83 protein-coding genes, 1 tRNA gene and 2 pseudogenes are annotated in these 104,649 nt (G+C 40.8%); 46 read left to right on the top strand and 40 right to left on the bottom strand.

Translation table 11 applies throughout. From position 1 onward, the window contains the following. Nucleotides 1–587 (top strand): IS630 family transposase (locus tag I8748_RS03040; RefSeq protein ID WP_198123186.1); only part of this gene is annotated, 587 nt, incomplete at its 5' end. Between the two features lie 160 nt (nt 588–747). Here the strand turns inward: I8748_RS03040 and I8748_RS03035 are convergent. After that, nucleotides 748–1,644, bottom strand: coding sequence for an alpha/beta fold hydrolase (locus I8748_RS03035; protein WP_198123185.1), 897 nt, complete (start codon nt 1,642–1,644; stop codon nt 748–750). Nucleotides 1,645–2,039: 395 nt separating this feature from the next. Between I8748_RS03035 and I8748_RS03030 the strand changes: the two genes are divergently transcribed. Further along, a complete protein-coding gene (locus I8748_RS03030; RefSeq protein ID WP_198123184.1) occupies nt 2,040–2,816 on the top strand; it encodes an armadillo-type fold-containing protein in 777 nt (258 codons plus the stop codon). Nucleotides 2,817–2,874: 58 nt separating this feature from the next. Here I8748_RS03030 and ftsE read toward each other — a convergent pair whose 3' ends face one another. Continuing rightward, nucleotides 2,875–3,624, bottom strand: a complete 750-nt coding sequence (gene ftsE, locus I8748_RS03025) for a cell division ATP-binding protein FtsE (protein WP_198123183.1) — start codon at nt 3,622–3,624, stop codon at nt 2,875–2,877. 538 nt (nt 3,625–4,162) lie between these two features. On the opposite strand from ftsE, the gene I8748_RS03020 reads away from it, so the two are divergent. Continuing rightward, nucleotides 4,163–5,542 carry a sensor histidine kinase gene (locus I8748_RS03020; RefSeq protein ID WP_198123182.1) on the top strand — a complete coding sequence of 460 codons (1,380 nt, stop codon included), beginning with the start codon at nt 4,163–4,165 and terminating at the stop codon, nt 5,540–5,542. A gap of 53 nt (nt 5,543–5,595) precedes the next feature. Here I8748_RS03020 and I8748_RS03015 read toward each other — a convergent pair whose 3' ends face one another. Further along, nucleotides 5,596–6,348 carry a WecB/TagA/CpsF family glycosyltransferase gene (locus I8748_RS03015; RefSeq protein WP_198123181.1) on the bottom strand — a complete coding sequence of 251 codons (753 nt, stop codon included), beginning with the start codon at nt 6,346–6,348 and terminating at the stop codon, nt 5,596–5,598. 420 nt (nt 6,349–6,768) lie between these two features. On the opposite strand from I8748_RS03015, the gene I8748_RS03010 reads away from it, so the two are divergent. The 7 genes from I8748_RS03010 to I8748_RS02975 all read left to right on the top strand — a co-directional run bounded on the left by I8748_RS03010 (nt 6,769) and on the right by I8748_RS02975 (nt 12,668). Further along, nucleotides 6,769–7,488, top strand: a complete 720-nt coding sequence (locus I8748_RS03010) for a response regulator (protein ID WP_198123180.1) — start codon at nt 6,769–6,771, stop codon at nt 7,486–7,488. A 326-nt stretch (nt 7,489–7,814) separates the two neighbouring features. After that, entirely contained in the window at nt 7,815–9,494 is a 1,680-nt protein-coding gene (locus I8748_RS03005; RefSeq protein WP_198123179.1) for a SpoIIE family protein phosphatase, read from the top strand. A gap of 3 nt (nt 9,495–9,497) precedes the next feature. Further along, entirely contained in the window at nt 9,498–9,923 is a 426-nt protein-coding gene (locus tag I8748_RS03000; RefSeq protein ID WP_096559784.1) for an ATP-binding protein, read from the top strand. A gap of 298 nt (nt 9,924–10,221) precedes the next feature. Beyond that, nucleotides 10,222–10,890 carry a hypothetical protein gene (locus I8748_RS02995; protein ID WP_198123178.1) on the top strand — a complete coding sequence of 223 codons (669 nt, stop codon included), beginning with the start codon at nt 10,222–10,224 and terminating at the stop codon, nt 10,888–10,890. A 12-nt stretch (nt 10,891–10,902) separates the two neighbouring features. Then, nucleotides 10,903–11,457, top strand: coding sequence for a hypothetical protein (locus tag I8748_RS02990; protein ID WP_198123177.1), 555 nt, complete (start codon nt 10,903–10,905; stop codon nt 11,455–11,457). A 93-nt stretch (nt 11,458–11,550) separates the two neighbouring features. After that, nucleotides 11,551–12,528 (top strand): aromatic ring-hydroxylating dioxygenase subunit alpha, encoded by a 978-nt coding sequence (locus I8748_RS34905; protein ID WP_225896283.1) that lies wholly within the window; start codon nt 11,551–11,553, stop codon nt 12,526–12,528. Then, complete coding sequence (locus I8748_RS02975) at nt 12,489–12,668, top strand: hypothetical protein (protein WP_198123176.1); 180 nt, start codon at nt 12,489–12,491, stop codon at nt 12,666–12,668. The genes I8748_RS34905 and I8748_RS02975 overlap by 40 nt, the downstream gene beginning before the upstream one ends. A gap of 216 nt (nt 12,669–12,884) precedes the next feature. Here I8748_RS02975 and I8748_RS02970 read toward each other — a convergent pair whose 3' ends face one another. Then, a complete protein-coding gene (locus I8748_RS02970; RefSeq protein WP_198123175.1) occupies nt 12,885–13,328 on the bottom strand; it encodes a nuclear transport factor 2 family protein in 444 nt (147 codons plus the stop codon). A 443-nt stretch (nt 13,329–13,771) separates the two neighbouring features. Between I8748_RS02970 and queG the strand changes: the two genes are divergently transcribed. Further along, nucleotides 13,772–14,743: a tRNA epoxyqueuosine(34) reductase QueG gene (queG, locus tag I8748_RS02965; protein WP_198123174.1), complete on the top strand. Its 972-nt coding sequence runs from the start codon at nt 13,772–13,774 to the stop codon at nt 14,741–14,743. After that, entirely contained in the window at nt 14,718–15,356 is a 639-nt protein-coding gene (locus I8748_RS02960) for an HAD-IA family hydrolase (protein WP_198123173.1), read from the top strand. The genes queG and I8748_RS02960 overlap by 26 nt, the downstream gene beginning before the upstream one ends. Before the next feature lie 52 nt (nt 15,357–15,408). Here I8748_RS02960 and I8748_RS02955 read toward each other — a convergent pair whose 3' ends face one another. Then, nucleotides 15,409–15,783, bottom strand: coding sequence for a hypothetical protein (locus I8748_RS02955; RefSeq protein WP_198123172.1), 375 nt, complete (start codon nt 15,781–15,783; stop codon nt 15,409–15,411). 199 nt (nt 15,784–15,982) lie between these two features. Between I8748_RS02955 and I8748_RS02950 the strand changes: the two genes are divergently transcribed. Both I8748_RS02950 and I8748_RS02945 read left to right on the top strand, forming a co-directional pair. After that, a complete protein-coding gene (locus I8748_RS02950) occupies nt 15,983–16,513 on the top strand; it encodes an orange carotenoid protein N-terminal domain-containing protein (protein WP_198123171.1) in 531 nt (176 codons plus the stop codon). A 156-nt stretch (nt 16,514–16,669) separates the two neighbouring features. Next, nucleotides 16,670–18,175: a hydroxysqualene dehydroxylase gene (locus I8748_RS02945; protein ID WP_198123170.1), complete on the top strand. Its 1,506-nt coding sequence runs from the start codon at nt 16,670–16,672 to the stop codon at nt 18,173–18,175. A 70-nt stretch (nt 18,176–18,245) separates the two neighbouring features. Here the strand turns inward: I8748_RS02945 and I8748_RS02940 are convergent, their stop codons facing one another. Both I8748_RS02940 and I8748_RS02935 read right to left on the bottom strand, forming a co-directional pair. Then, a complete protein-coding gene (locus tag I8748_RS02940) occupies nt 18,246–19,574 on the bottom strand; it encodes a sensor histidine kinase (RefSeq protein ID WP_198123169.1) in 1,329 nt (442 codons plus the stop codon). 5 nt (nt 19,575–19,579) lie between these two features. Continuing rightward, nucleotides 19,580–23,680 (bottom strand): PAS domain S-box protein, encoded by a 4,101-nt coding sequence (locus tag I8748_RS02935; RefSeq protein WP_198123168.1) that lies wholly within the window; start codon nt 23,678–23,680, stop codon nt 19,580–19,582. Between the two features lie 878 nt (nt 23,681–24,558). Here I8748_RS02935 and I8748_RS02930 point away from each other — a divergent pair. Further along, nucleotides 24,559–29,283, top strand: a complete 4,725-nt coding sequence (locus I8748_RS02930; protein ID WP_198123167.1) for a beta strand repeat-containing protein — start codon at nt 24,559–24,561, stop codon at nt 29,281–29,283. Between the two features lie 66 nt (nt 29,284–29,349). Here I8748_RS02930 and mnmA read toward each other — a convergent pair whose 3' ends face one another. Both mnmA and I8748_RS02920 read right to left on the bottom strand, forming a co-directional pair. Continuing rightward, nucleotides 29,350–30,405: a tRNA 2-thiouridine(34) synthase MnmA gene (gene mnmA, locus I8748_RS02925; RefSeq protein ID WP_198123166.1), complete on the bottom strand. Its 1,056-nt coding sequence runs from the start codon at nt 30,403–30,405 to the stop codon at nt 29,350–29,352. A 310-nt stretch (nt 30,406–30,715) separates the two neighbouring features. Beyond that, nucleotides 30,716–30,904: a hypothetical protein gene (locus I8748_RS02920; protein WP_198123165.1), complete on the bottom strand. Its 189-nt coding sequence runs from the start codon at nt 30,902–30,904 to the stop codon at nt 30,716–30,718. A 126-nt stretch (nt 30,905–31,030) separates the two neighbouring features. Here I8748_RS02920 and I8748_RS02915 point away from each other — a divergent pair, with 126 nt between their 5' ends. The 4 genes from I8748_RS02915 (at nt 31,031) to I8748_RS02900 (ending at nt 34,717) form a co-directional block, all read left to right on the top strand. Further along, nucleotides 31,031–31,384 (top strand): hypothetical protein, encoded by a 354-nt coding sequence (locus I8748_RS02915; RefSeq protein ID WP_318781183.1) that lies wholly within the window; start codon nt 31,031–31,033, stop codon nt 31,382–31,384. A 387-nt stretch (nt 31,385–31,771) separates the two neighbouring features. Then, nucleotides 31,772–31,990: a DUF433 domain-containing protein gene (locus tag I8748_RS02910; RefSeq protein WP_198123200.1), complete on the top strand. Its 219-nt coding sequence runs from the start codon at nt 31,772–31,774 to the stop codon at nt 31,988–31,990. A 142-nt stretch (nt 31,991–32,132) separates the two neighbouring features. Further along, a complete protein-coding gene (locus I8748_RS02905; protein WP_198123164.1) occupies nt 32,133–32,939 on the top strand; it encodes a hypothetical protein in 807 nt (268 codons plus the stop codon). 104 nt (nt 32,940–33,043) lie between these two features. Then, the gene (locus I8748_RS02900) at nt 33,044–34,717 is read left to right on the top strand and encodes an NAD(P)H-hydrate dehydratase (RefSeq protein ID WP_198123163.1); all 1,674 of its coding nucleotides are present in this window, start codon (nt 33,044–33,046) and stop codon (nt 34,715–34,717) included. Here I8748_RS02900 and I8748_RS02895 read toward each other — a convergent pair. Further along, the gene (locus I8748_RS02895) at nt 34,694–36,064 is read right to left on the bottom strand and encodes a TIGR03985 family CRISPR-associated protein (RefSeq protein ID WP_214662389.1); all 1,371 of its coding nucleotides are present in this window, start codon (nt 36,062–36,064) and stop codon (nt 34,694–34,696) included. The genes I8748_RS02900 and I8748_RS02895 overlap by 24 nt on opposite strands. A gap of 91 nt (nt 36,065–36,155) precedes the next feature. On the opposite strand from I8748_RS02895, the gene I8748_RS02890 reads away from it, so the two are divergent. From I8748_RS02890 to csx2, 10 genes are all read left to right on the top strand, one after another. Continuing rightward, nucleotides 36,156–36,461, top strand: a complete 306-nt coding sequence (locus I8748_RS02890; RefSeq protein WP_198123161.1) for a CRISPR-associated protein Csx3 — start codon at nt 36,156–36,158, stop codon at nt 36,459–36,461. Between the two features lie 44 nt (nt 36,462–36,505). Further along, the gene (locus tag I8748_RS02885; RefSeq protein WP_198123160.1) at nt 36,506–37,432 is read left to right on the top strand and encodes a CRISPR-associated protein Csx3; all 927 of its coding nucleotides are present in this window, start codon (nt 36,506–36,508) and stop codon (nt 37,430–37,432) included. A 715-nt stretch (nt 37,433–38,147) separates the two neighbouring features. Then, nucleotides 38,148–38,642 carry a hypothetical protein gene (locus I8748_RS02880; RefSeq protein WP_198123159.1) on the top strand — a complete coding sequence of 165 codons (495 nt, stop codon included), beginning with the start codon at nt 38,148–38,150 and terminating at the stop codon, nt 38,640–38,642. A 249-nt stretch (nt 38,643–38,891) separates the two neighbouring features. Further along, on the top strand, nt 38,892–41,183 hold the full coding sequence (gene cas10 / locus I8748_RS02875; RefSeq protein WP_198123158.1) for a type III-A CRISPR-associated protein Cas10/Csm1: 2,292 nt from the start codon (nt 38,892–38,894) through the stop codon (nt 41,181–41,183). A gap of 4 nt (nt 41,184–41,187) precedes the next feature. Further along, nucleotides 41,188–41,664 (top strand): type III-A CRISPR-associated protein Csm2, encoded by a 477-nt coding sequence (csm2, locus tag I8748_RS02870; RefSeq protein WP_198123157.1) that lies wholly within the window; start codon nt 41,188–41,190, stop codon nt 41,662–41,664. A gap of 2 nt (nt 41,665–41,666) precedes the next feature. After that, nucleotides 41,667–42,644, top strand: a complete 978-nt coding sequence (gene csm3 / locus I8748_RS02865) for a type III-A CRISPR-associated RAMP protein Csm3 (protein WP_198123156.1) — start codon at nt 41,667–41,669, stop codon at nt 42,642–42,644. Further along, complete coding sequence (csm4, locus tag I8748_RS02860; RefSeq protein WP_198123155.1) at nt 42,641–43,708, top strand: type III-A CRISPR-associated RAMP protein Csm4; 1,068 nt, start codon at nt 42,641–42,643, stop codon at nt 43,706–43,708. The genes csm3 and csm4 overlap by 4 nt, the downstream gene beginning before the upstream one ends. A 4-nt stretch (nt 43,709–43,712) precedes the next feature. Beyond that, nucleotides 43,713–44,996: a type III-A CRISPR-associated RAMP protein Csm5 gene (gene csm5, locus I8748_RS02855; RefSeq protein WP_198123154.1), complete on the top strand. Its 1,284-nt coding sequence runs from the start codon at nt 43,713–43,715 to the stop codon at nt 44,994–44,996. Nucleotides 44,997–45,001: 5 nt separating this feature from the next. Continuing rightward, on the top strand, nt 45,002–45,760 hold the full coding sequence (gene cas6 / locus I8748_RS02850; protein WP_198123153.1) for a CRISPR system precrRNA processing endoribonuclease RAMP protein Cas6: 759 nt from the start codon (nt 45,002–45,004) through the stop codon (nt 45,758–45,760). 35 nt (nt 45,761–45,795) lie between these two features. Further along, nucleotides 45,796–47,064 (top strand): TIGR02221 family CRISPR-associated protein, encoded by a 1,269-nt coding sequence (csx2, locus tag I8748_RS02845; protein ID WP_198123152.1) that lies wholly within the window; start codon nt 45,796–45,798, stop codon nt 47,062–47,064. A 116-nt stretch (nt 47,065–47,180) separates the two neighbouring features. On the opposite strand, the gene I8748_RS02840 is transcribed toward csx2, so the two are convergent. The 3 genes from I8748_RS02840 to I8748_RS02830 all read right to left on the bottom strand — a co-directional run bounded on the left by I8748_RS02840 (nt 47,181) and on the right by I8748_RS02830 (nt 49,809). Further along, nucleotides 47,181–47,501 carry a type II toxin-antitoxin system VapC family toxin gene (locus I8748_RS02840; protein WP_225896292.1) on the bottom strand — a complete coding sequence of 107 codons (321 nt, stop codon included), beginning with the start codon at nt 47,499–47,501 and terminating at the stop codon, nt 47,181–47,183. A gap of 59 nt (nt 47,502–47,560) precedes the next feature. Beyond that, nucleotides 47,561–47,794 carry a type II toxin-antitoxin system Phd/YefM family antitoxin gene (locus I8748_RS02835; RefSeq protein WP_198123151.1) on the bottom strand — a complete coding sequence of 78 codons (234 nt, stop codon included), beginning with the start codon at nt 47,792–47,794 and terminating at the stop codon, nt 47,561–47,563. A gap of 197 nt (nt 47,795–47,991) precedes the next feature. Beyond that, the gene (locus I8748_RS02830) at nt 47,992–49,809 is read right to left on the bottom strand and encodes an ABC transporter ATP-binding protein (RefSeq protein WP_198123150.1); all 1,818 of its coding nucleotides are present in this window, start codon (nt 49,807–49,809) and stop codon (nt 47,992–47,994) included. Between the two features lie 670 nt (nt 49,810–50,479). Between I8748_RS02830 and I8748_RS02825 the strand changes: the two genes are divergently transcribed. From I8748_RS02825 to I8748_RS02805, 5 genes are all read left to right on the top strand, one after another. Continuing rightward, nucleotides 50,480–50,872, top strand: a complete 393-nt coding sequence (locus I8748_RS02825) for a hypothetical protein (RefSeq protein WP_198123149.1) — start codon at nt 50,480–50,482, stop codon at nt 50,870–50,872. A 155-nt stretch (nt 50,873–51,027) separates the two neighbouring features. After that, nucleotides 51,028–51,360: a hypothetical protein gene (locus I8748_RS02820; RefSeq protein ID WP_198123148.1), complete on the top strand. Its 333-nt coding sequence runs from the start codon at nt 51,028–51,030 to the stop codon at nt 51,358–51,360. A 368-nt stretch (nt 51,361–51,728) separates the two neighbouring features. Further along, entirely contained in the window at nt 51,729–52,850 is a 1,122-nt protein-coding gene (locus tag I8748_RS02815; RefSeq protein ID WP_198123147.1) for a TOMM precursor leader peptide-binding protein, read from the top strand. Between the two features lie 146 nt (nt 52,851–52,996). After that, nucleotides 52,997–54,328 (top strand): YcaO-like family protein, encoded by a 1,332-nt coding sequence (locus tag I8748_RS02810; protein ID WP_198123146.1) that lies wholly within the window; start codon nt 52,997–52,999, stop codon nt 54,326–54,328. An 18-nt stretch (nt 54,329–54,346) separates the two neighbouring features. Continuing rightward, a complete protein-coding gene (locus tag I8748_RS02805) occupies nt 54,347–55,096 on the top strand; it encodes a SagB/ThcOx family dehydrogenase (protein WP_198123145.1) in 750 nt (249 codons plus the stop codon). Between the two features lie 189 nt (nt 55,097–55,285). On the opposite strand, the gene I8748_RS02800 is transcribed toward I8748_RS02805, so the two are convergent. The 4 genes from I8748_RS02800 to I8748_RS02785 form a co-directional block, all read right to left on the bottom strand. Next, nucleotides 55,286–55,507 carry a type II toxin-antitoxin system HicB family antitoxin gene (locus tag I8748_RS02800; RefSeq protein ID WP_198123144.1) on the bottom strand — a complete coding sequence of 74 codons (222 nt, stop codon included), beginning with the start codon at nt 55,505–55,507 and terminating at the stop codon, nt 55,286–55,288. Further along, the gene (locus I8748_RS02795) at nt 55,507–55,698 is read right to left on the bottom strand and encodes a type II toxin-antitoxin system HicA family toxin (protein WP_198123143.1); all 192 of its coding nucleotides are present in this window, start codon (nt 55,696–55,698) and stop codon (nt 55,507–55,509) included. Before I8748_RS02795 ends, I8748_RS02800 begins: the two co-directional genes overlap by 1 nt. A 126-nt stretch (nt 55,699–55,824) precedes the next feature. Next, entirely contained in the window at nt 55,825–56,433 is a 609-nt protein-coding gene (locus I8748_RS02790; protein ID WP_198123142.1) for a hypothetical protein, read from the bottom strand. A gap of 253 nt (nt 56,434–56,686) precedes the next feature. After that, entirely contained in the window at nt 56,687–57,274 is a 588-nt protein-coding gene (locus I8748_RS02785; protein ID WP_198123141.1) for a thylakoid membrane photosystem I accumulation factor, read from the bottom strand. Between the two features lie 459 nt (nt 57,275–57,733). On the opposite strand from I8748_RS02785, the pseudogene I8748_RS02780 reads away from it, so the two are divergent. Both I8748_RS02780 and I8748_RS02775 read left to right on the top strand, forming a co-directional pair. Then, a pseudogene (locus tag I8748_RS02780) lies at nt 57,734–58,870 on the top strand (MurT ligase domain-containing protein); the annotation flags it as partial. Then, complete coding sequence (locus I8748_RS02775) at nt 58,860–59,612, top strand: type 1 glutamine amidotransferase (RefSeq protein ID WP_198123140.1); 753 nt, start codon at nt 58,860–58,862, stop codon at nt 59,610–59,612. The pseudogene I8748_RS02780 and the gene I8748_RS02775, both read left to right, overlap by 11 nt. A gap of 372 nt (nt 59,613–59,984) precedes the next feature. On the opposite strand, the gene I8748_RS02770 is transcribed toward I8748_RS02775, so the two are convergent. From I8748_RS02770 to I8748_RS02755, 4 genes are all read right to left on the bottom strand, one after another. Continuing rightward, on the bottom strand, nt 59,985–61,523 hold the full coding sequence (locus I8748_RS02770; protein ID WP_198123139.1) for a SulP family inorganic anion transporter: 1,539 nt from the start codon (nt 61,521–61,523) through the stop codon (nt 59,985–59,987). 479 nt (nt 61,524–62,002) lie between these two features. Next, nucleotides 62,003–62,686 carry a response regulator transcription factor gene (locus tag I8748_RS02765; protein WP_198123138.1) on the bottom strand — a complete coding sequence of 228 codons (684 nt, stop codon included), beginning with the start codon at nt 62,684–62,686 and terminating at the stop codon, nt 62,003–62,005. A gap of 219 nt (nt 62,687–62,905) precedes the next feature. Continuing rightward, a complete protein-coding gene (locus I8748_RS02760) occupies nt 62,906–64,378 on the bottom strand; it encodes a sensor histidine kinase (RefSeq protein WP_225896282.1) in 1,473 nt (490 codons plus the stop codon). A 429-nt stretch (nt 64,379–64,807) separates the two neighbouring features. Further along, the gene (locus I8748_RS02755) at nt 64,808–66,781 is read right to left on the bottom strand and encodes a DUF1565 domain-containing protein (protein WP_198123137.1); all 1,974 of its coding nucleotides are present in this window, start codon (nt 66,779–66,781) and stop codon (nt 64,808–64,810) included. A gap of 259 nt (nt 66,782–67,040) precedes the next feature. On the opposite strand from I8748_RS02755, the gene I8748_RS02750 reads away from it, so the two are divergent. Both I8748_RS02750 and thiS read left to right on the top strand, forming a co-directional pair. After that, complete coding sequence (locus tag I8748_RS02750; RefSeq protein WP_198123136.1) at nt 67,041–68,147, top strand: thiamine phosphate synthase; 1,107 nt, start codon at nt 67,041–67,043, stop codon at nt 68,145–68,147. Between the two features lie 124 nt (nt 68,148–68,271). After that, on the top strand, nt 68,272–68,484 hold the full coding sequence (gene thiS / locus I8748_RS02745) for a sulfur carrier protein ThiS (RefSeq protein ID WP_198123135.1): 213 nt from the start codon (nt 68,272–68,274) through the stop codon (nt 68,482–68,484). A gap of 24 nt (nt 68,485–68,508) precedes the next feature. Here thiS and I8748_RS02740 read toward each other — a convergent pair whose 3' ends face one another. Further along, complete coding sequence (locus tag I8748_RS02740) at nt 68,509–69,729, bottom strand: glycosyltransferase family 4 protein (protein WP_198123134.1); 1,221 nt, start codon at nt 69,727–69,729, stop codon at nt 68,509–68,511. Nucleotides 69,730–71,276: 1,547 nt separating this feature from the next. Between I8748_RS02740 and I8748_RS02735 the strand changes: the two genes are divergently transcribed. Further along, nucleotides 71,277–72,266 carry a DUF1517 domain-containing protein gene (locus I8748_RS02735; protein WP_198123133.1) on the top strand — a complete coding sequence of 330 codons (990 nt, stop codon included), beginning with the start codon at nt 71,277–71,279 and terminating at the stop codon, nt 72,264–72,266. 382 nt (nt 72,267–72,648) lie between these two features. Beyond that, entirely contained in the window at nt 72,649–73,509 is an 861-nt protein-coding gene (locus I8748_RS02730; protein ID WP_198123132.1) for a DMT family transporter, read from the top strand. A 211-nt stretch (nt 73,510–73,720) separates the two neighbouring features. Here the strand turns inward: I8748_RS02730 and I8748_RS02725 are convergent, their stop codons facing one another. From I8748_RS02725 to I8748_RS34465, 3 genes are all read right to left on the bottom strand, one after another. Beyond that, nucleotides 73,721–75,589 carry a bifunctional serine/threonine-protein kinase/formylglycine-generating enzyme family protein gene (locus I8748_RS02725; protein ID WP_198123131.1) on the bottom strand — a complete coding sequence of 623 codons (1,869 nt, stop codon included), beginning with the start codon at nt 75,587–75,589 and terminating at the stop codon, nt 73,721–73,723. Between the two features lie 486 nt (nt 75,590–76,075). Next, entirely contained in the window at nt 76,076–78,790 is a 2,715-nt protein-coding gene (locus tag I8748_RS02720) for a non-ribosomal peptide synthetase family protein (RefSeq protein WP_198123130.1), read from the bottom strand. Nucleotides 78,791–79,316: 526 nt separating this feature from the next. Beyond that, a complete protein-coding gene (locus I8748_RS34465; protein WP_214662388.1) occupies nt 79,317–79,496 on the bottom strand; it encodes a hypothetical protein in 180 nt (59 codons plus the stop codon). Nucleotides 79,497–79,622: 126 nt separating this feature from the next. Between I8748_RS34465 and I8748_RS02715 the strand changes: the two genes are divergently transcribed. Together I8748_RS02715 and I8748_RS36205 are read left to right on the top strand one after the other, a co-directional pair. Beyond that, entirely contained in the window at nt 79,623–80,000 is a 378-nt protein-coding gene (locus I8748_RS02715) for a hypothetical protein (RefSeq protein WP_198123129.1), read from the top strand. 811 nt (nt 80,001–80,811) lie between these two features. Beyond that, nucleotides 80,812–81,252: a hypothetical protein gene (locus I8748_RS36205; RefSeq protein WP_198123127.1), complete on the top strand. Its 441-nt coding sequence runs from the start codon at nt 80,812–80,814 to the stop codon at nt 81,250–81,252. 562 nt (nt 81,253–81,814) lie between these two features. Here the strand turns inward: I8748_RS36205 and I8748_RS02700 are convergent. The 3 genes from I8748_RS02700 to cysE form a co-directional block, all read right to left on the bottom strand. After that, a tRNA-Ser gene (locus I8748_RS02700) sits at nt 81,815–81,899 on the bottom strand. 252 nt (nt 81,900–82,151) lie between these two features. Continuing rightward, the gene (locus I8748_RS02695) at nt 82,152–82,742 is read right to left on the bottom strand and encodes a Crp/Fnr family transcriptional regulator (RefSeq protein WP_198123126.1); all 591 of its coding nucleotides are present in this window, start codon (nt 82,740–82,742) and stop codon (nt 82,152–82,154) included. A 201-nt stretch (nt 82,743–82,943) separates the two neighbouring features. Continuing rightward, entirely contained in the window at nt 82,944–83,672 is a 729-nt protein-coding gene (gene cysE / locus I8748_RS02690; protein WP_198123125.1) for a serine O-acetyltransferase, read from the bottom strand. Nucleotides 83,673–83,909: 237 nt separating this feature from the next. Here cysE and I8748_RS02685 point away from each other — a divergent pair, with 237 nt between their 5' ends. Both I8748_RS02685 and I8748_RS02680 read left to right on the top strand, forming a co-directional pair. Next, complete coding sequence (locus I8748_RS02685; protein WP_198123124.1) at nt 83,910–84,365, top strand: RrF2 family transcriptional regulator; 456 nt, start codon at nt 83,910–83,912, stop codon at nt 84,363–84,365. A gap of 196 nt (nt 84,366–84,561) precedes the next feature. After that, a pseudogene (locus I8748_RS02680) lies at nt 84,562–85,002 on the top strand (pyridoxal-phosphate dependent enzyme); the annotation flags it as partial. 357 nt (nt 85,003–85,359) lie between these two features. On the opposite strand, the gene I8748_RS02675 reads toward I8748_RS02680, so the two are convergent. Further along, nucleotides 85,360–86,037, bottom strand: coding sequence for a response regulator transcription factor (locus I8748_RS02675; protein WP_198123122.1), 678 nt, complete (start codon nt 86,035–86,037; stop codon nt 85,360–85,362). Between the two features lie 33 nt (nt 86,038–86,070). Further along, nucleotides 86,071–87,996 (bottom strand): transglycosylase domain-containing protein, encoded by a 1,926-nt coding sequence (locus tag I8748_RS02670; protein WP_198123121.1) that lies wholly within the window; start codon nt 87,994–87,996, stop codon nt 86,071–86,073. A gap of 351 nt (nt 87,997–88,347) precedes the next feature. Between I8748_RS02670 and I8748_RS02665 the strand changes: the two genes are divergently transcribed. Continuing rightward, nucleotides 88,348–89,751 (top strand): sensor histidine kinase, encoded by a 1,404-nt coding sequence (locus I8748_RS02665; RefSeq protein WP_198123120.1) that lies wholly within the window; start codon nt 88,348–88,350, stop codon nt 89,749–89,751. A 29-nt stretch (nt 89,752–89,780) separates the two neighbouring features. Here the strand turns inward: I8748_RS02665 and I8748_RS02660 are convergent, their stop codons facing one another. The 9 genes from I8748_RS02660 to I8748_RS02620 all read right to left on the bottom strand — a co-directional run bounded on the left by I8748_RS02660 (nt 89,781) and on the right by I8748_RS02620 (nt 102,479). Then, a complete protein-coding gene (locus tag I8748_RS02660; RefSeq protein ID WP_198123119.1) occupies nt 89,781–90,248 on the bottom strand; it encodes a chemotaxis protein CheW in 468 nt (155 codons plus the stop codon). 265 nt (nt 90,249–90,513) lie between these two features. Further along, complete coding sequence (locus tag I8748_RS02655) at nt 90,514–93,483, bottom strand: hybrid sensor histidine kinase/response regulator (RefSeq protein WP_198123118.1); 2,970 nt, start codon at nt 93,481–93,483, stop codon at nt 90,514–90,516. Between the two features lie 75 nt (nt 93,484–93,558). Then, the gene (locus I8748_RS02650; RefSeq protein ID WP_198123117.1) at nt 93,559–93,963 is read right to left on the bottom strand and encodes a four helix bundle protein; all 405 of its coding nucleotides are present in this window, start codon (nt 93,961–93,963) and stop codon (nt 93,559–93,561) included. 78 nt (nt 93,964–94,041) lie between these two features. Continuing rightward, nucleotides 94,042–97,587, bottom strand: coding sequence for a GAF domain-containing protein (locus I8748_RS02645; RefSeq protein ID WP_198123116.1), 3,546 nt, complete (start codon nt 97,585–97,587; stop codon nt 94,042–94,044). A gap of 70 nt (nt 97,588–97,657) precedes the next feature. After that, a complete protein-coding gene (locus I8748_RS02640; protein WP_198123115.1) occupies nt 97,658–98,179 on the bottom strand; it encodes a chemotaxis protein CheW in 522 nt (173 codons plus the stop codon). Between the two features lie 106 nt (nt 98,180–98,285). Next, nucleotides 98,286–99,551: a sensor histidine kinase gene (locus tag I8748_RS02635; RefSeq protein ID WP_198123114.1), complete on the bottom strand. Its 1,266-nt coding sequence runs from the start codon at nt 99,549–99,551 to the stop codon at nt 98,286–98,288. Between the two features lie 1,026 nt (nt 99,552–100,577). Continuing rightward, on the bottom strand, nt 100,578–101,447 hold the full coding sequence (locus I8748_RS02630) for a ferritin-like domain-containing protein (RefSeq protein WP_198123113.1): 870 nt from the start codon (nt 101,445–101,447) through the stop codon (nt 100,578–100,580). A 15-nt stretch (nt 101,448–101,462) separates the two neighbouring features. Beyond that, nucleotides 101,463–101,984 (bottom strand): hypothetical protein, encoded by a 522-nt coding sequence (locus I8748_RS02625; RefSeq protein WP_198123112.1) that lies wholly within the window; start codon nt 101,982–101,984, stop codon nt 101,463–101,465. 3 nt (nt 101,985–101,987) lie between these two features. After that, a complete protein-coding gene (locus I8748_RS02620; protein WP_198123111.1) occupies nt 101,988–102,479 on the bottom strand; it encodes a radical SAM protein in 492 nt (163 codons plus the stop codon). Between the two features lie 119 nt (nt 102,480–102,598). On the opposite strand from I8748_RS02620, the gene I8748_RS02615 reads away from it, so the two are divergent. After that, complete coding sequence (locus I8748_RS02615; RefSeq protein WP_198123110.1) at nt 102,599–103,330, top strand: hypothetical protein; 732 nt, start codon at nt 102,599–102,601, stop codon at nt 103,328–103,330. A 29-nt stretch (nt 103,331–103,359) separates the two neighbouring features. Here the strand turns inward: I8748_RS02615 and dapB are convergent, their stop codons facing one another. After that, a complete protein-coding gene (gene dapB / locus I8748_RS02610; RefSeq protein WP_198123109.1) occupies nt 103,360–104,160 on the bottom strand; it encodes a 4-hydroxy-tetrahydrodipicolinate reductase in 801 nt (266 codons plus the stop codon). Between the last annotated feature and the right edge of the window lie 489 nt (nt 104,161–104,649).

Here is a 104,649-nt window from a genome sequence, read left to right as displayed (position 1 = left end):
AAGATGAACCACTCATCTGCATGGATGAAGCGGCTTACGAGTTAAAAGCGGACGTGTTTGAGCCAATACCAATGACACCCGCAAGCGATCGCAAAGAAGATTACCATTATGAACGGCATGGTGTGCGTGCGTTATTTATATTTTTTGACCCCTTGAGAGGATGGCGGCGCGTGAGTAGTCGTGAGCATCGTACTCGCGTCGATTGGGCACTGGAAGTTCGCCAACTTCTAGATGTAGACTATCCCCACGCGCGCAAAGTCAAGTTAGTTTGTGACAATCTCAATACTCATCACATTGCCTCACTGTATGAAGCTTTTCCTGCAACTGTTGCTCATCGATTAGCTCGCCGCTTAGAAATTCACTATACCCCTCGTAACGGTAGTTGGTTGAATGTTGCCGAGATTGAGTTAAGTGTCCTTTCTCAACAATGTCTTGACCGTCGTATTTCCTCTGCCACCGAGTTAGAAAAGGAGTTATCTGCCTGGCAGAACCAGCGTAATCGCACGAATAGCCAAGTTCAATGGCGCTTCACAACAGAGGATGCCCGTATTAAACTCAAACACCTCTATCCTATTGCACTATTTTAGCCCGGTCGTGCTAGTAGAGTACATATCTGAAGACAGCGATCGCCCCCAATAAGTTCTGTGGAAAAATCCAGCACACAGTGCCTAGACTAGCAAAAACCCCAGGCATCGCCAACACTGACTCCCCATTACTGATTACTGATGACTGACTACTGACAAAAAACTAATTCAGCAAAGGTAAAAACTGGCGGATTAATCCAATTGTCACCGCTGGGAGTTCTAACTGTGGTGTTAATCCTACATTTTCCAACTGTTGAAATATGCGGATTGCTTGGGGATTATTCTGGGCAAGACGACGACCAATTTCAGGCCCGGTAAATTCCGATTCTTGCCCCCAAATAATCGCAGTGGGAGTTGTCAATTGTTGAATGTAAAGTGATAAATCAAAGCACAAGTCACCGCGTACAAAAGATAGCGCCGCATACTCAGCATTTGGTTGCTGGGCAGATTGTAAATAGGCTTCTACAATTTCGTCATAAATTCGATTAGGCTGGGCAAATTGCCGTTGTTCTAAGAAACTGCGAATACCGTTACTCGTAGCAACTCCAGTGCTATACAGCAAGCGATCAACAAAAGGAATACTGACTATTTGGGCAAAAAAGCTACGGGAGTAATTTTCGCCAAAGTCAGAAAGTCCCGCAGGTGTGGTCAGAATTAAAGACTTGAATAAATCGGGATGGGCGATCGCTACTCGGATTGTAAAGGCTGCCGTCAAAGAAGAAGCGATCGCTGTCACTGGCCCTGTACAAGTCTGCTCGAAAAACTCCCGAATTGTGGTTAAATAATCATCAATCTGGTAATTCCGTGCTGGATGCTCGGATCTACCCCAACCGATTAAGTCTGGTGCCAAAATCCGATATTCAGCAGCAAAGGCTGGATAAACTTTCGACCACTCATAAGCAGAAGACCCACCACCAAAACCGTGCAGGAACACCAAAGTTTCCTTTTCACCTTTTGCGATTGCATCGTTCTGCCAAGGTGAGCCAGCGGCAGTATAGTATGCCATTTTACCTAGTGAGGTAATTATTGAGCGTTGCTCAAATCCCTGTGGCTGAAACATAGGTAAGCTGATGTGTATTTAACTTGCACTCTTCTCGACTAGGGAAGTAGGGGGATGAGGAGATGGGGGGATAGGGAGATGGGGAAGATGAGGGAGATGAGGAGGCAGTGCGGTCTTGGGGTTTCCCCAAGTGGAGCAACTGCCGTGGGGATGAAGGGGATGAGGGAGAAATAACTCTCAACTCCAAACTCCAAACTCCGCACGTCTCAACTCCCAACTCCTAACTCCTAACTCTCAACTCCTAACTCCCTACAATTGCTATTATCGATGAACCAATTATTTATACACCTCTAGCCTGCGTCATATTAAAAATACATTCACAAAATCGCTCTGACTTGCTCTAGCCCAGTTATTCTTATACATTAGACAATCTAGTAATCAAGTAGGTAAACACTGTGGTAAAGGCTTCGTCTTTTTGGCAGCAATTAATCAACCAGTATCCCAACTGGTCGCTTCCAGAGTTCAAGACGGGAAGTCTAAGACAACGAACTTTCAAGCCTTTCTCTGGGCCAGGAGGGATGCTTAGCTTCCTGACAATTGTTGTTGCCATGCTGCTGTGGAACTGGAAACTTTTCTTGGCGCTGCTGTTTGGCGTTGGGGTAATGTTATTAGTGTACTCAATGCAAGAATGGGACTGGCAGTCGGGTTGGTCAGAGATTCACAGGTTTTTAAATAGTCCAAATCGTCGGTTAGCGTTAGCCGTTAGCAGTGGTGGAATTGCTACTGTCAGTACTTACATGGCAGCTGCCATCTGGGTTGACTCCAATAGCCCTTGGATTGCTGCTGGTACTATTGTGCAAGGTTTGGGGACGTTATTAACTTTAATTTTGTTGGTGTGGCAAATCGTCAGCTTCTATGGAAATCGAGAAGAAGATAATTTTGACCGATTATTGCTCGACTTAACACAACAAGACCCCTTGAAGCGTTTGATTGCTGTACGTCAACTAACTAAATTCATGACACGCAGAAAAATTGATCCTGCGGTGCAGCAACATGCTGTTCAATGCTTGCAACTTTTACTCAGTCGAGAGGAGGAAGCAGTAATTCGAGAAGCAGCATTTGACAGTTTGCAAGCTTTGGATCGCTTACAACCATTAGCATCTAGTCCAATGACTCCACTTGGTGTAGTCAAGTCCAAAGTCAAAAATCAAAAATTCTTGACTGTTGAGTGATGACTGTTGAGTGATGACAACTGACAACTAACAACTAACAACTGACAACTACAACTGACTATTTTCGATATAGTCGTCCGTTTTGGACTTGCACCACTGGATGATTGCAGCGACGCACCAGTTGTTCATCGTGAGTAGTGACAATTACTGTTGCTCCAAAGGTATTTAACTTTTGCAGAATCTGCATCACTTGCCAGGAGTTATCTGGATCGAGGTTTCCTGTTGGCTCATCTGCTAAAAGCAATGGTGGTGTCCCAACGATCGCTCGCGCAATACTCACGCGCTGTTGCTCTCCGCCAGAAAGCTGATCGGGAAAACGGTCAGCTTTAGAAAGCAAACCTACGAGTTTCAAAGTTGGTTCTAAACGTCTTTGAATTTCTTTACGGGTATACCCTTGAGCTTGCAACACAAAAGTGACATTTTCCGCCACTGTGCGCTGGGGAATCAGTTTGTAGTCTTGAAACACAACACCAATACGTCGCCGCAATAATGACAAGCGATCACCCCGCAAAGCTGCTACATTACAATCATCAATAATCACTTCTCCCTGTGTTGGTAACTCCTCACCATATAACATTTTTAACAGGGTTGATTTACCAGAACCACTTGGCCCGGTGATAAACAAAAATTCTTTTTGCTTAACCTCCAGGTTGACATCCAACAAAGCCTCATAACCGTTGGTATAGGTTTTTGTCACAGAGCGCAATTGCACCATCGCAGGACTATTACTACCATCTTGTTGAGGTGTACTATCCTCTCTATCAACGGATTTGTCAGTTTTTTCTGGAGTTTTTATAGCAGTTCTCATAAAACGAAGTACTAAAAGCTGGCGATTGAAATTTACCTTAAAACAAGGATTCCCAGGTTATGCCTGGGAATTTCAATTTGAAAGTATAAATATTAAAAATTTTTGGCAGTATTTTCAGTAATACTACTTTTTTGTTACCTAGTGAAGGTAAGTAATACAGCAGTGGAAGCATAGTTTAGGACAGTGCTGATTGTTCAAAGCCTTCAAATAATTCTGCCGTTATGGGGCAGGGAAAAATCCCCTATGCCCTATGCCCTATTCCCGACCTCAACAAATAATCTCGCTGCGTAAGTCCTGACCCTATACCCTACCCCCAGGTTTGACGATGGTTTCAGTATTTTCTCTGAAAAGTCAGGCTAATTGGAGACTCATATTAAAGATTTAGTTAAGTATGAGCTAGTTAGTGGATACTATGAACATTTGTAAAGCTATATTAGGAAAATAAGTATGGCAATACTGCTTTTCTATTAATTTGTTGAACTTTAATCGTTCGGAGTGGAAAGCAGCAAAAATACCTCAAGGGCAAAGGAATAAAATTATGCTCGCAACTTGCAGCGAGAAAAATGCTAATGATTTGCGTCTGCAATTAGATTCTACGTTACAAGAATTACCTGCGTGGGGGGTTGCAGTTGAAATCTATCTTCCGGGTAATAAATTGATGAGCCTCTTTGAGCATGAGCCATTATTGCCAGGAATTATTTTGACCGATAACCAGCGCTTTGTAGGGATGATTTCACGGCAAAGATTTTTTGAGATGATGAGTCGCCCCTATAGTTTTGAGTTGTTTTCGATGCGAGCTATTGAAAGTCTCTATAACTTTATTCAGCGTGAAGTGTTTATATTGCTTGCGAATACGCTAATCACAGAAGCAACTCAGTCTGCATTACAGCGATCGCCACAATTTGTCTATGAGCCAATTTTAGTAAAAACTGCATCGGGAGAGTATAAGATAGTTGATTTCCATCAGTTACTTGTAGCTAATTCTCAGATTCATGTTCTGACCTTAACAAAACTACAGTATGTAGAAAAACAATCTCAAATAGCTAAAGCAGGATTTCGTGACCTGCAAAATAACTATACCCAACTCTTGCAAAATGAAAAAATGGTAGCTTTAGGTCAACTAGTCGCAGGTATAGCTCATGAAGTGAATAATCCTATCAACTTTATTGCTGGTAATCTTGTCCATGCCATCGAATATACTCAGCAGTTATTAAACCTGGTTAATCTCTATCAAAATAATTATCCTCATCCTGTAGCAGAAATTCAAACTGCGATCGCTGAAAGTGAACTGGGCTTTATTAGCAGCGATTTACCGACATTACTAAATTCTATGCGGAATGGTTGCGATCGAATCGCACAAATTGTTCAGTCTTTACGCAATTTCTCTCGTCTAGATGAATCTGATAAAAAACTTGTTGATATTCATGAAGGTATCGATAATACTTTGCTAATTTTACAAAGTCGGCTCAATAGCCAAAAAACTCATCACTATATTAATGTTCTTAAACAATATGCCAACCTACCTTTGGTTGATTGCTATGCTGGGTTACTCAATCAAGTCTTTATGAATCTTCTGACAAATGCTATTGATGCTTTGGAAGAGTCAACAGAACAATCCATTGTCAAAAATTCTCAACTGGCGACTCAACCAGAAATTATCATTCGGACAGAACTTACAGATGATCAGCAAGTGGTAATTCGTATTGCTGATAATGGCACAGGAATTCCCCAAGATGTAAAAAAGCGATTGTTTGACCCATTCTTTACCACTAAGCCTGTGGGTAAAGGTACGGGATTAGGATTATCTATCTGTTATCAAATTATTGTAGAAAAACATGGCGGACAGATGAATTGTGTATCTACTCTAGGTCAAGGATCTGAGTTCATTATTAAAATCCCTGTCAAACTTAATACTTAGTTAAGGAATGGCAGAGGAGTAACTAAATTAATGTCACTCCTATACGCCAGTTGCTAACTAATTGCACCCCTTGCAGTCAATCGATAAACAAAAGCTTTCAATGCAAACTCCGGCAAAGCTAACATCCGCCGCCAACGCCAGGGTTCTTGATAAAGCCGATACAGCCATTCCAAATTATTTTTTCCTAACCAAGCAGGAGCGCGAGTTTTTGTCCCTGACCAAATATCGAAACTACCACCAACACCAATCCAAATGGCTTGGGGACACAAATGGCGGTTTTCAGCAATCCATAATTCTTGACGGGGCACTCCCAAACCCACAAAAATTACTTGTGGTTGCAATTGGACAAGAGTTTGTTTCAATTGCTCTTCTTCTTCTGGAGAATGATAGCCGGAATGAGTACCCGCTATGTTCAAAGTGGGAATTTGTTGCTGCCAAAATTCTGCCGCTTTGGTAGCCACCCCAGGCGCTCCGCCATAGAAAAATACCTTTGTAGTTGGCTGCTGTCCCACTTCTCGCAGCAGTGTTTCTGCTAGTTCAATTCCTGGACAACGTTGAACTTTTTGCCAGAAAAGCCACCGCAAATACAAAACTACTCCCGCGCCATCTGGAATCACTAGCTCAGCATCTTGAATCACTTTGGCAAGCATGGTATTTCGCTCTGCCTGCATAGTCATTTCTGCATTGAGCGTAACTACATGAGTACCAATGCTTTGTTGCAAGCATTCTAGCAACCAGCCTGGATAGTTACTCATGACATGAACTGGTATTCCCAGTACTGAAAACGCTTTAGGCTGTTTAAACATAGCCGATTCTCGAATAGTCTCACACCAAGTTCTTTAAAACGATAGTCTATCAAATTTTTTAATGGGTGAACGTGGAAATCTGAGCAAATAACAACTGGCTGTTTACAAGTTAAAAACCAGACAAATTATTTGTGTGAGGTAACTGAATCTACTAGCTAAAGATAATATACCCAAATTTAAAGGGTTATAAAAATAACTTATATTATACAAAAGATGAAACTAGGCTGATTTTGTAATGTAACTTTAATATTTGCATGGAAAGTGAATACTTGTCACATTAGCAATCCCTATACGTGTTAGCCTTATTCAGGGCAGTACCACTATATTTATTATTGGAAGAATGTCTTTAAACTACATCTATCAAGACTTTGAGTAAACTCGACTTTACAGTTAAGGTAGTGTAAAGGGCGGAAGTTGACTATGAGTAAAATTCGTATTGCTCTGATTGAAGATCATGACCTTACCCGTGTGGGTATTAAGACAGCACTGCTGCAAAAGGAAGAAATTGAAGTTGTGGGAGAAGCTGCCAATGCCAAGGATGGGCTGAAAATGTTAAGAAGTGTACAACCAGATATTGCGATCGTCGATATCGGTTTACCGGATAAGGATGGCATTGAACTCACGCGGGAATTAAAATCTACTGCTAATGGAGAAGAGTTGTCAACGCGGGTGTTAATTTTAACACTTCGGGACAACAAAGAAGCAGTACTGGCAGCCTTTGCAGCTGGGGCAGATTCCTATTGTATGAAGGATATCAAGTTTGATAATTTGCTGGAAGCAGTACGAGTCACTTACAATGGCAACGCTTGGATCGATCCAGCGATCGCTCGGATTGTATTACAACAAGCCCAACAAAATCCCCCATCACCGCAAACAACACTAACAGATAATAAAAACCTGACCCAAAATCCAGATTTTTTGGAAAATCAGGAAATTATTGACCCTTACACCCTGACAGAAAGGGAATTGGAAGTGTTACAGTTGATTGTCGAAGGTTGTAGCAATGCAGTGATTGCCGAGCGCCTTTACATTACAGTCGGAACTGTGAAAACGCATGTCCGTAATATTTTGAATAAGCTATGTGCCGATGACCGTACCCAAGCAGCAGTACGCGCCTTGCGTTCTGGATTGGTGGGATAAAGTTATTTTGGTGTGTAGCAATCCTTCAGGAAATTAAAGAAAGTTGAAAACTTTGAGTAATTTTATACGTTCAAAGTGGGTAACTTTAACTAAAGAAGTCACTAAGTGTAAAGGTTAAAGCATGAAGTAAGAAATTAGCATTAGACGCTTCACTCGCAAGTGAAATGCCAAAATCACATGACTCAATATTTATGCTTCATTTCTCTTGAGATGGAGTAATTTTATACTTCATCCTTGAGCTAGACTTTTTGAGTGTTCGTTGGTGATGGGGTGGGATAAAAATTGCACTATCTCGCCATTCAACTATTCAAAAATTCAAGTCAAATATGACTGACACAGGGGTAGACAAACTGAAGCTCATGATCGTAGATGATGAGCAAGATAACCTAGATTTACTCTACCGCACTTTTAGGCGAAATTTTCAAGTATATAGGGCTAATCATGCCTTAAGTGCGCTCTCAATTTTAGACAAAGAAGGCGAAATGGCTGTGATTATCTCAGACCAGAGAATGCCAGAAATGAATGGTACTGAATTTCTCAGTCGCACGGTAGAGCGCTTTCCCGATACGATTCGGATTTTATTGACGGGTTTTACCGATGTTGAAGATTTGGTGGAAGCTATTAACTCCGGTCAAGTGTTCAAGTACATCACAAAACCTTGGAGTCCGGAAAGGTTGAGGGTATTAGTTGAGCAGGCCGCAGATGCATATCGTCTAGTCAAAAAACGTACCCAAGAATTGCGTCGTGCGCTGCGGCGAGAATCTTTGTTTAATGCAGTGACAAGGGCAATTCGGGAGTGCTTGGACTATGGCACGATGCTACAAAAGATTGCAGCCATCATTGGACAAGCATTTGAAGCTACTTGTTGCCTACTCAGACCTGTAGAAGGCGATCGCTTGACATTAGACCAGTTCTCTTACCACGATCCTAAATCTGATTTAGCCAATTATGCCTTCGACCCTGACATTTCAATTGAAAAAGTGCTGCAAACGAGTCAGTATCAACTGATTCAAGACACCACCTATGAAGGTAATCCCTATAGCTACCTAGTTGTACCACTTTCCTACCAGCAAGATTTGTTGGCTGTGTTGACTATCTATCAGTGTGGGAGCGATCGTCATTGTTGGCAAGACGAAGACATTCAATTGATTGCAAGTGTGGCTGAACAAGCAGCTTTAGCCCTTTCCCAAGCGAAACTCTACCAGCATCTTCAGCAAAAACAAGAACAGATTCGAGCTGAATTAGAAGTTGCTCGTCAAATTCAACACAATCTGCTACGTCAAAGCTTACCTGAAATCAAAGGTGCAAAGTTACAAGCCTGCTGCTACCCTGCTCGTGAAGTAGGAGGTGATTTTTTTGAAGTGTTTGTCCATCCCAAGGGCGACTTGTGGTTGGCAGTAGGTGATGTTTCTGGCAAAGGTGTCCCAGCTGCTTTATTCATGGCCAGCGCTATTTCAGTGTTACGCCGAGAATTATCTCAAGAAGCACCAGCTGAGCCGAATATAGTCATGAAAAATCTCAACTACGCTTTGTGTAATGACTTGATTGGTAACAATTGCTTCATTACCCTTGCCTTAGCTTGTTATAGCCCCACTACCAGAGAACTAGTTTACGCTAATGCAGGTCATATATATCCCCTGCTTTGGTCACGCGAAGCCCCTATAGAGGAAAAACCCCACTATCTCAAGGTACGCGGTATACCGTTAGGTATCTTGCCTAGGTGGCAGGCACAGTCAGGTCGGTTGGTTCTGACTCCTGGAGATACGTTATTGCTAGCTAGTGATGGAATTACAGAAGCAACAGTATCAAATAAATTATTAAATTCAGAAAAAACCGAGGGTGTCATTCAGAGAGCTAGCCGTTCTATGCTGAATCAAGACGGTTTTTGGCAACTCTTGCAGAGTGAGGCGCAGCCGCTTTCTCTTAGCCGTTTACTAGCTCGCATCCAGGCAGATAACCACGTTCAAGAAGATGATCAAACTATACTCTCACTGGAGGTTTTGTAAATGATGAAAAGTGAGCTTCATGTACCAAGCGACTTAAATTATTTAAACATTGTCGAACATTGGTTGCTGGGATGCTTGAAAATTCAGTTAGGAGAATCCGTTGACTGGTCACGACAATCCAGTCGTTTGCGGCTGGCTTTGGTGGAAGCATACTCAAACGTAGTACGTCATGCCCACAAAGAGCAAGCGAATGTGCCAGTTTTACTGCGTTTGGAACTCAAAGAACGAGATATTGCTTTAGAGGTTTGGGACTATGGCGAAGGCTTTGATATGTCTACCTACTTCCCACCAAACCCTACAGATAAACAAGAAGGTGGCTATGGCTGGCTGATTATGAGTCGTCTGATGGATAAGGTAGAGTACCAGTTACAAGTTAATGGTGCTAACTGTCTGAAGTTAGAAGCTACCATACCAGAACTAGCAAAATAACCAAGGGCTAACATTGCTCCAGTCAGGTTTAAAACTGTAGCTGAATTCTATACACCTGTGCCCATTGCTTGCATTTTGGGTAGGTTTTCTCTATTGTGACTTGGGTATTGCTAAGGGTGTCTATGCAATACCCCTACACCCCAATGGCATCCTCGATCATGTGAAATTTTAATTAGGCGATCGCACGATGCGATGGAAGATTTAGTTTTGTAATAAAAAGCGCTTATATGTATTTTAAAATAAAAAAGAATGTATTAACATAGGAATTAAAGTATTATTTATAACATCTATTAGAGCTATGCGAGACGCAGACAATGATCGTCGCAGAAATCGGCCTATCAACATTCCTAACGGAGGTGGAAAAGAACCACCTTCTATTCATGAGCTTAAACATTTTTTGAGGAATGCTCGTGCTGATGCAATTCGATGGGAACGACTTGCGAAAGAAAATCAAGAGGCTGCATCTCAACTAACTCAAGTTCAGCAAGATATTCAAACTTACCAAGTTGAAGTTAACGACTTAAAACAGAAATATCTTGATGAACAAAACAATTATCAGCAGGCTCTACATCGTTACAATGAGGAAAAAGCTAGAACAACTGAGTTAATAGCCAAATATGAGCACGTCAGGTCTGAGCGAGACAACTATTTGACTCTATATAATGAGGCACAAACACAACTTAAATTTGAGCGGCGTTCCAAGGCTAGTATTAAAGGATGGGAAACTCGTCGTAAAGCTGAGAATGAAAGACTAAAACGGGAAATTGCCGATATGGTTGTTCTGCTGCGCGAATCTATGGCAAGTAAGGATGAAGCTATAAATAATCTCTACATCGTAGCAGAACGGATGGATAGAATTCAATCCCTGGTAGATTCGGTGGAAGACGAAACAACAAACAATCCTGTAGGTTTGGTACAAAAATTTAAACGCATCTGGCTTGCGATTAAAGAGATACTTTCGGAATAAACAAGCATCTTTATGAGCAAAAAATCAGCATCCACCACAGGAACACAACCTAAAGCAAAGTTGGGGGAGCAAATTCGTAATATTGCCGATAGACTTAAACAAGAGACTGAGGTGCAAATTAAAGCCACCTCTCGGATTTTAGGGGCTGCTGCTCAAATTTCCCAAAATCATGACCGACTTATTAATGAGGTAGTTGATATGGTTGAGGAAGACCTTAACCAACAAACCCAGACGTATCAAAAGGACATTTATACGGCTAATATTCTCAAGCAAGAGTTTAAAACATTACGTGAAGCCAAGAATCACTTTAATCTGAAAGCGACTAGTTGGGAATCCCTTGCTAATAAATTAAATGATTCATTTTCCCACAAGCTTATACCTGAAAAGAAACCTCAGTCATATCAAGTTTTGGAAAATAACGGTATGGGAGAACTTGAGTCTGATGGCAAAAATTCTCAAGGATTGACAGTTTATTTAGAAGCAGATGTTGCAGAAATATTTCCCAATTCTCAAGCAGTAAATGAAGCTTTACGTTTTCTGATTAGAGTTACGAAGAATAGTTACTGAAATAGTTTTAAAAGCTAGGCGAATTATATTCGCCCAATACTTTTTTACAGGATGATTAAGATATAAATATTTGACATGATGGGTGTGATACTCATGGTGCAAGACCAGATTTTGCTGAATGATTGGCATGTAATAGCGCGATCGCAAGACCTCCAACCTGGAACAGTCCTGCACAAGCGCTTATTAGGCTCAGATCTAGTACTCTGGCATAATGGCGACAAAGTTTTAGCTTGGCAAGACCTTTGCCCTCATCGTGGCGCTCGTCTTTCTCTAGGATATGTTAATGAACAGACCCTTGTTTGTCCTTACCACGGCTTAGCCTTTAACAGCGAAGGCAAATGTGTACTAATTCCGGCTAATCCAGACCAATCGCCCCCCGCACAAGCTTGTGTTAAAACTTACCAAGTTCAAGAGCGTTACGGCCTGCTTTGGGTTTGTTTAGGGACACCAAAACAAGACATAGCTCCGTTTTCTGAGTGGGATGATCCAGCCTATTGCAAAATTTTCTGTGGCCCCTACCACTATCATTCTAGCCCTCTGCGGGCGCTGGAAAATTTTATCGATCCGGCACACTTCCCAATTATGCATTCGGGATTATTTGCCCACGCCAGTCGTCCTGAGTTGACGCACTATGAATTAGAGTCTCTTCCAGATGGGATTAGTTTCAAATGTGGTTTGTGGGAACTAGATTTTAATTCGGGTAATCCTCACCAAGCACCACTGATTTTCAACACTTACGATTATCGCATCTTCCGTCCGCTGGTGGCATACTTTAAACTCGGGCCTGGAGATCATCGTTTAAATGTCTTCTATACAATTACGCCAGTCGATGAAGATGAGTGCGTGGCCCAATATTGGTTAATGGTAAACAGCGCCCGTGAAGTTCCAGTGGAAATCTATCTAAATATTCAAAATCGAGTTGCGAGTCAAGATATCGCCATTGTCGAGTCCCAACAACCCCGACGCTTACCTTTGGATTTGCAAGCAGAAGTACATTTACCAAGCGATCGCTATTCTATTGCATACCGTAAGTGGCTCAAACAACAGGGCGTTACTTTCGGGACTATTTAGAACTTAGCGATCGCTTGTCATTTTTTCAGTATAAATCCTTGACTTGGCACAAGGTGACACTTTCTCTAGCCATACGCAAAACTGGTCTCAAAGGATGTCTGAAAAGTATTTTACAAAACATCAAATTTATTGAAACCTAACCCCCTAACCCCCTTCCCTAGGAGGGAAGGGGGAACAATTCAAAGCCTCTCTCCTGCAAGGAAAGAGGTTAAAAGTATATTTTGCAACTTACGAGACATCCTCTCATACCATTTCACGAAATCACTGATACAAATTCTTTCACCCCTGCTCCCCCGCTCCCCTGCTCCCCTGCTGTCTAAACGGTAATCTTGAGGTGGGAAAGGAGTAGTCATTGCCTACTTTTGCGGACGCAAGGAAAGTAACTCTTGAGGAGAAGCGAGAAGTTTGATTTTGGCGTCGATAATTTGCTGTTGTTGATTGAGGATAAACAGCCACAAGACATTAACGCCACACCAAGGAGTTTGTGCTTTGCCTGTGACTTGAACTTTGATGAGATTATCTTCTAAAGTCTCGACAATTCCCTGACGGGGATAGGCTTTAATACCTTGGGCTTCTTGTTGTAAATAGGCTGCGATCGCATCTGACCCCACAATACCAGATTCAAAGGGTGGATACATCACACCATCATCGGCAAACAAGCCAGCAGTCGCCTGAAAGTCTCCTGCATTCAATGTTTCAAAATAACGCAGGATGCAGCCAGTTGTGATTCCCTCAATCTGAAATTCTTCTGTTGTTGTCACGTTGACTTGGTTTGCAGATAAAGATTCAGCAGCTTTCATAAAATTACCCATATTACAATCACTGACTTTTAATTTGAATTAAAAGCAGAGATATAGAAAGCTGCTAGCGGGGTAGATTGCTTCAATCTGTGTAAGTATTCCTATTGAACGATAATCTATTACCTTGGTAAGAACTTGTTCCCAAACTACAGCTTGGGAACAGGGTTTGACAGAACATTGAGGTTGAAGAAAATCCATAATGTGGTTAGTCGGCTAGGGAGACAGCACACACCCTAGCCACTACCTTGGTAAGAACCCCTGCTTATTGACCACAACCTTTTTATCGCTTGGGGTTGTTTACCTCTTGTTTACATATTGCATTATTTTTTAATAAAATGCAAATAAAATTTACATATCTATAAATTCCTAATGTTAAACACAGGTATTCATTGCATCATGTACAATCTAGTAGCTTTTAGACAAGCTCAGCTTTAATAAGAAAAATGAATGATTCTTGCGTAATTACTAGTAATGTGGTAAGAGAAAAAGCCAAAGAATTAGGTTTTCACAAAGTCGGAATTGCTGCTGTAGAGAGAAATAATACGGAAGCACAGAGGTTGCAAGCATGGATAGCGCTGGGTTACCACGCCGATATGGAATGGATGAATAACCCGAAACGCCAGGATATTAGTTTAGTCATGCCAGAGGCGCGATCGCTAGTGTGTGTCGCCTTAAATTACTACACACCAGATCAACGTCCCCAAAGCGAGGAATACGCTAAAATTTCCCGTTATGGGTGGGGAAGAGATTATCACAAGGTGATGCACAAAAAACTCAAGGCGCTGGCTACCTGGCTAGAATCACTGGATGCAAGCATTAAAGCCAGATATTATGCAGATACTGGCCCTGTGCAAGATAAAGTTTGGGCGCAAAAAGCCGGAATTGGTTGGATTGCCAAGAATGGTAATGTAATCACAAGAGAGTATGGATCTTGGGTATTCTTGGGAGAAGTGTTGACCAATTTGGAATTAGAAAGCGATCGCCCCCATACAGAACACTGCGGTAGCTGTACTCGTTGTCTTGAAGCTTGTCCTACAGGGGCTATTACCCAGCCGTTTGTAGTAGATGCCAATCGCTGCATCGCTTATCATACAATCGAAAATCGGGCGGAAAAATTACCAGAAACAGTCACACCACATTTGCAGGGTTGGGTTGCTGGTTGCGATATTTGCCAAGACGTTTGTCCTTGGAACCAGCGTTTTGCCAAAACAACAGATGTGGAAGATTTTCAACCTTATCCTGAAAATCTTGCGCCCAAGCTGATAGAATTAGCCCAAATCTCGAATGAGGAGTGGGATAGACGATTTCCGGCATCAGCGTTGCGGCGGATTAAGCCAGAAATGTTACGACGAAATGCCCGTGCTAATCTTGACGCATCCACACGAAAGAATGACTCAGAAAGTAATTATCTTTGATTTTGATGGCACGATCGCCGATACGGTAGATGCTCTTGTAGTTATTGCCAATCGTTTAGCTGTAGAATTTGGTTATGTACAAATCACCCAAGAGGAACTAGCCCTCCTGAGAAATTTAACTTCTAGGGAAATTATTAAATACTCAGGTATATCTCTATTTAAAATTCCGTTTCTGCTGAAAAAAGTTAAATCGGAGTTGAAAGACAAAATCCACGAATTTAAACCTATTCCTGGAATTCAAGAAGCGTTAGTAGAACTCCAATATCAAGGTTATAGTTTAGGAATTATTACGTCCAACTCTAAAGAAAACGTCACTGATTTCCTGAAAATAAATGAATTAGATAACCTCTTTGATTTTATTTACTCAGGAGTAACAATTTTTGGTAAAACAACAATAATTAATAATGTATTGAGGCAAAAACAACTCAAACCTCAATCAGTTATTTATGTAGGTGATGAAACCAGAGATATAGAAGCATCAAAAAAAGCGAATATTAAAGTGATTGCAGTGACTTGGGGATTTAATTCCCCAGAAGTCCTAGCTAAACAAAATCCAGATTTTTTAATTGATCAACCAAGTGAACTATTAGAAGTTATGAAAAATGTTAAATAGTCAACAGTCAAAAGTTCACACCATTGACCATTGACTATTAACTATTGACTACTTAATTTTTTGGTTGGCCCTTTTCTATAGCTTGTTGTACTAAATCATCACTAACATCAGTTACAGCATCATCCTTTGAACGCCCAACTTCTTTAGCTAAATCTTTATAATCATCAGGATTACCAGTTGGCTTTGCTTCAGATTTTGTCTCTACTTGTGGGCGTACTGGATATTTAGGTGCTGTTGCTGCTTGCGCTGCTGATGCACCTTCACCAGTGCGGTCAACCTCACTAACACTAAATTGCTGTGCGGCTGCATAATCAGCTTCAAAATCAACTTTTGGTGCCTTTTCTTCACCACTAGCTATATTTTCCGCAGCTAACTGTGCATCATGGGTAGGAGCTTCATTAACATTAGGCTTGATTTCTTCAGGCATAACTTAAACACCACTTAATAATTTTTCAATTGCTGGGGTGATTGTAGCAAAGTTACCTCTTGTAACGTTGGCATCTAGCGAGAGATTTTAACCTCTATTAAAAGATAGATTAATTAACTCTTTCTCTTGGAAGTAGAATCAAAGTTTCAAATTTTGGTAAGCCTTAACATGACCTGATAAAATATCATCGAGAAAAATTATGACTGCAAGTTACAATAAAACTGCTCCCCAAGCATTGAATAAGGAAACTCAAAATGCAGTAGAAGCATTTAACGCCTTAGATACAGATGCTAAATTAGCCTGGCTATATTTTGTTTATGAAAAACTGGGAGATTCTATCACTCCAGCGGCACCTGCGGCGGCAGAACCGGAATTAGCACCACTTTTGCTAGGCGATTATTTGAAATTATCAGATGACGAACAATTAAATATTATGCGGGATATAGTTAACCGCAAAGATACAGAATATTCCCGTGCTTATGGTGCGTTAAAAGAAAACAACCAACTGTTAGTTTGGTATGCTTGGGCGATAGCTATGGGAGACACTGTAGTTGACATTCCAGAAAATTACAAGCCCACCGAAGCCATTAACAATTTGCTTTCCCAAATCGAAGGGCTTGAGTTTGAACAACAAATATCAGTATTACGAGCGATCGCTGCTGAATTAGGTTACAGTGAAGTCAAGCCAATAGAAACACAAGCACAAACTGGCAAAACCCCAAGTCTGTAATTTCTGGTAGATGAGGGAGATAAGGGGGATGAGGAGGATAATTCTTTAATTCCTAACTCCTAACTCCTAACTCCTAACTCCCAATTCCCCATCCCCAATTCCCCATTCCCAATTTCGTATAAATTAGTTGAGGAAATGTAACAAGCGGAGGCGGGGATGACGGAAGGATCGCAACAAAAGCGAGTAGTGGTTGTGGGTGCAGGTTGGGCTGGTTTAGGCGCAACCTACCATTTGGCTAAGCAAGGGTATGATGTCACACTTTTAGAAGCAGGCCCCTATCCTGGTGGACTTGTGGCAGGTTGGCAAACAGCAGGAAAATCAATTGAAGCTGGCATCCACGGCTTTTGGTATCCTTACAGAAATATTTTTTCTCTCATCGGTGAATTAGGAATTAATCCTTTCACTACCTGGACTCGTTCCTCGCAATATTCACCTGCGGGGTTGGAAGTGGAATCACCCATTTTTCAAGACTTACCAAGACTCCCTTCACCTCTGGGTACTTTCCTCTACACTCAGTTTAAGCGTTTGCCACTAATTGATCGCCTCAGTGCTTTGCCTTTACTTTACGCTGTTGTAGATTTTGATAATTCTGATGCAGCTTGGCGGCGTTATGATTTTGTCACTGCCCGTGAATTATTCAAAGATTTTGGTGTTTCCGCCCGACTATATCGTGAAGCTTTTGAACCAATGTTGTTGGTAGGTTTATTTGCCCCAGGTGAACAATGTTCAGCCGCAGCAACTTTAGGAATGCTTTACTATTTTATTTTGGCTCACCAAACTGATTTTGATGTAGTTTGGTGTCGGGGAACAGTGGGGGAAAAAATATTTCGTCCTTGGGTGGAACGTATTGAAAAAGCTGGTGCAAAAGTGCTACCCAAGCATCGAGTTACAGATTTAATTATTGAAAATAATCAAGCGAAAGGTGTTGTTTGTGGTGATCAAGTTTTTGATGCCGATGCTGTAATTTTTGCTGTTGGCATCACTGGTATGAAGAAAATTGTCTCAACCAGTGCTAGCTTACAAAGTCGGGAAGAATTTCGTAATTTGAGTAACTTAGGGGCAATAGATGTTTTAGCAACAAGGCTGTGGTTTGACCGGAAAATAAATATTCCTCGTCCTTCTAATGCTTGCTTTGGTTTCGATGCAACTACGGGATGGACATTTTTTGATTTGAATGCCTTACATGATGAATATAAAGATGAACCTGGAACAGTAATTGAAGCTGATTTCTATCACGCAAATCAATTCCTGAGTTTGAACGATCAAGAAATTGTGTCCATAGTTCAGCGTTATTTAGCAACTTGTGTACCAGAATTTCGGCAAGCAAAAGTGATTGATAGCAGCGTCATTCGGTTGCCAAATGCAGTCAGCCACTTTGCACCAGGTAGCTATCGTTATATGTTGCCAGCTAAAACAAATTTTGAGAATGTATTTATGAGTGGCGATTGGATTGTCAACCGTCACGGTTCATGGTCACAGGAAAAGGCTTATGTAACTGGATTAGAAGCGGCGAATTTGGTAGTATCCTATTTAGGAGAAGGTACGCCAGCTAAGATTATACCTGTAGAAGAAGATGAACCTCATATACAAGTGGCGCGATCGCTCAACCAAACAATGCGTCAATGGGGTAAATCTATTTTGCCAGACTTTTGGTTGCCTTAGCATATTATTACTTCGTGTCTTGGTGTCTTGGTGGTTAATAATCAACCACCAAGACACCAAGAATCTGCCCTCAAGCAACCTGAGAAACTCGCTGTTGAATTGGAATTGTAATCACGAATTCTGTCCCTTTTCCTGGTGTAGATTCGCAACACAGACTACCGCCATGCTTTTCTACAACAATTTGATGGCTGATAGACAAACCTAATCCCGTTCCTTTACCTCTAGGTTTTGTGGTAAAAAAGGGATCAAATAACTTTGTTTTCACGTTTTCACACATTCCCGGCCCATTATCAGCGATATGGATGCTAACCCAGTTGTCTCCAATGGTTTCAGTCCGAATGGAAATTCTACTTGGTTGCTTTTGAATTTCAGCAAATGAACGTTTTTGATTGTACTCATCCAGTGCATCAATAGCATTGGCAACAATGTTCATCAACACTTGATTCATCTGACCACCAAAGCACTCGATTGGTGGCAATACACTGTATTCCCTAACAACTTCGATTTCAGGATGTTCTGGTTGTGACTTGAGGCGATAATTCAAAATTGTCAGCGTGCTATCAATACATTCATGAATATCAACCTCTGTCATACTAGTATCTTCTAGACGCGAGAATATTCGCATAGACTTAATGATTTCACGAATACGTCTTGCACCAAAATTCATCGAGTTGAGCAGCTTTAACAAATCTTGCTCAAGAAATTCCAAGTCAACCAATTCCTCTTGTGCTTGAATCCGAGGAGTGGGATTTGGGTATTCTTCTTGATAGATGTGCAGCAGATTCAGCACTTCTTGGGTATATTCATTGGCATGAATTAGATTGCCATAAATGAAATTTACAGGGTTATTAATTTCATGGACAATTCCAGCAACCATTTCTCCTAAGCTAGACAGTTTTTCATTTTGAATCAGCTTGATTTGTATTTGTTTGAGGTCATCATAAGCAAGGCTGACTTCTGCAATTTTTTGCTCTAACTGAGTATTTTTCTGTTCTAGTTGCCGTGCCAAATCATGCAATTTTAGGTGCAATTTCACCCGTGACAATACTTCTTCTTGCTGAAAAGGTTTGGTGATATAATCTACAGCGCCAACTTTAAAACCTTCAACTTTATTTGCAGTATCAGAGAGTGCCGTCATAAAGATGACTGGAATATCTCTTGTTACCGGATTTGCCTTTAATTGACGACAGGTTTCAAAACCATCAATTTCTGGCATCATCACATCCAACAAAATTAAATTGGGTAGAGCATATGTCACCCGTTCTAATGCCACTTTCCCTGATTTCGCTACCCAAACTTCCAAGCCGACCTGATCTAGAGCATCAGATAACACACCTAAATTTGCAGGATTATCATCAACGATGAGAACCGTTGCAGTTTGCTCAGTTAGAAAATTCATACTGCTTACTTGAGAGATTGAACGAGTGCCAAAATTTCTTGATCTTGAAATCCTTTTGCCAGCTGTTGCAGCTTTTTCGCCAAGGGGATGTATTTTTCATCCAGTTGTTCGAGGAATGCTGCCTGTTTTATAATTCCCTTAAAGTTGCCTTTCATTACTAATTCATACAGAATTTCTATTTCTGCGGTAGGTGGAGCTACTAAGGCTGTATTGTCTCGTTCTGGCTGACTCAAAGTATTTTGCTCTTCATAAATCCACTCCAGATGTAGATGTTGCCTCAATTTCTGGAACAGTTCCATCGCTTGTACAGGCTTGGGAAGAAAATCATCACCTCCCATTTCTAAGCTACGATGGCGATCGCTTTCAAACACGCTGGCTGATGAAACAATAATACTAATGTGTTTAAATGCTTCTGACTCTCGAATGCATTTGATTAACCCAAAACCATCGAGTTCTGGCATTAACAAGTCCGTGATCACCAAATCTGGTTGAAATTCGCAAACTTTCTGCCAACCCTCTTGTCCATCTCTAGCTTCAGCAACCTCAAAGCCGATGGGAGCGAGCAAATTGGCAATCACTGAGCGATTTTCCCATTTATCATCAGCAACGAGAATCTTGGGGCGGCAATTTTTGATACCAATAATTTGCCCATAATCATCGGCTTGAGATGTTTTGATCCATTCATCAGCGGCAGGCAAATTCACATCAAACCAAAAAATACTACCAATTCCTAGTTCACTCTGAACCTGAATTGTACTACCCATCAATTCCACAATTCTCTGGCTAATTGCCAATCCCAAGCCTGTGCCTTCTGTCTGGCGGCGGTTATCGCCTGCTTGCTCAAAGGGTTGAAAAATGGCTTGGTGTTTTTCTTGAGCAATGCCGATGCCTGTGTCGCGGACTTCAAAGCGAATTTTGCCTTCAGCAGCATAACTAATGGTAAAATTGACACTACCTGCGTCAGTGAATTTAATGGCATTGCTCAGCAGATTAATCAACACTTGCCGCAGGCGCTTTTCATCGGCACGAATGCCGACAGGTAATTCTGAGGCTAATTGATATTGGAAGTTAATGTTTTTCAGTTCGGCACGAATGCGGCACATCTCTGCAACGCCTTGGAGGAAGGCCGGAAAGTGGAAATCGCTCTTGATGAGTTCTACTTTTTGGGCTTCGATTTTCGACAAATCGAGAATGTCATTGATTAAAGTCAACAAATGGGAACCGCATTGATAAATTACATCAATACGCGATCGCTCATCTTCTTGCAAGTGTTTGGAACGCTGGAGAATTTGAGCATAGCCGAGAATACCATTGAGGGGAGTGCGTAACTCATGGCTCATGTTGGCTAGAAATTCACTTTTGGCAAAACTTGCTGCTTCTGCCGCTTCTTTGGCTTTGGCAAGGGCAATTTCAAATTGCTTGCGTTCGGTAATGTCGTTGTTAATTTCCAGTTGAGTAAAAGGCTGCCCATTGGCATCGCGCTGCAACGTCCAACGACTCGCTACAATGATGCGCCGACCATCGCGGGTGGTGTGGTGCAGTTCTCCCTCCCAAGATCCTTGCTCTAAAAACTCGCTTAAGACAATTTCTAGTGGTTTAGGAAAGACAGTTTCTAAGAATGTGTGAATGTACTGCCCAATGACTTCTTCCCGCTTCCAGCCGTAGAGGAGTTCTGCCCCCTGATTCCAGTAGATAATTCGGTCGTCCATGTCCCGAATAATAATACTATCGCTGGCTGAGTCTAAAATTTCTAGTGTTTGCCGCAGTCTTTGTTCAGCTTGCTTGCGTTCGGTAATATCGGTGTTGGCTCCTACCCACTCACGAATACTGCCATCTGCTGCTACAATTGGCACACCCCGCACGCTCAGGTAGCGATACTCGCCATCGTGACGGCGAATCCGAGTTTCGGTTTGATGAAGCGTGCGGTTGGTAAGTGATGCTGTCCATACCTCTGCTGTCTCTGCTTGGTCATCGGGATGTATCATATCCTGCCATCCCCACCCCCATATTTCATCTATGCTTTGTCCTGTAAAGGCACGCCAGTGGGGTTGGTCAGTGACAAATGCACCTTCAGCATTAGTACTCCAAATAATTTGAGATGTGGCTTCAATCAGCGAACGAAATCGTTCTTCACTCAATTGCAGTGCTAGTTCTGCTTGCTTGCGATCGTGAATATCGGTACATGTACCAATCCATTCACGAATACTACCATTTTCACCGAGAACCGGAACGCCTTTAGCTTGGAAATATCGGTAGCTGCCATCTGCTGCCCGTATCCTATATTCTGTGTCGTACAAGCTTTTAGCTTCCACTGCTTGCATCCAGATTTGAGATGTTGGGTCACGATCATCTGGATGAATTGCGTCTAACCAGCCAAGACCAGCCACCTCAGCTACGGTTTGTCCAGTGTATGCTCTCCATGCAGGCATATCTATCACCTGCCTGTTGGCATCTGTTGTCCAGACGATTTGGGAAGTTGCGGTGATCAAACAGCGATAACGTTTTTCGCTATGTTGCAGTGCTAGTTCTGCTTGTTTGCGATCGTGAATATCGGTAGATATACCAATCCACTCCTGGATACTACCATCTTCAGCAATAATCGGAACGGCTCTACTTTGGAAATATCGGTAATTGCCATCTGCTGCTCGTACCCTATATACTGTGTCGTACAAGCTTTTAGTTTGCACTGCTTGCATCCAGATATGATATGTTGGGTCGCGGTCGTCTGGATGAATCGCATTTAACCAGCCAAAACCAGTCACCTCAGCTAGGGATTGTCCGGTGTATGCTCTCCATGCAGGCATATCTATTACCTGCCCGTCAGCCTCGGTTGTCCACACCATTTGGGAAGTTGCGGCGATCAAAGAGCGATGGCGTTGTTCACTTAGTTTAAGTGCTAGTTCTGCTTGTTTGCGATCACTAATATTGCGTGTAATAGCGATGATACCAAGGATGTTACCATTAGCATCTCGCCAAGGAGCCTTTGTAGTCAGAAAGATGTCATCAAAAACAACTTCTTCGTAGGTTTCAGTCAGACCTGTGGCAATGATTTGGCGGTCTTTTGCCATAATTTCACGCGCAAATTCGGGCGGTAACAGTGCAAAATCGTCTTTGCCAATGATGTCCTCAATTTGCTGGTTATAAACCTTTGCCAAATTGGAGTTGAGGGCAACATGACGACCTTGACAATCTTTGACAACAATGAAGTCTGGTGTACTTTCCAAAATCGAGCGCAACAGCGTATTACTTTCTTGCAAGGCTGCTTCAGCTTGTTTGCGATCATGGATATCGATACAACTGCCAAACCACTCTCGGATACTGCCATCGGTTTCTAGCACAGGAATACCTAGCGCCAGCATGTAGCGGTACTCACCATCATAGTGTCGGACACGAAATTCTACTTCATATTGGTTGCCAGTTTTGACCGCTGTTTCCCATGCCTCAGCCAGAAATTCGCGATCGTCTGGATGAATCGCATCTAACCATCCCCAGCCTTGAGATTCTTCCCAAGTTTGCCCTGTGATTTCCCTCCAAGGAAGATTTTCCTCGGTCGAAAAGCCATCGGCTGAATTTGTCCAAACCATCTGAGAGGTTGCTGTGAGTAGCGAACGATAGCGTTCTTCACTATGCCGCAGTGCTATTTCTGCTTGTTGGCGTTCTGTGATATTCTCACTGAACATCATCACGCCGCCGATTTCACCGCCTGCTGTGTACCAAGGGCGGACTGACCAACGTACCCACTTAAAAGACCCATCTGCCTGTGGAAAAGGATCTGCATCGCATTGTGCAACCTCCCCTGCTAAACATTGCTGGTGAATCTGTTTCCACTTTTGGGGAATGTCGGGAAAGACTTCGTAGTGAGAGCGACCGATAATGTCGTCTGTTAGGTTATGATCCTCAAGCCATTTACGACTAGTGGCAAGATAGCGCATTTGGCGATCGCATATTACCATCGCTACGGGGGCATATTCGATTGCTTGGTGCAAATACGATTTGCTTTCAATCAAAGCGATTTCTGCCTGATTGCACCGAGTTAGGTCGGTTTCGCTGTTCGTTTGCGATCGCTCATTTGCCTGAGGGTTTTCAGATTGGAATCTTTGGCTCATGGTCAATCGTGAATTCCAGGTTGGATTTAAGGGCTTCTACTTAATTGAGAGTTGGATTCACTTCACCTGTGAAATTTTTTTGTGCGGAACTGTCCATATATGGATGTCTATAATACAGAGTTCTCTCTCAACTTAGAAAAATCACAGCGATAAAGTAATTTCTGACTCTCTGTTTCCATTGAAACCGCATTAACCCTCACCTGAGATCCGGGCGAAAACGGAAATACAGGTTTACAATACTTATTTTTTATTGATTAAAAACATCATTTTTTAGAATAAAGTAACAGACTTGAAATTATGACTATCGTAGGGTAGGGGCAATTCATGAATTGCCCCTACAAACACCCCACACCCATGCTCCTTTTTCACATACCTTGATCAGCTGCCTCAAAACCCGTAGCTTTGTACTTCTTGCAAAAGAAAACCGTTGTTTTTGCAATCAATACTTGGTGTGATTCCGCATTGCTTTATGGATTTTCTTCCATCGTTCTTTCTCAGCTATTTGGGAGCGTTGGTCTTGTTTACGCACAAGGTAGTTGAGTTCTTTTTGTAACTTTTGATAGTTGAGGAATCTTGAATTTCAAAGAATATGCCAAATTTTCTTGTGAGATGGGTGTCCTCACCCGTCTTTTGCATTTATGGCTGGATGCCCACCCTACAAGATGGATAATTTATTTCTTGGAAACCCCTTCACTCCCGTAAAGATTTCGTGCAGTTGAGTAAAGCGGGTGGCATTACAGCGATGAAGCTTGTGGCACCGGACTGGAAAGCACTGAAAAAATTTTTAGTGAACAACTTGTTAATTTATACAAAACTAAGGGAAATATATCAGTAAGTATTCTGATAAATCATCCTCGCTTAGTATAGCTGAAACTCGAATGAACGACCTGAATGCTAACAACCAGCTAGGCATACTCCCAACTAACAACGATTTTTCGTCTCTAGCCAGTATTGATAAATTAAGTATTAGCGATAGTTACGGTTTGAGTAATATTTTTTCGCTAAACGGCGTCATTGGGAGTAGTGCCAATCTCCAGTTTACCTTGACACAAAACCAAGCAGCGTTTGTTAATGAAATCGGGGTGTACCTGCTCGATGACGATAAAGGTAGGGTAAATGGCATCACCCCAGGTCAACAAGGCTATCAAGCAGCAGCTTTGAGTAAAGCACAAGTAATTTTCTCTGCTATCACCAACAAATTATCTGGCGGGATAAACTTTGTGCGTCAATTAAGCTACAACATTGGGCAACACTTTGGTTTTTACATGGTAGCAAACAGCACCACTGATACTTTACAGGCGAAATTAGCAAATGGGGAAACTCCACCGAATGTATTCTTTGCCTTGAATGCAGCTAATAGCGATCACTTCAACCATTTGCAAATCCAAGACCAAGGTAACAACAAATTCAATCTAGCTTGGGAAGACCAGCTTAAAGGAGGCGATCGCGATTTCAACGACCTAGTGCTGTCTATGGAACTAGTCAATACTCCCTCTTTGCTAGGGACAGGATTGCAAGGACAGCAACAAAGGGAAATCATTGATTTGCAGAGTGTAAGCGGTCAGGTGACAGCAGAATTTAGCCTCAACAGCAACGCTGTGTATAACAATTCCGTTGGCTTGTACAAAATCACTGATGCCAGTGGCACAGTAATTGATCCGTTGAGTGGTAAAGCAATTACTCCTGGGGAGGCTGGTTACGCGCTAGCAGCTATGCGACAAAGTGTATTAACTGCGACGCGTCTAGACAACGGTGCAACCTCAACAAATATAGAGGGGGGAGGACTGTTTGCACCCTACATAATTGCCAACGGCAATTTGCAACAATTCTTCAGTCAGCCTGGTGTCGGAGTGAATGTTTACTTTCCTTATCTGCAAGCAAATCCCGACAAGCTTGACCACATTCGTTTGTTGGCAGATAACACTTTTGCTTTTGAGGATACATTCGGCGGCGGTGAACTTGACTATGACGACATAGTTGTGCAAATTCATCTTACTGTTGGCAACAGTAACCAACCACCAATTCCTGTCCCAGTAGTTTCTGGAAGTTTGGCATTTACCGCAGCTTCTTATAGTGCAGATGAAGGTAATAACAGCACAGTAGGTCAAGTCGTTGCCACAATTCAACGTACAGGTGGTACTGATGGGGAAGTCAGCGTGGATGTGCAATTAGATGATGGTAGTACAGCCACCCTTGGCGAGGACTATACTAACAATTTGCCGATAACCGTCAACTTTGCAGCTGGAGAAACGAGCAAAGATGTAATAATTCCCATCTTGGGAGATACAAAAGATGAGATAGATGAAACCATCAAACTGAAGTTAGTTAATCCTACAGGTGGGGCAAGTTTGGGTAGTCAGCAGACTGCCACCTATACAATTATTGACGATGATGATTTCCCTAGCATTGTTATTGATGATGTCAACTTGAATGAAGGCAATAGCGGCAGCACAAATGCTATTTTCACCGTTAGCCTTTCGGCAGCAAGCGACAAAACCATCGCTGTAGATTATGCCACGACTGATAACACAGCTAATTTGCCAAGTGATTATACCATTACCACAGGTACTTTAACCTTTAATCCGGGGGTGACAACCCAAACAATCAGCGTTCCGATTATTGGTGACACTTTCTACGAAAATAATGAAACTTTTCTGGTTCAGTTCAGCAACGCCAATAATGCCACAATTGCTGACAATCAAGGAATCGGCACGATTGTGAATGATGATGCAGGCCCGACTTTTGACTTTAGTGCTGCCAGCTATACAGTGATCGAAGGTAATGCCACTGGCTTCACCACATTTGCCAAAGTGCAAGTAAACCGCACTGGCAATACCAGCAGTACAGATACGGTACAGCTGCAATTAGCCAACGGTAAAGCACCTAGTGGCACAGGTGGCGCAACTGCAAATATAGGAATTGATTACAACAACACCTCTATTACTGTTGTGTTCAATCCTGGAGATACTTCTGCAATTGCATCTATTCCCATAGCTGGAGATACTCAGTATGAGCAAAATGAAAATGTTGTCCTGACTTTAGTTAATCCCAGTGCAGGCAATATTGGTACAACGATTTCTAACGCCGTGCTAACGATTAATAATGATGATGACTTGCCAACTGTTAGCATTACTGCTTCTCCCATCAAAGCGACGGAAACTGGCACAACAAGCTTTTTCACAATCACTCGCACTGGTGACACTGCTACTGATTTAACAGTGAATCTAGCAATTGATAACAGTAGTACTGTCACTAGCAACACGGGTGGTGCTTTCTTAGTTGACTATACCCTCAGTGGTGGCAATATTTCTGGCACGGGTGCAACTAGAACTGCGATTATTCCTGCGGGACAGTCGTCTGTGATTGTGACTCTCACACCAATTGATGATATCCATGCTGAGGCAGATGAGACGCTGAAATTGAATCTGGCAGCTAATTCAGCCTATGGTATTGACTCTGTTGCTAACTCTGCCACAGTTACTATTACTGCCAATGATACGGTAGTCATTAATACCAACGACGACACAGTTAACTATAGTCTTAAAGAGGGTTCCTTGCGGCAGGCGATGCTGAATGCGATCGCTTTTGCAGATGCCGATACCATTACATTCAGCGGTGCGGGGGCATCAGGAACTATCAATCTCAAGTCAGCGCTACCAGATATTAGCGGTGCTAACGCTAATAACACCACCATTGACGGCCCTGGCGCTAACCTATTAACTGTGCAACGGAGTACAGTTGCTAGCACTCCCAAGTTTGGTATTTTTACCATTAATGGGGTAACTGCCACTATCAACGGCTTAACAATTACCAATGGCGATCGCATCGGTGGCAGTCCTAATAACGGCGGTGGTATTACTAATAACAATGGCAGTGTCACAATCACTAATAGCTTGATCTCTGGTAACAAGGCGGAAAACGGCGGCGGCATTGATAACTATGGAACGATGACAGTGCTAAATAGCACCATCGCTAATAACTATGCCAGCTTCCAAATTGGCGGTATCAGTAATGCTGGCAACAATGGTGCAGTCTTGACAATAATTAACAGCACGATTTCTGGTAACCAATCAGCAGGTCGCTACGGAGGCATAGCGACTGTTAACATTGGCACAACGATGAACTTGCAAAACAGTACTATCTACAACAACTCAGCAAGCATTGGTGAAGGTGGTATTTATAGTAACGGCACTACTGTTTATGCCAAAAACACGATCATTGCCGGAAATATTGCCCCCTCTAATCCAGATTTCAACGGCACTCTCACCTCTAATGGTTACAACTTAATTGGCAATACTTCTGGTGCAGTCATCACAGGCAACACCACTGGCAACATCACGGGTGTCTCTGCCAATCTTGGCCCTCTGCAAAACAACGGTGGTGCAACTCCCACACACGCCTTACTTCCTGGCAGTCTTGCCATTAATGCGGGTGACCCAGCCTTTGCATCACCACCACTCACAGACCAACGTGGCACAGGTTTTAATCGCGTCGTACAAGGCAGAATTGACATTGGAGCTTTTGAAGCTAACCTTAATCTTGGTGGACTGGATATCATAACGGCAAATTTAGGGGTAGATACTGTTTCAGTGCTACAAGGTAATGGCAGTGGTGGTTTTGCGCCCGCAGTTAACTATTCGGCTGGTCTTTCTCCAGAAAGCTTGGCTTTAGCGGTAGCAGACTTTGACGGAGATAGCAAACCTGACGTAGCTTTGGCAAATAGGAACGGCTTTAACGGTCAAGTCTCTGTACTACGGGGTCAAGGAAATGGTGCTTTTGCCGCACCCGTTGTCTATACCCTAAGTGCTTCTGCCAACCCAAGCAAGTTAGCAGCAAGAGATTTAAATGGTGATGGTAAACCCGATTTAGTGACAGGCAATTGGGGTACTGATAATGTCACCGTGCTACTCAATGATGGCACTGGCAGCTTTAAACCTGGGGTTAATTATGCCCTTGGTGGGGGTGTCAGTTCTACAAACGGTGTAGCTATAGGGGACTTAGATGGTGATGCTAAACCTGAGTTGATAGTCACAAATGCAAATTCATATAATGTGACAGTGCTACGCAACACTGGGAATGGTGCATTTACACCAGTAGGTAACTTTCCAGTAGGGACAAACCCAGAAGGTGTAGCAGTAGGAGACTTTAACGGAGATGGCAAACTTGATGTTGTGACTAGTCAAATTGATAAAGTAGTCAAAGTCATGTTAGGCAACGGTAATGGCACACTTCAACCTGCTGTTAGCTATGCAGTAGGCAATTTTCCGGAGAGTGTGGTGGTCGCAGACGTTAATGGCGATCAGCGTCCCGATATACTGACAGGGAATTACTATGATGGTACGGTGTCCGTTCTTCTGAACAATGCAGCTAGTCCTGGTACATTCTTGCCTAGTGTTAGCTACACAGCCGGCGGTTCCGGTGCTGGTTTACATGCTGTAGCTGTAGGAGATGTGAATGCAGATGGCAAACCCGACATAGTGGCAGCTAATGCTAATAAAAACAATATTTCGGTACTAATTAATATGGGAAATGGTACTTTCGCGACTCCTGTTAACTATGGGGTAGGAAGTAATCCTGTCTCTGTTGGACTTGGGTTTTTCTAAGCAATGCGGCATTTCTCTATGAAGTTGGAAGCCCCACCGCATAAGCGGATGGGGCAACTTTAAGTTTTAACTAAATTGTTCAATAATGCCGCCACCTAATACTTTATCCCCGTCGTACCACACCGCAGCTTGTCCGGGAGTGATGCTGAACTGGGGTTCATCAAACACCAGACGCACACGGGAGTTTTCCAGAGGTATAACTGTCACTGGTACAGCGGTGGAACGGTAACGAACTTGCACTTCGGCATGAATTGGGGTTGATGGTTCAGCTATGGAAACCCAGTTGACCCGATTGACTGTACATTCTAGTTGGGTTGCCTTAGTGCGATCGCCTACTATCACTTTATTATTGACTGCATCTAATTCAATCACATACAGCGGTTCGGCGGCAGCAACACCCAATCCTTTACGCTGTCCAATGGTGTAGTGATGGATACCATCATGCTGTCCTAAAACTTTGCCTGTGGTATCCACAATATCGCCTTTTTTGGGGGCAAGATACTTATCCAGAAATGCCCGCATGGAACCGTTACTTTCCACTAAACACAAGTCTTGACTTTCTGGCTTATCAGCGGTTTTTAGTCCGTATTCAGCAGCGATGCGGCGGGTGTCTGCTTTTTGCAATTCACCCAGAGGAAATACAGAGGCAGCTAGTAAATCCTGAGACAAATCATAGAGGAAGTATGATTGGTCTTTGTTGCGGTCAACAGCCCTTAATAGCTGGTAACGCCCAGTAGCTTCGTCATAGCTAATTTGGGCATAATGACCCGTGGCAATGCGATCGCATCCCAGTTGCTCACGGGCATATTGTACCATTGGCCCAAATTTGACTGTTTTATTGCACTGGGAGCAAGGCAAAGGCGTGATTCCCGCGCTATAACCAGTTACCAAATAATCAACAATATTTGTCTGAAAGACATCTCGAATATCCACAACCTGATGGGGAATCCCCAGTTGTTCACAGATATAAGCCGCGTCGATCATTCCCTCAGAGCAACATTGTCCTTTGCCTTTCATCAGCCAAAGGGTCAAACCAATCACTTCATAGCCCTGATTATGTAGGATAGCAGCGGCGGTAGAACTGTCAACGCCACCAGAAAGACCAACTACGACTTTTTTCATATCTTTAATATTTTGCTAAGCTAGTACCGTTTTGGGGATTAAAAATTAAAAATCCTTTGTAACGGTAACGCTAAACTCCGTATGCAATTAGAGGCTTTTCATACAAGCTTGACACGGTAACTTCGTGACTGTCCAATTCTAGCATATATCCTTCAAAGCCTTGGTAGCGAAGCACTTCAGTTTCTGTGAAGTCTTTTCGCTGTCTTGAGTTTGGTAATGTCAGTTCACAAATTCAAAGAGCGTCTTGCTGATTAATCAGTAGTTCACAAGGTTACTGCATATACGCTTGGAGATACAACTTATCTTGTGCCTATTTCCCTTTTTCTTCATCTAGCGCTTTCTGAATCGCACGTCTACAGAACTCGGCGGGGTCGTCATGTGCTTTGACTTCTTCCTTCATTGACTCAGTGCATCTAAAGCTAATAGAAGTTGTCATAGGTTCTTCTCTATCTGTGGTGAAAGGTTTTAGACTTTCTGGATTCCCTTTAGGGTTCGGCATTGTATCAAAATGTAACTAAATATAATGAAACGCGCGTATACACCTGTTTAATAAATAATTGGCGGGAACAACTTTCTCAGGGCAGTACCCGCCAATATCCACGTTAGAAATGGACAATTCTATTGTATGTTTAGACGTTCAGAACTTGAAGCGATGACGCTTCAAGAGTTAAAAGCGTTGTGCTTACGATACAGCATCAAGCCAACAGGAAATGCAGGGTACAAAAATAGCTTAATCACCTCTTTAATGGTATTCCCAGGATTAGCTTTATACCAAATTAGACAAGGCAGAGGAATAAAATCACCGAGCTTTGGAAGTATTCAAAGTATTGGGGAAGCACTTGATGAGATGAGTGAACCAACTACTGAGCAAATAGCGCTGAGCGCGATTTTCGCAGGAAGGCAAAAGGATGGAGTACCCAGACAGGTACGAGCAAGAAAGGCTATACACCCTATACAAGGTCAAGTTACTCCTGAGTGAGGTAGTTAATCTGTTGAGCCAATAGCACTATGAAATAAGCGTTTAATCATTTGTTTACAGCATCCCTGAAGGGGGTGCTTTTTTATTGGTTGTATCCCTTACCATGCTTACATTGCTGATTACTCTAAGTAATACTTGGAGTATTTTAGAAAGTAACAGGACTTACGCAAAGGTCATGGAAAAACGAACCACAGAGGCACAGAGAAGCCAGTGCGTTGCGGGGGTTCCCCCCGTTGAAGCAACTGGCGCGACACAGAGAAATGAGAGTTTGAGAGGTTTTTTGCGTAAGTCCTAAGTAAACTGAAAACGGCGATCGCAGCTGTTCAAGTTGCAATTGCAGCTGTTTGATTTATGGTTGATATTATGAATGCAGCGCTTAAGAAAAGGATGATAAGTCAGTCAGCAATCATTACCGCATCGCCAAATGTAATGAGTGGTACACCAGTCTTTGCAGGAACACGAGTACCTGTGCAAACCCTGCTGGATTATTTGAAGGCGGGAGAGTCCATTGATGATTTTCTAGAGGGATTTCCCACAGTGAAGCGAGAACAGGTGATTGCTTTTCTGGAAGCCGCACAAGCGCAGATTCTGAAGCTGGTTGCATAGTGTTACAAGCACCGTCTCATCGATTAGCAGATATAAGCGTGCTGATCCCTAAAATTTTGGCAATTGTAGACACAGCACCAAAGGGTGCAGCCACAGTGGTAAGTGATTAAAATATCATCATTAATTTTACGTAGAATTTACTATGTCGAAAATACGGGGTAAATTTATCAGACTTGAGATGGTGTCTTTGTTCTTGGGAGGCTTGGCGGTGCTATCCCCATCAATTCCAGCACAAGCGCAAATGTACAACAGCAATTTGTTACTGGCTCAGCAAGGAGTAGTTGACAGCTTACCGCCACCGCCAGATATCCAAACGATACCCTATGGGGAGCAGCCTTTACCGCAGTTGCAACCTTCCCAATCAGTACAGGAGTTTGGGCCTTCTCAATCAGTGCAGGAGTTTGTGCCTTCTCAATCAGTGCAGTTTAATCAATATGGGCAATATGGGCAGAATTTTCAGCGTTACTTAGTTTACGTTGATAATTATAATTACCAAACCCTGCAACAAGTACGTAGGATTGAACCAGGAGCTTACATCCGTTCATACCAAGGACGTTCTGTGATTCAGTCGGGAGTTTTTAGCAGACTATCTGGCGCTCAAGAACGGGTCAGACAACTCCAGTCATATGGTATTTACGGCGCACAGATTGTTAGCTCTGGTAACGCTCAACAAATACCTACTTATCCTAATAGGGGTGATAGAGACGTTTATAGAAGACAAAGTTCTAGCTACTATGTAGCTATACCTGCTAAATCGGAAGAGTTACCCGCGATCGCACAAAGGATCAGACAGAGTACAGGACTGTATGGCTTTATACTTCAAAGACAATCACCGCGAGGCCCACATGTAGCAGTAGGCCCTTTTCCTCGGCGAACAGAAGCAGAAGAATGGAACAACCGCCTGCACAATTTGGGATTTGGTGATGCTAGAGTTTACTACGGAAAGTGAATAAGTGCTGAGCAGGGGTGCAGGGGTGCAGGGGTGCAGGGGAGAATAACAACTGACAACTGACCACTGACCACTGACAACTGACAACTGAAAACTGAAAACTGATGCAAAACAGACAAGAACAAATTTCACAAGTTGTCGTAACTGCTGGGCAAATGCGGGATATTGAAGAGCGTATCTTTGCCGCCGGAATGCCTGTAGCAGCTTTGATGGAAAAGGTAGCGGGACTAATTGCTCGTCGCATTCAGGAAATCTATCCTCTGTTTGAACGAGGGGGTGCAGGGGTGCAGGGGTGCAGAGGTGCAGGGGTGCAGGGAAGTAGGGGTGTAGGGGGAGAAATTACTTCCTCATCCCCCTCATCCTCCTCATCCCCCCTATTGTTTTCAAGCAGCCGTGTGGGAATTCTTGTAGGCCCTGGTCATAATGGGGGCGATGCTTTGGTGGTGGCCCGTGAATTATACTTTCGTGGGTATGAGGTTTGGATTTATTCTCCTTTTTCTAAGTTTAAGGAATTAACCTCGCAACACTTACAGTATGTTCGGAGTTTAGGTATCCCATATTACCAAGACATAGAACAGCTGCCAGATTGTGATTTTTTGGTTGATGGGTTGTTTGGATTTGGTTTAGAAAGAACGCTTACCGATTCTATTGCTGCTGCAATTAATCAACTGAATGAATGGGATAAGCCAATTATTAGTATCGATTTGCCTTCTGGTTTGCATACCGATACGGGTGAGGTATTAGGTACTGCCATTCGCGCTACTCACACCTTTTGCTTGGGCTTGTGGAAGTTGGGTTTGTTACAAGACCAGGCTTTAGATTATCTCGGCAAAGCTGAGTTAATCGATTTTGATATTCCTTTGGCTGATGTGCAAGCTGTTCTGGGGGATACACCCAAAATTAAACGTATTACACCAGCAACAGCACTGGCTACTCTACCGCTACCCCGTCCACCCGTTACCCACAAGTATAAAGAAGGACATTTACTTTTGATTTGCGGTTCGCGTCGCTATGCTGGTGGTGCAATTTTAACTGCTTTGGGGGCGCGCTCAAGTGGTGTGGGAATGCTCTCAATTGCGGTTCCAGAATCTTTGAAACCGCTTTTGGTGTCGCATTTGCCAGAAGCGCTGATTGTTGGTTGCCCAGAAACGGAAACTGGAGCGATCGCTCAACTACAATTACCAGAAAAGACTGATTTAAGTTCCTTTAATGCGATCGCTATTGGCCCTGGTTTAACAAAAGATGCTACTGCCATTGTGCAAGAAGTAATAGCAAGCGATCGCCCCTTAATTATCGATGCTGATGGTTTAAATATTCTGGCACAAATGGGAACTATCCCCACGTTACAAAAGCGACAAGCCACAACAATACTCACACCCCATACTGGTGAATTTCAGCGGTTGTTTCCCGATATTGCTGATCCCAAGCTTGATAGAGTCAAAGCTGTGAGGGAAGCAGCAGCACAAACAGGGGCTGTGGTATTGTTGAAAGGAGCGAGGACAGCGATCGCTAACCCCCAAGGTTTAGTTTGGATTAATCCCGAAAGTACTCCTGCTTTGGCGCGTGGTGGTAGTGGTGATGTGTTAACTGGGCTACTGGGTGGATTGTTGGCACAAGTAGTAACTAAACAAATTGCTGTAGAAAACATAGTTGCAACTGCTGCTTGGTGGCATTCGCAAGCGGGTATCCTCGCAGCCGAAGAACGCACTGAATTAGGCGTAGACGCGTTTACATTGACACAGTATTTAAAATCATCAATTTTGTTTATAAAGTTGTAATTCTTTGAATACATCAGCAGCAATACTTTGTCTTAGTTCATAGGGAAAGATAACTTCACATTTTGGTCGCCACGCACGCAAGCGCATCATAATGCCATTATCTGAATGACGGTAATAAACTTGGTAGTAAGCGTCTTGCGGAGAACGATTCACCAATATTTTTAATAATGATTCCTGGTGTTGTAGTTGGGTAACTTCATGACAAATCAAACTTTGTGCTTGTTGATAAGTAATAGCTTTAAAAGTCTCGTGTCGGATGGTATTTTGAATGTAGCGCTCATTGTAATCACGGTCAAATCTTAGCAACATCAGGCTTGAGGGCAAGTAGAAATCAAACCCCCAAGCATTAGACATTTCCTGAGCGATATAATCTGGACTTAGGCAAGAAAATTTGGGATAATGCTGTTGTAAATTTTGGGGTATTTGTGCATTATTCCATTCTAAAGTTGTGATGTCTTGAATCCGGTCAAGACGAAAATTATACCAGTTACTTTTTCGATCTGGACTTTCACCATAAGCACAGAGATAAACTGCTCTTTGCATATAATAAATACAAACTGGATAAACAACACAGGTGACAAATTTACCTATTTTTGCACTATTATATGTAAGTTTGATTGGCGGGACTGGAGTCTTTGACCACAATTGTCTTAACTCGTATTGCCAATTACTGACTAAATCGATAGTACTGCTGGGTATGACATAATCCAATTGCAAGAAAAAACGCTGAATACCATTGATTTTTTGGGAATGATTTTGAACAATTTCGACCAAATCTGGGTGAAGAAAATTCAATTCATAAGCACTCAGTTTGCTAGAGTTAGTTTCATTTGTTAACGTAACTGGACGTGGCGGAAATTCGCTGACACGGTAATATTTTTGATTTTTATATATCAGCCAACCCAATTTTGCTAAGGTTTCTAGATCGCTTTGCAAGGAACGACGAGTTACACCAAACAAGGGTTGTTGCAAGAGTTTTTCTAAAGCGGATGCATCAATACCAGTGTGAGCAAGCATTGATTTTTGCCACTGGCTAGGAACAATTCCTGTTTTTTCATTGAATAACCACTCGGCTGTGGTTTTGGCGCATAGACAATGAGAATCGTGTTTTGAGGGGATTTCTTCTCCTTTAGGATGTGTGGGACTGAAGAATGCATTCCGCCAGTCTGCATAAGAGAAACAATCGTCTAAAATTACACGCTCTGAATTTTCACCATAGAGCGATCGCAACCATACCCACAAGCGTATTGCTCGCAGGAGATTTTGTTTGAGTGATCCGCGTGCTAACCACTGCAATAGCTCAACCTGTGGAACATCCTGAAAAACAAGAAAAGACACTAGCCGCATCTCAATAAATATATTTCATAAGATACAGCTTTTTGGAAGGTACTTCTTCCAAGTGGTTGTATGATGTAGCAATCAAATGAGGTGAAAAATCATGACTACGTACAAAATCGAGCTAAAAGAAGGAATTTTACGAGTTAGTTTTGGTGAACCCGCCCAAAATGACCAAATTGTCAAGGATGCAGCAGCCAGGTTAGAGGAAATGGCTACATCAGGAGAACTGACAGGAGGGTCGTTACTCAAAATCAACGGCCCGATTTCTATACCTGTAGCATTTGTTCTAGCACATAAACTTGCTCATATCTACGGAGCAGTTGCTTTTTTTGATCCTAAGTTAGGTAAATATGTGATTTGTATCACACACAATCCAGCGTATAAACTGGGAGACTTAATTGATTGATATTTGATTGATTCAAAAGATAGGTATAGCTATTAATAAGTTCTATGACAACGTATCACATTAATTTAGAAGGCGACGTTCTAAAAGTCAGGTTTGGTACACCTGCCAATGGCGACCAAGTAATTAGGGATGCGGCGGCACGTTTAGAGGAGATGGTAGCATCAGGTGAACTTTCTGGGGGAAAACTGCTGAAAATTGATGGCCCAGCATCGGTTGCTGTTAGTTATTTGATAGCACATAAGATATCTCAGCTTTATGGTGCGATCGCAGTTTTTGACCCCAAAATTGGCAGACCAGGATACAAGACTTTCATCACAGCGGTTTCCCAAACTCCGGCATACAAGATAGGCGAACTCATTGAAACCGACGAACCGCAGCAAAAGGGTAAGCCAATTATCAAAGTTGTACTTTGTGGCCCTCCACAGTCTGGTAAATCATGTCTGCGTGAAGGTTTAAAGCAGGCTATCAGCAATATTGAAGGCGCACCCTATCCTTATGTGATTACAGCTTGTCCAGATGGTGAAGGTGCTTGGTTTTCCGATGCTGCACGGCGAGATCTTGATTTAGCTAGACGGCTGAAGGATGAGTACAAAGCTAAGTTTACTGCTGAGTTTGCACAGAAAGCGGCTGGTTGGGTGCGGAGTGCGAGTACACCACTCAACATTATTGATGTGGGTGGGAGAATGACTGAAGAAAATCGTGTGATTATGCGTGAAGCTACTCATGCCGTGATTTTAGCAGGCGATGAGGGTAAGGAAAAAGTTCCTTTGTGGGAAGAGTTTTGTCGGGATTTGAATCTAGTTATTATTGCTAATCTTGATAGTGATTATCAGGGGAAAGAAGATAAAATTGATACTCATTCACCTTTGTTAACTGGTAGCGTTCATTCCCTCAAACGGGGAGAGGATGTTTCTCGTCGTCCGATGGTGCAGGCGTTAGCACAGTTGTTGGTGGGATTGTGTAGGGGGTGAAGCCTTGGCGATTAGAAATCGCGGCTATACAAACTCTCGTCCGCCTACGCGGACTAATGCAAAATCAAGGTATTTAACCCGCGCAGGCGAGTTGAGTCTGTGTAGCCGCGAATTCCATTCGCCTGGGCTTTAATAGAAATTACAAGATTACAAATTAGTTTTCATCCCCCTATGGGGATTTTTTATTTAATGCTATATAGCTTTAAACACAACTTTTCCGCTTTAGAGTTGATTTTTAGCAACTAGTAAAGATTGGCTATAAATTTTTTAGGTTATACAGGAATTTATAAAGCTTTCAGTCCCCTTGAGGGGAAGTAAAAAAATAGAATACTCGAATATTCAGCGTTTCTTCAAGGATTGCATATTTCAATCCCCTTTCGGGGTGTATTGAAAAATTTTGCTATTGGAAATATAAATCTTGAATTACTGAATATTACTTCAAGCAGTATATAAATATTTGGTTGAAAAAGTCAAGGTTTTATATTTGTCAATACTTGCATGAATTGTTACTTACATTTATATTTTACTACTACTGTTAGTTGAAATTACATTGTGTTACGCTGGAAACTATCCAAAATACCATACTACATAACGTATGTCAGAGTAAAAATTTATTCCAATCATTACTTAAATATACAGTAGTTCTTTTAGGACTATTACTCGAATGTGCAGTTGTTCTTAAAGAAATTTCGATTTTTCAAATATAAGGAGCCGTATGTCAGAAAAGCATTCTGTCTGCACAAATTTGGTTGTATCCAAAGAAGATTCATCTGCTAATAACTGCGGGACACAACCCACAAACGCTACACTTCCCGTTAACTCGAGTAGTAACTCTACAAAGATTGAATCTGCCGATAGTATAGAATTAACGCCACTTCAAAATGAAGATTCGGCATCTCTGCAAAATTCCTCTGTACCCACAGCAAAAGAGACTTCAGCCCCCAAGATAACAAAACATAGCCAGTTACCAGAAATAAAAAACAGTCGAGATATCCCAGAAACACCTAGAAATAATGCAGGATTGCAATACTTGGCAGTATTCCTAAAATTTCTTGAGCAACAACTTACCAGCCAAGTCCCATTATTTTTTATTGGTACTCTTGGTTTCATAGTCGTAGTAATGCTAATTAGTCAAGCTTCAGAAGGTATCAAAGTAAAACTAGACTTGGAAGTTTCACCAAAATCTAGCCAAGTTGAAAAAAATCGATAGCTAGTAGCAATTGTTACTAAATTTTAGATGTTACAACAGGGTAATTTATTACTCTGTTGTAACTAAGGATTGTTACAGTTGTTAGATTTAGAACCTAAGCTAGTGTGTATCAATTTTACTTGCTAACTGTAGTAAATTAGCACAAGCTTTTTGGAAGAGTCTACTTCCAGCATGGTATATAATTGCACACAGCCAACAACAACTAACGCGATCGCCAGAACTTATCAAACGATCTAATATAGATGTCCCATGATACAAACCTCAGCTACCTTCAATGCTGCCTTGCAAATTGTCCAACAAGCCGTTACCTTGTTGGCAAAGTGGGCTGATCCACAGTTAATCAATAAGTGTCCTCGCTTAACCGACGACCATATTGTGACCAAAGCCAAGCAAATTTTGTCTTGGAGCGATAAGCACGAACTCAAGGCTTTACGTTTGTTATTTGATTATGTGAAATTAGATAAAGCTCAAGATAAACAGCATTATTGGCAAGCAAAAGCCATTGAGAATAGTAATCCCACTATTCCCTATCCTCAATTAGAAACTATAACTGATTTCAGACAACTCAAAACAGAAATTAAAACAGCCATAAACGATTTAAACAATGACGATTGGCAAAACCTTTCTCTACTAACTTTAATTTTAGAAAAATTCGGTTCTTTTCTCAGCTTTGGTGAATCTGATATTGCTTTGGTCGATATAGCAAGAACTACTGCTGCTGTTGCTGCTGCTATTGCTAAAAACCCCAAGACAACAGAATTAAATTTAATAGCAGGTGACTTATCAGGTATTCAAAAATTTATCTTTACTATTTCTTCAGACGGTGCGCTTAAATCGCTACGGGCTAGAAGCTTTTATTTAGAATTAGTTACAGAAGAAGTAGTACAGCAATTGTTGATCAGGTTAAACCTTCCCCGTACCAATGTAATTTATGCTGGCGGTGGAAATTTATATATTTTGGCAGATGAAACAGACAATACTAAAAAGACAGTAGAGCAACTGCGTGAAGATTTTAATGAATGGCTTCTAGATGAATTTGAAGGCAAAATTTTTCTTGCACTGGATTTGTTAAAATTTCCCATTGCGGATATTACAACTGAAAAATTTTCTATTCATTGGTCAGAGGTAACGACTCAGCTAGCTGTACATAAATCTCGTAAATTTGCTAATCAAATGAGTAAGTTTACCGAACCTCGTGATAGCCATGAACCATGCCGTGTCTGCCACAGAGATGATGTAGAAAATTTAAAACCGCTTAATCCTCATGAGGCAGATTCAGTTTTGGCTTGTGAAACTTGTTGCAGTATGTTTCGTTTGGGAGGTCAGTTATTGCGGCTAGATGCTATCGTGCGATCGCCTGAACGAGATAATATTCCAAATGCAGAAAAAGAAAAATTAACATTAAGGCTACCAAATCAAATAGTTTACTACCATTTATTTAAGCAGAGAGAAGATTTAGTAAATATTCACAATTATGAAACTGCGTTTTTGGTGAATAACTGGACTGTAAAGCACTATCTTACTGGTAATGTTATTCCTCTGCTACTGGGAAACTATGCTCAAGAAAGTGAAGAAAAAGGAGTTCCTATTTCAGCTAAAGAATTGACAGAAATAGCCAGAAAATCAGGTGCAATTCCTAGGGTTGGCTATTTACAGATGGATGTAGACAACCTAGGGCAGATTTTTGCCAGAGGATTACGTCAATGTGAAAAGCAAACTTTACCTAGAATAGCTGGATTATCACGCAATATAAGCTATTTCTTTAAGGTATATCTCAATAGTTTGGCAGCAACACGTAAACCACCGAACATTCCTGAAAATATTAAACTAATAAATCCAGAAAAAAAACGACCCAATCTGCTATTTATATACGCAGGTGGAGATGATCTATTTGTTAGTGGAGCTTGGAATGAACTTGTAGAATTTGCCTTTGATGTTTACCAGTGCTTTCGTGCTTATACAGGTTATAATCCAGACATTACACTATCTGCTGGAATCAGCATTGCAGATTTTAAATTTCCTCTTTATCAAGCTGGTGATGAATCTAGAATGCTGGAAAAAGCTGCTAAAGAAAATGGCAGAGATAGTTTAGGGCTATTTGGTCAGGTCTTTAAATGGGATGAATGGCTGGGAACTGCAAAAATAACCTATTTTGATGAAGTAAACCAAAAATACCTAAATCCAGAAACTAGACCGAATATGTTGGGTATACTCCCATTTGTTGAAAGATTAGAACGGCAAAATATTGGGGTTAATTATTCTCGTAATTTTGTACGTAACCTGCTGATTACAGCAGAAATACAAGAGCGAGCTTTAAAAAAATTAGAAGAAAATAAAAAATTAGAAGAAAATAAAAAATCAGAGGAGGCTTTAGGAACTCGCTATTATTTGCATCTACCAAAGATTGCTTATACTTTGGCGAGATTACCCAAAAATGTACTAGATGATAGTGATTTTCGCACTTCCTTAAAAAGCCCGTATAATGCACCGTATTTTCGGGCGATCGCAACTTGGATTGAACTCTTAAACCGATCATCATAATCATATGCCAGAACCCATTAAACCAAAACAATCTTCTCTACCTGTAAATTCTAAGCAATCAGTTTCTCAAGCCAATATTAGTAAAACACAGAATATTGTCGAAGAGATTATTAATACTATTAATGACTTCAAGGGTTTACAAGCATATGAAATCAGAAAATTAGTTAAACACGCTGAAGAGTTTGGCCCTTATCTGAAGCAACAACGATTAGAAACAAACCAAGTTCGCAAATTTTTAGATGCTGTAAATCGCCTCAAAGCTGATTTAGCTGAAACAGGTGATTTTGCCAAAATTGAAACAGAAGTAGTGCTGCTGAAACCGAAATTGGCATACGCCGCAGCTAGACAAAAAGCTGCCAAACCATTAGGTGATGTCATGTCAGCTGCTATTGATAGGGTTCACAGCAAAGAAGATTTTGAGCGGCTAGTTCAATTAATCGAATCAATTATCGCTTATCACAAAGCTGAAGGTGGAAAATAATCATGCCAGTATCATACACACAAAAACCCTTACTTGGTAAATTAACCCTCACTAGTCAACTTTCTGCTGAAACTGGATTGCACATTGGTGGCGGTGGTGAAAATTTAGATATCGGTGGATTGGATAAACCTGTAATTCGTGATCCTCTAACAAAATATCCTTACTTACCTGGTTCATCAATCAAAGGTAAACTACGTTCTACTTTGGAAAGGTTATTAAAGAAGCCTCTAAATCGCACAGGAGGAAGTGGTACTTGGCGCTATGAAAGTGATGATTTAGCAAATGGATTGACTGAAGTTGAAGAGGGACGATTTGTAGCTTATGAAGGTGCTAATACTTGTCAAATAAGTCGTTTATTTGGTTCTACTGGTGGGTCAAAATTTTGGATGCCAATTAACACTGCAACAGCAGAAGGATTCACAGAAACTACTCCTACTAAAACAATAGAAGGTCAAAATTACGTCAGAATTAATCGTGGACGTAACGCACCGGCTCGCTTAATTATCCGAGATTGCCATTTAGTACCTGAATCAGCAGAAAAGTTAAAGCAAGTTGACACTGGTTTATATATGACTGAGTGGAAATTTGAAAACGGTATTGATAGAGTCACAGCAGCGGCGAATCCCAGACAGTTAGAACGTGTACCTGCTGGCTCAAAATTTCAGTTTGAATTGGTTTATACCGTAGAAGATAAAGACCAAGCCATTGAAGACTTACAAAATATTGCGATCGCACTCGCCATTCTCGAAGATGATGCACTTGGCGGACATGGTTCTAGAGGTTACGGTAAAGTCAGATTTCAACACTTCAATTTTTCCTATCGTAGCTTGGCACAATACCGTCAAATTACCAGCACTCCCGGCGGTTCATCGGGTTTACAAACATTAGAACCCATCGCCAACACACAAGCACTTTTAGATAACTTCGCAAGCTTACGTGAGTATATCGAACAACGATTATTACCAGGAAATGAATCATGAGTGTTTGGAAGTTAGTAAAACTTAACTTTGGTCGCAGTCCCGCGCACTTTGGCGATGTAGGAATTGGGATGGAAGAAACAAGCGATCGCATTCGTTCTGATACTTTGTTTAGTGCTTGGGTAAGCATCTATGCGCGATTATTTGGTAAACAAGAAGTTGAAGAATTATTACACCAATTTCCCCGAAAAGACCAACGCGAACTAATACCACCTTTTCGCATCAGTTCAACATTTATTTATCGAGAAGTTGGGAAAGATATCATTTACTATCTTCCCCGACCTCTGAAATTTCCTAATAAATATCCTGTTGATAATGATCTGGCTTTTTTCAAAACCTACAAAAAACTTAACTACTTACCCTTAAAGTTATGGCAGAGATGGTATCAAGAGGAAGGATTTCAACAGTCTGACATTAAGGAATTAATCGAGTATACCAACACTGGTAAATCTCATGGAGACTTAAATAAATTAAAAACCTTTGAATACAGCAAAGCCTTTAAAAAAGATAAAGTTCCAAAAATTGCTGTAGACCGTGTAACTAGAGCTACAAACTTTTATCATACAGGCTTTGTTCAATTCGATTGGGAAGACAATCCAGCAGGTTTATACTTTCTGTTGCAATTATCTCCAGAAGGCGAGAAATTAGTAAATAAGCTACAAGCAGCTTTGAATTTATTGGGAGAAGAAGGAGTTGGAGGAGAACGTTCTAGCGGTGCGGGAAGATTTCAAGCAGAGTGGTTAGATTTACCAGAAACTTGGCAAAGCGTAGTCGATTTTTCTGCTGGAAATTACCACACCCTCATGAGTTTATTTTGGGACACATCCTTACAAGATGGCTTTTTAAATCAAGCTAGCTATGACATTCAAGAACGGGGTGGATGGATTGCTGAAAATCACCTACGGCGTAAAATGGTGCGAATGTTTAGTGAAGGTTCTGTATTTCTCAAACCACCACAAGGAATGTTAGCAGATGTTACACCCAATAGTTTTGATAAAGATAAACATCGACATATTTACCGCAGCGGTATTAGCTTAAATCTAGCAATTAAAGCACAGGAGAAATAATATTATGGTGGTTTCTCCCGAATTTGCTCTCCAGAAACCTGAATTTTATCAATCCAAAAAGATACTGTTGACTAGTCCAATTTTACATATAGGCTCATCTGTATCTAGATTAAATCCTTTTGAATATGTCCAGACAGATAGAAAAGTCTATATTCCCAATCAGGAAGCATTAGCAAAAGGTTTATTAGCGCAAGGAGGAAGATTTTTAAACGAATATATTCAACTAATTGAAGAACGTCAAGATATCACCAAACTGTTAAAACAAGCCTTTGGTTCTGAATGGTGGAATGCTACCGACACAAATAATAATCCAATTTTTCCCAAAGAAGCCATCAGTCAAAAACTGGCATCAGAAAGAATTACAGATTTGCGTCCCATGATTCGCAATGGTATGGGGCAATTATTTATCCCTGGTTCTTCAATTAAAGGAGCAATCAGAACAGCCATAGCATATCATTTATTGAAACACGCAGACCGTTATCAAGTACCTTCATCAAAACGAGTTAGCGAAATTGAGAAAACCCTCAGACAAAAGCTAGGACAACTTAACCAACATCAGCAAAAATTCGTTGATGATGAGCTATTCATGGATAGCTTATTTTCAGAATTTATTCTGACATATCAAGATAGAAAATTTTCAGGTAAAGGGCCGAATACAGATTTTTTAAGAGCAGTCAAAATTACAGATACAGAACCGCTTTTAGAAAACAAAATCAAAACTAAAAAAGGTCAAGAAATACCTATTAATTTACCTGTTGTAGCTGAAGTCATAGTTTCTAGCAGATTTCCAGATTATTTAGCTAAATATAAAGCATCGCTCTATGTTGAAATGGTGCGAAATGTTCAGACAGAGTTCACCATTTCATTAGATACAGAAATGCTTTCATGGTTCAAACATAAACAAGGGATGAAGTTACCCTTTAATAATCTGGATGAACTATTGCAAATATGTCAAGAATTCACCCAAGAACAATGGGATTATGAACATGATTATTGGCAAGCTATTAAAAATAATCCTAAAGCATCTGGCAAAAACCTAGATTTTAATTATATCCGCGAATTTTACGAACCAGAAAAATGTTCTTATAGCTTGAGATTGGGTTGGGGTAGTGGAATGAACGGAACTACCGTTGGTTTATGTCTTGATGATGAACTGCGTCAAGATATCCGCGATACTTGTGGCATAAAAGCACCTGGTTTTGAAGCACCAAAATCTAGGCGAACTGTAATGAGTAATAATGGCGAAATCAAATTTGTACCGGGATGGGCTAAATTCAAGAGTTTATAATACTAATGCTAATTCATTCAACCTGGACATTAAATGTATCCGAATCAACAGTTTTACCACGTTCTTATAGCTTGGAACTGGTAAAACAACTGCATCAGAAGTTAGGCTTAGAAATGGGAGGTGAGGCAATTCCTGCTGTTTCCTACTCAGGAATTATCGGTTTAATATCAACTTCGAGAGAATTTGCAACATTCCATCCAGAGGAATTTTATCAATTATCTTTGTGTGGATTAAATGAAGTCTCAGCCAAAGCAATTTCTCACCTCAATCTTTCAAATTATCTAGAATTTTTGGGAGCAAAATTTAATATCATCAACCGTGAAGACGAAATCACCAGTTATGAAGAGTTGTACACAACTTTAGTGGCAAATGAACCAGAACCCATCAGAAGGTTTGATTTACGGTTTCTGACTCCTACTACTTTTGCTCAAGGTAGCACAAACTTACCTTTACCTGTACCTAGCTTAATGTTCCGCAGTTGGTTAGAACGCTGGAATCATTTTGCACCTGTTTATTTAGGAGGTGATGAATTAATTGCTTATCTTAGCAATGCAATTTTACTCAAAAATCATAAAATTCAAACGCGAAGTTGGCAATTAAATAAAGGTTTTGTGAATGGCTTTGTTGGTGATGTGACATTACAAGTTTTTAACCGTGCTGATCCCTTACTAGCGAATGTCGCTAACTTATTAGTGCAATATGCACGTTTTGCTGGTACAGGGATGAAGACACGTTTAGGTATGGGACAGACAACATTTAAATAATCCAAAATTCACTAAAAATAAGGAGTGCAATCTATATGGCTAAGATATTAATTTCACCTATCGGTGTTGGCAATTTAGTAAATAAAACACGCGAAGAAAGAAAGTACAAGCCAGCTACATATAAAATTGGAAATCAGCCACCCTATGAAAGTACATTTATGGCTTCAGTTTTATATAAACATTTTCAACTAGACGGTATTATATTCATTGGCACTGTTAGATCAATGTGGGAAGAAGTTTATAGCTTTTTTTGCACTGAAAATAAAGTACAAAAAGATGATGATTACTGGTTAAATTTAGCTATTCAGATTGAAGAACTCAAATATGATAGTGATGTAAATTATCTCGATTTATCACCTATAGAGAAAGTCTTGGGAGAGCGTTCCAAATGTATACTAATAAAATACGGTCTAAACGAAGATGAATTATGGGAAAACTTTGATAGAATTTTTCAAATTGTTGCATTGCTTCAACCAGGAGATGAAATTTATATTGATATAACTCATTCTTTTCGCTCTTTATCACTATTTTTATTCTTGACTATAACTTTTATTAAGGATTTAGTGAACGAAAAACAAATTAAAATCGCTGGTGTTTATTATGGAATGTTAGATGTTACTAGAGAATTAAATTATACTCCAGTAGTTGACTTAAAGCCCTTATTTGACATGACTTCTTGGATTAAAGGCGCATACAGTTTACAAAGCTATGGTGATGGTTACTTAATTGCTGAACTACTTAAATCTCAGAATGAAAGTCAATTAGCTAATCAGATAGAACAGCTATCGCAATCACTTAATATTAACTCTGTTAATGACATTAAGCAAAAGAGTTCTGCATTAAAAAGTTCATTAGAAACCCAAGTTGCAAAAACTCCTTTTAAATATATAAAAGATATTTTAGCAAGTTTTACTAAAAAGTTTTCCCGTTCTTCAGTAAAAGAATCTGAATATCAACTAACATTGTCTGGATGGTACTTTGATAATCACAGATATTCTACTGGTTACATCACACTAGCTGAGTCTATAATTACTTATCTCTGTGAAATAAATGGTAAAGAAATAAGGTCTGAAACCGATCGTAAGGCAATGAAGGATTTTCTGCATGAATCACAAAATAAAAATAGTGATTTAGCTAGGCTTTACTTTGATGTTAATCCAATACGTAATAGTATTGCACACGCTTTAGTAGATACAAAAAGTAGCAATGATAGAGGTAGCTTAACCAATGCAATAAATCAGGCTAAAAACTATCAGCAAATAGCTAGGAAAATATTTAGTACAGGTACGCTGTATCTTGGTTAACTTAAAAATTAGCTGTTATTGTGGTGATTGGTTGTAGTTATCTAGCGATCGCACCCCCGCACCCCCAAATTCTAAACCCAAACAGCGATCGCACACCCCTATCCCCATAAATGATCCTAAGCAGGAATAACACTGACACCATATTGGCTAAACTGAGTATCCCTGCTAATAATGATTAGATTTTCGCTCATAGCCTGAGCAATTAACATTCTATCAAAAGGATCATTATGATAATTTGGCAAGCTTCCTGCTTTAGAACCATGTTCGATAGTAATCAAAAGTGGTTCAAAGCAGTTCACAGAAATTGCTTCTGCAAGATTATCTGGTGCTGACAACTTGCCAATTGCTTTCTTAATAGCAATCTCCCAAGCACTGACTGCACTAACAAAAATTATATTTTCTGGATTAGAAATAATCTGCCTTGCATGTGTAGACAGTTTTGGCTAATTATTTAACCACCATAACAATGTATGTGTATCTAATAAATAATTGCTCATCAATCGCCGAGAAACGCATTAATGATTTCATTGGGTGTCACATCAAAATCATCAGCCATTTTTACCTTTCCCGCCCAAAAACCTGGAGTTCTAGGAGTAGCAGCAGGAGAATAACGAACCAATTTGACTAAAGGTTTACCAGCTTGACTAATAATTACTTCCTCACCCTGTAAAGCATATTCGATTAATTGAGAAAGATTATTTTCTGCTTCATGTATATTTGCTAATTTCATTTTTTTAGAGATAAATTAAGACTACTATTAATTAGTATAGGATGTCTGATACTACAAATTAATAGTGAAAAATTGAATATAATTCTGAAAATTTTCAACTGTTAGCTAAAGACCATCTAATTTTATTCTATCAACGAGAAGCGATCGCTAAACTCCTCCACACTGTACCACCAACCGCGATCGCTCATCTTCTCGCTTCATTCAGAAATACCGTAATGTTGTGCCTGCATATTCCACAACGCTGTATACTCGCCTCCACGTTGTAAAAGTTCTTGATGGGTGCCATCCTCAATTAAATGCCCAGATTTCAGGACTAAGATTCGGTCAGCCATCCGCACAGATGCTAATCTGTGGGTAATCAGGATGGTAGTCTTGCCCTCAGCTAGCTCAATAAAGCGAAGATAGAGATCATACTCGCTGCGTGGGTCAAGTGCAGCAGTCGGCTCATCCAAAAGTAGTAGTTGAGCTTTTTGGCGGACAAAAGCACGAGCTAAAGCTAACTTTTGCCACTGTCCTCCAGAAAGTTCTGTGCCGCCGAACTGCTTGCCCAGTGGTGTATTCTCCCTTGTGGGAAAATGCTCTACTAGTTTGACGATATCGGCTTTTTCAATTGCATATCTGAGAATATCTGGACGCTCTAGAGCAGCTAAGTTTCCTAAAGCGATATTTTCCCCCAGCGTCAGCGCATAATGCCCAAAATCTTGAAAAACTCCAGCAATTTGCTGCCGCCACTGCTCTAAATTTAAATTTCTCAGGTCTATACCATCGACTCTAATTCTTCCTATTGTGGGGTCGTATAGTCTGGTCAATAGCTTGACTAGAGTAGTTTTACCTGCTCCATTTTCTCCCACTATAGCTACTGTTTGTCCAGGATAAAGAGTAAAAGAAATATCCTTGAGGGCTAATCGACCATCTGGGTAGCAAAAGTCAACTTTCTCAAAAGTAATACCAGAACGAATCGGAGTTGGTATTTTCTCTCCAGGTATGCTTAGTGGCATTGTGCTGGGGCTATCGAGAAAATTGAAAAACTGCTGCATATAGAGAATATTCTCAAACAGATCCACCCAATGACCAACAAATCTTTCTAGATTATTTTGGAAGTAAGTTAATGACTGTACGAATAAAAGTACACTTCCTGGGCTGAACTCTCCTTTGAAAGCCTTCTGTACCACCCAGTAAAAAGAAAAACCATTGCCTAAACCACTCAAAATAGCTAAGCTAGATGACCAAAATGCTTGCTTGCCCCTCAGATGACGCATAGATTGGTGTAAAGACTGAAATGCTTGCAAGTAACGCTCCATAAAAAATGAACCTAGCTGAAACAACCTGATTTCTTTAGCATAGGTGTCAGTCAGCATCACTGAAGTGTAATAATCCATTCTCCGGGCTTGAGGGCTGTTCTCAAATAAAGTTTGCCAAATAGCTTTTCCATACTGGGAAGACACCACTATTTGGGGTATAGTTGCGATCGCAATTACCAGTGGTATCCAAAAAGCTAGGGGAACTAATAGCCCAACTATTACGAGCAAAGTCACAAAGGATCGACCTAATTCAACCAAATTCTCCAGTAAATTCAACGGTTTATAACTTACTTGTTGTTGGAGAAGCTGTAGCTCATCATAGAACTGAGAATCTTCAAAACGGCTCAGGTCTGAAAAACTATCAGCTTTCCGCATTAACAATAAGCTAATGTGAGCCGTTAACTTGTCATTGAGATTTCCCTGAAGTGCTGATACCCAAGGATACAAAAGCGTTTCTAGTAGTAAAGCTCCAACCCATCCTGCTACCAAAGGGGCTAGAATTGAATAGCTTAATTCTCTACCGGATGTTAAAGCTGTTGCTACAGCATCTACCACTAGCTTAGTAATCCAAACACTGATGCCAGGAAGAAAACCTTGTAATAAAGTTACACCAATCAGAAAGACTATTTCTGTAGGCGCTGCTGTCCATAACAAGGGCAGAGAACGAAATAAAGCTCTAGTGTAATCTTCAATCCAAAATCTTAAATCGCCCATTTTGATTATTCTGTGTTAAGTAAAACACTATTCATCCCTGAGCTTGAGACCTATATTGTATACTTACTCAATTTGAAATTTGCGCTTTTACATTATTAAAAGATTAGTCTCTAATTTCAGGATGGTTTTTATTCTAAAGTGTCTCTAGGTTCTCTACATCAGTAACACAAGGCAGCATGTCACTTTAGACGATAAAAAAATCAAAATAATCCTACTTAAGATATAATCTAACTAATTTCAAGAATAAAAAAATACAACTTTAGAAAGAATAAAAACCTATAGAAACAGATATTGTTAGAGAAATGAGATGATCGAAAAAAGGCAAGATGACGCTAACAATAGCAAAGATTTTCTCAAAGATAAGGTTTTAGGGAAAATTAATCCCCTTTGGGAGTTCCCTGCACTGATCAAAAAGTGATTTGACCTTTTGTAGACTAGTCAGACTCTGAATAAGAAGATTAATATTTTTTGTTTAACTATACCTCTATGGGGTTAATAGTTAAGCATGAATCCTTGTCTGATTTTTTGGTCATTCTTCGCACACACTCGTTCAAATACCTATTTTTCTGTGAAAACTGGTTGACGCGAAAACATGATCTCAGCTTTTCACAAACTCGAATGCAGATTTGCAAACAGGCTAATGAATTGAAGTTAGAAGGAGTAAGTGACCATGCTTGCAGAAAAAACACTGACCCAATCAACAATAGAAATGCGTTTGGCAGACAAAGCAGACAAACTAGAACAATTGCTGTTGTCTGATGAAGAAATAGCAGCTTTAGAAAAATTAGCAATGCCAGGAGTATTTGAATCTGCGACCACCCAAAGATGGTTTGCTAATTGCGGTGGATGTGGTGGCTGTGGTGGATGTCGCGGATGTGGTGGATGCGGATGTCGTGGATGCGGTGGATGCGGTGGATGCGGATGTCGCGGTTGTGGATGTCGCGGTTGTGGATGTCGCGGTTGTGGATGTCGCGGTTGCGGATGTCGTGGCTGCGGAATTAGCAGTCCTGGAGCAGTATCCGGTGTAACGGAGGATACTGATGAACTCGGATTTGGATACTAAATAAACCTGGAGATAGAACAGCAATTTAGTAATTCTAGAAACCGAGTTTTTGAATTTAGAGCCACAAAATCTTGCTCTAACAACCGATAAAAAACCCTGTTTTTACAGTTTTGCAGATAGGCTAATGAATTGAAGTTAAAAAGGAGTATGTTACCATGCTTGCACAAAAGACACTGACTCAAGCAACAATAGAAATGCGTTTGGCAGACAAAGCAGACAAACTAGAACAATTGCTGTTGTCTGATGAAGAAATAGCAGCTTTAGAAAAATTAGCAATGCCAGGAGTATTTGAATCTGCGACCACCCAAAGATGGTTTGCTAATTGCGGTGGATGTGGTGGATGTCGTGGATGTCGTGGATGTCGTGGATGTCGTGGATGTCGTGGATGCGGATGTCGCGGTTGCGGATGTCGCGGTTGTGGAATTAGCAGTCCCGGAACAGTATCAGGTGTGATGGAGGACACTGATGAGACCAGATTTGGATACTAAATAAACCTGGGGATAGAACAGCAATTTAGTAATTCTAGAAACCGAGTTTTGGAGTTTAGAGCCACAAAATCCTGCTCTGACACTTGATAAAAACCCTGTTTTTTACACTTTTTTTGACCAAGCCCTGAAGGGGCGAGAATAGGGAATAGAGAATAAATTAGCTCCTGGCCTTGAAGGTTTAAAACCTCATTCATGGTATGTGGCTTAGTTTTCGCCTGTTCCCTTTCATTTAATCAGTGTTATAGCTGCAAAAACAGGGTTTTTTTATTTTCTGAATTACCATTTAATATTCTGCTCATTCTGGATAAAACCGAGTTTTCATATTTTTCTATTTTTTATATGGAGTTTGGGACAATAAAACAAAGCCTATGAAATTAAACCATGATCAGCGCCTGCGTTTACTAGAACACGTCGTCATTCACGTTATGCCTCCAGATTGTAATGGCGAAGAAACTATGATATTCAATACGACGCGGCGAACGTTGACAGTAAAAGGTCAAGCACTACATGATGTGGAAAAGATTGTTTTACCTTTACTAGACGGCTCCCGAACAATAGGAGAAATCCGGGCTGCCATTGGGGAAAAATTGACAGATTCTTCACTCAATCAATGTTTAGAGTTTTTGATGGACAATCGCTTAGTAGAAGAGTATTTAGAGGATACAGTTGATTTAGATAGTCGTGGTTATTTACTTCCTCAAATTAGCCTTTATCATGAGTTAGGCTTTGAGCAAAAAGATGTCCAGCAGCATTTAGCTAACGCTAGGATTGCGATTTTTGGACTCGCAGGTTCGGGGCTGGTAGCAGCAACAAACTTGGCTAGTGCTGGTATCGGTTGTCTTTGTCTGTGCGATGATGGCTGCACACTTGCGTCCGATTCTCTGATGATGTCGGGCTGGGTATCTAATAAAAACGGTGCTTTTCCAACTGTGGAAGCGGCTCGACAAATTGAGGCGATCGCAGGAATAACCCAAACTGAAATTGTCACAGATCCTTTAAATAACGACGAAACAGTCAATGCTTTGCTTGAGGATGTTGACCTGGTGATTGTTGCAACTGATGCAGTATCTGTCAATCTAGCCTATCGCCTCAACAGACTATGCTTGAAGATGCAGCGCCCATTGCTACCAGGCGGGGCGGCTGGTGTTGAAGGAACTGTTGGGCCCCTGGTCTTTTCTCAGGATGGGCCTTGTTATCTGTGCTATCGGATGCGGTCTATGGCTTGTGCCAAGCTTCCAGAGGCAGAATTGGCAATTGAGCAGTTTCTCAACCGAGAACGCCGTTCTCAACCACGGCTGCGAGAAAATTTGCCCATAGGCCATATGTTGGTTGGTAGTTACCTGGCTCTTGAGGCAATTAAAATTTTGCTCGGTTTGCCCATCGTCACTGATGGAAAATTACTGCATCTAGACTTACTCGGTACAAAGCTAACTCACAACGTTGTGCTGAAAAAACCTGGTTGTCCCCATTGTTCAAAACAGTCCCAATAAAAAAATTTCACAGCCACAGATTAAAAAGGAACTAGGGATTGATGACTGGGAACTAGTATTTTTACTCAGCACTCAGCACTCAGCACTCAACAGTACAGACGATTCGGCGAATCGTCTCTACTCAGCACACGACAGGAGAAAATAAAGTGAATGCAGCGATCGCACTTCCACGCTGGCGCGATTTAGTCAGCCCCCATACTGGAATTATCCGAGCCATCGATAGGTTCACCAAGCCTTATACAGAGTTCGATTTGCCGGTTTTGTGGCAAGCTGAATTAGCAAATTTCCAGCTTCGTAAACAGCAGGATGATTTACGCTACGGCGTAGGCAGGGGTATGACTGATGAACAAGCGATTTTAGGTGCTGTTGGCGAAGCCGTAGAGCGTTACTGCGGTGGTATTGTTGATGAGCGGCAAATAATTGTCAGTAGCTACGAAGAATTAAGCGATGCCTACGGCGGGGAAAGTCTACAGGCTGTCCATCCTCCAACTTTTTTTTCGTTTTCTGACAAACAATACTCTAATCCAAATTTTCCTTTTCCGGCTTTCGATCCGGCAACGCAGACTTCATGGATGGCTGCCGTTTCTCTGGCAAGCAACCAACAGGTTTTAGTTCCAGCGTTCTTGGTTTATTTGGACTCGGACAGCGACCTACCAGGGGATTATATTTTACCTGTCACTTCTAACGGCATGGCTAGTGGCCCAACTCTTGAGTTTGCTGCCTACAGTGGTTTGTGTGAGTTGATTGAGCGCGATGCTTTCATCATTACATGGCTAAATCGCCTACCTGCTCCCCGTATATATTTCACTCACCGACCAGGAATTGAAACTGAAATTGCACGCCACTACGCCAGATTTGGCATTGAGCTAGTTGCCTTTGATTTCACCACTGATATTAAAGTCCCGGTTGTCATGGCAATGCTAATTGACCGTTCGGGCAAAAGTCCGGCAGTTGCAACTGGTCTGGGATGCCATCTCGATGGGCCAACGGCTTTTCGCAAAGCGATTTTTGAAGTTTGTCAAGCCCGCTTTGGTGACAGAGAACGTATGCTTACCGGTGCTGGAGCGAATCTTCATCAATATAGTGATGTTCAGAATTTGGACGATCACAGCGCTTTTTTCTACAACACGGCTCGCCTTGGTGAGTTGGATTTCTTGTTTGACCATGAGCAATGCGTAAAGGTCGAGGATTTACCGACTTACAAGTCTTCAGCAGAAGTAGAGAAATTGCAATCACTAGTTGCAAGGTTGCATTCAGTGGGTGCTGAACCTTATTTAGTGGAGATTACAACCCCTGACATTGCGTCGCTTGGTTTCCGAGTAGTGCGGACTTTGGCAAGTGAACTAGTTCCTATATATTTTGGCTATGGACAAGAGCCACTTGGTACTCGGCGGTTATTCGAGGTACCAGCAAGGTTAGGTTATGGTGGTTTACGTAGTGAAAGTGACCTGAATCCCTGCCCACATCCTATGGCTTAAAACGAGGAAATCAAAGCAATGCACAAAGCCAACGAACCTCTGGAGTTAGCTCTTCTGTATCATTTGAACTCTCCAGTACCTAAAAGTTATGTAAAACCTGTTGCGGCTACTGAAATGCGGTATCTGCCGGAGGCTCCTTTTCTGGAACTTCCACAAGCACCGCGTGATAATTTGTTGAGTGAGCTTTTGGTGCGGCGAAGTTCAGTGCGAGCGTTTGAAAATACGGTTATGCCGCTGATTTCATTGGTTCAGTTGCTCGACGCAGGATGCGGACTCAATGGGTTGCGTCAAATAGACGATCACATCTACGAAGGTCGCAATTCTCCATCTGCGGGAGGACTTTATCCGATTGAAATTTTCGTATCCACCCAAGCGGTGGAAGGTCTATCTGCCGGATTATATCATTATGAACCACGCGGTCACGGGCTACATCGCATCAATGATGCCACGCCAACAGACTTTATAGAACCTTTATTGCACCAGGATGACATTGCTAACGCCAATGCTTTGTTTTTGTTCACATCTGTGTTTATGCGAAATATGTGCAAATATGGTGCCCGTGGCTACCGCTTTGCTCTTTTAGAAGCTGGTCATCAAGCTGAAAATATATGTTTAATGGCTGTGCAATTGGGTCTTGGCAGTCTTTGTATAGGTGGATTTTATGACATGAGTGTGAACGCCATGTTGGGCATTGACGGGAGACATCATGCTGCACTTTACTGTGTTGCAGTCGGTACTTGTAGCGGTAGAGATAGCGGTGTGATGTAAAAGTTGAACAGTGGGCTAGTACTTTGTCAACTCAAAATTGCGCCTGTGAGCGCAAGCTAAAGAAGCAAAGGAGCAGAGGAACAAAAAGATTTTTCTTGTGCTATCAAGTCTTTAGTTAACTTGCCAGTCTACTAAATACTGGGGATTGCTTTCTTTGAAACACAAGGCAAGAGGTGAAGCAGTAAAATCTTACTTTAATACTTCTAATATTTCGACTTCGTGAGCAATGCTAGTAGGTTGAGGAATTGGCAAACCATCTTCCAACATCCCTTCTATATGAAATTCAATAGCCTCTGCAATTAGTAGCTTAACCTCTTCCAAAGTTTCACCCACAGCTACACAACCTGGTAAATCAGGGACATAAGCACCGTAGCTAGTTTCTCCCTTTTCAATCACAACTGCATAACGCATCAGTCTTCCTCCAATTGAGCCTGTCTCCAGATATTTTTCAGAGTACCAATTGGCACATCCACATTTGGCTTACCAGCCACTGTTACAGTACCGGGTTTATTGGGATGTTTGAATTGTCTATGACTACCTTTTGTCCTTACAAGATACCAACCATCGGCTTCCAGTCGTCTGATAACTTCCCTTACTTTCATACTACCGCTTATCTGTACAGGTGAACTTTATGTTACAGATATAGTGCCTTTATACTTGATGAAAGTAAATACAATTTTGTCCGTCATTTTGACGGTAATTTTCAGCATTTTTATGCTACATTTCAATTAACCAATAGGAAGGTTGCCCGGATTCACTGCATGAATAAATTCACTACCCGATCGCGGTCTTCCTCTTTTATAACGAGCTTCTTCTGGTTTACCCCATCCCAGTTGCAAAATTATTTCTAAAAAACTCGAATTTTCCCACTTCCATAAACTTGCCCATTCTGTGATTTGAGCAATTCTTTCTACATCAGGCTGGGTAATTTTTTGATGTTGTTTGCTATTATTAAAACTCAAGTATAAGTCCATATCTCCACTCACTTCATACCAAAATTCTAGAATGGAATTTTTTGCAGCTTTTAATATTTCCAAATCACTGCTAAGTGCAATTAATTCGGCATCTACTTCTGGATAGCGTAAGCTTTTACCTTTAACATTCATCTCACGCCAGACAATCCCTGACACTTGATTTTCTTTTTGGTAGTCGTGAATAGCAGCTTTAAAATCTTGATATGCTGTGAACTTTTGCAGCCCATCAGTTCTAATAAACTGGTCAATTACAGGATTGCCAGAAACTTTCACTTCTAATTTTAAACGCTCTCCTTTGAGGCAAGCTTGGCGTTCAGCTGCTAAAATTTGGATTAGCTCCTCAGTAGTGTAAACCTTTGACATCAGAAATTGTTAGTTGTCAGTTGTCAGTTGTCAGTTGTTAGTTGTCAACAAAACTTTGGACTATTGACTTTTGTTAGTTGTTAGTTGTCAGTTGTTAGTTGTCAATAAAACTTGGGACTATTGACTTTGGACTATGGATTAATTTCCTCACTGGTTAAGCTAGTTATTTTAATATTATCTCTTGGTATCATCGAGAATACAGTATCAGAACCAACTAAAAATTAGGGTAGACCAATTTGATCTACCCCAAAAGTTACTTCGCTAACTCACTGCTGAACTCATTGAAGGCACGCCGTTTTAACTCTACGGATTCAGAACGGGGTAATAAATCAAACACTTCACGAAATCTATCGTCTATTTCTTCAAAGGGCACTTGTCCCTGCTTATTCAAAATTACCTGACCTGACTGATCAAAGACTACAACTTGAGGAACAGCTCCAGAGTAATAATATCCTGGTTGTGTGCGATCGTCGGTCTTGTTAGGCTCAATGGCATCCACATCAACAGGTATAATCTCCGCCGCCCTGCCATAGAATTCTTGTACTCGTGAAATAGTAATCGCATATTTCTTGCAGTCCCTGCTGTCATCAACATAAAACGCCAACATGGCAGGTTTATGTTTCGCTAAAGTCTGTGCTAGCGTTTCTTTGGAAGGAACCAGGGAACCATTGCCAGCATAAACTACAAAAACGTTGCCATCGAAACTATCATCATTGATACCTGCTAAGGCAGGCGGCATACTGATAAAGAACAGACAAGTTAGGATTAACAGGCATTTCGATACCAACCGTCGCCAGTCAGCAAGTTGTTTATGTAAAAAAAGAAACCTTATACTACTCATCAAAAGAAACCTTGCAAACTACTAGTTGTCGAAGTTGGTGCTGAATTATGATTACACCCGCGTACTATTTTTTAAGATACAGCGTATGGTGGGCATTGGGCATGGGGCATGGGGAATGGAGAATTGGTAATTGGTAATTGGTAATTGGTAATGGGTAATTGGTAATGGGGAATGGGTAATTGGTAATTGGTAATGGGGAACTCGGGGCCCCCTCTGGGGATAAGGGGCGATGGGGAATTGGAAATGGGGAATTGGGAATTGGGAATTAGTTATTTTTTCCTTATCTCCTCATCTCCTCATCTCCCTCATCCGCCTCATCCCCCTCATCCCCCTATCTCCCCATCTCCCCATCATCCTAAAGGCTGGCATTTTGAGTCAGGATTCGCTAAACTCACGCTTATTAAAATTGCAACTTCAGGCTATCAATGATAGCAACCGCCAGAAGATTAGGATACGAATGTGGGTAAGAAAATAAAGTTTATAGATAGGCTGCGACTCGGTTTCGCGGTGTTGGTAGCAAAAAGCGTCACGTTTTTAGTGCGATCGCTGCGTCTGGGTGCTGCTAGTGTATTACCAGGCTCTATTGCCCGTCGCATTGAACCCCGACTGTTACAATTATTGAGTCAGCAAGTCAAAAATGGGGTAATTCTAATTGCTGGTACTAACGGCAAAACCACTACGTCGCTGCTCATCAAAACGATTCTAGAACGCAATGGCTACCGCATCGCCCATAATTCTACAGGCGCAAATCTGGAAAATGGTTTGATGACAGCGCTGTTAGAAAGCACGAATTTGGTAGGAACACTTGATGTTGATTACGCGATTTTGGAAGTTGATGAAAATATTGTACCGAAAGTATTAACACCGCTCCAGCCACGAATCATCCTCTGTTTAAATTTATTCCGCGACCAACTCGATAGGTACGGGGAAGTAGACACAATTAGTAAACGTTGGACAAAGGTAATTTCTACTCTCCCGCCAGAAACGGTAGTTATTCCCAATGCTGACGACCCGACTTTATCTTATCTCGGTCAACAGTTACCCCAACGAGTCTTATTCTTTGGCTTGAATGAACCAGAACAATATTTAGAAGCAATTCCCCACGCAGTTGATTCTATTTATTGTCCGAGATGTGGACATTCTTTAGATTACAAAGGTGTTTATTTATCGCATTTAGGAGATTTTACTTGTCCTAGTTGCGGTTTTAGTAAAAGTCAACCATCTCTTGAAAGTAGAGAATGGCAACAAATTCTTGTTGGTTTATACAACAAATATAATACTTTAGCTGCTGTCACAGCCACAAAAGAATTAGGAGTTGATGAAGCAATAATCAAAGATACTATTAACAACTTCCAAGCAGCTTTCGGTCGGGCGGAAGAACTAGAAATTAACGGTAAACGGGTGCGGATTTTATTATCAAAAAATCCTGTGGGGACGAATGAAACAATTAGAGTAGTAACTCAAAGTACTGACACAACTACATTATTAGTATTGAACGATCGCACACCCGATGGTACAGATGTATCGTGGATTTGGGACGTAGATACGGAGAAATTAGTCGAACGCGGAGGGACTTTAGTAGTCAGTGGCGATCGATGGCGATCGCGGTAATGTTATTACTATTGAACGTCGCGCTCAGTGGCGGGGTTACAATGTTAAGGTGTTGCCTTTGGATCAAAATGCTACCGCAGCTGATATTAAAAGTGTAGATGTGATTGTCGGTGGTGGCGCACAAGACCGTCAGCAAGAAATTGTCATGCGCGATTTGCAAGGTGCGAAAGCTGATGCCATGCGTGAAAAAATCGAAAATGGTACACCAGGGGTATTTACCTGTGGTTCTCCCCAACTACTAGGACATTATTATGAACCAGGCTTAGGACAACGCATTGAAGGTTTGGGAATACTCGATTTAGTCTCTGTGCATCCTGGTGAAAATACTAAGCGCTGTATTGGTAACTTAGTAATTGAAGTTACAGCTTCACGTCTGGCGCGAGATTTAGCAGAAATGACAGGAAGCAAACCGTATTTAGTCGGCTTTGAAAATCACGGCGGACGTACCAAGCTGGGGAAAGTCGAAGCATTGGGGCGTGTGGTGTATGGCTTGGGCAATAATGGTGAGGATGGGACAGAAGGAGCATTTTATCAGAATGCGATCGCTACTTATTCCCACGGCCCATTGTTGCCGAAAAATCCCTTTGTGGCAGACTGGTTAATTCAAACAGCACTGCGGTTGAAATATCAGCAGGCGATCGCGTTGCAACCTTTAGATGATACCCTTGCACTACAAGCGCGGGAAGCCATGTTTAAACGGTTGAAAGTTATAGCCGTAGTCACATAGGTTAGGACAGTGGTGATTGCTCAAAGCCTTGAAATAACTGGGTTTATACTCAGCACTCAGCACTCAGCACTCAGCACTTTGCTATACTTTACCAACTCCTACAGCTGCTAAAGTTTAATCCTCTGAACTTGCACATTGGCTACCGCCAAGACGCAGAGAACGCAGAGAGAAGAGTTAATAAAGGTATTCAGATAGTTCTTATTTTCCACTCGAAAATACCTATATTATTCTCTGTGTCTCTGTGTCTCTGTGGTTCATTAAATCAGTAATACTAATTGGAAAACGGAATCTCTTGAAAAACACAGGGAGTAGGGAGATGAAGAGATGAGAAAGAAATAATCCCCAATCCCCAATCCCCAATCTCCAGTTCCTCTAAAATTGCGATCGCTCGACTGAAAATGGTTTACGATTGCGGTCTACTAATCCATCCCACTGCACATCTAAGGTACTACCCATTTGTTGCTGTTGTTTTGCCCACATGGATAATAAATCCAAACAAGAGTGATCTATATAAGCTAGTTTGTCTAAGTGGATATGTAACTCGCTTCCCGGTGGCACTTTTTCTAAAGTCTTCGCCAATTGCGGTAGCCGTACAAATGTTGCTGCTCCCTGTAAATAAATGTCTATTTGTTGATCGTTATCGTGTTTGACAACTTGAATATTTAAGATAGAAATTTTGTAAATTAGTGTCATTGCTGTCAGGATAATACCAATCAGTACACCCGTGAGTAAGTCTGTGGTGACAATGCCGATTAAAGTGGCAAAGAATATCACTAAAGGCATACGCCCGTATTTCTTCAACTGACGAATGTGTTCTACTTCAATTAGTTTGTAACCAGTGAAAACTAGAATTGCTGCAAGGCTAGATGTGGGGATCATTCTCAGTAAAAACGGTGCAGCAATGACTAAAAGCAGTAACCATACACCATGCAGCATTCCCGAAAATCTGGTTTTTGCACCTGCTTCTACATTGACAGAACTGCGAGCAATCACCCCTGTCATCGGCAAAGCACCCAGTAAGCCGCAAATCATGTTACCGAATCCTTGCGCTGCTAATTCGCGGTCAAAATCAGTTCTCGGCCCGGTATGCAGTCTGTCTACGGCTACCGCAGAAAGCAAACTTTCTGCACTGGCAATGAAAGCGATAGCGATCGCATCCAACAGAATTGGCGCATGAAATAGACCTGGTAAACTTCCCAGTCTCGGTAGTTGAATAGTCTCTAGCAAATTTGCAGGAACATCAACATAAGAAACTGGTAATTTATAGACTGTGGCAATAATAGTAGAAACAATCACACTAATCAGCGCACCAGGTAATAGTTTCAAACTACGCGGCTTATATTTATCCCAAAGAATAATAACAATCAGGGTCGTCAAACCTAGCAGTGCTGCAATGTGATGAACACTTCCAGATGTAGGATATATAGCTTCGTGGATAGCGCTGGGAATAGCAACTAAGTTATCGAGACCATGTGTACGTGGTTTGTCATCCAGCATGACGTGAAACTGAGAAGCAAAGATGAGTATGCCAATACCCGCCAGCATTCCGTAGATGACAGCTGGAGACATAGCACGAAACAACTGACCAAGTTTAAATACGCCTGCGAGAAATTGTATCGAACCCGCCAATATGAGAATTGGCCCCACCATTTCAAGGCCATATTGTTGGACGATTTCTGCCACAATCACAGCTAATCCAGCCGCCGGGCCACTCACCAGCAAAGGAGAACCCGATACAGCACTGACAACGATTCCACCAACAATTCCTGTGATTAATCCGCGAGCTGGGGGAACACCAGAAGCGATCGCAATTCCCATACACAAAGGCAAAGCGACAAGGAACACCACAATTGATGCTGGTATATCGCTAGTGAATGAGGATTTATCTTTGAAGCTCATCAGATTTTTCATTCTTAGGCTCCTTTGATGAAAAGTTTTAATAAACGCAGCAAAAAGTAGATTTACACTCAACAAAGTACAAATCGAATTAGTTTGACTAATTTTGATGGTTTTATATTTGGCGTCTTAGTACCCAAGCACCAAAGTATGAACTAACCAAAATTAAAAGTGCTATTAAATACAAAAAATATTAGGCATCTAAGTGATTTCCTGTTTTTAACAACAACTTTTGAACTGAGATTGAGGCTTGACAGCCCCAAAAGCTTCCGCTACATGGTTTCGGAATAGATTATTTATAACTATGGTTACTATTCATATTTCTTAATGTGTACTAATAGTATGAAATATTGCATGAAATATCGATGAATAAATTATGAGAAATTTTTCATATAGGGATTAAAAATGCTGAGTGCTTTATTAGTGCTGAGTGCTGAGTTAGGAGTTAGTTATTTCTCCCTCATCTCCCATCTCCCTCATCTCCCTCATCCCTCTCATCCTCCAACTTCCCCAGAACGCAGGCGATACCCCATACCTCTGACCGTTTCAATCAGGTTGCTGCCTAGCTTCTTGCGGAGATAACCTACGTAAACATCAACAATATTTGAGCCTGGGTCATAGTCGTAACCCCAGACGTGACTCAGCAGTTGTTCTCGGCTGAGAACTCGTCCAGGATAACGCAAAAAAATTTCCGCTAAAGTAAATTCTCTAGCGGATAGTTCAATGGGACGATTAGCAACTTTCACATGACGGGTACGCAGGTCGAGGACAATATCGCCTGACGAGAGTAAAAATTCTTCTTTACGTTTGGGCAAATAGCGATCGCGCAATCGCAAGCGGACTCTAGCCAAAAGTTCTTCAAATCGAAATGGCTTAGTAACGTAGTCATCAGCCCCATTTTCTAACCCATGTACCATTTCTTTGACATCATCACGCGCACTGAGAATGATTATAGATAGTTGCTCACCCTGACCGCATAATTCCTCTAAAACTGCCCAGCCATCTTTGCAGGGAAGACCAATATCAAGGATTAGTAAATCAAAATTACCACTACAAGCCATGATAATAGCTTCTTCGCCGTCCTTGGCAATAGCGGTAGTGAATCCATTAGCTTTTAGACCTTTTTCTAAAAAGCTAGCAATGCGAGGTTCATCTTCTGCTATTAAAATCCGGTTCATCCAGCAATAGCTCCTAAAACCAAATAAGGAAAGGATGTATGATTTGTGGAACAAGGGAATATCATTTAGATTTGAGATTTGTAATTAAAAAATCAGTGAATAAACTCTTGATAAATGATAACTTTATCTATCAAATTTATTCCTGAAATGAGTTTCACATCATATAAAACTCCTTGGAAAACCATTTTTATATTTTAATTACAAATTACGAATTACGAATTACAGATTACTATTGTGTGGTTCTATGGGAATAATCAAGGTAAAAGTAGATCCAAGAAGTGGGTAGCTAGAAAGTTCGACTGTACCACCATGAGACTCTGCGATCGCTCGTACAATTGATAATCCTAAACCGGCACCTTCGGAACGACGGCGACTACTAGAACTGCGAGCAAATCGCTGGAAAATTCGCTTTTGGTCACTCAAAGAAATGCCTTCACCTGTATCACGTACCCAAAGATGCACTTTATCTTTAATCAATGCTGAACCGAGGGCTATCATATCGCCTTCTTGAGTGTATTGAGTTGCATTCTGAGCTAAGTTAATTATTGCCTGTGTTAGCCGCTGGCGGTCTGCGACAATCCGACATGCAGCCACGGACTCCAAGCGCCAGTCTCGTACAGCTAAAGCTTTGGCTTTGGCATACAATTCTTCTGTTAAGGAAGTGATTTCTACAGTTTCTAAATTTAGAAAATTAGGTTGTTCAGCTTTTACTAGTAATAGCATGTCATCAACAAAGCGACTCATGCGATCGAGTTCATCGGTGACTAATTCTATGGTTTCCTGACGCTCTTGGGGATCATCACCCAACAGTTCTAAATTACCCCGGATAATTGTAATTGGCGTTCGCAGTTCATGACTGGCATCATTAATAAAATCTCGTTGACTGGCGAAAGCTGCTTGCAATCTTTGCAGCATTTCATTGAAAGTGATGGTTAGTTCGGTGATTTCGTCTGAACCTTTTACAGGAATACTTCGTGTCAGGTCAGACTCAGTAATTGAGCGAGCCGTTTCAGTAAGTAGATGTAGGCGTGCAAGGACTTTTCCAGCTACAAACCAGGCTATTACGGAAGACACAATTACGATAGCAACTGTCACCTTGATAATGGCAAAAACTACCTTATTCACTTCTTGTTGTTCGGTAAGCTTGGATTGAGCCACTACAAACACCCCGTGAGTTTGCCCTTGAATTATCGGCTCTGCTCGATAAATGATAGTATCATCAGGGGTTTTTACCTGATTTTTTTCGGGCTTGGTTAATTTAGCCAAGTACTTGATTAAATCTGAATCTTGTCTCAAATAACTGGGGAGAACTGTAGGGCTTGAACTGTGAATTTTACCATTCAACAGTGTCAGCAAAAATTCCTCATGGTCAGGGATGTTACTGTTAATAAATTTATCAAATATAGAATCAATATCAGACTCAAATCTTTGACCTATTTGATGTTCTTGGTGAGTCCGACCCCCGTCTTGATCTCGAAGAGTAGGGTGGCTAGTAAATAATCTAAATTCTGCTATTTCCTGCTCCAAAGACTTTTCAATCCGTTGTTCTAAACGCATCAATAGTAGGTGACGAATTGCTAGAAGCGATACTAAAGCAGAGATAGACATCAGCACAACATACCAAACCAAGATACGGGTGCGAACGCCAAAGAAGATTCTGTACCATTTGAGAATTTGGTTTATCCGTGTCATTCTTCTGTTGTTTGTTTAGGAATAAAAACACGGCGTATATATAATAAGTTCCTTGTTAAAGGAAATATTTGTGTTACGAATAGCAAGGTCGTCTCTTGAGAACTACATAAATCACTATTTAATTTAATAATACTTTAAATGGTGTTATTAACAACATAATTACTTCATGGTTGGCTAAAAATCTGTCTAAAATTAGATTTTATTTTCAGTCCATAGATAGATGACGAAAATTTTATATGATGAATTACGCAAGGGTGATATTTTTTTGGTGTGGATTGTCAAAAGGAGCCAGTCGTGTAGACGGGTTTCCCGACTTGAACGAACTGGCGTTCAAGAGTCAAGAGTCAAGAGTCAAGGTTTTTTGACCCTTGACTCTTGACTCTTGACTGCGATCGCAGAAAATATGTGTGCCAGTTGCGTAAGTCCTGATCAATTTAATTGCTCAATTCTGCTTCTTAAGCCATTGCTATTGAGTTTTTTCAACATTTCATCAGCGTTATAACGGTTGCTAAAGACTCCAGCTTGCATAACTCTTTGACCTTGCCAGATTGTGGGAAATGCTCCCGGTGCAAACAATCGTACTAAATCCTGCTCTTTTTCAGTAGGAGTTTCTACAACCACACGGTAACGTACACCCATCTGTTTACTTCTAGTAGGCGGCGGATAACTCCCACCATAGGCAGTCGTATAAGTTTGAGTTATTGGAACTTTTCGCATATTGCGAGTATTTCCAATAGGGATATTGCCATTGGGAACAGGCAAAATAGATGTATCACTCTGGACAGGAGTTTGTGGTATTCCTCCAAGTATTGTTGGGTTAGATGGCGGCTGTGCTACAGAATCAGGTGCAACAAACTCGATTGTTTTGGGATCAATATGCACATAATTCAGTTGTGCTGTCTCAGGCTTAATTGCTGGTAGTGGGGCGATTTTTCCCGTTGAGGGAACTTGAGTGTTGGGCGGTATTTCTCTGGCTGTCAAGCTGCTAGGAACGGGAAAGCCGCCTAACCCTTCCACTGTTGAGGTGGGTGGTTTTTGATTATGTGTAGGTGTTGGCAGTGGTACAACTGCTGGTTGCAAAGGCAACAATTGACTGTTGTTGAACGCCAGTTGCTTCAACGGGGGGAACCCCCGCAACGCACTGGCTCCTGTTGTGTTGTCAGTGGTATCAGATTGTGTAGGAGCAGAAAAGCTAATTTCTTGGCTTGCTGGGATTTCTGGAATTTTAGTATTAGGTAAAGCAGCGGTTATTGAGTTATTCGCTACGGATGTTGCTTTCGGGTTGAGATCTACCTTACCAGCGATGCGATCGCTATCCAATGTATTGCCACTAGCAGCAATCACTTGTTTGGCAGCACTAGCATTAATGTCATAGCGAGAATTATTACGAAATTCATTAGCACCAACTTCGTTAGCGTTACCCAAATCTGGCATTGCTTGGGCTAGAGCTACTAAACCATCTTCTTTACTATCTTGAATTAAATTATTCCGTAAAATCGGGCGAGCATTGGCTTGCACTAAAATCCCAGAACGGTTGTTCTGAATTTGATTACCTACTACTACTGGGGCAGCATTTTGGGTAATATTAATCCCAAAACCAGTTTCTACAAAGACATTTTCCCGCACTTGGGGCTGGGAATTGCCGCCAATAGTGATGCCATTTGCCCCATTGCGATAAAAGTAATTCTTGCTGATTGTGGGGGCACCCTTACCAGCAACAGAAATCCCATCTTGAGTATTGCCAGTAAATGTATTTTCTGTAATTACTGGATTGCTTGATTCAATCCACAAACCGTAACCACGAGGATTGGAATTGGTGACAGTTACCCCAGTCAACCTTCCTTGAGTTGCACCGACTATGGTGACATTTTGACCGCCAAAGCTACGACTGAGGTATTCACCACCTCCTTGGATTGTAATACCGCGTCCTTTGTTGGCGGCGTCTCCTTGAATGGAAACACCCGGTTTGAGTATGAGTGGAAATACTTCTCCAGTCTCGGCGCTATAAGTACCTGTGGCAAGCTGAATTACTGTATTGGCAGTGGCTAACCGTAGCGCTTGGGTAATTGTTTTCACAGGAGTACTTTGACTACCATTGCCCCTAGTGTCGTCTCCAACACTTGGGTTGACAAACAGTACATTAACCTGAGACATTGTTGTTTCATTCAGGGGCATCCGTTCTGGTACAGATGGCATTTGAGCAACGGCACTGCTAAGGGTTGCACCTAGCAGCAATGTCATGCTTGCCAATCCTACGCCAACTACGAAATAGAATACTGAAAAGCCAAAAACTGAAGGTATTGCTAATTCCAGGCAAGGGTTTAGTTTATCAACCTGGGTAATTAGCTTTCGTTGCAAGGTATCTGCCCTGCGATATTTAGCAAAGACAATGGGGGGAATCAACTTTACACCACTCCTTAGAAGTTAGAAGTAACAATAAATTCTTATACCCTCAGAAACATAGTATGTCGATAATGTAATCTACATATTGACCTATTGGCTATTTTGCATACAAAGTAATAAATGAAGGGACAAGGGGAGCAGGGGAGCAGGGGAGCAGGGGAGATGAGGGGAATGAAGAAATAATTCCCAATTCCCTCCCAATTCCCAATTCCCAATTCCCGATCCCCAATCAATTAACAATGCGAAGAACACTGCAACTATGAAAGAGGCTGGCTATTACGATGAACAAAGCACTGATGGGGTTGTTGTAATGGTCGAGCCATACAGCCAAAAAGAGCTAATACAGCAAGTTGTTTACCGCATTTTAGATGCTAATTTAGATCGCGCTCGTGAAGGCTTGCGAATTATCGAAGAATGGTGTCGCTTTGGGCTAAATAATGCCCAGTTGACTGGGGAATGTAAACAAATGCGGCAGGAAATAGCTATTTGGCATACTGCTGAGATCAGGGCGGCGCGAGATACACCAGGCGATCGCGGTACTGAATTAACCCATCCTCAAGAAGAACAGCGCTCTAGTGTAAAATCTTTGTTGCAAGCTAATTTGTGTCGTGTGCAAGAAGCCTTGCGAGTATTGGAAGAATACGGCAAGCTTTATCACCCAAATATGGGGACAGCATTTAAGCAGATGCGCTATCGAGTTTATACTCTGGAAAGTAATATTATGGCTTATCACCGTCACCAACTTTTATTGCGATCGCATTTATATCTTGTCACTTCGTCGTCAGAAAATTTATTGGCAACTGTTGAAGCTGCCCTCAAAGGTGGACTAACTCTGGTGCAATATCGTGATAAAACTTCTGATGACAGTTTGCGTCTGGAACAAGCCACAAAGTTAAGTCAGCTATGTCACTCCTACGGGGCTTTGTTTATCGTCAATGACCGAGTGGATCTGGCTTTAGCAGTGGATGCAGACGGTGTGCATTTAGGACAGCAAGATATGCCTATTGCGATTGCCCGACAAATACTTGGGCCTCAGCGCTTGATAGGTGGCTCTACGACAAATCCTGAGGAAATGCAAAAGACAATTGCTGAAGGTGTAGATTATATCGGTGTGGGGCCAGTTTATGCAACTCCTACTAAACCAGATAAGCCGGCAACAGGTTTAGAATATGTGAGCTATGCTGCAAAAAATAGTTCAATTCCCTGGTTTGCCATTGGGGGAATAGATGCCAATAATATCAATGATCTGATCGATGCAGGAGCAGAACGTGTGGCGGTGGTGCGATCGGTGATGCAAGCCGAACAGCCTACCCTGGTGACACAATATTTACTTTCCCAGCTCAATCGCATCAAGCCACAGCCATAATTAATTAAAAATTAAAAATTAAAAATGCTTTTTTGTAACTTTGTGACAAATTCCTACGGACTGTTACTCACAGCAAAAGGTGAAAATCTCTCCCAGTCCCCAATCCCCAGTCCCCAGATAACTTATGTCTAACGAGATTACCTTTGAGGTAAATGGGGAAACTCGTAGCTGCTTATCCCAAACTCTTTTACCTGATTTATTGCAGCAGTTGGGTTTTAATCCCCGTTTGGTAGCAGTAGAATATAATGGTGAAATTTTACATCGCCAGTTTTGGTCGCAGACAAAAATACAACCAGGCGATCGCTTGGAGGTAGTAACGATTGTCGGCGGCGGTTAGTTCAATACACGGTTGGGGAAGGTTTTATGTAGCAGATTCCGATTTATACAGCAAGCGGTGCAAGGTTTTACGCTTAGCTAATTCTTTACCTTGGCGACCGAGTTGTTCGCGCAGTTGCTGGTCTTTGCACAAGCGATTAAAAGCCTGAAAAACTTCGTAGCCCGACTTAGGATTTACCAAGAGGCCATTTTCCTCATGGCGCACTGCATCAATCACAGAACCTAAGCGAGAAGCAATTACAGGCTTACCAAAGTAACTTGCTTCTAAGTAGACAACGCCAAAACCCTCTAGACTGCTAGCTTTGGTGTCTAATAAAGTCAGCATGGCAAATATGTCACAGGCTGCATAATAACCAGATAATTCATGAGGTGGTATATATCCAGCAAAGTGGACTCGTTTGTCCACCCGCAAGCGATGCGCCAGAGATTTCAGTTCTGCTTCACAAGGGCCTTCGCCGCAAATTATGTAGTGGACATCTACGCCAATAGTTAGCAGTAGTGGTATATTATCAATCACGCGATCAAAGCTTTTGTGTTTCACCAACTGTCCTACTGAGAGGATCACTACTGCTGTTTGGGGAATGTTGTAGGTCTGACGTAGGCGCAGGCGTAACTCATCTAAATTTTTTTGGTTGGTTTCGCCATCAAATTTTTCTGGTCTGACTACAGGATGAATTACATGGGTAGGAGTTTGTAAGCGGAAAGTATTTCTGAGGTAATCTCGTGTATGAGAACTGTTACAAACTATGCCTTCGGCTCGTGTCAGTGTCAATTTAAAGAGCGATCGCAAAAAAGGGTTGCCTAAAGCACTAACAATATCATTACCATGCAGGTAAATAAAAAAACGTACAGGCAGGAGATAACTCAATAGCAACAGCGCCGGAAATTCATAGCCGTGACCCCACTCGATATAACGGTAGTGATAGCGAAAATACAGTCTGATAGCGAACACAAACGACCAGACTAAATTGAAAAGAGGCTTTAAAAAACCACCGACAAAATGTCCCAGCCAGTATCTAGGGTTTGGCCAGCGATAAACGGGAAAATGCTGAGCCTGATCAAATACTTTATCACCCGAACAGCCAGCAGCTAGAACAATCACCCGTTCCGGATCTTGAAGGCAACGATTATAGAGATATTCTCCAATAACAGCCTCTTTTGGCAAAAATAGACGGGATATAACTAGAATGTCTGGCGATGCAGTTTGGTCACGGATTTTTGTTCCCAGTTGTGAAATATGTTCCATGTTAATTTTGATAACTTTAATTTCAATAATTGCTAATTGTTGATAATCAAATTAACGTGAGGTAAGTTAGTCTGATTTTGCTCCTTGTAATTGATAGTTACTCACTCGCTACTGCCCTTGTTTTTGCATGTTTTTTGAAAATCAAAATTCTCCATCAATCTTGACATTGCCTTAGCTAGAGCTTGGCAGTTAACTGAAGGATAAAGTAGGATATTTTGTTGTTCTTTGGTAGTTGCTACAACAACAGGATATTTTTCCACATGGAATTGGCGGCTACCAGTACTCCAACTGATCTCAGGAAAAGGCTGGCTCCTCAAATCACACTTTTGATGAGTGCTGTCTCCACTACATAATGTTGAACAACAGCTTTCATTGATTGTCTCATCGTGAAATTTACTGACCTGTATCTAATTTTCTCCTCTTTTGTCATGTTCGCCAATAACTACTTTGTAAAACCTAGGAATTTACATATTGTTTGTTAAAAATTTTCATAATCTGTAATTAATTCAAGCATGGCATAAATATTTGTAGTTATCATTGTCACTCTGGGGTACAGAGATTATCAACACCTCATCTCCATTCTTCTGGGAAGAAATATATTACAAATATTTAAGTAATATTGTAAAACATTAAATATATAGTTGTGATTATTCCTTATGTAAAGTATTTATTAATTATGTGTTTTGTTTACTATTTCTCAAGCCGAGAAATTTTTCAGGAAAATTACGATGAGCGGAAACTAAAAATTGGTCAACAGCAATTATGGCTAAGTTGATTTTTCTCAACTCCTAAAAAAATTATTAAAAATAGCTATTTTTAAGAGATTATCCTGAATAACCGTACATGTTATGCCAAAATGCCAAAAATTTTTGGTATTTTGCTAGCCTATTTCATTAGTTTGCTATCAAAATTAACTATTTGATGTTGGTTGCCAAAAAAGTACTGCAAGCCAACTGTTTTATAGCAATCATTCGTCATGAATAAATGACATTCAAAAGTACATCACAATATTATTGCAAGCAGTTGGTGAAATAACTGCAATACTGTAGTTTAAATTACTGATTTAGATGATCAAACGTGCTTATAACTCCACACTAGAGATTTGCTAAAGATGACAAATGGTAAATGCACAATCTTTGCATAAAAACTAGTTTCTATAAATAATCATAACTAAAAATATCTTCAAGTATCAATTGATGGGGAGCTTTCGGTACAGGGGTGCAGGGGAGCGGGGGAGATGGGGAGCTTTCGGTGCAAGGGACAATAACAACTGACAAATGACAACTGACTCAGCACTTTTTAAGTATCTGAAGAGGGAAATCATTAAGTGATTCCAAAGTCCCACAATATAAGATGTATTTTGAGGTACGGTTATCTACTACAGAAATCCTCCCTGCGTCTGCTGTCTAACCAACATAAGACGCGGTAGATTGAATATATAGCCGTCAAGCTCAAGGCTAATGTATCTGGTTGGCATCACCACACCGGAACATCGCTACCAGCATGGGGAGCATCATAAGCAATACCATTTTTCAAGTGACTGTGCTATGCGTAAAAAATTACAACAAACCATCAAACCGCTGTTAAAAACTTTCTTTGTCCTGAGCCTAGTGTTAGGTATGGCACTTGGTCACGCCGATGGAGCATTAGCTGCTAGTGGCGGTCGAATCGGCGGTGGTTCTTTTAGAATGCCTTCTAGTGGCCGTAGTTACACACCGCGCACCTACGCACCTCCTGGTGGGGGTGGATACTATGCACCCTATCCTGGTGGTGGTTTTGGTGGTGGTTTTGGCTTTCCTTTCCTGATTCCCTTCTGGGGTATTGGCGGAGGGTTTGGCGGTCTATTTAGCATTTTAATTTTCTTAGCGATCGCTAACTTTTTAGTACAAAGCTTCCGCCGTGCTAGCAGCAATGACACTGAAGAAACAGGCTACAGCAGCAACCCTAATGTTTCTGTAACTCGTTTACAAGTTGGGTTGTTAGCTCAAGCGCGTGATTTGCAACCTGAACTCAACCGCATTGCAGAAACTGCTGATACCAACTCTCCAGAAGGAAGAGCAGAAGTTTTACAAGAAGCTAGCCTAGCTTTGCTTCGCCACCCAGAATACTGGGTATATGCAGGTGGTGATACACAACAAGCTAAGTTAAATTCGGCTGAAAGTCAGTTCAACCGTCTGGCGTTGGCAGAACGTAGTAAATTTAGTGAAGAAACTCTCTCTAACGTCAACAACCAACTCAAAGCAGCCCTTGCTAAAGAAGCATTACCCCCTGCTGATGAAATCGATAACCCAACTCGTTTAATTAGTGAAGGCCCTGGCGAATACATTATCGTTACCTTATTGGCAGCAACACTAGGCAAGTTGGAAATTCCCCAAGTCAGGACTACTGATGACTTGCGTCAAGCTTTGCGGCAAATTGGTAGTATTCCTAGCGATCGCCTTTTAGCAATTGAAGTTTTGTGGACTCCTCAAGCTGAAGGTGATGTCCTCACATCTGATGATGTTCTAGCTGAATATCCAGATTTGAGATTGGTTTAAACACCTGGATATCTTACGCAAAAACGAGAATAATTGCGTACTACCTTTCCAAATTTAACTAAACTGATCATCTTGAAGGCACAAAGAAAAAACTTTGTGCCTTCGCTTTTTGGTCAAAGTAACTTTCAGTTATCCGTCATCAGTTATCAGTTATCAGTCATCACCTTTGACAGATCATGCGATTTATATGTGCTTTAGCTAAGAATAAGTTTACAATATAAAAATCAACCAGTTGGTAGCTAGGGTTCCGCTGTTTAAAAGCAGGGCAGGGCCGAGCGCTACATCAAGTCGGTATAACGGCAGTCACCTAGAGGAACAAAATGCCAGAGGGGATTGGTTGACATACTTTCGTATGTCTTGATCTACCCAAACATTTTGTATCATGACTGTTTTAGCACTTTCATTAGTTCTTACTGCGGCTTTTGTTCATGCTAGTTGGAATCTTTTAGCCAAACGTGTTGCTGGTGGCGTAGCCTTTGTTTGGCTTTTCGGTATTCTCTCTACTTTAATTTATGCACCCCTAGCAATTGGTATCTTAATTTGGCAGCAACCTAAAATTGGTTTTGCTCAACTGGCTTTTATGATTGGTAGTGGGGTGATTCACACAGGGTACTTCTTACTTTTACAACAGGGGTATCGAGTTGGTGATTTGTCCTTGGTATACCCGTTGGCGCGTGGAACCGGGCCAATGCTTTCTACAGTAGCGGCTATCGTCACCTTAGGAGAACGACCTACAGCGATCGCTATCGGCGGAGTTATCCTAATTGCTGTGGGAATTTTCCTATTTACAGCTACTGCACCTCAAACTGGAACGTCAAATCGTCTACAAGCGATCGCATTTGCGCTTCTTACTGGTATGTGTATAGCAACTTATACCCTTTGGGATAAATATGCCGTCAGCCAATTGTTCATTCCTCCCTTATTGCTAGACTGGTCTTCTAATCTCAGCCGTGCAGTACTCATAACTCCTTTAATGTTGAGACAATCAACACAAGTAAAAAGATATTGGCAGTTCCATCGTTTTGAAGTGATTGGGGTAGCTTGTTTGTGTCCATTGTCGTACATCCTTGTACTTACTGCTTTGATTTTTAGTCCAGTTAGTTATGTTGCGCCAGCCAGGGAAATCAGCATTGTGATTGGTGCAATTATGGGTACACAACTGTTAGCTGAAAAAAATGCTAAACGAAGGTTATTTGCTTCTAGCCTGATGGTTTTAGGAGTCGTTGCACTCGCTTTTGGTTAAAAATAGCACCATTTCACGAAATACCTGATATAGATACATGAGTAGGGGCGTACAGCTGTACGCCCCAAAGAGCCGATTAATGTGTTGCAAATATTTTTGGAAATGGTATTACCTCTGAAGTGCTGGCTTCTCTAACTGGCTATGATTTCATTTTAAATGCCCTATCTGTCGCAAACATTTTTTGAATTGGTATAAAATGGTATAAAGTTTACTAAACATCCCATACCGAAGACAACACAACCCGAAAACCAGATATCCTCAGTCCACCATCTGACTCATTCCAGCTACGACTGGCGCTGCGACAAAGTTCTGCACTAAAATTCCAAGAACCACCGCGTAGCACCCGACGATAAGGATCGCCGCCAACTTCCCATACTGTTCCATCTGTGGGTGCGCCATCATAATTGTTATGCCAAGGATCAGCACACCATTCCCAAACTAGCCCGTGCATATCATACAATCCAAAGGCGTTTGCTACTTGAAAACTACCGACATCGGTAGTTTCTTTACGAAATCTAGTTTTTGTTTCCAGTAGGTAAGTATTGCTGTCGCTAAAAGTTGCGAACTCAGGGGTAATTGTTTCGCCAAAGTGAAAAGATGTAGTTGTACCGGCGCGACAAGCATATTCCCATTCTGCCTCACTGGGTAAACGATATTCGCGTCCGGTTTTTTGTGATAATCTCAGACAAAATTCTACAGCTTCGTGCCAAGATACATTTTCCACCGGTCGATTTAAACCTTTAAACTTGGAAGGACTGGGATTTAAGGCTTGTTTGACTTGGGGTAAAGCTGCTACTGCTCTCCATTGTGCTTGAGTGACAGGAAATTTCCCCATAAAAAAAGGTTTGATGGTGACTTGGTGTTGGGGACGTTCGTCAGCATCTCCTTCAAATCTTGGTGAACCCATCATAAATGTACCACCAGGAATAAATACCATTTCTAGGGTGATACTCTTACTCAATTCTTCTATAAAGAATTTAGCACTGGGGCGATCGCGGCTGACTTCTCTACCAGCTGTGTCTACTGTAACTACTTCAAATTCAAAGGTTTCTAAGGGGGGTAATGGAGGAGTAACTTTTTGTGGCGGCGGTAATGGTACTAATGTGGGTTGGGTAGTTACTAACATTTCTGATTCCACATCTGATTTCACAGCAGATGTTTTGCTCAGGAGCAAATCATTTAAAACTTCTGCTGCTGATTGATATCTTTCACTAGCCAAATGTTTTAGTAACTTCTTCAAAATTTTACTCAAGTCTTCACTAATAGTTATGCCTTTTTTCTGTAAATTTTCTTGCCACAACCACCTACCATTCATGGCATCATAAAGTTCATCATTAATTTGACCGTAAGTATCTTGTAAAGGCAGACATCGAGTTAAAAGCCGCACACAAGTTACACCCAAAGCATATAAATCACTGGCATGACAAGCAAATCCAGCCATTTGCTCACTTGGAGCATAACCAACAGTATAAATAACCGTTCCTTGTCTGGCTAAACTCGTTTGCGTTACCTGTTTTGCCCCACCAAAGTCAATTAAAACTGGTTTGCCATCACTGGCGCGGCGAATAATATTTTCTGGTTTAATATCTCGATGGATGACATTACGCGAGTGTATAAAATCGAGTACTGGTAATAAATCAATTAAAAGCTGGCGAATTTGTTCTTCACTAAAAGCTTGTTGCTGAACTTCTCGTAACAAAGTTTGCCCTTGAATAAATTCTTGGACAAGATACAAACTGAAACCTTGTTCAAAATAAGCCAGCAATCTCGGTATTTGAGTATGATTTTCCCCCAATTCATACAACCGAAATGCTTCTTCTTTAAAAAATTCCGCAGCTTTGGCGCGTTGTACTGTTCCTTGAACTTGAGGGAAGAATTGCTTAATAACGCAAGGAGCATCTAATCTGTCTGCGTCTTCGGCTGCATAAGTTCTGCTAAATCCACCTTCACCTAATAGGCTCAACACGCGATAACGGTTTCTCAGAAGTTTGCCAAAGCTGCTTTGTCCGCAACTCATACAAAATCTATTGCCGTCGGGGTTAAATGGATTTGAGCAATTGGGATTTTGGCAGATTTGCATAATGAAGAGGAAATAGCATCTTGTCCCAAGTTAGCCCCAATATTATCAAATTGAAAATAGATATCTATACAAATAAATTCGTCTCATCTTGCATATGTGTATATACTTGCATTACAAATTACAGATAAAGAAGCTTTATTTATTTGTTGCTTATTGTACTTCTGAAATAATAGTAGATGTGAAACCACAGATTTGTATTACAAGAAGTAATAATAATACTTAGCTATTTAACTTGTCAAGGGTATTTTCATAGTAATAATTAACTGAGATATTTTAGTCTCTAAATTAGCCAAGTTAAAAATAACAAGTTAGATTTTTTGTTATTTGCTACATATTATTTCCTTGCCAGTCTAAGAGATACTTTATAAAGTAAACCTAAAATTGTAGGGGAGCCAGTGCGTTGCAGTGAGGCAGTGTCCTCGCTTTTTGCCTCCCCTACTTAATATTTACTTTATAAATAGCCTCTCACGGCGTTTCTGATTATCATTAAATAAGCATTTGGGCTTTCTCTAAGCAAACCCGAAATTTCTCAGCTAGCACCTGTACACAGGGTTCATCAAGTAAAGAAAGGTGAGAACCGTGAATATAATCGATATCTAAATTACCCATCACTATATCACCCCAGCCAAACTGAGGATCGTATTGCACTCCTACAGCATCACTGCGATTTTTATCCTCAGTCCGAAACAAAGTAATATTACCTGGATACTTTTGAAAAGTATAGTTGCTTAGAGCTTGGGCGTTAGCACCAATAATGTCTAAATACTTTTCGGTTTGTGGCGAATTTACAGCAGCATTTAATACTTGGGGAGCAATGTTTAAGTAATGTTTGTATCCTTGCTGTAAATGGTAGCTAACCACCTGACTCAAACCTACAGCCTTGTGCCAAATGTAATGTGGCCCCTGCTGAATTAAATTGTCTAAATGTATGGGAATTCGCTGCCAAAATGATAACCTTTGGCTATAACCAGGACGACAGGTGTCAAACATAGCAACAAGTCCCACTTTTTGCCCTTGTTTGTGGAGTTGTTGCGCTATCTCAAAAGCCACTACACCACCAAAAGAATATCCTGCGAGAAAGTAAGGCCCTTGCGGTTGAATAGTCTGAATTTCTTGGATGTAATGAAAAGCCATATCTTCAATACAGACAAATGGCGATTGTTTTCCGTCTAGTCCTTGGGGTTGCAGTCCATAAACAGGTTGTTCAACTCCTAAATAAGTTGCCAAATTCCGGTAACAAAGAATTTCTCCACCCAAAGAGTGAATTAAAAATAAAGGTGGTTTAGAACCTTGAGGTTGAATCTTTACAAGAGATGACCAGCAAGCTTTTGATTGATTTTGTTTTTCACGGATAATTTGTGCCAGTTCTTCGACTGTACCGGATGGAAATAGAGCAGCTAAAGGTAGTTGATGACCAAATTTTTGCTCTATTTCTGCAAATATCCGCACAGCTAATAAAGAATTTCCTCCCAAGTCAAAGAAGTTGTCTTGAATGCCAATAGGATGAATGCCTAAAACACTTTCCCAAATTTGTATTAATTGCCGTTCTAAATCATCACGAGGAGATACACAATTTTCGAGTGTAAAACTGGGTGCTGGTAATGCAAGACGGTCTACTTTCCCATTGGGTGTTAATGGTAATCTATCCAAAAATACAAATGCGCTAGGAATCATGTAGTCAGGCAATTTATCCCGCAAATAATCCCGTAGTTCTTGAGTAGTAGGTTTTGTTTGCTGTTGAGCAACAAGATAAGCTACCAATTTTTTATCATTGGCAATATCTTCACGAGCTACCACTACAACTTCTTTGAGCTTACCCGTTTTAAAAAGCGCCATTTCGATTTCAGCAACTTCGATGCGGAAACCTCTAATTTTTACCTGAAAATCTTTTCTGCCCATGTGTATTAGGCAGCCATCCGGCTCAATACGTCCTAAATCTCCAGTACGGTAAATTCTTTCTTCTCCATCTTCAGAAGTTGGTAAAAAAGCTGCTTTTGTTTGTTCTGGTTTTTGCCAATAACCAAGAGCTAAATATTTACTTTTAACGGCAATTTCTCCAATATCTCCATAGCCAACTTCTTCACCAGCTTCATTCAGCAGCACAATCTGCATATCTGAAACTGGGTAGCCGATAGGTACGGTACTGTTAGTAATTTTGCTATGATGATCAACAATAAAATTACAAAATGTGCCTGTTTCTGTAGCTCCCAAGCTGGCATATAAAATACTCTTCGTAGAAAAATATTTTTTATAAGCTTCTATATCTCTTTGTAATGTCGCTTCCCCTCCTAATTTCACTAAGCGAATCTTAGGAAATTGTTCTGTACCTGTGAAAGTATCTACAAAATGCCGAAATAGTGTTGCAAAAGAATGATAAATTGTAATATCTTCTTCAATCAACCACTTTTTTAGATTAGTGAATCCATCTTCTTTAACATTAAATATAAATAGAGATGCTCCGTTTAGCAAGGTATAGAATATACATAGTATGCCACCTAATGCACCACATGAGTAGAGAAATACTACGCGGTCTTCTGGACTGATAAGTAAAGTATTCGTGTCATTCATGCAGTAATGCAAGCTATGATGATGATTATGAATAACTCCTTTGGGTTTTCCAGTTGAACCACTCGTGTAAATTAAATATGCTGGTGCATCAGGTGAAATTTCTATGTCTGGATTTTGACTAGAAATTTCTTGATCTATATCATCAATATTGAATATTTGACAGCCATTGACAGCTAACTGATTCGCTAAAGACAAATTAAGATTATTGGTGAGAATTAGATTAATTTGTGCATCCTCTAAAATATAAGCTAATCTTTCTTGAGGAAACCCTGTATCTAGGGGAACGAATATTTTTCCTGTTTTTAATATACCAAAAATACTGGTAATAAAATTCGCACTTTTTTCTAATAATAAGGCTATGACTTCTTGTTTTTCTCCACGTTGAGAAAGAACACTATTGGCTAAACGGTTAGCTCTGTTATTTAATTCTTCGTAAGTTAGTGTTTCTGTCTTATTTTTAACTGCGATCGCCTGCGGATATTTCTTGACTATTGTTTCAAAGCGACTGCCAATTAACTGATGGATATCTGTTTTTTGGAATTTAATAAACCCTTGGGGTGTGTTTAGCCAATGGTTACAGACAAATGTCCTTAACACAGACATTTTAGGCAAAATTCTTGAAATATTAATCATGGTAAATTAAAACTAAGTTTTTTAAAAACCTAATAAATTTCAACCTAAAGATGACTTGAAAATATTTTGCATTAGAAAATTTTCAAGCTGAGTTTTTTGACTGTGCTAGTTTATTGAAATTTCTCAAGAGAGAGGAATTTTCTAATTGAACTTTATGTGGAGATACACTAGGAAATTACTGGAAGTTCAACTTGAGATTTTTCACCCTGTTCTCAAACATAACACCCAGAGGTTTGAGATACATAACAACTTGGGTAGAGTTGAGCTAAACAAGATATGCTGACTTCAACTATCTTGCTTTTGCTCTATCGATATTACTTATACTCTTGACAAGGACAAATACTATTACTTTTTGAGTAAAATTGCCAAGTTAAATGTATGCACTTTCATCAAATCTTTATTTATCCTTTATAGGACTTACGCACACTCTACGAATTCTTGGCGTTCTTGGCGATGCCAATTGCAACAAGAGCGGCTCGCCGAACGCCAGTCACTTATGGGGGGAACCCCTCTTAACTATTACACCTTACTTATTCTTGTTCTTGTCTAGTTTCTCTTGCACAGCGTCTCTACAAAATTGACCAGGATTGTCTTGACTTTTAATTTCTTCCTTCATCTCATCCGTACATCTGAAAGTAACAGTGCTGGTTAAGTCTTTACTGGGGGGATTATCAAAGTTTTGCGGATTACCTTTAGGGTTAGCCATTGTTGAGAAATGTAAATACAGCTTTATTTTGACGTACACGCCGAAATAAAATTTTCAATCGGTGATGCGTCTCCCGGCAAGTTGATACATCACCGACATCCACCTCTCGATGGATACCATCATTGTATGTTTTCTCGCTCAGAACTTGAAGCCCTTACGCTTCAACAGTTAAAGGCATTATGTTGGCGTTACAGTGTTAAGCCGACAGGCAATTCTAGTTACAAGAGTAACTATATTGTCTCCCTGCTAGCTCTCCCTCAGATGGCTATCTCACAATTTGACCAAGGTAAGGGGATAAAGCAACCTACTTACAAGCAAGTGCTAGACCTGGGGGAAATGTTAGACACAATAGGAGAATTAACCGATGAACAAATGGCGCTGATTAGGTTAACCCAGGACAAGAAATGGTTGGATTTACCCGAACGGTACAAACAGGAGCAGATTTACAGGCTATACAGGATAAAGCTTTTACTGACTGAGGCTTACAGCTTAATTAACCAATAACTCTAAGAGGATGTTTGAAAAGTATTATGCGAAACATCAAAGTCATCCAAGACCTAACCCCCTGACCCCCTTTCCGAAGCGGAAAGGGGGAATTCAAAGCCTCTCTCCGTTTCGGGGAGAGGTTTGGAGAGGGGTTTCTAGTATACTTAACGACTTTCCAAACATCCTCTAAGGCATCCCTCAGCAATGGGGGATTTTTTTATGATTTCGTTTTACTCATATCTTGCACCTAGCTGGGTAAACACGCAAAAAGCGAATAAAGGATGCAAAATATTACAGGAAGCAAAGGCTTGTCTAAAATAAAAAAGGTAACTATTAATACTGAAAGCTAACTAATACTACGGTTTTGGCAGCCAAAACAACAGATGCTAGGATACTGTACGTTTCAAAGGGGATGACCACCATGAAATCGTCAGATTTGCATTTGAGACTGAAAACATGAGNAAACGGGGCAAATTTCAAGAGTTTAGTGATTTAATCAGGGTCTATAATGGTAAACGTGGCCTGCATCTGGTCGTAGTTTATTTGGTAATTGGAAAATGCCGCATCCCTTGGAATTTTAGGGTTTGGAGAGGTAAGGGAACACCTTCCCCAGCACAGCTTGGACTGAAACTTGTTCAAGGTTTACCAAAAATCTTAACTGAACGCTTTGAGACTATTATTTTAGCTGATACAGCCTTTAGTAGTATAGAATTCCTTGAGGGTATACGTCGGTTGAAATATCATGCTGTTACAGGTGTAGCTATTAGCCGTAAGTTAGCCGACGGTAGACTTTTAAGACGTTTACATAAAACTTGGTCAACAGGTTTATTTGTTTGGTCTAAGCTTTCCTGTTACTGTTTCTTGGTATTACTTAAAGCGCGATAATGGCAAGCTGGAAAAGCGTTTTGTTCTGTCTACCCGTCCAATTAAAGCTTCTACTCTTAAGTGGTGGGGTAAACGGAGATGGCAAATTGAGGGATGGTTTAAAACTGCAAAGCATCGTTTTGGCTTGCACCGTTTTGGGCAAGGCACTCTCAAGGGGATGTATCGCTGGCTAATTCTTTCTTTAACTGCCTACCTCATTGCTCATTGGACTTATCTCCATATAAAGTCTGCATCGCCACCTGATTGGGGGCAAGCGGCACAAATAGCCCTTGAATCTATTTTTCCACAAATAGTTATGTATCTTATTTTACTTGAAATTGAACGTCTTGCTCATCTTACACGTAGTTCTGGTTTTGACATTCACATTTCCAGGTGCAAGATTTGAGTTTAGGCACATCGAGCAAAAATCAAAAAGTTTAGTACCAGAGGGCAAAAATGGCACTGATTTCTAAAAAACTGTATTCCTAACTCTGTCTACCCTGTAATTTAGTTAAACTAATATTTAAACCAATAGTTAAACTAATTTTTCCCCTGTAACACTACCTTACCTACTGGTAGAAGGGGATAATATGATTGAGCATTAATTAAGCATAACTAGTATCGATTTTTACTAAAAAACTAGTTGAAGAAGAATTCAGAAGTCAGAATTCAGGAGTCAGAACAAGAGCGTGGGGGATTCAGACCCGCCACTAATTGAAGACCGCTAAATCGAAGATTTAGCGGGGGTCTTAAACCCGCTTATTCATCCGCCAGTCATACAGAATTCATGCGCTCATTCTGACTCTTGACTCCTGAATTCTGTTTTGATAAATACTAGACCTGAAAAACCAACCAAAATAACAGTACAAAGGTACTAAAATACATGATTGAGCTATTCAACCAAGTTCAATCAATTATAGTGATATTGAATTGTGCTGTGATTAAAAAAGCTCACAGTGTAAGGAAAACGGAGAGGGGGGGATTCGAACCCCCGTTGAGTTGCCCCAAAACACATTTCGAGTGTGCCGCATTCAACCGCTCTGCCACCTCTCCAACTATTTATTTGTAGATTTCAGTAACCTTGGCGTATTTTAACTTTGGTAGCTCAGGTAACTGCGATCGCTAACCACAAGTTGCTTTGCGTCTAGCATCCTTAGTTATCATAGCATGTCAATAGACACTACCATCTCTATGAGCTTTTGGATGAGCGCAAAGATGGCACTGCTTGGGTTTGTTCACAAAATCCCTAGCCGACTGACTTAGAAGCCAAATATGTATAGCAATGGCTGGCATTGCTGAAATAGCCTAAATCTCATAGTACCAAATGTCTTCTTCTCGCAACACAATTCTATGTAAAGATAGACGGTTAATCAAACCCTCCTGCTCAAATTGCCCAAGAACACGAGTAATTGTCACGCGAGTAGAACCAAGCATTTCAGCCAAGTCTTCATGAGTTAGACGCATATCTATTAAACGTCCCTTCTCAACTTCTAAACCAAACTTTTTGGATAACCATGCTAAAAGCTTGATGAGCATGGTATCCACTTTTTTATAACTACGGATGACCATTAATTCTTCAGCTTGCTGGATGTGAGCCAGCAAAGTTTCTGCTGGTTGATGCCATTCTTCTAAAGGTAAGACTGTCGCCTCTACTTTTGTCAGACATTCCATCTGAAATGGTTCCAATTTGGACAACGTTTTGCCGACGATATCTCCGCGTCCCCACAATCCTAAAGCAACAGTTGTACCATCTTCCAGATACGTAAAAGTCCTAACAAAACCTGATTCAATCTTCCAAAGACTATTTTGATGCTCTGGTAGAAATGAACGACGTGTAAAAAGCTGCTTTGTATTTGTACTAGATGGGTTAGCAGGGCTTGAGTATAAAGATACCATAATATATAATACGTTTTTTTGATCAACTAACCGTAGTATATATATATCAGGTTATAAAAGCCCATGGGTATTGAGTTAACAAAGTTTCTAGAAATCAGGGACTGAGGACTGGGGATTAGGGACTAGGGACTGGGGACTAGAGACTGAGAAAAGGTTTTCCACTCTCCCCAATACCCAATCCCCAATACCCTATACCCAACATTAAATTCCAGCACCATCAAGAAATTCTTCAATCATCAAATCAGAATTTTTAGTTTGAGGGTTGTCTATTTGTTCGTTGTCTACCTCGGTTGAGGAGAAACTCGGCTGAACTTGTAACTGCTCAAGCTGCTTCTCTAAAGCCTTGACTCGTTCAAATAGAGCGCGAATCACTTCTGCTTCTACGTCGCGTACTTTATCATGAGCTAGAACATCTATATTCGAGTCATTCTGACGAGTTACACGTCCTGGAATTCCAACTACAGTTGTGTTACTGGGTACATTTCGCAGGACTACCGAACCGGCTCCAATGCGGACGCGATCGCCAATTTCAATATTGCCCAAAACTTTTGCACCTGCTCCGACAACTACATGACTACCTAAAGTTGGATGGCGCTTGCCGCTTTCTTTTCCTGTACCACCGAGGGTAACACCTTGATAAATCAAAGCATAATCACCTATAATTGCTGTCTCACCAATTACTACACCCATACCGTGGTCAATAAACACACCCTTGCCAATTACCGCTCCAGGGTGAATTTCAATCCCTGTCAAAAATCGACTAATATGGGATAAAAATCGAGGTATAAAGGGAAAACCCATTTTATACAGTCGATGTGCCACACGATGGAATAGCAGGGCTTGGAGTCCAGGATAGCAGAACAATACTTCAAGCCAGTTACGGGCTGCTGGGTCACGCTCATAAATTGTTTGCAAATCAGTTATTAGCATACTCAGTTGAAGTCATCGTTGGTAGGCGAGGCTTTGCAATCACAAATGCAGGATAATTCCTGCAAAAAAATCAACCGATCTTGGGAATTTTGTAAGATAATCTACGGTAAATCGATAGACTTATAGCCTTTCGATGAGTGATAAGTCGGATGCTATCACATTCGACACTTAAAAAAAATTAATTTCGCTTAAACTGCGATAAACCCATTAATTAACCGTAGTATATAGAGTACTGACTTGAATAGCCAAAACTACGCTCTCCTGGATCTCTCTTCTAAAGTTGAATACGCTTTATTAGCACTTTTAGAACTGGCAAGCCACCACGGGAAAAAAGTTCCTTTGACAATGAGCGAGATCACTGCCAAACAACCTATACCAGAGCGGTATTTAGAGCAAATTCTCACGAACCTGCGGCGTGCTGGCGTGGTACAAAGCCAACGTGGCTCCAAAGGAGGTTTCGTTTTAGTTCGTGAACCTTGGCAAATCACCTTATTGGAGATTGTCACTTTAGTAGAAGGTGAGCGCAAAGAGAAAGATAGCTCTAGCTCTACAACGCTAGAAAAAACTCTGGTTCATGAAATCTGGGATCAAGCCAATGCCGCCTGTATTGAAGTTTTGAGTCGCCATACACTCCAAGACTTGTGTCAAGAAAGAGAGGCTCGCGCACAGCAGAGTCCAATGTATTACATTTAGTCAGCAGTCCACAGTCAATAGTCGAAAGTTTGCTAACTAATGAACGCCAGGAAAGCTCAACAGAGGGAACCTCCCTACCCTTCGGGTTCTGCTTTGCAGTACGGGTTCGCAGTTCCTTCAAGTCGGGCATTGCCCGCCCAACGGACTGCTCACCGCACGCAACTGGCTCCTGTTGACTGATGACTGATGACTAATTATGCAAATTGTTCATTACATTACAGAACTTGTAGGACGGACTTCTTCAGTTCGATTAAACAAGATTCCCCAAGCTTCGAGAGCGGTGACGCAGATTTTAGTGAACTTAGAAAGCATGAAGCGAGCTGCTTCTATTAAAGAGATGATTGGTGCGAGCATGGTAGAAGCAGCAGAAGAAGCAGGCTTGATTCATCCTGGAAAAACCATTTTAGTGAAACCAACATCTGGCAATACGGGAATTGCGCTTTTCATGATGGCAGCAGCTAAGGATTACTATCTTATTCTAACGATGCCTGACACGATGAGCCAAGAGCGACAAGCTATGCTCAGAATTCATGGCACTCAACTAAAGTTAACGCCAGGGGTGCAAGGAATGGGAGAGGCGATTGACTGTGCAGAGCAAATTTTAGCTCAAACGCCTAATGTCCACACGTTACAGCAATTAATAGCAAATTTTCCAGTGATCGCGCCTACTTATAAATTATGCTATTTATGGCTTTTAACTAAATATCGGTGAGGAAGCGGGGAAAAATCGGTGATTTTTTATTTATAGATAGCTCCAAATAAAATTCTCCAACTCAAGATTTAAAATGAATCGGAGAATATGGTATAAAAGAGGTTAATTTCAGTAGGGAAATCAAAATGTAATTGTGAGACAGGAAACGAGACTATAAGCATATATTTATAAGCTTTTCTAGCGATTTACTGTCTCACAAACGAATTATGATTAACACAATTATAATTTAACAATCAGTTGTAGAGTTCAAGGGCAAATATTAGGTAAAAATCGGTTAGTTTTCTAAAGCTGCTTGAGACGATAACCCAATCCATGAACTGTTTCAATAAAATTATCAGGCGCACCTGCGTCTTTAAGTTTATATCGTAAACTCTTAATATGAGACTTAACAGTTTCTTCGCTCGGTGGATCATCAAGAGACCAAATACGCTCAATAATTCCGGCTCGACTTAGCACTCGCCGACCGCTAGAAACCATTAATTCTAAGAGGGCAAATTCTTTGGGTGTTAGCTGTATTGGTTGGTCAGCATAGGTGACTTCATAAGTGCTGGGATTTAAACGCAGGCTACCCCAACCAAGGTCTGGAAATGAGGCTGCGGCACTATTGCGGCGTAAGAGTGCGCGAACGCGAGCCATTAGTTCTGGCATTTCAAAGGGTTTTACCATATAGTCGTCTGCCCCAGCATCCAACCCAGTAACTTTGTCAGCCAGGGTGTCGCGTGCTGTTAACATGAGGACAGGTATTGTGTGGTTACGCGATCGCAACCGTTGACAAAAACTCACACCATCCAACTTAGGCAAGGTAATATCTAACACCACTAAATCATATTCCAAGCCCTTAATACAATCCCACGCTTCTTCTCCATCTTGGGCTATATCCACCACATATTGACGGTCAGTCAGGGCTTCCATCAGCATTTCTGCTAGCTGGACATCATCTTCAACTACCAAAATCCGCATTTCCAGAATATTTGTGAATCAAAAAACTACAATTTAATTTGACTTAGGACGAGGAAACTTAGAAGGTAGCTGAAATGTTTTCACTGGTACACCCTCAAGTGCCTTTTGCATAAAATCACGCCAGACAGGAGCCACCATACCTCCCCCCGTTGCGTGACCGGATAATTGTCGATTGTCGTCCCTCCCTACCCAAATAGCAGTTGTTAACTGCGGTACAGTACCAATAAACCAAATATCTTTCTCTGAAGAGGTTGTACCGGTTTTTCCAGCAACTGGACGGTCTATAGCTGCACCTCTACCAGTTCCTTCGTTAACTACCGTTTGCATTACATCTAAAGTTGCGGCTGATGCCCAAGGGTCAAGGACTAATTTGGGTTTAGGAGTATTATCTATTAATACATTACCACTACTGTCAGTGATACGGGCAATAATCGTCGCAGGTGATTGCCAGCCGTAATTAGCAATAGTCGCATAAGCACTAGCCATTTCTAGCGGTGTCACACCAATTGCACCCAGTGGCAAAGAACTCACGGGTGCCATTGGACTCATAATTCCTAATGTACGGCAAGTTTCAATTACTTTATTCATCCCCACAGCTTTACCAAGCTTTACCGCAGGAATATTACGAGACAGAGCAAGGGCAGTGCGAATTGGTATTGCTCCCATAAAGGTATTATCGTAGTTTCGGGGATAATACCAACCATTACCATCTCGATATCCAACTGGAGTATCTAGTATCGTTGTATTTGGCGTAAACCTACCACTAGCAAAAGCAGTATAGTACACAAACGGTTTAAAAGAAGATCCTGGCTGACGATGGGCTTGAGTTGCTCGGTTAAATTCGCTAGTTTTTGCATCTACACCACCCACCAAGGCTTTAACAAAGTGTGTCCGAGGATCGATCGCCACCAAAGCCATTTGATTATTGTATAATCCTTGATGTTCGAGAATTAGATGCCACTTCTTTATAGTTTTTTCTGCCATCATTTGAAAGTTAGTATCTACCGTAGTTTGTACCTGCATTCCGCCTTTGAGCAATGTTTCACGCCCAAACTTTTTAATTAATTCCTGGGCTACGGTATTGGTAACATAAGGCAAAGCACTACCTTGAAATGACCTGATTTGGCCAAGTTTGATTTTTTCTTTGAGAGCATCATCATATTCTTGCTGGCTAATCCAATTCAGTTCCAACATCCGCCCCAGTACTTCTTTTTGTTTTTGTTTTGCCAAGTCCATATTTACAAACGGGCTAAATTCTTCTGGGGCTTGAATTAAACCTGCCATCATTGCTGATTCGGCTAAAGTTAAATTTTGTGCTGATTTTTTAAAGTAAGTACGTGCTGCTGTTTGCACACCATAGTTATTGTGACCCCAATAAACTTGATTGAGATACATCTCCAAAATCTCATCTTTACTGAGAACTTGCTCTAAACGAATTGCTAATACTGCTTCGATTATTTTTCTGGTAAAAGCACGCTTTTGAGATAAAAACAGGTTTTTAACCAACTGCATGGTGATTGTAGAACCACCCTCTCGCACATCGCCAGCTGCCAAATTGACTAGTGCAGCACGTCCAATACCACCAGGATTAATACCGTGATGTTCATAAAAACGACTATCTTCGCTAGCTAACACAGCTCGTTTCAAATTAGGGGAAATTTGCTCTAGAGGCACTACTTGCCGATTCGCTTCCCCATGTATACGCGCTAAAAGCTTGCCTTTAATATCATAAATATAAGTTGTTTCTGAAGGCACAAAGTTTCGTAGCTGCCTAACATCTGGCAAATTACGGAAACTAATAGCTAAACCAACTAGTCCTCCAGCTACAATAGAACTTGATAGCATGAATATTGATAGAAGTATGCCACCAGTTACTTGACCAACTTCTTTGAAAAATTCAAATCTAGGCAAAGTCTCAAGTTGTGATTTTTTTTCTTCAAAAACTTTAAAGTAAGACACAGCAATTTAAATCCTTTACTTATAAAAACTGTAGATTTTTTTTAAATCACCAGACTGTAAATTTAGCTACTTCCAAAAATAGTTATTTTAATAATTAAACATATTAAATATATTATTGGAGTTTTTGGTAACGAATAATAATTGAAGTTTTTTCAAAAAAAATACTTATTAAATAGCATTTGACTTTAGTAGATACATTCTAATGTATATGCAGTTAAAAAATAGGTAAAAATCGGGTAAAAATCGGGTAGCTACAAAAGTAGTCATAGACTAACCTTTTATTGGTAAAATATTTCCTAGGATATAAGGTCATTGATGAAATATTAATTTGAAACATTAATTGTTTTTTCTATGAAATGGTCGCTAGAAGGAAAATGGATTACCTCTGGCTTTGGCTTGTGCTTATTATTAATGAGTATAGTTAGTCTGATTTCTTACCAAAATGCTACTCAGTTAATTACAAGTAGCAATAAAGTCAAGGACACAAATGAGGTAATGAAAAATATTACGGATATATTTGCTACACTAACTGATGCAGAAGCAGGACGCAGGGGTTATATATTATATGGAGAGCAATTAGAACTCAAACGTTACTATCAGGCAATGGAAAGCCTTGATATTAAAGTTAAACATTTGCAACAAAAACTTGCTGAAGATCACTATCAAGAGCAGCAAATAACGAAATTGAAATTTTTCATAGCTCAAAGAATTGAACTATCTAAACAGTCAATAAACCTCAAGCAAGTAGGAAAATCAAGCTTTGCTGTTCAAGCACCTATAGTTACTCAAAGCAATCAAAATCGTAGTCAAATCCGCGAAACACTTTCGCGAATGCAAGATAGGGAAGAACAGTTACTACAAATTTCAGTCAAACATTCCCAAGACAATATTCATAACCGAATGTTGATTGAATTCCTCGGTACTTTCTTGAGTTTTGCCATTTTATTAGGTGTTTATGCTCTACTATACCAACAATTACTTAAGCGTCAGCAAGCCGAAGCTATTCAACGGACTTTGACTCAAGAAAAAGAACTTAGTGAATTGAAGTTACGCTTTTTTTCAATGGTATCTCATGAATTTCGCACCCCGTTGAGTATTATCTTAGGCTCGGCTCAACTATTAGCTCAAAGTAATCAGCAGTGGACGGAAGGGAAAAAACTCAAAAATCTGGATCGGATTCAATCTTCAGCGAGGTCAATGAACCAGTTGCTAACTGATATTTTGACATTGACTAGGGCAGAAGCAGGGAAATTAGAATTTAATCCAAAACTTATGGATTTGGAAGCATTTTGTATTAATTTAATAGAAGACCTGCAATTTTGCAATCAACAACAGCATACTATTCAATTTATTAATCAAACTAACTGTACTCATGCCAATTTAGATGAAAATTTACTTTATTCAATTTTGAGTAATTTGCTTGCAAATGCCATGAAATATTCAGATCCAGAAGAAAGCATTTTCCTCATTTTAAGTTGTCAGTCAGACGCAATATTTTTTCAAGTCAAAGATAATGGGATAGGAATTCCTTCAGAATTTAAACAGCATTTATTTGAGCCTTTTCATCGTGCTAATAATGTAGGTAAGATTGTTGGCAGTGGACTAGGATTAGCTGTAGTGAAAAAATGCTTAAAAATACATAATGGAGAAATTTATGTAGATAGTAAGTTAGGAATTGGAACAAGTTTTACAGTCAAAATTCCTCAACTTTCAAGAAATATATTCCGTAGGGTAGGAAATAGGGATGAGTTCTAAACCAAGTCCTGTGCAAAAGAAAACTGCTGCTAAGATTTACTAGCAAAAGCTTGGTTGATATCCAGCATCAAAATGGTAATTGGTTCCCCTTTCTGATTAAGAATAGCAATTCGGCTTACCCAAGTTGGTAGTCCGATATGGTGAAACGATTGGGGTATGGGTTGAATGCTAGTTTCACTAATAGAAAGCATGTTTGGAGGTGCATCAACCTGAATACCGTATAATTCTCCAATTCTTCCTTGAGCAATGATCAAAAAACGTCCAGAATGATCATTTTCTTGTTGATTGCGATCATGATTACACTCAAGATAAGAGTAGAGATTAAAAAGCATGACAGTACGCTGTCCCATTTGAGCAAGTTTTGTTGCTCGAAGCGTTTGACTTAAATCATCAGGACAAGTAACAACTTTAAAAACACTATCAATAGGTAAAGCCAGAATATAGGTAGAAACCTTAAACGTAATGTACTTCTCTTTAGCTAAATATTTAGTCATCATTAATTTATCAATTATTTATTAATAATAAATATATTTAATCATATCAATTTCGGCTAATTCCTTACAATATAGTTGGTCTTTTCGGTAATAGGTCATAGGTAATTGGGAATTGGTTTTTACTATTACCCATTACCCATTACCAAACCCCACGATATAATAAGTGTTTAAACGAACTTGATAGAATTCATGTTTTTCTGCATCTGGTGCGTCTCTGCGTGAAGTTAATATATTAGTTAATATTGTTCATTTACCAAGTATAATTGTCCTAAGAATAAATCAAGCTTGTTCCTTGGCAAGCAATAATTTGAGAGAGAGTTAATATTAACTCTTGGTCAGAATAAGGTTTCGTTAAATATGCTGATGCACCAAGTTTCAGTGCTAATTGGCGGTGTTTAACAGCAGTACGAGAACTTAAAATTAAAATTGGAATTTGGGATAAACCTTTATCAGAAGTACAGTGTGCAAGAAACTCAAAGCCATTCATGCGAGGCATTTCAATATCACAAATGATTAAATCCACGTGCTGTTGTGCTTGACAAAGAGATATTGCTTCGTAACCATCACGGGCTTGTAAAGTGTGATAACCAGCTTTTTGTAGCGTAAAAACTAACGCTTGACGTAAAGTGATAGAATCATCAACAATTACCACTGTACGCTTGTTATCTTCTATTTTGGCTGGTAATGCTGCTTTTGGTTGAGAATTTGTTGTCAGCAAATGAGTAGGTGGGCCGATCCATGTTTGTTTCCAAGATTTCATCACCTGCATTTCCTGATTAAGGATATGATCTAATAACCCAGCACCGTTAATCACAAGCGTCAACCGTCCATCAGCTAAAATTGTGCCACCATGGATATATCCAGGAGTGGGTACTAACTTGCTAAAGGGACGAATTACTAATTCTTGTTCCCAAATAATTCTATCTACTTCTAACGCAAGTACCTGTTCTTGGCAAAGAACAATTAGCAACGGCAATACAGTATTATTTTCAGTCGTTTGTACCTCAGAAGCAATTTGTGCAGGTTGGCGGCTGGAATAATCAAGAATTTCCTCAAGTCGGTAGATACGGACAAGTTCACCTTCGTCAAGTTGGCTATTAGTATTTGTAGCTAAACGTAATACTCTACCATGTTCTGAATATTGAATTTGCCCTGTTTTTGGTAAAAGAATTTGGTCGATAGTATCTACTGCTAATGCATAAACTTTTTTACCTGCTTGACACACTAAAAGTTTATTGATGCTCAGGTTTAAAGGTATTTGTAAAGAAAATGTTGTACTTTTTTGAGTTTCACTGTGTACTGCAACAGAACCCTGGATAGTATGAAGTTGTACTTTTACGACATCTAGTCCCACGCCCCGCCCTGAGATATCATTAACTTGTTTTGCGGTAGAAAAACCTGGTTCAAAAAGTAATTCAGCTAATTGAGATTCACTCTGAAGGCGACTTTTTTCAGCAGTGATCAATCCCTGTTCGATAGCATGTTGCCGGATGGCATCAAAATCAAGCCCTTCTCCATCATCGTGTACATCAATAATTAATTGGCTGCCTTGATAATAAGCGCGAATTTCAATTTGACCGATTGTTGGTTTCTTGCGTAATTCTCGGATTTGAGGTGATTCAATTCCGTGGTCAAAGGCATTGCGAACAAGATGTAGAAGTGGTTCATAAAGACGTTCAGCAATTGCTTTATCAACGAGAACTTCATCACCTTTAATATTTAATTTAATCTGCTTATTATGTTTTTTTTGTAACTGTTCTAAGACAGGATACAATCTATTTAAAATACTCCCTAGAGGAAGCATTCGTGCTTCTAAAAGTACATCACGAGAATTAGTTAGTAGTTTTTGTTGTTTTTTTAAGAGTTGTGTTGTTTGACGTTTAAGTTGTTCAAAAGTATCAATTTCTTGTTCAATTTCAGCAGCTACTTCTAATAAATTTTGAATGATTACATAAAATTCACTATAGGTATCAAGTTCTAAAATATCAAAATTATCGGAGTTTTTAGCAGCTAAAACAGCACGAACAAAATTTAAGTTACCTTTATTTTGCAATTTATAAGGCATGAGTAATGGATTTGACCAATCTTGCAAATCAGTCAACATTTGCTGAAATTGTCGCCAACGATTGAGCAATTTCCGCAAGGAACTTCGCTTTTTGCCATCTTGTAAAAATTGTCGATTTTGGTTTGTTAGCAGTTCTGCATTGAGATAATTTAGTTGTTCAAGGTGGTCAACATTGACTCGTACAACTTTAGGAAAAGGTGTGGTAGGAGTATTATTAATTTCTTCAGATAATGGTAAAAATTCTACTGGCTGAGTTGTTTGTGCAGTAGGTTGAGTTTCATGCATTTTGGCAATTACTACTTCGTTGGCGATTATTTGAGCATCTTTTTGAGTTGAAATAGCAACTTTTTTGAGTTCGCCAGTAACTAAATGAGATTGTGGAAGAAATGCGGAACCTGTAAGTTGTAGTAAAGCTGCACTAGGACATCCAGCTTCGGGGTTTTCACTTTTGAGAATTTCAGCACAGCAAGAACGAAAATCTTCCAATGCTAAGCGGGAAATTGTGCGTGCAGCTCGAGGATTTTGATCAAGTGCGGCAATTGTAGCTTCAGCAATAGCTAAGAAACCGAGAAGTCCGATCGCCTGTCCATAACCGCGAAACAGTTCTGCTAAATTACGGAGAATAGTATCACTATCTTTGGGTTTAGTATGAGCGATCGCGACAGCAGTTTTTTCCAGTTCAGGACAAATACTATCCTCAAGCAGCATTTTGATACTTTCAAAACTCACTTCTGTAGCTGTTTGGTCTTCTTGCTCCTCTATTAAAAAATTTCCCAGCTTTGTCTGCAAGCGTGTTAAAACTGTTGAAAAAGCCTCAATTACGTTATTAGTATCGATATGCGAACCAGTCAGTTTTGCCATTAAAGGATCGCGCAAGCATTCATAACTTTCAAAAAATAAAGCCTGCATTTCTGAATCAATAACTACTTCTGGTGTTTGAATAGCACGAAAAACATCTTCAAGGGTATGAGCGATATTTTTAATAGTCTCAAACCCCAAAGTTGCTGCAATACTTTTCAGTGTATGAGTTGCTCGCATCAGAATACGAACTTGTTCAAAGTTATTTTTCCCTGCTTGTAAATTCAGCAATGCTTGCTCAATCGTACTCAGAAGTTCTGGTGCTTCTAAACAAAAGTGGTGAAAAAGTTGGGCTTGGTAGTTTGAGTCAGACATTGTATTTGGAGGTGAGTGTGGGGGTCGCGGGGGAGCTTTCGGAGCAGGTGGGCGGGGGAGAGGAATTAGGAGTTTTTAGTTTTCACTTTTGAATGTTCCTTTCATTAACCAGGGTGATGAATTGTTAATCATGGTTACGAAACTGCCTATAATTTGGTTGTAAATTCTATAAAGCTCTCGACCTGTATTAATATCCAAGTAATTACATTCGACAGCAAATTGTATCCATGTTTGAGTTTCGGCAGCTTCCGCTTCACATTCGTTTAACTTGGCGACGAACGCTGCTTTATATCTTCTTTTTCGCCATGTTTCTGCTAAATTTGCACAAACTGATCGAGATGAGCGACGAATCTGATCTGTTAGAAAATAACGTTCCTCTTGGGGAAATTTTTTAGATAACTCAAAAATCTTCATAGCTGCATCAAAAGCCATTTGATACACTTTTAAATCTTTGTGACTTTTAATTCCTTCTCTCACCATCTCCCCATTCCTTTTTCACATCAATTCATCAACCTTAAAACTTCTCCCCTGCTCCCCCGCTCCCCCGCTCCCCTGCTCTTAATCGTTACCTTCTACCTGAGAACTGCGAGTTACCTTGAACTGACTCGCGCTGAGTTGCAAATCTTGTGCCATTACCAATAGTTCTTTAAAGGAAGCTGATAATTTAATCGAATCAGCAGAAGTTTTATTGGCAATTCCTGCTACATCAGTCATGGTTTGGGTAATGGATTGGGACTGTTGGTTTTGCACTTGGGTAGTTTCGGTAATTCTTTCTACCAATTCGCTAATTTGAGTTGTAGCTTCAACGATCGCATTTAATTGCTGGCGAACTTCTGTAACTAACTTTGTACCCTCAACAACTTGCTGGATGCCTGTATCCATTGCTGCTGCTACCTCCGTGGTTCCCGCTTGAATTTCTTGTACTAGTTCTTCAATTTCGGCGGTGGCTTCGGCAGATTGTCCCGCAAGCGATCGCACTTCATCGGCAACTACTGCAAATCCCCGTCCGTGTTCTCCGGCTTTGGTGGCTTCAATTGCGGCATTGAGTGCTAAAATTTGGGTCTGGGTAGTAAAATTACTGATGAGACTCACCACACGAGAAACTTTTTGACCAGATTCGCTCAAACGTTTGATGCGTTTGCTGGTTTCTGCCACTGTTTCCCGAATCCCAGTAATCCCGTCCACGGTTTTGTTCATGGCGGTTTCACCTTCTTTGACAGTCTGGTTGGTTTTCTGCACAGCTTCTTCAACCAATCTGGCACTGGTAGCAACAGCTTCAGTAGAAGCTACCATTTTCTGAATTTGCTCGACAGCTTGGGAAAGGGCTTGAAACTGTTGCTGTGCTTGGTTAGCCAGTTCAACAATTGAGGATTCGCTGTCTTGGGAGGTACTAGCGACTGCTTGGGAGGCTTGCTGTACCTGTGTAACTAACTGCCGCAAGTTTTCCAGAGTGTTATTGTAAGTGTCAGCAATTTTACCAACTTCATCGCCTGTGACGGGGGCGCGGACTGTTAAATCTCCTTGGAGTGCCGGTTGTACTGCAGATAGGAGTTGGGCAACTTCTTGTTGTAATGCTTCGTTTGCTTGCTTTTCGCGTTGGGCGGCTTCACTGAGTTGTTGGGATTGAATTTCTAGTTGTTCCAAATACTCAGACTGTTGCAAGACAATACCCAACTGCGTCGCTACTTGAATCAACAAATTGACTTCACCTTCTTCCCATTGGCGGGGTGCTGTATTTTGGTAAGTCAATAACAAACCCCAAAGTTGCTGTTCGCCTTTAAATAAAGGTGCAGCAATGTAAGCTTTGGCTCCCCATTGTTCTAAAACTTCGCGGCTGAAGGTGAGGTCAGCTGAGACTTGGATATTATGAATTGCACTTGGCTCGTTTTTGCGAAAGCGACCACCTGAACTTTCTTGTAAAACGGGGTCTGCAATTACCGCCATGTCGCTACCAGCAAGTTTGAGATAGCCGCTACCAACATCTTCAATAATAAATTCGCCGCTCCAATCTGGATTAAAGCGGTAAATGGCAACGCGGTCTACATTCAGTAGTTGGCGCAGTTCTTGGGTGATGGAACGAAACAGAGAGTCGGGATTAAAGTTTTTTTGTTGCAGGCGTTCGACAATGCGCTGTCCAATTTTGAAGATAAATTGCACAAAATTAGTTTCTCGCTCTGCCAACTTGGAAAGCTGTTCAGATTGTTGCCGTACTTCTTCGAGGTATTTTACTTGTTTGAGGGCAATCCCTACTTGAATACCAACTTGGATAAGTGAACTTAATTCCCCATTTTCCCAAGTTCTAGGTTTATCGTTTTGATACGCTCCCAACAACCCCCACAATTTATCTCCAGTGAACACTGGCACAATCATATATGCCCTTGCTTCCATTTGTTCTAGAAGTTCGATGTGGCAAGCAGCGTGTCCGATGGTGTAAATATCATTGACAACAATAGAGCCGTTGTCTTTATAGCGACCACCTTGGGATTCTTGTAAATAAGTATCCTCAATGCTGGGAATAATATCTAATAAACGATTCCAGCCACTAGCAGCGGATTCTGCAACAAAATGCCCGCTCCAGTTGGGATTAAATTGATACAAAGCTACCCGCTGACAGCCAAGCATTTGCCGGGTTTCTTGGGTAGCAATTTTAAAAATTGTATCGATGCGATCGCTAGCTAAATTCCCTCGTGCTTGTGCTGAGGAGCGGAAAACCGCTTCCAGATCCATTGTGCGGGAAAGTCGGGTAGTAATCCGAGCTAGTGCTTGTTCGCGGGCGGCGGAACGCTCCATTTGTTTGGAGGATTCCTCAATTTTTAACTGTGCTTCCATCTGCTGTATGGCTACAGCTAAAGGTGAACTGATTTGCAGCAAAAAGTTAACTTCTGACTCTAGCCAAACACGAGGCCCAGAATTCTGATATGCTGCTAACAATCCCCAAAGTCTGCCATGAACAAACAAAGGTACAACTATATAAGCGCGACACTGGTACTTTTCTAAGGTTTCCAGATAACATGGCGTATAGCCCATACCGTAGATATCATTGATTTGCTTATACCTTCGTCCGCGAGCATATTCACCTCCTTTAGTATCTCTGAGGTAGGTGTCTACTTCCTGGGTTGAAGTCATGGACAAGCTTTTGACAGTGCAGCGATCGTATTCTGCTAAGTTACCGCGTAAACTACTATCGCGCTCCTGGGCGCTTAAGACTGCTATCCAACCGCCACCCACAGATTCAGCAATAAACTCTCCAGACCAATCCTCATGAAAATGATAAATACCTACGCGATCGCATTTCAAGAGGCGACGAATTTCCACTGTGGTAAAGCCAAACAAATTCTCAAAATTTGGTGACTGACCGATTTTTTGTGTAATTCGGGTAATTAATTGTTCTTGTTCTGAACGTTCTTGAAGCAATGCTTGAAATCGTAATGGTTGCATACACAGCAACAAATCGCGCACAATTTGATTGAGGAAAGTAATTTCTTGCTCTTGCCAAATGCGGGGGCCAGAGCATTGCTGAACAGATAATATTCCCCAAATTTTGCCATCCAGATGCAAAGATATATTTAAGCTAGATTGAATTTGAAATTGTTCCCAGAGTTTGCATTGGTCTGGGGTTAACGGCGCAGTTTCGATATCATCATAACGAATTACAGACTCTTTTTCGTAATCTGTGAATTGCTCAAAACCAAACACTACCAGAGGCATTTCATCGCGCATTGCTGGTGTAAAACCACGCGCAACGGACTCAGCAACAACAGCGCCAGAAGTTTTTTCACCAAATTCATAAATTAATACGCGCTCAGTTACTAAAGTCTCGCGGATAGACGTAACCGCAATTTTATAAAGCTCTGTCACCGAGAAAGTTTGTTGCATTTTTGGAGCAATTGCTGTAACTTGTTTATTCAATACAGCAAGCAAATCCTCTGAAATTAATCCTTGAATTTGCGATTTTTTGGCAGGAGTAACTTCAAGCGATTTTTCAACATTCGTAGACTCTGGTTGCTTTCTGGATAACCTGGTAGAAGTTGAAGGCTTTGTGGTTTGGGTTTTATTTGGGGTTTTTGTACTACCGTTTTTCGTCAAATCTAGTTCAGCAGTCATAATTAAGACCTAATTGTAATTGGTTGATGTAAATAGTAATAAATAGCAATATTTAGAGATTAATCAAAGTTTATATTTTTAGAAAAAATTGCACAACAGCTTTGGGATTAAAAACTGTTGAACCTTTCGGTAAATATCCTGTAATAAAGGGAAGTAACCTTGCAGAGAATGAACCAGGTTTTGCAGATAAGATTTTTTTCATGTCGTGTAGTTCAATTTCATTAACTGATCTCACAATCAATCCAAAGCAATAGTTATCAACTTGCAGAACAATAGCAATTGGTTGAGTGCGTAGTGGTATTTGCTCAAAAAGAGGTGTACCACCAGTCATATGTTCCAAATCCATTAACCACAACATTTCACCTCGCCAATTATAAGCACCCAAGACAGTACTAGGAGTTTCTGGAACACTTAAAACTTCATCCAGGCTGATCCGCATAATTTCTGTGATTTGTTCGAGCGGAATCAAACTATTTCCAAATGTACTAATAGGGAAACTTAAAAAACGTTGGCGATTATCTTCTATTGGGTTATCAAATAGCGATTGAGAGAGGTTAGCTGTTTTGAAAACAGAATCAAGAGATACAAGCATGAATTTAAATCTCAGTTAAACTTGTTTTATTTGTCTAGTGATTTTTTGTATAACCAATAATAGGAAAATTTAAAAGTCAGGAAAATTTAACATCCTATTCATCAGCTTATAATGGGAGATGAATTATAAACTCTGCTCCTTCGCCAGCTGTAGAATTGACCTCTAAAGAGCCACCGTGCTTTTCAAAAATTATTTGTCGTGCAATAGCTAACCCTAAGCCTGTTCCTTTCCCCACAGGCTTTGTAGTAAAAGCATATCCAAAAATCTTTTCTTGAATTTCATCAGGAATTCCCATTGCATTATCCTGAATGTGAATGACAGCATGTGTACCTTCCTCATTCAAGGCAGTTTTAATTTTAATTTGAGGTTTTTTTGGGCTATTTAGATATTTATGGTGATAATCCCTTAAAGCATCAACAGCATTTACTAATAAATTCATAAATACTTGATTCAATGGCCCAGGAAAGCAGGTAATTAATGGTAATTTACCGTAGTCTTTGAGAACTTCAATCTTAGGTTGCTTATCGTAGGCTTTCAGTCTATGTTGAATAATTAATAATGTACTTTCTAACCCTTCATGAATATCAAAAAGAACTTTGTCTTCATTATCATGTCGTGAAAAAATTCTAAATGATTCACTAATATCTTTAACTCGCATAGCACCTTCTCGCATAGTGGTTAAGATATTTGATAAATCTTCAATTAAAAAGTCTAACTCTATTTCTTGTGCATGGTTGCTAATCTCGTCCTCAGTTGCTTTTTGCTGATAAAGTCGTAAATGGTCAACTAGTTCGTTAACATAGGTCGATGCATATATAGAATTAGCACTAATAGCACCAATGGGATTATTAATTTCGTGTGCAATACCTGCAACTAACTGTCCTAGTGTGGACATTTTTTCATTTTGTATTAACTGAATTTGAGATTTTTGCAATTGGTCTAATGCAATAGTTAATTCTGTAGTTTTTTCTGCTAATTGCTTGTTTAAGTTTCTCAGATTGAGATGAACATTAACTCTTGCTAATATTTCTTCTTTTTGCAAAGGTTTTGTAATGTAATCGACAGCACCTAAATTAAATCCTTTGACTTTATCTTCTGTTTGAGATAAAGCCGTCATAAAAATCACAGGAATATCTCTTGTTACTTCTACTGACTTCAAATGACGACATATTTCAAAGCCATCCATATTTGGTAACATGATGTCTAATAAAATTAGACTAGGCAAAATCATTTCCACCTTTTCTAAAGCAGCTTCGCCACTATTAACAACAATAACCTTGAAACCAGACTGTTGTAACATACCCAATAGAACTGTTGAGTTGGTTGGGCTGTCATCAACTATCAAAATAGGGTTGTCTGTAGGTGAAATCATATCTTTTTTTTATCAGCTTATAACCCAGTTTAAAAAGTATATTTATACTTCAAAATATAAGAAATTAAGTTGCTTATCAAACTTAAATATTATCGAATTTCTATTAAATAGAAATTCGATAATATTTTGTTAATTCTATATTAATGAAGGTTTAGTGTGTTCATTTTTTCAATCGGTTAAAGCTGGTATAATCAAATCGCAATACAGAAACTAACTGCTCCTGCATTAGACCAGTGAAATAAAATGATACCAATTTGAACAATGATTACGACAGATGGATTATCCAAAAGCTTAGCTACTAATCCTTTTTCAATCCAAAATCTAAAATATAAAATGGTATAATTTATACACTAATTTACCTACTTTTAGTTGGTTAATCACTAATGTTTTCTGGAGATGCATGGATATTTATCTCCACCGGAGTGAGCCATAGTTCAGGCTCTATATTAAATATTAGCGACTTTAAATCAATGACTACATCGAGGACAATACATAGAAATATTTTGTTTTTTAATTTATCTGATAAGTAATAATTAGTATGGTATAACTACTTAATTAATACTATTAATATTAATTTTTCTATGAAGTAAATTATTTTTGCACTCAAGCAAAGATGAGAAAAATAAATATGATTGAAATTCACAGTTAGGATTTTAGGACTTACGCGCATTGTCATATTTTTTTCGTGTGGGTTGTCAATGGTCAAAAGTCAATAGTCCAAAAATCAAGGTTTTTTGACCCAGTACTCTTGACTATTGACTGCCATCGCAGAAAATATATGTGTCAGTTGCGTAAGTCCTGGATTTATATCATGTCCGTTTAAACACTTATGATACCTGTGGAGGTCGGGAATTGGGAATTGGGAATTGGATTTTACTATTAGTCATCACCCATTACCTATTACCTATTACCAGGCAAACCGACTATATCGTAAGTAATTAGCCGAACTTGATATTACGTGAAATTACACGCTGTAGGAGCAATTCATGAATTGCTCCTACGTGAATTTGGTATTAGCGATCTACTTCACTCACTGGGGTGAGGCTCGAAAAATGGAATGCCAAATCCTTGAGTCGCCAGCTTTTTGGCGATCGCTTGTAAGTTGATCATTTCTTGACGTGCAGAGACAATATTGTTGGCATCTTCCATATCTCCTTTTGCATAAGCTGCTTTTAAGTAGCCGAGAAGTCTGTGGTAGCCATCCAAGGCTTCTTTAGCATCTGGATGATCACTAGGCGCAGGCGTAATATTTCTCAGGTATGCTGGTCTAGCGCCATTAGCCGACGACCCATCTTGATAAATACGGAGTACCGTTTCGATTTCGCGGAACTTGCTAAAATGCTCCATACCATCGGCAATGATTCGCCCAGCCAGTTGATAGAGAGTGTCTGGATATTGGGGCTGACCCAGTGTCGCCAATACCCGTGAATACTGACCATCAATACCACCACTGGGGGCTTCCACGGCGATAAAGTCAGCCAAGGCTTTTCTATTGAGAGGACGTAGTTGTCGGGGACGAGTACGACCGTTACCCACAGGAATACGATCAGCAACTTCTAAAGCCGGGCCATAGGCTTTTGTCGTCAGTCCTGCGTGGTCGAGTTCCCAAAGCAACTGATTCACCCAACGCAGGTGACGCATTTCACTCACAGCTACCAACAACAACTCGTGACTGACGAAAGTTAAGTCATTGCGGAGTGTTGGCCAGATGTTCACATCTGCCTCTTCAGGAGCAACTAAAGAGTAAAGGGCGTAAAGGTACTCCAAGCACAGAACATGTTCTAAACCAGCCAAATCATACAACTTAGCTGCTAGCACCTCTGGATTTTTGTATGGATTAGCATTATCAGGTGCTGGTGGTCGATATATCTGCGAGATTTCTTTACCCCCAAGCACAACAGCTAACTCTTGTCAGCGTTGGCTAATCTCGTAGTGATCCATTTGGAAGGGGCGGTTTTGTTGGGGAGTCCCCAAAGCACCAGCACGACCGCCTAGGGAACGATCCGATCGCAGCCAATCAATGGGTGTATTCGCCCGTTCGGGGTCGGCTGAAGCACCAGATGGTAGTGTCGGTTCACCCAGAGTATCTTCGCCTAAAACGATATCCGGGTGATTGGAAGCCCAATAAAAACAAGCACAGTCACGGAAATCGTGCTGCCAAGGAGAACAAAGACTCTGAGTTAACTCTCCAGGTCGATAGACTTGTTTGATAACGCCGCTTTGAGAATCAATAAAAACCCGACGCCACCCATTCAGTTCAAGTTCAGCGCTGGATGGCGGATTGCCTTCACCGCCTGCTTGGCGTTGCCAAAGTTTGATTTTCACTAAACCAGGCTCTAAAGAACGCACCAAACGCCAGACTATTAGACCATCCAAAGGACTAACGCCAATTTCTTGAAACCCGATGGCACTCAGGGCTGCAACTCTTTCCAAAACTCACAAGTCGGTGCGAGTCACTGTACAACGTGCTGCGATCCTCGCTTGTCCCGGATCTGCCAGTAAGGGGGAAAGATCCTGCACAACTGTAGCAAAGCTGCCTTGACCACGGTTGTCTGTACGGTGTAAATCATGCACATTCGCACCGCCATCAATGCTCACGGACACAGCAAAAGCATTGTCCCGCAGCAGTTGTATATCAGACTCAGTAAGTAGAGTTCCATTGGTGGTGACAGAAAAACCTACCGAGATGCCGCGACGAGCCGCCAGTTCATTGGCATATTCCACACTGCGGTAGAGTGTGGCTCGATTCAGAAATGGCTCACCGCCAATAAAACCAATGGTGACTCGTCGTTTCTGTGCCTGCTCAATCAGTCGCTTGATTGTTGTTAACGCTACTTCCACCGACATCAAACGTTGCCGTCCACCAAATCGCCCTTCATCAGCATAACAATAGCTACATGTCAAGTTACAAGATTGGGCTAAATTCAAAGAGATGGCAGATGGTTCTTGGTCGGCGTGCCAAGGACTAACGGCTGGTTGAGCAACTGCGTGGGCGCATAGCTCAATTTTCAGGCGGTTGGGCTTATCGTCTTGGTTTGCCTGATACCATGACAGTTGGGGTTGTTAGTCCGTACCAAACTAATTTTGAGCAGGTTCAAGAGCTAATTCAAGAAAATTTGTGTCTTAAAGCTACGCAGTTCCACTTAGTAGAACGAAGACCAGTTTCTCCACAGTGGGCACAAGCACCTATTCAAGGTCGCAGGCTGGCTGTGGGAGATGCAGCACTAGCATACAGCCCCATTGCCGGACAGGGAATCCGTTTTGCTCTATCAAGTGCTTTAGCTGCTGCTGCTGTGGTTCGCACCTGGCGAGATTCACCAGCAGATGCAAATTATGCGACTCAGTATTACCTGGAACTGGTAAACGCGGAAAAGTTACGACATTTATCAAATATCAATTCTTTATCTAGCAATCAGCCTCTAGCTACGAACCCAGCAAAACCATCTTTTAATAATACTGCCCTGCCATCTAGAGTTTATTACACTGGACAAACCAAGATGACAGGACTTTATATCAATGGGTTGATAAAATGCACAGAAGCGATCGCTTTGCCTGATGGTGACATAGTACGCTGGCTAGGAAACTTTGACCTGTTGACCATGCGAGACTATTGCACTAAACCACTGGCGACTACCAGCTTAATCGAGCAATTACATCAGCAGCAAATAGGTGAGTCAGAAGCCCTCTACTTAATTCGCTGGTGTTTAGAACGCAACATAATCTCAACCGCAGATATAAAAGGGAATTGGGAATTGGGAATTGGGACAACTGACAACTGACAACTGACAACTGACAACTAACAACCCACCTACAATTCCATAACACTATCCAGACCCCGTTTCAATCCTACGAAAGAACTCACTTGGCCAATAGCTAATAAAGTTCCTTTGACATAAGGTTCTGCACTACTTCCTGCTTCATGTCGAATTATTAGCTTTTCTTCTCCCAGACCAAAAATTGCTTCCACCGCTAAAGTGTAACCAGGTAAACGCAACGAATGCACTTGTGTCCCATTGAGTGTTGCGCCTCTACTTTCTTTTGCACCTTGAGTTTTTTCTATGGGATTGTATGGAATTGGCTGTTTAACTCGCCCTAGTCGGGAAGCAAGTTCCCTAGCTGTCCCACTGGGAGCATCTACTTTCTTTTCAGAAGCGTAATCTATAATTTCCCAAATGCTGGTGTACTTGGCTGCTAACTCGGCAAAACGTTGCAGAAGCACTGCTGTAATTGCAAAGTTACCAGCTGCTAAAACTCCTACTTGATGCTTAATTGCCTGTTCATTGATTTCCACGAAGTCTTCATCTGTAAGTCCAGAAGTACCAATGACTACATGAATACCATTCTCAATAGCTTCTAGGACGTTGCTTTTAACTACATTTGGTTTAGTGTAATCAACTAAAACATCACACTTTTTAATTAAAGCTTCTTTAACAGAACTACTAATGATTACATCTGATGATGTCTCGATGATTACATCAGCCAATTTCTTGCCAGCATGAGTTCTGGAAATTGCACCTACAAGATTCAAGTCTTGTTCAGCGTCAATCGCTTTGACTAAGGAACGTCCTACCCACCCTGTCGCACCAGCTAAACAAACATCTATTGCCATTGTTTTTTAGCACGCGAAAATTTCCTTAGCTCACTGTAACTCATAAGATGCTTGCTTTACAAAGTGATTCTGAAATCGCACCACGGGTAACTCCAAGTGGTATTGTCAAGCAGTGAGTAGTAAGAGCTTTGGATTTTTTCCCCACAAAAAAACCGTAGTTGGACTGCTACGGTTTATTTGAGTGAAATACTGAACTCTGGCCTTTTATAAAAAATTGGCGTCTTACAACTTCAGCTCTTTACCTATCGGGAATCTCTTTGGAACTACAGTCTAGCTACTTGCTATAGGTTCGTCATTACTTACTTTAGAGATTTAAGTAAGTGAGTTATTCATCTAAAGTATCCGTGAGATGTTATTTATTTAGTAAGCTTAAAAAGTCTAATCAGCTATTTCTTGCGTAAATATACTTATAAATTTTCTATTTAGTATACTTAAATAAATAATTTGATCATTTTATAAGTTAAAATAATCACTTTACTAGTAGATAAA

The sequence above is a fragment of the Amazonocrinis nigriterrae CENA67 genome (assembly GCF_016056305.1).
GTDB lineage: Bacteria > Cyanobacteriota > Cyanobacteriia > Cyanobacteriales > Nostocaceae > Amazonocrinis > Amazonocrinis nigriterrae.
The sequence above is the reverse complement of the archived record's forward strand: the minus strand, read 5'-3'. Positions and strand labels throughout refer to the sequence as shown.

What these genes read in the sequence shown, in the direction of transcription:
- mnmA (WP_198123166.1), bottom strand. Translation starts at nt 30,405, where the DNA reads ATGAAAAAAGTCGTAGTTGGTCTTTCTGGTGGCGTTGACAGTTCTACC.
- cas6 (WP_198123153.1), top strand. Translation starts at nt 45,002, where the DNA reads ATGCTAATTCATTCAACCTGGACATTAAATGTATCCGAATCAACAGTT.
- I8748_RS02990 (WP_198123177.1), top strand. Translation starts at nt 10,903, where the DNA reads ATGAGCAAAAAATCAGCATCCACCACAGGAACACAACCTAAAGCAAAG.
- I8748_RS02770 (WP_198123139.1), bottom strand. Translation starts at nt 61,523, where the DNA reads ATGAAAAATCTGATGAGCTTCAAAGATAAATCCTCATTCACTAGCGAT.
- I8748_RS02935 (WP_198123168.1), bottom strand. Translation starts at nt 23,680, where the DNA reads ATGAGCCAAAGATTCCAATCTGAAAACCCTCAGGCAAATGAGCGATCG.
- I8748_RS02760 (WP_225896282.1), bottom strand. Translation starts at nt 64,378, where the DNA reads ATGACACGGATAAACCAAATTCTCAAATGGTACAGAATCTTCTTTGGC.
- I8748_RS02825 (WP_198123149.1), top strand. Translation starts at nt 50,480, where the DNA reads ATGCTTGCAGAAAAAACACTGACCCAATCAACAATAGAAATGCGTTTG.
- I8748_RS02730 (WP_198123132.1), top strand. Translation starts at nt 72,649, where the DNA reads ATGACTGTTTTAGCACTTTCATTAGTTCTTACTGCGGCTTTTGTTCAT.
- I8748_RS02785 (WP_198123141.1), bottom strand. Translation starts at nt 57,274, where the DNA reads ATGAGTAGTATAAGGTTTCTTTTTTTACATAAACAACTTGCTGACTGG.
- I8748_RS02880 (WP_198123159.1), top strand. Translation starts at nt 38,148, where the DNA reads ATGTCAGAAAAGCATTCTGTCTGCACAAATTTGGTTGTATCCAAAGAA.
- I8748_RS02795 (WP_198123143.1), bottom strand. Translation starts at nt 55,698, where the DNA reads ATGAAAGTAAGGGAAGTTATCAGACGACTGGAAGCCGATGGTTGGTAT.
- csm2 (WP_198123157.1), top strand. Translation starts at nt 41,188, where the DNA reads ATGCCAGAACCCATTAAACCAAAACAATCTTCTCTACCTGTAAATTCT.
- I8748_RS34465 (WP_214662388.1), bottom strand. Translation starts at nt 79,496, where the DNA reads ATGGCTAACCCTAAAGGTAATCCGCAAAACTTTGATAATCCCCCCAGT.
- dapB (WP_198123109.1), bottom strand. Translation starts at nt 104,160, where the DNA reads ATGGCAATAGATGTTTGTTTAGCTGGTGCGACAGGGTGGGTAGGACGT.
- I8748_RS03035 (WP_198123185.1), bottom strand. Translation starts at nt 1,644, where the DNA reads ATGTTTCAGCCACAGGGATTTGAGCAACGCTCAATAATTACCTCACTA.
- I8748_RS03010 (WP_198123180.1), top strand. Translation starts at nt 6,769, where the DNA reads ATGAGTAAAATTCGTATTGCTCTGATTGAAGATCATGACCTTACCCGT.
- I8748_RS02835 (WP_198123151.1), bottom strand. Translation starts at nt 47,794, where the DNA reads ATGAAATTAGCAAATATACATGAAGCAGAAAATAATCTTTCTCAATTA.
- I8748_RS02820 (WP_198123148.1), top strand. Translation starts at nt 51,028, where the DNA reads ATGCTTGCACAAAAGACACTGACTCAAGCAACAATAGAAATGCGTTTG.
- csm5 (WP_198123154.1), top strand. Translation starts at nt 43,713, where the DNA reads ATGGTGGTTTCTCCCGAATTTGCTCTCCAGAAACCTGAATTTTATCAA.
- I8748_RS02915 (WP_318781183.1), top strand. Translation starts at nt 31,031, where the DNA reads ATGTTTAGACGTTCAGAACTTGAAGCGATGACGCTTCAAGAGTTAAAA.
- I8748_RS02740 (WP_198123134.1), bottom strand. Translation starts at nt 69,729, where the DNA reads ATGGAACATATTTCACAACTGGGAACAAAAATCCGTGACCAAACTGCA.
- cysE (WP_198123125.1), bottom strand. Translation starts at nt 83,672, where the DNA reads ATGCTAATAACTGATTTGCAAACAATTTATGAGCGTGACCCAGCAGCC.
- queG (WP_198123174.1), top strand. Translation starts at nt 13,772, where the DNA reads ATGAATGATTCTTGCGTAATTACTAGTAATGTGGTAAGAGAAAAAGCC.
- I8748_RS02800 (WP_198123144.1), bottom strand. Translation starts at nt 55,507, where the DNA reads ATGCGTTATGCAGTTGTGATTGAAAAGGGAGAAACTAGCTACGGTGCT.
- cas10 (WP_198123158.1), top strand. Translation starts at nt 38,892, where the DNA reads ATGATACAAACCTCAGCTACCTTCAATGCTGCCTTGCAAATTGTCCAA.
- I8748_RS34905 (WP_225896283.1), top strand. Translation starts at nt 11,551, where the DNA reads ATGGTGCAAGACCAGATTTTGCTGAATGATTGGCATGTAATAGCGCGA.
- csm3 (WP_198123156.1), top strand. Translation starts at nt 41,667, where the DNA reads ATGCCAGTATCATACACACAAAAACCCTTACTTGGTAAATTAACCCTC.
- I8748_RS02650 (WP_198123117.1), bottom strand. Translation starts at nt 93,963, where the DNA reads ATGGTGAGAGAAGGAATTAAAAGTCACAAAGATTTAAAAGTGTATCAA.
- I8748_RS02645 (WP_198123116.1), bottom strand. Translation starts at nt 97,587, where the DNA reads ATGACTGCTGAACTAGATTTGACGAAAAACGGTAGTACAAAAACCCCA.
- I8748_RS02805 (WP_198123145.1), top strand. Translation starts at nt 54,347, where the DNA reads ATGCACAAAGCCAACGAACCTCTGGAGTTAGCTCTTCTGTATCATTTG.
- csx2 (WP_198123152.1), top strand. Translation starts at nt 45,796, where the DNA reads ATGGCTAAGATATTAATTTCACCTATCGGTGTTGGCAATTTAGTAAAT.
- I8748_RS02900 (WP_198123163.1), top strand. Translation starts at nt 33,044, where the DNA reads ATGCAAAACAGACAAGAACAAATTTCACAAGTTGTCGTAACTGCTGGG.
- I8748_RS02640 (WP_198123115.1), bottom strand. Translation starts at nt 98,179, where the DNA reads ATGCTTGTATCTCTTGATTCTGTTTTCAAAACAGCTAACCTCTCTCAA.
- I8748_RS02830 (WP_198123150.1), bottom strand. Translation starts at nt 49,809, where the DNA reads ATGGGCGATTTAAGATTTTGGATTGAAGATTACACTAGAGCTTTATTT.
- I8748_RS02895 (WP_214662389.1), bottom strand. Translation starts at nt 36,064, where the DNA reads ATGCGGCTAGTGTCTTTTCTTGTTTTTCAGGATGTTCCACAGGTTGAG.
- I8748_RS02655 (WP_198123118.1), bottom strand. Translation starts at nt 93,483, where the DNA reads ATGTCTGACTCAAACTACCAAGCCCAACTTTTTCACCACTTTTGTTTA.
- I8748_RS02910 (WP_198123200.1), top strand. Translation starts at nt 31,772, where the DNA reads ATGATAAGTCAGTCAGCAATCATTACCGCATCGCCAAATGTAATGAGT.
- I8748_RS02955 (WP_198123172.1), bottom strand. Translation starts at nt 15,783, where the DNA reads ATGCCTGAAGAAATCAAGCCTAATGTTAATGAAGCTCCTACCCATGAT.
- csm4 (WP_198123155.1), top strand. Translation starts at nt 42,641, where the DNA reads ATGAGTGTTTGGAAGTTAGTAAAACTTAACTTTGGTCGCAGTCCCGCG.
- I8748_RS02675 (WP_198123122.1), bottom strand. Translation starts at nt 86,037, where the DNA reads ATGCGGATTTTGGTAGTTGAAGATGATGTCCAGCTAGCAGAAATGCTG.
- I8748_RS02725 (WP_198123131.1), bottom strand. Translation starts at nt 75,589, where the DNA reads ATGCAAATCTGCCAAAATCCCAATTGCTCAAATCCATTTAACCCCGAC.
- I8748_RS02790 (WP_198123142.1), bottom strand. Translation starts at nt 56,433, where the DNA reads ATGTCAAAGGTTTACACTACTGAGGAGCTAATCCAAATTTTAGCAGCT.
- I8748_RS02905 (WP_198123164.1), top strand. Translation starts at nt 32,133, where the DNA reads ATGTCGAAAATACGGGGTAAATTTATCAGACTTGAGATGGTGTCTTTG.
- I8748_RS02960 (WP_198123173.1), top strand. Translation starts at nt 14,718, where the DNA reads ATGACTCAGAAAGTAATTATCTTTGATTTTGATGGCACGATCGCCGAT.
- I8748_RS02750 (WP_198123136.1), top strand. Translation starts at nt 67,041, where the DNA reads ATGAAAGAGGCTGGCTATTACGATGAACAAAGCACTGATGGGGTTGTT.
- I8748_RS03015 (WP_198123181.1), bottom strand. Translation starts at nt 6,348, where the DNA reads ATGTTTAAACAGCCTAAAGCGTTTTCAGTACTGGGAATACCAGTTCAT.
- I8748_RS02695 (WP_198123126.1), bottom strand. Translation starts at nt 82,742, where the DNA reads ATGGTATCTTTATACTCAAGCCCTGCTAACCCATCTAGTACAAATACA.
- I8748_RS02890 (WP_198123161.1), top strand. Translation starts at nt 36,156, where the DNA reads ATGACTACGTACAAAATCGAGCTAAAAGAAGGAATTTTACGAGTTAGT.
- I8748_RS02920 (WP_198123165.1), bottom strand. Translation starts at nt 30,904, where the DNA reads ATGCCGAACCCTAAAGGGAATCCAGAAAGTCTAAAACCTTTCACCACA.
- I8748_RS02660 (WP_198123119.1), bottom strand. Translation starts at nt 90,248, where the DNA reads ATGATGACTAAATATTTAGCTAAAGAGAAGTACATTACGTTTAAGGTT.
- I8748_RS02720 (WP_198123130.1), bottom strand. Translation starts at nt 78,790, where the DNA reads ATGATTAATATTTCAAGAATTTTGCCTAAAATGTCTGTGTTAAGGACA.
- thiS (WP_198123135.1), top strand. Translation starts at nt 68,272, where the DNA reads ATGTCTAACGAGATTACCTTTGAGGTAAATGGGGAAACTCGTAGCTGC.
- I8748_RS02615 (WP_198123110.1), top strand. Translation starts at nt 102,599, where the DNA reads ATGACAGTTGGGGTTGTTAGTCCGTACCAAACTAATTTTGAGCAGGTT.
- I8748_RS03020 (WP_198123182.1), top strand. Translation starts at nt 4,163, where the DNA reads ATGCTCGCAACTTGCAGCGAGAAAAATGCTAATGATTTGCGTCTGCAA.
- I8748_RS03000 (WP_096559784.1), top strand. Translation starts at nt 9,498, where the DNA reads ATGAAAAGTGAGCTTCATGTACCAAGCGACTTAAATTATTTAAACATT.
- I8748_RS02930 (WP_198123167.1), top strand. Translation starts at nt 24,559, where the DNA reads ATGAACGACCTGAATGCTAACAACCAGCTAGGCATACTCCCAACTAAC.
- I8748_RS02970 (WP_198123175.1), bottom strand. Translation starts at nt 13,328, where the DNA reads ATGAAAGCTGCTGAATCTTTATCTGCAAACCAAGTCAACGTGACAACA.
- I8748_RS02715 (WP_198123129.1), top strand. Translation starts at nt 79,623, where the DNA reads ATGTTTTCTCGCTCAGAACTTGAAGCCCTTACGCTTCAACAGTTAAAG.
- I8748_RS02765 (WP_198123138.1), bottom strand. Translation starts at nt 62,686, where the DNA reads ATGAACCGGATTTTAATAGCAGAAGATGAACCTCGCATTGCTAGCTTT.
- I8748_RS02885 (WP_198123160.1), top strand. Translation starts at nt 36,506, where the DNA reads ATGACAACGTATCACATTAATTTAGAAGGCGACGTTCTAAAAGTCAGG.
- I8748_RS02940 (WP_198123169.1), bottom strand. Translation starts at nt 19,574, where the DNA reads ATGAATTTTCTAACTGAGCAAACTGCAACGGTTCTCATCGTTGATGAT.
- I8748_RS02635 (WP_198123114.1), bottom strand. Translation starts at nt 99,551, where the DNA reads ATGATTTCACCTACAGACAACCCTATTTTGATAGTTGATGACAGCCCA.
- I8748_RS02815 (WP_198123147.1), top strand. Translation starts at nt 51,729, where the DNA reads ATGAAATTAAACCATGATCAGCGCCTGCGTTTACTAGAACACGTCGTC.
- I8748_RS02735 (WP_198123133.1), top strand. Translation starts at nt 71,277, where the DNA reads ATGCGTAAAAAATTACAACAAACCATCAAACCGCTGTTAAAAACTTTC.
- I8748_RS02665 (WP_198123120.1), top strand. Translation starts at nt 88,348, where the DNA reads ATGAAATGGTCGCTAGAAGGAAAATGGATTACCTCTGGCTTTGGCTTG.
- I8748_RS02995 (WP_198123178.1), top strand. Translation starts at nt 10,222, where the DNA reads ATGCGAGACGCAGACAATGATCGTCGCAGAAATCGGCCTATCAACATT.
- ftsE (WP_198123183.1), bottom strand. Translation starts at nt 3,624, where the DNA reads ATGAGAACTGCTATAAAAACTCCAGAAAAAACTGACAAATCCGTTGAT.
- I8748_RS02945 (WP_198123170.1), top strand. Translation starts at nt 16,670, where the DNA reads ATGACGGAAGGATCGCAACAAAAGCGAGTAGTGGTTGTGGGTGCAGGT.
- I8748_RS02950 (WP_198123171.1), top strand. Translation starts at nt 15,983, where the DNA reads ATGACTGCAAGTTACAATAAAACTGCTCCCCAAGCATTGAATAAGGAA.
- I8748_RS03005 (WP_198123179.1), top strand. Translation starts at nt 7,815, where the DNA reads ATGACTGACACAGGGGTAGACAAACTGAAGCTCATGATCGTAGATGAT.